The sequence below is a fragment of the Granulicella sp. WH15 genome (genome assembly GCF_009914315.1).
Classification (GTDB): domain Bacteria; phylum Acidobacteriota; class Terriglobia; order Terriglobales; family Acidobacteriaceae; genus Edaphobacter.
This window is the reverse complement of sequence record NZ_CP042596.1, coordinates 1608901-1724243: the sequence shown is the minus strand read 5'-3', so window position 1 is coordinate 1724243 and position 115343 is coordinate 1608901. Positions and strand designations below refer to the sequence as shown.

The 115343-nt window shown below is 61.4% G+C and carries 89 protein-coding genes and 1 tRNA gene (2 of these 90 only partly in view); 43 read left to right on the top strand and 47 right to left on the bottom strand.

Annotated features, from left to right (window positions below):
* The 4 genes from FTO74_RS07170 to FTO74_RS07155 all read left to right on the top strand — a co-directional run.
* Positions 1-2675, top strand: partial view of a TonB-dependent receptor gene (locus FTO74_RS07170; protein WP_162537530.1) — the 3' portion only. It extends 532 nt beyond the left edge of the window; 2675 of the gene's 3207 nt are visible here — the last part of the coding sequence; the start codon falls outside the window, past its left edge; its stop codon occupies positions 2673-2675.
* Between the two features lie 102 nt (positions 2676-2777).
* Complete coding sequence (locus tag FTO74_RS07165; protein ID WP_162537529.1) at positions 2778-4022, top strand: MBL fold metallo-hydrolase; 1245 nt, start codon at positions 2778-2780, stop codon at positions 4020-4022.
* A gap of 53 nt (positions 4023-4075) precedes the next feature.
* A complete protein-coding gene (locus tag FTO74_RS07160; RefSeq protein WP_162537528.1) occupies positions 4076-5716 on the top strand; it encodes a tannase/feruloyl esterase family alpha/beta hydrolase in 1641 nt (546 codons plus the stop codon).
* 360 nt (positions 5717-6076) lie between these two features.
* Positions 6077-8551: a glycoside hydrolase family 9 protein gene (locus FTO74_RS07155; RefSeq protein ID WP_255462548.1), complete on the top strand. Its 2475-nt coding sequence runs from the start codon at positions 6077-6079 to the stop codon at positions 8549-8551.
* An 83-nt stretch (positions 8552-8634) separates the two neighbouring features.
* Here FTO74_RS07155 and FTO74_RS07150 read toward each other — a convergent pair whose 3' ends face one another.
* Positions 8635-11001 carry a winged helix-turn-helix domain-containing protein gene (locus FTO74_RS07150; protein ID WP_255462547.1) on the bottom strand — a complete coding sequence of 789 codons (2367 nt, stop codon included), beginning with the start codon at positions 10999-11001 and terminating at the stop codon, positions 8635-8637.
* 154 nt (positions 11002-11155) lie between these two features.
* Here FTO74_RS07150 and FTO74_RS07145 point away from each other — a divergent pair, with 154 nt between their 5' ends.
* The 3 genes from FTO74_RS07145 to FTO74_RS07135 all read left to right on the top strand — a co-directional run bounded on the left by FTO74_RS07145 (position 11156) and on the right by FTO74_RS07135 (position 16636).
* The gene (locus FTO74_RS07145; RefSeq protein WP_162537525.1) at positions 11156-11515 is read left to right on the top strand and encodes a hypothetical protein; all 360 of its coding nucleotides are present in this window, start codon (positions 11156-11158) and stop codon (positions 11513-11515) included.
* A gap of 134 nt (positions 11516-11649) precedes the next feature.
* Positions 11650-16050 (top strand): choice-of-anchor D domain-containing protein, encoded by a 4401-nt coding sequence (locus FTO74_RS07140; protein WP_162537524.1) that lies wholly within the window; start codon positions 11650-11652, stop codon positions 16048-16050.
* Between the two features lie 16 nt (positions 16051-16066).
* The gene (locus FTO74_RS07135) at positions 16067-16636 is read left to right on the top strand and encodes an outer membrane beta-barrel protein (protein WP_162537523.1); all 570 of its coding nucleotides are present in this window, start codon (positions 16067-16069) and stop codon (positions 16634-16636) included.
* 605 nt (positions 16637-17241) lie between these two features.
* Here FTO74_RS07135 and FTO74_RS07130 read toward each other — a convergent pair.
* Together FTO74_RS07130 and FTO74_RS07125 are read right to left on the bottom strand one after the other, a co-directional pair.
* Positions 17242-19017 (bottom strand): TonB-dependent receptor, encoded by a 1776-nt coding sequence (locus FTO74_RS07130; protein WP_162537522.1) that lies wholly within the window; start codon positions 19015-19017, stop codon positions 17242-17244.
* A 145-nt stretch (positions 19018-19162) separates the two neighbouring features.
* Positions 19163-20896 (bottom strand): GWxTD domain-containing protein, encoded by a 1734-nt coding sequence (locus tag FTO74_RS07125; RefSeq protein ID WP_162537521.1) that lies wholly within the window; start codon positions 20894-20896, stop codon positions 19163-19165.
* Between the two features lie 188 nt (positions 20897-21084).
* Between FTO74_RS07125 and FTO74_RS07120 the strand changes: the two genes are divergently transcribed.
* The gene (locus FTO74_RS07120) at positions 21085-21882 is read left to right on the top strand and encodes an ABC transporter ATP-binding protein (protein WP_162537520.1); all 798 of its coding nucleotides are present in this window, start codon (positions 21085-21087) and stop codon (positions 21880-21882) included.
* Positions 21883-21992: 110 nt separating this feature from the next.
* On the opposite strand, the gene FTO74_RS07115 is transcribed toward FTO74_RS07120, so the two are convergent.
* Positions 21993-23738 (bottom strand): hypothetical protein, encoded by a 1746-nt coding sequence (locus tag FTO74_RS07115; protein ID WP_162537519.1) that lies wholly within the window; start codon positions 23736-23738, stop codon positions 21993-21995.
* 143 nt (positions 23739-23881) lie between these two features.
* Positions 23882-24616: a hypothetical protein gene (locus FTO74_RS07110; RefSeq protein ID WP_162537518.1), complete on the bottom strand. Its 735-nt coding sequence runs from the start codon at positions 24614-24616 to the stop codon at positions 23882-23884.
* Positions 24617-24969: 353 nt separating this feature from the next.
* Here FTO74_RS07110 and FTO74_RS19690 point away from each other — a divergent pair, with 353 nt between their 5' ends.
* Positions 24970-26517 carry a hypothetical protein gene (locus tag FTO74_RS19690; RefSeq protein WP_255462546.1) on the top strand — a complete coding sequence of 516 codons (1548 nt, stop codon included), beginning with the start codon at positions 24970-24972 and terminating at the stop codon, positions 26515-26517.
* Positions 26448-27590: a hypothetical protein gene (locus tag FTO74_RS19685; protein WP_255462545.1), complete on the top strand. Its 1143-nt coding sequence runs from the start codon at positions 26448-26450 to the stop codon at positions 27588-27590. The genes FTO74_RS19690 and FTO74_RS19685 overlap by 70 nt, the downstream gene beginning before the upstream one ends.
* Before the next feature lie 107 nt (positions 27591-27697).
* Here the strand turns inward: FTO74_RS19685 and FTO74_RS07100 are convergent, their stop codons facing one another.
* The 7 genes from FTO74_RS07100 to FTO74_RS07070 form a co-directional block, all read right to left on the bottom strand.
* A complete protein-coding gene (locus tag FTO74_RS07100; RefSeq protein ID WP_162537517.1) occupies positions 27698-28255 on the bottom strand; it encodes a DinB family protein in 558 nt (185 codons plus the stop codon).
* Positions 28256-28491: 236 nt separating this feature from the next.
* Positions 28492-30024: an amino acid permease gene (locus FTO74_RS07095; protein ID WP_162537516.1), complete on the bottom strand. Its 1533-nt coding sequence runs from the start codon at positions 30022-30024 to the stop codon at positions 28492-28494.
* Between the two features lie 40 nt (positions 30025-30064).
* Positions 30065-31489 (bottom strand): amino acid permease, encoded by a 1425-nt coding sequence (locus tag FTO74_RS07090; protein WP_162539750.1) that lies wholly within the window; start codon positions 31487-31489, stop codon positions 30065-30067.
* Positions 31490-31584: 95 nt separating this feature from the next.
* Positions 31585-32208 (bottom strand): thiamine phosphate synthase, encoded by a 624-nt coding sequence (gene thiE / locus FTO74_RS07085; RefSeq protein WP_255462544.1) that lies wholly within the window; start codon positions 32206-32208, stop codon positions 31585-31587.
* A gap of 81 nt (positions 32209-32289) precedes the next feature.
* Positions 32290-33639: an acetyl-CoA carboxylase biotin carboxylase subunit gene (gene accC, locus FTO74_RS07080; RefSeq protein ID WP_162537515.1), complete on the bottom strand. Its 1350-nt coding sequence runs from the start codon at positions 33637-33639 to the stop codon at positions 32290-32292.
* 206 nt (positions 33640-33845) lie between these two features.
* Positions 33846-34334: an acetyl-CoA carboxylase biotin carboxyl carrier protein gene (gene accB / locus FTO74_RS07075; protein ID WP_162537514.1), complete on the bottom strand. Its 489-nt coding sequence runs from the start codon at positions 34332-34334 to the stop codon at positions 33846-33848.
* A 76-nt stretch (positions 34335-34410) separates the two neighbouring features.
* A complete protein-coding gene (locus tag FTO74_RS07070; protein ID WP_162537513.1) occupies positions 34411-35496 on the bottom strand; it encodes a Xaa-Pro peptidase family protein in 1086 nt (361 codons plus the stop codon).
* A gap of 51 nt (positions 35497-35547) precedes the next feature.
* Here FTO74_RS07070 and FTO74_RS07065 point away from each other — a divergent pair, with 51 nt between their 5' ends.
* Both FTO74_RS07065 and FTO74_RS07060 read left to right on the top strand, forming a co-directional pair.
* Positions 35548-36462, top strand: coding sequence for a metallophosphoesterase (locus FTO74_RS07065; RefSeq protein ID WP_162537512.1), 915 nt, complete (start codon positions 35548-35550; stop codon positions 36460-36462).
* A gap of 68 nt (positions 36463-36530) precedes the next feature.
* Entirely contained in the window at positions 36531-36728 is a 198-nt protein-coding gene (locus FTO74_RS07060; RefSeq protein ID WP_162537511.1) for a hypothetical protein, read from the top strand.
* 207 nt (positions 36729-36935) lie between these two features.
* Here the strand turns inward: FTO74_RS07060 and FTO74_RS07055 are convergent, their stop codons facing one another.
* From FTO74_RS07055 to FTO74_RS07035, 5 genes are all read right to left on the bottom strand, one after another.
* Positions 36936-37187: a helix-turn-helix domain-containing protein gene (locus tag FTO74_RS07055; protein ID WP_162537510.1), complete on the bottom strand. Its 252-nt coding sequence runs from the start codon at positions 37185-37187 to the stop codon at positions 36936-36938.
* Positions 37188-37275: 88 nt separating this feature from the next.
* Positions 37276-38301, bottom strand: a complete 1026-nt coding sequence (locus FTO74_RS07050) for an MBL fold metallo-hydrolase (protein ID WP_162537509.1) — start codon at positions 38299-38301, stop codon at positions 37276-37278.
* Between the two features lie 21 nt (positions 38302-38322).
* Entirely contained in the window at positions 38323-40110 is a 1788-nt protein-coding gene (locus FTO74_RS07045) for a long-chain fatty acid--CoA ligase (protein ID WP_162537508.1), read from the bottom strand.
* 61 nt (positions 40111-40171) lie between these two features.
* Positions 40172-40729, bottom strand: coding sequence for a TetR/AcrR family transcriptional regulator (locus tag FTO74_RS19680; RefSeq protein ID WP_275938924.1), 558 nt, complete (start codon positions 40727-40729; stop codon positions 40172-40174).
* Positions 40730-41233: 504 nt separating this feature from the next.
* Positions 41234-45787, bottom strand: a complete 4554-nt coding sequence (locus FTO74_RS07035; RefSeq protein ID WP_162537507.1) for a glutamate synthase-related protein — start codon at positions 45785-45787, stop codon at positions 41234-41236.
* Between the two features lie 221 nt (positions 45788-46008).
* Here FTO74_RS07035 and FTO74_RS07030 point away from each other — a divergent pair, with 221 nt between their 5' ends.
* From FTO74_RS07030 to FTO74_RS06995, 8 genes are all read left to right on the top strand, one after another.
* Entirely contained in the window at positions 46009-46449 is a 441-nt protein-coding gene (locus FTO74_RS07030) for an ArgR family transcriptional regulator (RefSeq protein ID WP_162537506.1), read from the top strand.
* Positions 46442-47521: an N-acetyl-gamma-glutamyl-phosphate reductase gene (argC, locus tag FTO74_RS07025; RefSeq protein ID WP_162537505.1), complete on the top strand. Its 1080-nt coding sequence runs from the start codon at positions 46442-46444 to the stop codon at positions 47519-47521. Before FTO74_RS07030 ends, argC begins: the two co-directional genes overlap by 8 nt.
* On the top strand, positions 47518-48300 hold the full coding sequence (argB, locus tag FTO74_RS07020) for an acetylglutamate kinase (RefSeq protein ID WP_162537504.1): 783 nt from the start codon (positions 47518-47520) through the stop codon (positions 48298-48300). The genes argC and argB overlap by 4 nt, the downstream gene beginning before the upstream one ends.
* Positions 48297-49550 carry an aspartate aminotransferase family protein gene (locus FTO74_RS07015; RefSeq protein ID WP_162537503.1) on the top strand — a complete coding sequence of 418 codons (1254 nt, stop codon included), beginning with the start codon at positions 48297-48299 and terminating at the stop codon, positions 49548-49550. Before argB ends, FTO74_RS07015 begins: the two co-directional genes overlap by 4 nt.
* Positions 49543-50640 (top strand): ornithine carbamoyltransferase, encoded by a 1098-nt coding sequence (gene argF / locus FTO74_RS07010; protein ID WP_162537502.1) that lies wholly within the window; start codon positions 49543-49545, stop codon positions 50638-50640. Before FTO74_RS07015 ends, argF begins: the two co-directional genes overlap by 8 nt.
* 91 nt (positions 50641-50731) lie before the next feature.
* Positions 50732-52075: an argininosuccinate synthase gene (gene argG / locus FTO74_RS07005; protein WP_162537501.1), complete on the top strand. Its 1344-nt coding sequence runs from the start codon at positions 50732-50734 to the stop codon at positions 52073-52075.
* 76 nt (positions 52076-52151) lie between these two features.
* A complete protein-coding gene (argH, locus tag FTO74_RS07000; protein ID WP_162537500.1) occupies positions 52152-53585 on the top strand; it encodes an argininosuccinate lyase in 1434 nt (477 codons plus the stop codon).
* A gap of 9 nt (positions 53586-53594) precedes the next feature.
* Positions 53595-54209 carry a GNAT family N-acetyltransferase gene (locus FTO74_RS06995; protein ID WP_162537499.1) on the top strand — a complete coding sequence of 205 codons (615 nt, stop codon included), beginning with the start codon at positions 53595-53597 and terminating at the stop codon, positions 54207-54209.
* A gap of 5 nt (positions 54210-54214) precedes the next feature.
* On the opposite strand, the gene FTO74_RS06990 is transcribed toward FTO74_RS06995, so the two are convergent.
* The 10 genes from FTO74_RS06990 to FTO74_RS06945 all read right to left on the bottom strand — a co-directional run bounded on the left by FTO74_RS06990 (position 54215) and on the right by FTO74_RS06945 (position 64804).
* On the bottom strand, positions 54215-55009 hold the full coding sequence (locus FTO74_RS06990) for an ATP-binding cassette domain-containing protein (protein ID WP_162537498.1): 795 nt from the start codon (positions 55007-55009) through the stop codon (positions 54215-54217).
* 5 nt (positions 55010-55014) lie between these two features.
* Positions 55015-55938, bottom strand: coding sequence for a glutamate formimidoyltransferase (gene ftcD, locus FTO74_RS06985; RefSeq protein ID WP_162537497.1), 924 nt, complete (start codon positions 55936-55938; stop codon positions 55015-55017).
* A 12-nt stretch (positions 55939-55950) separates the two neighbouring features.
* Positions 55951-56679: an acyloxyacyl hydrolase gene (locus tag FTO74_RS06980; RefSeq protein WP_162537496.1), complete on the bottom strand. Its 729-nt coding sequence runs from the start codon at positions 56677-56679 to the stop codon at positions 55951-55953.
* A 29-nt stretch (positions 56680-56708) separates the two neighbouring features.
* A complete protein-coding gene (locus FTO74_RS06975; protein WP_162537495.1) occupies positions 56709-57446 on the bottom strand; it encodes a YebC/PmpR family DNA-binding transcriptional regulator in 738 nt (245 codons plus the stop codon).
* Between the two features lie 122 nt (positions 57447-57568).
* Positions 57569-58282: a rhodanese-related sulfurtransferase gene (locus FTO74_RS06970; protein WP_162537494.1), complete on the bottom strand. Its 714-nt coding sequence runs from the start codon at positions 58280-58282 to the stop codon at positions 57569-57571.
* An 84-nt stretch (positions 58283-58366) separates the two neighbouring features.
* The gene (locus FTO74_RS06965; protein WP_162537493.1) at positions 58367-59959 is read right to left on the bottom strand and encodes a UbiD family decarboxylase; all 1593 of its coding nucleotides are present in this window, start codon (positions 59957-59959) and stop codon (positions 58367-58369) included.
* A gap of 188 nt (positions 59960-60147) precedes the next feature.
* Complete coding sequence (locus FTO74_RS06960) at positions 60148-61179, bottom strand: VTT domain-containing protein (protein ID WP_162537492.1); 1032 nt, start codon at positions 61177-61179, stop codon at positions 60148-60150.
* A gap of 97 nt (positions 61180-61276) precedes the next feature.
* Positions 61277-61867, bottom strand: coding sequence for a DNA starvation/stationary phase protection protein (locus FTO74_RS06955; protein WP_162537491.1), 591 nt, complete (start codon positions 61865-61867; stop codon positions 61277-61279).
* A gap of 157 nt (positions 61868-62024) precedes the next feature.
* On the bottom strand, positions 62025-63260 hold the full coding sequence (locus FTO74_RS06950) for an HlyD family secretion protein (RefSeq protein ID WP_255462542.1): 1236 nt from the start codon (positions 63258-63260) through the stop codon (positions 62025-62027).
* Positions 63261-63262: 2 nt separating this feature from the next.
* On the bottom strand, positions 63263-64804 hold the full coding sequence (locus FTO74_RS06945) for a TolC family protein (protein ID WP_162537490.1): 1542 nt from the start codon (positions 64802-64804) through the stop codon (positions 63263-63265).
* Positions 64805-65033: 229 nt separating this feature from the next.
* Between FTO74_RS06945 and FTO74_RS06940 the strand changes: the two genes are divergently transcribed.
* From FTO74_RS06940 to FTO74_RS06930, 3 genes are read left to right on the top strand one after another with little or no spacing between them, the layout of a single operon-like run.
* Positions 65034-66116: a Gfo/Idh/MocA family oxidoreductase gene (locus FTO74_RS06940; protein WP_174242215.1), complete on the top strand. Its 1083-nt coding sequence runs from the start codon at positions 65034-65036 to the stop codon at positions 66114-66116.
* A 53-nt stretch (positions 66117-66169) separates the two neighbouring features.
* On the top strand, positions 66170-66418 hold the full coding sequence (locus tag FTO74_RS06935; RefSeq protein WP_162537489.1) for a UPF0175 family protein: 249 nt from the start codon (positions 66170-66172) through the stop codon (positions 66416-66418).
* Entirely contained in the window at positions 66415-66888 is a 474-nt protein-coding gene (locus FTO74_RS06930) for a DUF3368 domain-containing protein (protein WP_162537488.1), read from the top strand. The genes FTO74_RS06935 and FTO74_RS06930 overlap by 4 nt, the downstream gene beginning before the upstream one ends.
* On the opposite strand, the gene FTO74_RS06925 is transcribed toward FTO74_RS06930, so the two are convergent.
* Positions 66882-67589, bottom strand: a complete 708-nt coding sequence (locus tag FTO74_RS06925; RefSeq protein ID WP_162537487.1) for an L-ribulose-5-phosphate 4-epimerase — start codon at positions 67587-67589, stop codon at positions 66882-66884. The genes FTO74_RS06930 and FTO74_RS06925 overlap by 7 nt on opposite strands.
* A gap of 35 nt (positions 67590-67624) precedes the next feature.
* Between FTO74_RS06925 and argJ the strand changes: the two genes are divergently transcribed.
* A complete protein-coding gene (gene argJ, locus FTO74_RS06920) occupies positions 67625-68848 on the top strand; it encodes a bifunctional glutamate N-acetyltransferase/amino-acid acetyltransferase ArgJ (protein WP_162537486.1) in 1224 nt (407 codons plus the stop codon).
* A gap of 63 nt (positions 68849-68911) precedes the next feature.
* Here argJ and FTO74_RS06915 read toward each other — a convergent pair whose 3' ends face one another.
* Both FTO74_RS06915 and FTO74_RS06910 read right to left on the bottom strand, forming a co-directional pair.
* Positions 68912-69517: an AAA family ATPase gene (locus FTO74_RS06915; RefSeq protein ID WP_162537485.1), complete on the bottom strand. Its 606-nt coding sequence runs from the start codon at positions 69515-69517 to the stop codon at positions 68912-68914.
* A gap of 24 nt (positions 69518-69541) precedes the next feature.
* Entirely contained in the window at positions 69542-70504 is a 963-nt protein-coding gene (locus tag FTO74_RS06910; protein WP_162537484.1) for a zinc-binding alcohol dehydrogenase family protein, read from the bottom strand.
* A 124-nt stretch (positions 70505-70628) separates the two neighbouring features.
* Between FTO74_RS06910 and FTO74_RS06905 the strand changes: the two genes are divergently transcribed.
* From FTO74_RS06905 to FTO74_RS06890, 4 genes are all read left to right on the top strand, one after another.
* Positions 70629-71120 carry a hypothetical protein gene (locus FTO74_RS06905; RefSeq protein WP_162537483.1) on the top strand — a complete coding sequence of 164 codons (492 nt, stop codon included), beginning with the start codon at positions 70629-70631 and terminating at the stop codon, positions 71118-71120.
* Between the two features lie 142 nt (positions 71121-71262).
* Positions 71263-73926, top strand: a complete 2664-nt coding sequence (gene aceE / locus FTO74_RS06900) for a pyruvate dehydrogenase (acetyl-transferring), homodimeric type (RefSeq protein ID WP_162537482.1) — start codon at positions 71263-71265, stop codon at positions 73924-73926.
* Positions 73927-74010: 84 nt separating this feature from the next.
* The gene (locus FTO74_RS06895) at positions 74011-74805 is read left to right on the top strand and encodes a thiamine pyrophosphate-dependent enzyme (RefSeq protein ID WP_162537481.1); all 795 of its coding nucleotides are present in this window, start codon (positions 74011-74013) and stop codon (positions 74803-74805) included.
* A gap of 76 nt (positions 74806-74881) precedes the next feature.
* Positions 74882-76852 (top strand): capsule assembly Wzi family protein, encoded by a 1971-nt coding sequence (locus FTO74_RS06890; protein WP_345934132.1) that lies wholly within the window; start codon positions 74882-74884, stop codon positions 76850-76852.
* Between the two features lie 68 nt (positions 76853-76920).
* On the opposite strand, the gene FTO74_RS06885 is transcribed toward FTO74_RS06890, so the two are convergent.
* Together FTO74_RS06885 and FTO74_RS06880 are read right to left on the bottom strand one after the other, a co-directional pair.
* Positions 76921-77880, bottom strand: coding sequence for a UDP-glucuronic acid decarboxylase family protein (locus FTO74_RS06885; RefSeq protein WP_162537480.1), 960 nt, complete (start codon positions 77878-77880; stop codon positions 76921-76923).
* A gap of 128 nt (positions 77881-78008) precedes the next feature.
* Complete coding sequence (locus FTO74_RS06880) at positions 78009-79421, bottom strand: UDP-glucose/GDP-mannose dehydrogenase family protein (RefSeq protein ID WP_162537479.1); 1413 nt, start codon at positions 79419-79421, stop codon at positions 78009-78011.
* Positions 79422-79624: 203 nt separating this feature from the next.
* Here FTO74_RS06880 and FTO74_RS06875 point away from each other — a divergent pair, with 203 nt between their 5' ends.
* The 4 genes from FTO74_RS06875 to FTO74_RS06860 all read left to right on the top strand — a co-directional run bounded on the left by FTO74_RS06875 (position 79625) and on the right by FTO74_RS06860 (position 84946).
* Positions 79625-81910 (top strand): polysaccharide biosynthesis tyrosine autokinase, encoded by a 2286-nt coding sequence (locus FTO74_RS06875; RefSeq protein ID WP_162537478.1) that lies wholly within the window; start codon positions 79625-79627, stop codon positions 81908-81910.
* On the top strand, positions 81907-82989 hold the full coding sequence (locus FTO74_RS06870) for a polysaccharide biosynthesis/export family protein (protein WP_162537477.1): 1083 nt from the start codon (positions 81907-81909) through the stop codon (positions 82987-82989). The genes FTO74_RS06875 and FTO74_RS06870 overlap by 4 nt, the downstream gene beginning before the upstream one ends.
* Positions 82990-83114: 125 nt before the next feature.
* Positions 83115-84302 carry a glycosyltransferase gene (locus tag FTO74_RS06865; RefSeq protein ID WP_162537476.1) on the top strand — a complete coding sequence of 396 codons (1188 nt, stop codon included), beginning with the start codon at positions 83115-83117 and terminating at the stop codon, positions 84300-84302.
* Positions 84303-84307: 5 nt separating this feature from the next.
* On the top strand, positions 84308-84946 hold the full coding sequence (locus tag FTO74_RS06860; protein ID WP_162537475.1) for a putative colanic acid biosynthesis acetyltransferase: 639 nt from the start codon (positions 84308-84310) through the stop codon (positions 84944-84946).
* A gap of 66 nt (positions 84947-85012) precedes the next feature.
* Here FTO74_RS06860 and FTO74_RS06855 read toward each other — a convergent pair whose 3' ends face one another.
* Positions 85013-85396, bottom strand: a complete 384-nt coding sequence (locus FTO74_RS06855) for a response regulator (protein ID WP_162537474.1) — start codon at positions 85394-85396, stop codon at positions 85013-85015.
* Between the two features lie 205 nt (positions 85397-85601).
* On the opposite strand from FTO74_RS06855, the gene FTO74_RS06850 reads away from it, so the two are divergent.
* Both FTO74_RS06850 and FTO74_RS06845 read left to right on the top strand, forming a co-directional pair.
* Positions 85602-86948, top strand: a complete 1347-nt coding sequence (locus FTO74_RS06850) for a nitrate/sulfonate/bicarbonate ABC transporter ATP-binding protein (protein ID WP_162537473.1) — start codon at positions 85602-85604, stop codon at positions 86946-86948.
* Complete coding sequence (locus FTO74_RS06845; RefSeq protein ID WP_162537472.1) at positions 86945-88753, top strand: ABC transporter permease subunit; 1809 nt, start codon at positions 86945-86947, stop codon at positions 88751-88753. The genes FTO74_RS06850 and FTO74_RS06845 overlap by 4 nt, the downstream gene beginning before the upstream one ends.
* Here FTO74_RS06845 and FTO74_RS06840 read toward each other — a convergent pair.
* Complete coding sequence (locus tag FTO74_RS06840) at positions 88750-89232, bottom strand: AI-2E family transporter (protein WP_162539745.1); 483 nt, start codon at positions 89230-89232, stop codon at positions 88750-88752. The genes FTO74_RS06845 and FTO74_RS06840 overlap by 4 nt on opposite strands.
* 54 nt (positions 89233-89286) lie before the next feature.
* Here FTO74_RS06840 and FTO74_RS06835 point away from each other — a divergent pair, with 54 nt between their 5' ends.
* The 3 genes from FTO74_RS06835 to FTO74_RS06825 all read left to right on the top strand — a co-directional run bounded on the left by FTO74_RS06835 (position 89287) and on the right by FTO74_RS06825 (position 91715).
* On the top strand, positions 89287-90111 hold the full coding sequence (locus FTO74_RS06835) for a TatD family hydrolase (protein ID WP_162537471.1): 825 nt from the start codon (positions 89287-89289) through the stop codon (positions 90109-90111).
* A gap of 36 nt (positions 90112-90147) precedes the next feature.
* Positions 90148-90648: a YajQ family cyclic di-GMP-binding protein gene (locus FTO74_RS06830; protein WP_162537470.1), complete on the top strand. Its 501-nt coding sequence runs from the start codon at positions 90148-90150 to the stop codon at positions 90646-90648.
* 77 nt (positions 90649-90725) lie between these two features.
* On the top strand, positions 90726-91715 hold the full coding sequence (locus tag FTO74_RS06825; protein WP_162537469.1) for a polyprenyl synthetase family protein: 990 nt from the start codon (positions 90726-90728) through the stop codon (positions 91713-91715).
* Between the two features lie 107 nt (positions 91716-91822).
* Here the strand turns inward: FTO74_RS06825 and FTO74_RS06820 are convergent, their stop codons facing one another.
* From FTO74_RS06820 to FTO74_RS06800, 5 genes are all read right to left on the bottom strand, one after another.
* Positions 91823-92395 carry a 3-hydroxyacyl-CoA dehydrogenase NAD-binding domain-containing protein gene (locus FTO74_RS06820; RefSeq protein ID WP_162537468.1) on the bottom strand — a complete coding sequence of 191 codons (573 nt, stop codon included), beginning with the start codon at positions 92393-92395 and terminating at the stop codon, positions 91823-91825.
* Positions 92395-92580, bottom strand: a complete 186-nt coding sequence (locus FTO74_RS06815) for a hypothetical protein (RefSeq protein ID WP_162537467.1) — start codon at positions 92578-92580, stop codon at positions 92395-92397. The genes FTO74_RS06820 and FTO74_RS06815 overlap by 1 nt, the downstream gene beginning before the upstream one ends.
* 60 nt (positions 92581-92640) lie before the next feature.
* Positions 92641-94173, bottom strand: a complete 1533-nt coding sequence (gene malQ / locus FTO74_RS06810) for a 4-alpha-glucanotransferase (RefSeq protein ID WP_162537466.1) — start codon at positions 94171-94173, stop codon at positions 92641-92643.
* Positions 94174-94299: 126 nt separating this feature from the next.
* On the bottom strand, positions 94300-96273 hold the full coding sequence (locus FTO74_RS06805) for a peptidylprolyl isomerase (protein WP_162537465.1): 1974 nt from the start codon (positions 96271-96273) through the stop codon (positions 94300-94302).
* A gap of 330 nt (positions 96274-96603) precedes the next feature.
* The gene (locus tag FTO74_RS06800) at positions 96604-97854 is read right to left on the bottom strand and encodes a BON domain-containing protein (protein WP_162537464.1); all 1251 of its coding nucleotides are present in this window, start codon (positions 97852-97854) and stop codon (positions 96604-96606) included.
* A 136-nt stretch (positions 97855-97990) separates the two neighbouring features.
* Here FTO74_RS06800 and FTO74_RS06795 point away from each other — a divergent pair.
* Positions 97991-98067 (top strand) — tRNA-Met (locus tag FTO74_RS06795).
* Positions 98068-98153: 86 nt separating this feature from the next.
* Here the strand turns inward: FTO74_RS06795 and FTO74_RS06790 are convergent.
* On the bottom strand, positions 98154-99410 hold the full coding sequence (locus FTO74_RS06790; RefSeq protein ID WP_162537463.1) for a site-specific integrase: 1257 nt from the start codon (positions 99408-99410) through the stop codon (positions 98154-98156).
* A 102-nt stretch (positions 99411-99512) separates the two neighbouring features.
* On the bottom strand, positions 99513-99746 hold the full coding sequence (locus FTO74_RS06785; RefSeq protein WP_162537462.1) for a helix-turn-helix domain-containing protein: 234 nt from the start codon (positions 99744-99746) through the stop codon (positions 99513-99515).
* A 247-nt stretch (positions 99747-99993) separates the two neighbouring features.
* Between FTO74_RS06785 and FTO74_RS06780 the strand changes: the two genes are divergently transcribed.
* Positions 99994-100932, top strand: a complete 939-nt coding sequence (locus FTO74_RS06780) for a LysR family transcriptional regulator (RefSeq protein WP_162537461.1) — start codon at positions 99994-99996, stop codon at positions 100930-100932.
* 196 nt (positions 100933-101128) lie between these two features.
* Here FTO74_RS06780 and FTO74_RS06775 read toward each other — a convergent pair whose 3' ends face one another.
* The gene (locus FTO74_RS06775) at positions 101129-101995 is read right to left on the bottom strand and encodes a DUF1868 domain-containing protein (protein ID WP_162537460.1); all 867 of its coding nucleotides are present in this window, start codon (positions 101993-101995) and stop codon (positions 101129-101131) included.
* A 109-nt stretch (positions 101996-102104) separates the two neighbouring features.
* Positions 102105-105596 (bottom strand): TonB-dependent receptor, encoded by a 3492-nt coding sequence (locus FTO74_RS06770; protein ID WP_255462541.1) that lies wholly within the window; start codon positions 105594-105596, stop codon positions 102105-102107.
* Between the two features lie 266 nt (positions 105597-105862).
* On the opposite strand from FTO74_RS06770, the gene FTO74_RS06765 reads away from it, so the two are divergent.
* Entirely contained in the window at positions 105863-107257 is a 1395-nt protein-coding gene (locus tag FTO74_RS06765) for a hypothetical protein (RefSeq protein WP_162537459.1), read from the top strand.
* Positions 107258-108029: 772 nt separating this feature from the next.
* Here the strand turns inward: FTO74_RS06765 and FTO74_RS06760 are convergent.
* From FTO74_RS06760 to FTO74_RS06750, 3 genes are all read right to left on the bottom strand, one after another.
* A complete protein-coding gene (locus FTO74_RS06760; protein WP_162537458.1) occupies positions 108030-109601 on the bottom strand; it encodes a ParB/RepB/Spo0J family partition protein in 1572 nt (523 codons plus the stop codon).
* Between the two features lie 85 nt (positions 109602-109686).
* A complete protein-coding gene (locus FTO74_RS06755; RefSeq protein ID WP_162537457.1) occupies positions 109687-110103 on the bottom strand; it encodes a hypothetical protein in 417 nt (138 codons plus the stop codon).
* Entirely contained in the window at positions 110103-110981 is an 879-nt protein-coding gene (locus FTO74_RS06750) for an ArdC family protein (RefSeq protein WP_162539743.1), read from the bottom strand. Before FTO74_RS06750 ends, FTO74_RS06755 begins: the two co-directional genes overlap by 1 nt.
* A 606-nt stretch (positions 110982-111587) precedes the next feature.
* On the opposite strand from FTO74_RS06750, the gene FTO74_RS06745 reads away from it, so the two are divergent.
* Complete coding sequence (locus FTO74_RS06745; RefSeq protein WP_162537456.1) at positions 111588-112433, top strand: DUF4238 domain-containing protein; 846 nt, start codon at positions 111588-111590, stop codon at positions 112431-112433.
* Positions 112434-112697: 264 nt separating this feature from the next.
* A complete protein-coding gene (locus FTO74_RS06740) occupies positions 112698-113651 on the top strand; it encodes a hypothetical protein (RefSeq protein ID WP_162537455.1) in 954 nt (317 codons plus the stop codon).
* A gap of 16 nt (positions 113652-113667) precedes the next feature.
* Here the strand turns inward: FTO74_RS06740 and FTO74_RS06735 are convergent, their stop codons facing one another.
* A complete protein-coding gene (locus FTO74_RS06735) occupies positions 113668-114480 on the bottom strand; it encodes a S1 family peptidase (protein ID WP_162537454.1) in 813 nt (270 codons plus the stop codon).
* A 159-nt stretch (positions 114481-114639) separates the two neighbouring features.
* Here FTO74_RS06735 and FTO74_RS06730 point away from each other — a divergent pair, with 159 nt between their 5' ends.
* A protein-coding gene (locus tag FTO74_RS06730; RefSeq protein WP_162537453.1) for a hypothetical protein crosses the window boundary here: on the top strand, positions 114640-115343 show its 5' portion. It continues 118 nt past the right edge of the window; 704 of the gene's 822 nt are visible here — the first part of the coding sequence; the start codon lies at positions 114640-114642; the stop codon falls past the right edge of the window.

Sequence of the window (115343 nt, the reverse complement as noted above, 5' to 3'; positions counted from 1 at the left end):
GGCAGTTCAGCGTCAATGGTATGCGCTCCGACGCCAACAACTTTACGGTAGACGGCGCAAGCGCGATGAATGCTCCCGCGTACAACAGCTATGCTGGATCTGCTGGCGCAATGCCAAGCGGAACCGCGCTCGGAACCACGCAATCGATCATCTCCGTAGATGCGATGGAAGAATTCAAAATCGCGACTTCGAGCTATTCAGCGGAATACGGTCGGCTGCCAGGCGCGCAAGTAAGCTTCCGCTCTCGGTCAGGCACCAACGACTATCACGGGACTGCATACGACTATCTCCGAAACTCCGCATTCGACGCCAACAACTGGTTCAACACCTATAGCACCAGCCCTCTTCCAACACCCAAAGAACGCCAAAACGATTTTGGCGGAACGTTTGGTGGGCCGATCTCGATCCCCCGAGTGTATTCAGGCAAAGACCACCTGTTTTTCTTTTTCTCATACGAAGGGCTGCGTCTGACTCTTCCATCGGCGGCATCAATCACCACTGTTCCGTCAAACGGCACATTCAACACCGCCACCTATACAAATCCCGCATATAAGAACCTGCGCGCGAATGCACCCGCCGCACTCCAGCCGCTCTTGAATGCCTACCCCTTGCCAAATTGTTCGACGGCTACAAACCCTCAGTGCGTAGACAACGGCCTCGGAGGTTCCCCATTCATCTTCAGCGCGACAACCAGAGGTCTCATCAACTCTATCAACGCTCGCGTTGACTACCAGATCGCGCCGACCATGCGATTATTCGCTCGCTACAGCGACACAATCAGCAATACAAGCGGGCCGACGGCGCTCGACCTAAGTGCCACCAACACTCGGAACCGGATCTATCTATTGGGATTGGATCATGCGTTGCGCGGAAACATCGCGAACGAACTCCGGCTGCAGTATTCATCGGCCGTATTCAACGGGCTCAACACCCCGGGCAATGTAGGCGGCGCTGTCCCGATCAACTTGTATACGGCGCAGGGATTGCCGAATCCAACCGGCGAGACTTTGATTGAAATGTCATTGCCAAGTGGATCGTTTTTTTATGAGGAAAATGACGGATCGAGCCAATACCAGCCGAATGCGCTCGATACAGTCTCATGGTCGCACGGGAGGCACTTAGTCAAGGCAGGAGTCAACTACCTGCAGACTACGGCTTATTACGGAGACGGAACGCTTTCGCGCGGTCCACGTGTCGTCTACAATTTTACGAACGCAGACACTGTCCTGAGCAATGCTGCCTCTATCACAGCGCAAAATATTTTGCGTACTGACCCCACAACCAAGAACCTCGGGCTCTTCGTGCAGGACGAATGGCATCTTTTCCCGCGCCTGAGTCTATCCCTCGGGCTTCGTTGGGATGTTAACCCGCCGCCTTCAGTTTCTGGTGCTCCGACGACTACATATACCGGCAACGTCAATAATCCATCGTCGCTGGGACTGTCTAAACCCGGTGCCCCGCTCTTTCAGACGACCTACACGGATTTTGCGCCGCGGCTCGGCGTAGCAGTTACGATCTACGACGCACCCGGCCATGAACTTGTCTTCCGTGGCGGCGGCGGCCTCTTCTACGATTCCATCTCTCTGAACGGAACCTATGGTGGCGGCACGAACCTCGGTGCGGCATCGCAGGGCACCTATACTGGTCACGCTTTCCCACTAACAGCCAGCCAGATCCTACTGCCCGTTACTATAAATCCACCCTATTCATTCTTGAACTACCCAGCGAACAACATCGTTCCGCCATATTCAATACAGTGGAATGGCAGCCTGGAGCAAGCACTCGGCCAGAAACAGACTGTCACGGTAGGCTACGTTGTTTCCCTTGGACGTAAACTTTCGACGATCCAGCAATATTCCGTAAATAAGTTCAATCCGCTATTCAATACGTTCTACTTATTTGTGAATGGTCCGGGCTCGAACTATAACAGTCTCCAGATGAAGTACCAGCGCCAGTTGAATCATGGACTTCAAGCATTGGCCTCCTATACCTGGTCTCACGCCATAGATTGGGCGACCGCAGACAACTCCAGAACTGCCGCATTCCCGCTCCAACGAGGAAACTCGGACAACGACGTCCGCAATAACTTTACGGCTGCTCTCGTCTATAACCTGCCGACAAACTACGAGAATCGGTTTGTGAAGTCGGTGCTCGGTTACTGGAATGCAGACCTATGGTTCGTAGCCCGCAGTGCCTTTCCTTACGAGCCTGTCGGTCCAGCGGTAGTCGATCCGGCGACGGGATATCAAATTTCTGGTGAACTCAACTACAACGGCAAACAACCCTACGTGAATAAAGCCGGAATCCCGGGCGGTCGCCAGGTTGATCCGACGATCTTCAGCGTCACTGCAAGTCCATTGGGGGCTGGCAACGCTCCGCGTAACTTCTTGCGAGGATTTGGAGAGAATCAAGCGAACTTCGCCGTACAACGCAGCTTCCCACTGTTTGAGCGCTCACAGCTTCAGTTCCGCGCAGAAGCCTTCAACGTCGCCAACCATCCGGCATTCGGGACCGTGAATACAACCTGCGGCGTGACTGCCCCGGGAGCAACCTGCAACAACGTCCTGATGGGCCAAGCCACCAATACGCTGTCGAATGGCTTGGGCGGATCGTCGGCGCTTTACCAGCAAGGCGGTCCAAGATCGCTGCAATTCATGCTGAAGCTTCTTTTTTAGCAAATTGCAACCAACCGAACGCCTTTTGACCGCATTGTTGAGAGGCGTTGTTTCTGTATAGCCAGTCACCGAGTCAACGATTGTGCTTTTTACTGGAGCGATATGAAGAGACGAAGGTTTTTGCAACTGGCCTCTGCGGCCGGACTATACAACTCCGTGCGAGGCTTTGCACAAGGCATCTCTCCGACACTGGAGCCCTGGCAGCCCGGAATGCTCGACATCCACCATTTAGCTTATGGTCGCGGCAATTCAACATTCATCCTTGGCCCCGATGGGACAACCTTCCTGATAGATGCTGGCGTGACGAAGGATTCCACAAAGGTTTCATGCGCGCAGAAGCCGGATACCCATGTTCGACCGGGAGAATGGATTGCTTCGTATGCCTTGAGGCAGATGAAACCCGCAGGGAGAAAGGAGTTGGATTATGCGCTGATCACCCACATCCATCCGGACCATTTGGGCGATCCCACTGGAGAGGTGGTGCCGTCCACCAAGGGCAACTATCAGTTAACGGGCATAACGGACGTCGATGCAAAGGTACCGATCCAAAAGCTGATTGACAGGGCCTTTCCCGACTACAGCTACCCAACACCTTGGCAGGCTCCCTTCGCTCAGAACTATATGGACTATGTTCACTCGCGCCAGCGCCTCGGCGAACCAACGGAGCGCATCACCGTTGGCAGCTCGACTCAGATACATCTCGTCCAACATCCCGACCGCTACAAAAACTTTACCGTCCGCAACCTCGCTGCCAACGGAGAGGTATGGACAGGAATTGGAGAACAGACTCATAAGACCTTTCCAGATCTGAAAGAGCTGGCAAAGCAGGATTATCCAAACGAGAACATGTGCTCAATTGCTCTTCGTCTTAGCTACGGGAAGTTTGATTACTTCACAGGTGGCGATCTCACCTCGGGAACAGAAGAGGAATCGACAGAGCCCTGGCGCGACATCGAAACCGCCGCCGCCAAGGCTGCGGGTCCGGTGGAAGTCGCCATCGCCGACCATCACGCATTCTTCGATGCCGTCGGACCGAATTTCGTCCGTGAGCTTCGCCCCGAGGCTTTTATCATTCCAGCCTGGTACGTCTCCCATCCGTCGACCTTACCGCTGCGCCGGATGTTCAGCAGCAAGCTCTATCCGGGCGACCGTGACGTATTCGCAACATGCACGATGGAAGAAAACAAAGTGTTCAATAACCAGTTCAACTCAAAGATGAAGAGTCTGGACGGCCATGTTGTTGTTCGGGTCGCGCCGGGCGGCGAGACATTCCAGATAGTTGTGACGGACAACTCAGATGATTCCGATCGAGTGAAGCTCGTTTCGGGACCGTACCGCTGCAGCTAATCGTTCGAGAAACTCCCCCTCGACCCAGACCACCCCATCGAAGGCGTGATCGAATGAGTAACAGGTATCTGGACGTCTCTCTCGCGCTTCTGTTGACAGCGTTTGGCCAATCCAGCTTCGCCCAGCAATCCTGCGAAAAGCTGAAAGGCCTTCAAGTGCCGAAGGTAGAGATTACTTCGGCGACCTTGGTGCAAGCCGGTTCCTTTGCCAGTTCCCTGCCGACCGTTGCAGGCAATACCACCGTCGTGTTGGCCACGCACTGCGAGGTTAAGGCTGTGGCACGTCCGACCAGCGATTCTGAAATAGGAATCGAGATATGGCTCCCTGCGGAAAATTGGAATGACAACTACGAACAGCTCGGAAACGGAGGGTGGGCCGGCGCCATTCACGAGGCTCCGCTGGCCGGAGCCCTGCAGCACGGCTTTGTTGCAGCGGCGACCGACGACGGCCATAGAGGTGGGATGTCAGCCGACGGCCGACAAGCCATAAGATCGGCAGCGTTTGCAATTGGACACCCTGAGAAATTGATCGATTTTGGCTATCGCGCGCTTGGCGAGACCCGAGCCACCGCACTGGCAGCCATCAAGGCATATTATGGCCACGACGCGGTTCGGTCTTACTTCTCTGGATGCTCAGATGGCGGCCGTGAGGCCCTGATGGTGGCCCAGCGTTTCCCTGAGGACTTTGACGGCATTCTTGTCGGAGATCCGGGCAACGATTGGTCACACTGGGCTGCCGGTCTGGTCTGGAACGAGCAAGCCCAGTTCGCCGACTCTCCCAGTGCAATTCCTATCGCCAAGCGAGCCCTCATCCAAAGTGCTGTGATCGCCGCCTGCGATACGATTGACGGCGTCAAGGACGGATTAATCTCCGATCCACGCTTCTGCCGCTTCGACCCCGCCGTGCTGACTTGCAAAGGCACAGACGCCCCCAACTGCCTCACCGCTCCTCAGATTGCCGCATTGAAGAAGATCTACGAGGGCCCCCAAAATCCTCGGACTGGCGAGCAAATCTACCCCGGCTATCCTCCCGGGATCGAAAATGCTCCAGGCAGCACCATCATCACTCCTTCGCGGCAGAGCACGTCCTCCTTCGGCGACACGTACTTCGGGCAGGCCCTGTTCGAGCAAAAGAACTGGGACTTCCGGACGCTGGACTTCGACAAGGACATCGCGTTCTCCGATCGCAAAGGCTCGCCCGTGGTCGACTCCATCAATCCCGATCTCCGCTCGTTCCGAGACCACGGCGGCAAGCTCATTCAATACCATGGCTGGTCTGACGCCCTCATTCCCCCCGGCGGTTCTGTCGTTTACTACGAAAACGTTGAGGCGTTCATGAGCAAGTACCCTGATCCGAGGAGCGACAGTTCGAATCCGGTCGATACCTTCTATCGACTCTTCATGATCCCTGGCATGGGCCACTGCTATGGCGGAGCCGGTCCCACCTCAATCGCTCCAACAGGCAGCGCAGACGCGACCGATCCGCAACACGACTTGATGCTCTCGCTTGAGCAATGGGTCGAGAAAGGCATCGCGCCTGAAATGCTCATCGGATCGGGTAAGACTCCCAATGCCCCCACCAAGACCATGTCCCGCCCCCTCTGCCCTTATCCGAAGATGGCACGCTACAAGGGCAAGGGCGATACCAATGACGCCGCCAGCTTCGAGTGCGCCGCGCCACCAGCCCAACAGTAGACAGTAGCCAAGTTCATGTCTTGCTGTTGAGACCTGGAACTCGGCGAGTCTTCTCCAGTTTCGACTGCTGAGTTTACCCATTTTTTGTGCCCCACAAAAAAACCATACCTGGGACACAAACGGCGCTTAGACTGTGTGCATGTCATTGTAAATTGCGGCAAAGGAGCAGGTTGATCCAAATCTATGCTTACCCGAATTAAAGCGTGTCTTCTCTTGGTCCTGACTGCTGGCCCAAGCCTGTTCGGCGCCGATTTCGCCATGAAGGTGACCGACAAGAATTACCTCGATACTCAAGGGTTTAGCGTATTTCTCTACGACAGCACCTACCATCCCGTTTTCGTTGACCAAAAGAACACGGCTATGGAGATGATTCTTCACGGCCAGCGCATTGCCACGAACGGCGACGTGCGCCTGATGCCAACGCCCGAACAGTGGGACCTGGTAGCGACCCTCAAAGACCGCCAGGCCGATAAGGCGAACGACCGGCTCACCGCCAACCTCGCTTTCCCTACCTTTGATCTCAACTACACCCTGGAAGTCGCAGCGGAACCAGGCGGCGTGAAGGTCAGCATCAATCTCGACAAGCCGCTACCCCAGAAACTGGCCGGACGAGCGGGCTTCAACCTTGAGTTCCTGCCCTCGATCTACATGGGCAAGGCTTACCTGGTGGACGGAACCAAAGCCGGTATCTTCCCGCGAACGCCTAACGATCCGATGGTCAAGGTGTTGCCGCTGGCCGACGAACCGAAGAAGGCTTACTACCTGGAGGACTGGGATAAGGCCAAGGGATACACTCAGCCGCTGCCGTTCGCAGAGGGCAAGAGCATCACCCTGGGGATCGACGACCAACTGGCCCGGGTCAACGTCAAGTCGGATACATCCGACCTCATGCTGTTCGATGGACGAAACCGCGCCCAGAATGGCTGGTTTGTGTTGCGCTCGCTCATTCCTTCGGGAAAGACCACCGGAGCCATCGTATGGCACATCCGGCCGGACGTGATTCCGAACTGGACGCGGCCGCCAATGATCGCACACAGCCAGGTCGGCTATGCGCCGGGCTTCTCCAAGGTGGCTGTGCTCGAGCTAGACCCGAAGTACAACGGCCCAAAGACGGCCAAAGTGATGCGTCTGATGGAGGACGGATCGTACAAGCAGGTGTTCGAAGGCCCGATCACGCCTTCCACGCCGTGGCTGCGCTACACCTATTCGAAGTTCGATTTCACCCCGGTCAAGGACCCCGGCCTTTATGTAATCCAGTACGCGGACCAGCGTACAGCGCCCTTCCCTATCTCCAAAGACGCTTACGCTCACGTCTGGCAGGACAGCCTGGACCATCACATTGCCGAGCAGATGGACCACGTCTCCGTTCGCGAAGGCTACCGCGTGTGGCATGGCGCTTCACACCTTGACGATGCCCGTCTGGCGCCCGTGGTTGGGGAGCAATTCGACGGCTTCAATCAGGCCACGGCAACGGACGGCAAGTACAAGGGCGGCGATCACATTCCCGGAATGAACGTAGGAGGCTGGTACGACGCCGGAGACTTCGACCTGGAAGAGCCCGCGCAACTGAACGTGATTCAGAGTCTGGCCCTGGCGTATCGCGAATTTAACCTCAAGTACGACGAGCTTACCGTGGATGAAACCACACGTCAGGTTGAGATGCACCGTCCCGATGGCGTGCCGGACGCGGTGGAGCAGGTCAAGCATGGCGCACTGCTCATCCTGGCGCAATTCCACAATATCGGCCATGCCATCCGCGGCACGCACGAGCCGGATCTACGCCAATATACGCACCTCGGAGACGGAGCATCGAAGACCGACGGCCTCATCTACGATCCGAAGCTCGGTCTGAATGAAGTGAAGGACGGCTACTCCGGCAGGCCGGACGACCGCTGGATCTTCTCCACGACGAACCCGTCTTACCAATGGAACGGCATCGCGGCGTTGGCCGCAGCGGCCGATGCCCTGAAAGGCTGGGATGACGCATTAGCGAAAGACTGCCTTGATACCGCGATCAAAGCATGGAACGACGAGAAGGCTCACCCAACTCCGAATATGTCGGGCGGCAGCGGAGCGGCTCCAGCGGGCGCTCCCGGAGGTGGCGTGCTGGCTGCCTCTCAGGGCGCAGCCTCTGGCGCTCCGACAGGTTCTGGCACGACTAGCGCACCTCCAAATCCTCGGACCGGCTTTGGCGTCGGACAGGACTGGGCCGCGGCTCTGGAACTGACCATTGCCACGAATGGAGCCGAGCCCTACAAGTCCCGTCTGAAGGAGTTGTTTCCCCAGATGATCACCCCGCAGCAACTGGACTTGCGTGGCTGGACGGCAGTCCGGGCCTTGCCCTATCTGGATGCGAGCGCGAAAGATCAGATGCGGGAGGCGGTGAAGACCTACATGGCCGGTCTGGACAAGCAGTTGGACGCCACCCCGTTCGGCGTTCCCCCGAGCCTGCGCACCTGGGGCGGGTCGGGGGCCGTGGTTGACGTGGCCGTCCGGATGTACTTCCTGCACAAAGCGTTTCCGGATCTTGTGAGCCCCGAATATACGCTTCGTGCCGTCAATTACATTCTCGGCACGCATCCGGTATCCAGCACTTCGTATGTAGCTGGCGTCGGCACGGTCTCCAAGACGAAGACATACAGCAACAACCGCGCCGACAACGCCTACATTCCGGGTGCCGTGATTCCGGGATACATCATCATCAAACCGGATTTTCCGGAGTGCATCGACGACTTCGGATTCCTCTGGTTCGAGGATGAAGCCGTCGTAGCCGGATCGGCAAACTGGGTCGTGGCCGGCAATGCTGCGGACGCGATTACCAAGGAACTAAAGTAGGTCCAGTAATAGAAGCGCCCGGAGCCCCCAGGGGAGCCGGGCGCTTTCTTGTTCTGAGGTATTCAGCTTCTTCTTTCGCCCATTTATTGGGCCGGAGCGACCGTTTGCAAAGAGGCAAGCTCCTGCTTGGCCTGTCTCACAAATATGGCGTCGGGATCGGCATGGACCCAGAGTGTAAGGAAGTGCTGGTAGGCATCGCTTGCGGCAGTGCGGTTGTTTTCTCTTGCAAGAGCGCGGCCGAGCTGGAGCCATGCCAGCGGGTAGAAGCTCGACGTAGGATCTAGTCTTTGATTCGCGATAACGTAGCGGAAGTCTTTTTCGGCAAACGCGGGCTGGCCTGCGGCAAGGTAAGCGAGACCCCGGCGCATAGGCAGGTCGATGCCCTTGGAGTCGAACTGGTGGGTAGGTTCGAGCAGAGTGACAGCATCGTGGGGCTTGCGGTTGGCCATGGCAATCTGGGCATGGATGATGGGCTCCCAGTAAAGCTTCCACAGCGTGCCTTGCGGATGTTCTTTCTCCATCGCCCGAACGCCCGCAGTGGCAGCGGCGATGTCGTTGATCTCAGCGAGACCCACGAGATCCATGCCGCTCTCGGGATCGGGAGGGCTGGCACGCAACATACGCGTGCCTGCTTCGATGTCGCCAGCCTCGATGAGATTGATACCCATGCTTCTCGTATAGGCGTCTGCCTGGCTCCCAAGCCCCTGATTACGCAGGATTTGGGCCGCATGGGCGATCAGCCTGCCCGCATCGCCAAAGCGGCCTTCTCCAACGGCAATACCCGCCTCGCCGATGGTGAACAACGGCGTCTGCGGATGAGCGGCAGCCCAGTCCCTCTGAGTTTTAAGCATGGCCGAATCGTGGAGCATGTAAGCGACCGAGAGACAGCCCGCACGCAGATGGTCGCTGTCGATCCCCTGGTCTATGGCGTGCTGGCACGTAGCGCGCGCCGCTTGCCCATTTCCCGTACTCATCTGAGCGAGTGCAAGATTGAGGTTCAAGCCGGCGTACCTGGGCCGTAACGCCACCGCGTGAGCGGCGGAGATCTCAGCATCAGGATAGTGTCCCAGTTCTTGCTGGGTAAGCGAGAGGCCGTTCCAGGCAATGACTGAGCGGGGATAAAGCTGCGTCCAGGCCTGATAGTTTCTTTCGGATTCAAAGAGGTCCCCAACGACGACCATGTCGTAGTGGGCCGTGATGGTCAGGCGTTCGAGGGCTCCGGCCGAGTCGCGCAGGCTATATGCCTTCTGAATTGCCTCGCGGGCAGAGATCGGATCGCCATTGACGCTGGCGGTGTAAGCCCAGAGATCATTCCAGGCCACCGCGAAGCCTGGATCGTCAGCGACGGCTTGCTTGAGCAGATTGATAGCCTCGGGCAACTTACCCTGCTCAGACATTCGCGAGGACTCGCTATAGGCCTTGAGTGCTTCGAGGGAGGCGGTCGTTGCAGGTGAGAGCCGCGCGCTGAAGCGGGCCACACTATTGCGGGATTCTCCGAGCTTCCGGCGGATACTTTCGGCCAGCCTGTCGATGCTCCGTGGCAATTCCTCGGGTTTGCCTGCCTCCTGCCGGGCGCTGGCGAGGGTAGTGCCATCGACGCAGCTGGTAGCTTCTTCGGTCAGGAGAAAGTGCGTGCCATTGCGGACGACCATACCGTGAAGGACGGCCTGGCTATTGGTCCGTTCGCAAAGATCCCTGGCGGTAACGACCGTGATCGGGTCATCCGGTTTTTGCTTCATCTCGACGAGGGTGGCGTTCACCGTGTCCTTGGGGACGAGGGAGACAAAAGGGCTTTGGGAGAGGTCGATTCGCAGCGCTGCCAGAAGGGCGCGGTCAAGGGTCAAATCGCCAGTGGTCCCGTCCATTCCTGTGACAACTACCTGAACCGGTGGGCCGCCGGTGCGGTCCATCCATCTCTGCCAGCCGAACCAGCCGATTACGCAAACCGCCGCCACGGCGACCAATCCCCCCGCTACCCAATAGAGACGGCGCTTTCCGGATGGAGCGGACAGTAGCGGGTGGCTGACCTCAAGTTCCTGAAAAGACAGCTTCGAGGTGTCCTCTTCCTCCTCTTCGAGGGTAATCCGGGTGATGGACTCGCTCGCACTGATAACCATCTGATTGCCGGGGTTCTGCTGCCCCTCGACCGCAGAGGCTGCGACTGCAAAGCGATACCCACGCCCGGGAACAGTCTCGATAATCTTTGCTCCCGACTCATGCCGGGAGAGCGCCTTGCGAAGCAGGAAGATGTGCTGGGTCAGGTTGCTCTCTTCGACGAACGACTCCGGCCAGAGCGTACGCAGCAATTCGTCCTTCCCCACCACCCGGTCGGCATGATCTGCCAGGTAGAGAAGCAGGTCGAAGGTCTTCCTATTGAGCGGCAGGGGTTCGTTACGCCAGATCAACTGCCATCGGTCGCGATCAATTGCATACTCCTCAAACCTGATCAAACGATTCGGAATAAAGGACATAGGTCGATTGAGCCTTAATTGAGGGGAGATTGAGTCGGGCTTGAGGACGCTATTTCGGCGCCGTGGGAGAACAGGTGTGCCGAGGAAAGCTGACTCGGAATCTCTACGGAATCCAGACGAGCCAAGTATAGCAATGCTGATTCACAGGCTCGGAAACGACATCGCCAGCTCATCGCGCTTCACCGAGGACGCCATGAAAAGAACGAAGCGGCTATCGATTGAGTTCCGCCACCGTGAGATAACCATCACGGCTACGGGCTCGACGCTCCACGTTCAGGACAGCGAACCGGATGCTGCGAACACACCGGCGGTTTGTCCCACCTGCGGTAGTCCCTGGATCACCATCGTTGCTCGGGTAGACGGCGAGGTCCCGGCCAACACCGACCTCATCCACCGCGCGCTCCAGCAATCCGGCCTGCACCTGCAGGTCTCCCCGGCCGGTCAACTACGGATCTGCCAAAGGTCATTTGAAGAACTCAAGGAGAGTCTCTGATGCAACCCTTTTCCCCTAAAAACTGGCCCGTGATCTCCTCTGGGACGCTTCGTCAGCTCCCACGCTTTCTTCTCAAACAAAAATCAGACGTTCCCAGGCTCCTGCAATTTCTTTGCCTGGCAATGTTACTCGTAATGTCTTGCGGAGTCTCGCTGGCCCAACTGGTGCAGGTCAATGGCATCTCGACGGTAGCCGGTAACGGAACCGGCGGGTTTGCAGGCGACGGCGGTGCAGCGACAAGCGCAGAGCTGGCTCAGCCCCATTGCCTGGCGCTCGATAGTGCAGGCAACCTCTACGTCTCAGACTCCGCAAATAACAGGGTTCGCAAGATCAGCGCGAGTACAGGACTTATTACGACCGTGGCCGGTAATGGTACGGCGGGCTTCTCAGGAGACGGTGGGCCGGCGATCAGCGCAGAGCTGAACTCTCCCTACGGTCTGGCTTTCGACAAAGCCGGTAATCTCTACGTCGCGGACTCGTCCAATAATCGGATCCGCATGGTGGCGGCGTCCTCCGGAACTATCACGACCGTTGCAGGCACGGGGACGCACGGATTCTCCGGCGATGGTGGCGCAGCAATCCATGCCGAGATGGGCTCGCCTTTTGGCGTGGCGGTAGATAGCACCGGCAATCTCTACATCGGCGACTTTCAGAACGAGCGGATTCGCGAGGTAACCGCATCTACCGGCATCATCACGACCGTTGCAGGCAATGGAACCTACGGTTATTCGGGCGATGGCGGAGCGGCGACGAGTGCGCGGCTGGCCTCTCCGTATGGAGTAGCTGTCGATAGCATCGGCAACCTTTATATCGCGGACGAGAATAGCAACCATATAAGGCTTGTGACGGCAGCTACGGGAATCATCACCACGATTGCCGGAAACGGAACCCAAGGCGACTCAGGGGATGGTGGACCGGCCACCAGCGCCGAATTGAACCTGCCCGACGAAGTGACCGTGGATAGTTCCAACAACCTGTACATCGTGGATGAAAATGGCCATCGCGTTCGGAAGGTGGCGCTCGGCACCGGAATCATCACGACCGTAGCTGGCACCGGAACACCCGGCCATTCAGGCGACGGTGGAGCGGCAATCAAAGCCGAATTGAATTACCCGAATGGCATGGTGGTGGACCGCGACGGCAATCTCTATATCGCAGACACAGGGAACGCGATCATACGTAAAGTTTCGCCACTTATATTCCCAGCCACCAACGTCGGCAGCAGCAGTGCCCCTCAGAACCTCTTCCTCCAGACGGCGGCCGCCGAGACCATCACCAGCTTCACTGTGCCTGCCTCTCAGGGCAACAAGCAGGAGTATACGATCGGCGCAGTCAGCGGCTGCGCCGTCAATGGCGTGACGTCCAACCCGGCTGGCACGATCTGCACCATTCCCGTCACCTTCAGTCCCGCGTATCCCGGCCAGCGTGCCGTGCCCGTCCAGGCAGTCACCAGTACCGGCAAGATCAATATCGGCCTGAACGGCCAGGGTGTGAGTCCGCTCGTGTCGCTGACTCCTGGAACCATGTCAACGCTGGCCGGTGACGTCGGCAGTTCAAACTGCAATGCCTACACTGGGCCTGCGCTGCTTGGGCCACTGTGCAATCCATCCGCGGGCGCAGTGGATTTCGCGGGTAACGTCTATACCGCGGCGTTCTACAGCAATACCGTCAGCAAAATCGATACGAGTGGCAACATCACCGTGATCGCCGGTACTGGCGCGGGGGGCCTAAGCGGCGTGGGCGGTCCTGCCACCAAAGCAACGTTCGATCGTCCTGCCGACGTTGTTGTCGATCCCGCGGGCAACGTCTATTTCGCAGCCGAGACCGCCCAGCAGGTCTTCAGGATAGATGCCACCACGCAGATACTCACCAGCGTTGCGGGCAATGGAACAGAAGGTTACAGCGGAGACAATGGCCCAGCCACCGAGGCAAGCCTAAACCGGCCGGAAGGTGTCGCTCTCGATTTGCAGGGCAATCTCTATATCGAAGACCAGAACAATAACTTGATTCGCAAGGTAGATACTGCGGGCATCATTACGACGGTTGCGGGTAATCCAGCGACTATCAATCAAGGCTCACCCACCTACAGCGGTGATGGCGGACCGGCTACTCAGGCTAACCTGGCTCTCTGCTGCGGGGGCGTTTATGCGTCTTACGATTCCATCACCGTGGATTCTGCGGGCAATCTGTTCATCGGGGATTCCGGCCACCACGTCGTCCGAGAAGTAACAACGGACGGCATCATTCACACCGTTGCCGGAAACAACGCACTAGGACCCGGCTACAGCGGCGACGGAGGAGCGGCAACCAAAGCGCAATTGAACTGGCCGATGGGCGTCGCAGTGGACCCTGCCGGAGATCTCTATATTGCGGACTTTTCAAATAACCTCATCCGAAAAGTGGATTCTGCCACCCAAACCATCACAACCGTCGCCGGTAATGGCTCGCTGGGCTCTACTGGTGGTGGACTGGCAACGCAGGTAGCTTTGAATGGCCCGCAGAAGGTTGTGTTAGATGGCGAGGGTAATCTCTACGTCGCCGACACCAAGAACAATCTTGTCCGCAAGACAGATATCAGCAACACCACGTTGACCTTCGTAACGCCCACTGCAGTCGCATCGACCGACACCACAGACGGCCCGCTGGGAGTGGCCGTTTCAAACATCGGCAACGCGCCACTGACTCTGCCGCCACCTGCGACCGGGTCAAATGCGAGTGTCTCCAAGGGCTTCACGTTCTTCATCGGCGAGAGCGGGCCGTGCCCCTTTGTGGGTCCATCTTCATCAGCAGGAACGCTGGGACAAGGAAGTAGCTGCGGACTCACGGTGGAGTTCACCCCAACCAGTGTTGGCAGCATCACCGGCTCGCTCGTACTGACGGACAACAATCTGAATGCGGTCAGCCCCTATGCCACACAGACGATCTCGCTGATCGGCACCGGACAGGCCGGCACCAGTACCGGAGCGCTCACCATCGCACCCACAACGCAGACATTTGCCTCAACTGCCGTGGGCAGCACCAGCTCCGCACTTACCTCTATCATCACCAACACCACCAACCAGGCGATTTACCTTAGCAGCCGTTCGTTGACCGATGCGACGGACTTTACTCAGAGCGACAACTGCGGCGGTCTCATCGAGGCCAACACAGGCACCTGCACCGTTACCTTTACCTTCACGCCGCAGAGCGCAGGCGCACTCACCTCCACCTTCTCGATCCATGACCTCGACCATCCTGCATCACCCTTGACCGTAGCCCTCTCCGGAAACGGCACAGGCGTGGCCAGCGCACCCCAGGCGACGCTCACACCTCCATCTGTAGACTTCGGCAGTGTGACGACAGGCACGACAAGCTCCGCGCAAAACTTCACGCTCTCAAATACTGGCACCACATCGCTGGGCATCACATCCATCTCGCTCGGCGGGGCGAATCCGGGCAGCTTCTCCATCGACACAGACAACTGCGCCACCGGAGCGACAGCCCTCGCCAGACCAGCGCATAGCGTGGCTGCCGCACATAGCCGAGCCAACCCAAGAGACATACCCGCACTGCAGTCAGGAACATACTGCCAGCTCTACATTGTCTTCTCGCCCACCAGCGCAGGCTCATCCACGGCAACCCTCACCATCGTCGATCAAGCCGGAACGCAGACCTCGACGTTGACAGGAACGGGCGTCGCAACGGCTCCGCCAGCGACTCCTCAGGCCGCCCTCACCCCCTCCTCTGTGAACTTCAACAGCGTTGCGACCGGCAGCAGCAGCGCAGCCCAGACCTTCACCCTTGCCAACCATGGAAACGCGGCTCTGTCGATCAGCTCCATCTCCCTCGGCGGAGCCAAGTCCTTCGCGGTCGGGTCGAACAACTGCGGAGCGTCTCTTGCCGCGAGCGCTTCCTGCACGATCTCCGTAACGTTTACGCCTTCCGCCGTCGGCTCTGCCACCGCGACGCTAACCATTGCCGACAACGCCCCCGGCTCACCGCAGAGCAGCACACTAACAGGCACGGGCACAGCGTCACCGGCTGCCGCCGATTTCACCGTGACCGCGACCCCAGCCTCCCAAAGCATCACCTCGGGAAGCAGCGCCGCTTACAGCGTAAACGTCGCTTCGACGGGCGGCGCCTTTGCCCAGGCGGTCGCCCTCGCCGCGAGCGGCCTTCCGGCCGGAGCGACGGTCTCCTTTTCGCCCGCTTCAGTCACGCCCGGAGACTCCGCTGCCCAGTCCACCATGACCATCCGGACAGCCTCTCCTCAGATGGCAAGAGGAAACGGCCTTCCACGGTGGCCCTTCACGGCACCAGTCTTCGCAGCCCTGCTGCTGCTCATCCCAGGCAAGAGACTCAGCCTCGGGAAGAAAAGCCGAGGGCTCTTCGCGAGCCTTGCCTGCATCGTTGCCTTGTTCGGCATCGCGGTGTCAACGACAGGCTGCGGTGCCGGCTTCGCGCTGCCGTCGTCCGCCAAAACCTACACCATCACCGTGACCGGAACCAGCGGATCGGACACCCACTCAACCACAGTCACGCTGACCGTGCAGTAAACGAGGACCTATGACCATGCGTTCACTCCTTGCCCTGTCGCTCCTGTCGATCGCCTCCGTCAACCTGATGGCGCAGGCTCAGCCATCCCATGAGATCGCGCTGGATTACACCTACCTCCACACCAATGCGCCGCCGGGAGGATGCGGATGTTTTTCCATGAACGGCGGCAGCGGATCGTATGCCTATCATCTGGGACCTCAGTTCGCCACCGTGTTCGAGGTCGGAGCCGTGCATGCCTCGAAGGTAGATGCCAGCGGTCTCGACCTGACGCTGACGTCGTTTCTGCTGGGGCCCCGCTTCTTCTACCGCAGGCCGCAGGCTCGCTTCGTTCCCTACGCTCAGGTGCTGCTCGGAGCGGTCCGGGCAACCGGAGGACTGGCTCCGGCCAACTCGGGCGGAGCCGCTTCGTCAACGGTCTTCGGCTCGACCCTGGGAGGAGGTGTCGAGTTCAACCTAAACCGAAAAATTACCCTCCGACTCGCCCAGGTCGACTACTTCGTCACAACATTTCCCAATAAAGCAGACAACCACCAAAACAACCTTCGATTTACCGCAGGCGCAGCACTCCACTTCGGAAAAAGGTGACCCCATGACGACGAAAACCTGCATTTCGATGCCCAACAAGCAAGCCGTTCCTGACACGGACAAACAGCCCTCTTCTTCGCACGCAAAGAAGGGGGCTCGCTCGAAGATAGTCCTGGCCTGGACAGTTGTCTTGCTGCCGTTAGCGTGGGGCCTTTACGAAACGGGGCGGCTCGTCGCTCCGCTGGCCCAGGTACTCCTGTCGCACACTCGCTGAACTAGCTTTGCGAGCCCACTTCCGGCAGGAAAACCCGTTCCCACGCAAGGAGTCTTCTACGCCGTCTCAAACTCCGTGCCCCTCAGACAACGGAGCCTTATTCCATCGAGATATTCGAGCGCATAGCGAAAGAATATCGGCACTATGGCAGGACTGAACTCGCACGCTCGAGATCTAATAGCCTGTCTGACGTCTATAGACATCAGACATTCACAAGCCAACTGAAATCATTGAACAACTTGCGGTGACCGTCTGTGCGAACGGAAAAGGCATTGACTCCATTCAAATCAATGCTTCCTTGTCCCTACCCAGGCATGGCCGTCAGCCACAGATCCTCACCGTCACCTGACCACGTTTCACCATCACAAAACCGCGTTCTACGCACCGCAAATTAGAACGAAAACGAGAGTCCCGCCTGCAAGGTCCGCGGAGCCTGGGCGAAGTAAAGCGTCTGCCCATCCGCCGACACAAATGGCCGATACCCCTGCGCCAGCAGGTTGGTCACGTCGATCGTCGCGTCCAGCCCCTGCGGCAGATGGTTCCCCCAGCGCACCGGCTGCCTCACCGTAAAGCTGAGATACCCCTCATCCCTGGGATTTCCATAAGGATTCACCGAAGTCAGCGTCCGCACCGGCTGCCAGCGGTACGAGGCCCGCACCCGCGTCGATCCGATCTTGCCGCGCAGCGCCACCGTGGCCGACTCAGCCGAGCGCGCCTTCATCGCCGCCACCGAACCCTCAAACGTGCTCGCCGCCGCAGAATTGGCCGCCAGCGCCTTACCCATCGTGTACTCCAGCGCGCCCACCAGCCCCGGCATCAGCGTCTCGTCCAGCTCGACGCTCGCACCCGCGCCGCTGTACCCACCGGCCAGCGCCTCGAAGCTCCCATTGGCCGTGTCCACCATCGCGCCCGGCATAGCGTCCAGCCCGGGCGAAGCAAGCGCCGCATCGACCAACCCCGCGCCGACTCCAGCCACATGCGCATTATCCAGCGAGTCATGGTAGACCGTCACCTCCACCGTGCCGCGCCCCATCTTGTGCGCAACCGACAGCTCGTGATGTCTTCCCTGCTCCAGCCGCAGCTTCCCGTTCGCGACGATCGCCACCGGAATGTCGTCGTCCGCGGCGTCCATATCGGCAATCCCTTGTACGTCGCGCGCCGACGCCATCCGGTACTGCACCATCCACGTGCCTGACGGATGAGCCGTCAGCCGCACAAACGGAGCCGCCTGGAAGGCATCGCTCCCGGCATGGACCGCTCGCAGGCTACCGCCCACCTCAAGCTCCGCCATGTCGCCCATCTGGGTCAACTGCGCGCTGCGGATATCGACCGTCTGGACCCCAGCCACCCCACCCGCCACCAACTCAGGATGCGAGGCATAGCGCACAATCGTCCGCGAAGTTCCAAAGCTCGAGCGCCGCTGATATCCGGTCGCGACCTCCGTGGCAGCCCCACGGCTATCCTCGCCAAAGGCCGAGCCTAGCTGCGCCTGCATCAGCAGGTCAGCTCCCGCCGGAAGCTCCCGGTTGGCCTCAAGCGTCGTCCGTACACCGCTATTGCCAAAACCACCGCTGCCGCCCTCGACCGTGGCCCGTGCCTGAATCTGCCCCCGGCGCGGCCCCTCAGCCTCCCCGTCACCGGCGGAGAGCAGCACCGTCTCGCCATCGTCGAGCACTCGCAGAATGGGACGGTTGGCGGTCGAACGCAGCGTCCACTTCCAGTCGTCCGCGGGTTCATCCGGTCTGCGCCGGTCGCTCGGCAGCCAGGAGGTCGTCTCGAAGAGCGTCGCCAGCGTCAGATTGACGACTGTGCGACTTCCTGTCTTAAGCTGAAGATTTTCGCGCGTCGCGGGGATAAACAGGGTCGCGCTGGCCCGCACGCTGTAGCGCCGGGGCAGAAGCTCCGCAAGCGCAATCACATAATGTCCGTTCGGATCGGTAAATGCCTTGCCCACGGTGGCGTTGCCGCTGAGCACCTGGACCAGAGCCCCCATCTGAGCCACGCCCTCCGCATCCCGCACCACGCCCTGCACCGTCGCCCCAGCCACATTCGCCGGGCGGGGAGACTTGGCCTGCGCCTCGCAGGCAGCAAACAGCAACACCGCCAGTATGAAGACCGTCCGGGCGGGTGCGCTGATGCTTACCGGGTTACGTGATACACGTTGCACAGTCCAGATCCCCTGTGCGCCGTCTGGCCTACTCCCAAAAATCACTGTCCTTCCCATACCTGCCGGGAGAGAGAGCGACCTGCGCGGACTGTATCCGAAACCGATCATCGCCTTCTATCTACGTGATCGTGCATCCGGAGTCCGTTTACTCGACCGTAAACGGCGCACTCTCAGCAAACTGCTGCTTCGACACACCGTCGTTCACCTTGATACTCACCCGGTACTTCCCAGGCTGTAGACTTGCCAGCGGCAGGCTCTTCTCGAGCGTTACCTGGTCCGCATTCGGGTTCAGCTTGTTCGTCGTCTCCTGAGCGTCGAGCACCGACTTGTTCGTCGCCAGGTCGAGGATCTGGTACTCGATCGTCGCCCCGTTCTGCTTGTTCTCGCCGATTCCCAGGTTGTACACCTGCATCCAGAAGTTCAGGTTCTGATCGCGATGGAAGAGGATGGGCACCGCGACGCCGGTCGGAACCCGAGGACGAATCCGCGTATTGCCGATGACGAAGTTGCCCGCCCCGATATCCTTCGACGGAACCCGCTCCATCTGGTCCGCCAATATGAGAGACGAGTGGCCCAGCCGATCGTCATCAAACTTCGGCACATTGACGCTGCGCTGATAGGTTCCGATGTGATCCGGATTGTTCACGTCCTTGATGACGATGTCGATCTTGTAGAGGCCCGGCGGCAGCGGCAGCGCCTTCCAGTAGACCGAGACCTTCTTCTGATCCTGCGGCAACAGCTCGCTCGGCGTCTGTAGCGAGACCGTATCCTCAAACGTCTGCAACACACGGTGGTTCAGGTTCGACACGCGGCCGAGGATGTTGACCACCCCCATCGAGACGCCGTCCTTGGTGTTGTAGGTCACGTCCGAGTTGTGAATCTGGAGCGTCAGCGGCACCAGCACGGTGTCGTTGGTCACCTTCACATAGTCCGTGCGCACGTCGAAGAGGAAGGGCTTGCCCGTGAGGATCTTCGACGAGACCATGAAGGCCTCAAGATCCTTGAACTTGATAACAGGGGGAGCCATCAGCTTGGCCATGCGGTCCAGACGGTCGAACTGCTTGGACTGGTTCGACGAGGTGCCCGGCCCGGTTCCCAACTGCTCGAGGCCGCCACCCTGGAAGCGGTCCGCCTTCGAGGTCTGTCCCTGCTCCTCGGCCATCGTCAGACCGGCACCCGGAACCATCTTCAGCGCGTCCTTCTCCGAGCGGTCGATGGTCATGTGATAGTCGCCGCACATGCAGGTATCGACGAACTCGATGTCGACGTTGTCGCCGATGCCTTCGAGGTAACGGTAGTGCCAGATCTCGAACGGGTAGGTGGAGGTATTACCGCCGCCCTCGTCCATGGGGCGGTCGTAGCTGCCGCCGCTGGGGTGCGAGTCGATGCTGTCCGGCTTGCCGAACGAGATGTAGATGTGGCCGCGATCAGTGCGCCAGCCCGCCTTACCCGCGGCGAAGTGCTCGTTGGCGTAGGCGATGCGGGCGTAGTGCTCTTCGCGGTACTCGTTCTCAGGAGAATCGGGATTGGGGTTGCGGCGCAGCCAGAAGTTCTCGATGAACTGGTCGCGCTCCTCGTCGTTCGACAGGTGCTTGAACGATTGCAGCTCCTCGTCGGTGATGATCCAGCGCACGTCCTGGTCGACCCAGGTCTTGTAGGAGCCGTGCAACTCGCCGCGCATCGCCTTCTGCTGGGCGAAGCGCTCCTTGTCGGTCAGCGGACGCTTGGTGGGGTCCGGCTTCTCCGTGATCGGCGCGGCTTTGCTGACTCCGTCCGGCGTCGTCGCGGGCTGCGCATCCTGTGCCCGGAGAGCGCTGGCTCCCACAAAAACAAGGGACAGAGTGACTGCACTGAGAAGCGAACGATACGGGATGGTCATGGCTGATGCAACTCCTGGTAATCATAAAGATTGTAGGCTTAAACAAGGCAACAGACAAACTCATTCGAGCATCTTCCCTGCGTCATACATAGGACGGATCGCGGGATCGATTCGGTATCCGAGAACACCAAGTCCCGCGATGTGCCGATAACATCTATAAAGAGATAACTGTACCGGAGAGAAGTCATATGGCCGCCGAAATTGAAGTCGATCCAGACGCCGTTCACAACGAAGAGCCCCACGAAGGCGAGGTCATCGTCACCAGCAACCTGTGGAAGACGTACACCATGGGCGAGCAGAAGGTGAACGCGCTGCGCGGCGTCAATCTGCGGATCCGCCATAACGAGTATGTCGCCATCATGGGGCCGTCGGGATCGGGCAAATCGACGCTGATGAACCTGATCGGCTGCCTGGACTCGCCGACGCAGGGGCGCTACTGGCTCAACGGGCACGACGTCTCCAAGCTGGATGACGACCAGCTCGCCCGCATCCGCAACAAGGAGATCGGCTTCGTCTTCCAGACCTTCAACCTGCTGCCCCGCGCCACCAGCCTGCGCAATGTGGAGCTGCCGCTGATCTACAACGGCACGCCCGCCGCCGAGCGCGAGGCCAGGGCCAAGGCGATTCTCGAATCCGTCAACCTGGGCACGCGCATGATGCACAAACCAAACGAGCTATCGGGTGGGCAGAGGCAGCGTGTGGCTATCGCCAGAGCGCTGGTAAATGGCCCGTCCATCATCCTGGCCGATGAACCTACCGGGAATCTCGACTCGCGCACCGGAGATGAGATTATGGCGCTCTTCGACGATCTCCACGCCAAGGGGAACACCGTTGTGCTGGTTACGCATGAGCCGGATATCGCCGAGTATGCCCACCGCGTCATTACCATTCGCGATGGCGTCGTGGCCAGCGATAGGATCTCGACACGCGACCGCAGCCATATTGAGGCGCGGTTAGCCAGCGCGCCGCCGCATGCGGATTCCTAAGAATCAGGAGATGGTCCTCCCGTGGGTCGGCAAGAAAGATGCTCGCTGCCGACCAGCGGGAGGCCATGCTGTTTATTTCCCCGTGCAGCCCCGAGAACGGTACGAAGTACCTATTCGACGTCAGCTACTTTGCCCTGCTTGAAGGTGATCTTCATGTCCGGGTAAACATAGACCGTCTTCGGGCCGAGGTTCAGGATCTTCGACGGCTGGCCCATTGCACCGACCACCTGGGCCGTGGTCTGGCCCAGAGCAATCGAGACCGGAGCCGCAGGCGCTGCGGGTGCCGGTGCAGCCATCGGGGCGGCTGCCGGTCCGGCGCCGTCCGGAGGCAGCGTGCCCGCCACCTCTTGCTCCGCGCCCGCTGCTTGCTGATCCTGCTGCGCCAGTTCCTGCGCTCCGCCCGGCTCCGGCGGAGGAGCGTTCTCGGCCACCAGAGCCGTTACCGGCGGCCCCAGCGCCGACGCCGGAGCTGCCGGTAGACCACCCTTGCCCTGCTTGGCCTGCAACTCCTCCAGGCCCTGATCGACCGTCTCGCGCATATGGTTCTGCATGTCCTGCAGATCCTCGAAGCTCACCGAGACCACCGAGCGGTTGCGGCACTCGACTCCGCCCTTGCTCGAAAGCACCGTCAGGCTCGCCGCCGTGGCATCGGCCGGGGGCGGAGCGGTCAACTGCAGCACGTCGCCGTCGGTCACCGCGCACTCCTGCCCCGAGGCGTCAGTCAGGTCCATCTCCTTGCCCGCGACGAAGACGTGCGGCTGGCCGTCGCTCAGCAGGCGCGCGATGCTGCTCGAGGCCGCCTCCCCCTCCTGATGCTGCGCATTGGCCTGGGCTTCGGCATTCTCGAGCGAGACTTGCCGCTTGACCTCCTCGGCAACCAGAGCCTTGGTCTCGGGCGTCAGCGGCGCGGGCGGAGCAGAGCCAGCCGCGTCAGCCTGGCCCTGATCCGCGACGTGCGCGTCGTAGGAGTCCTGCAAGGAAGTGGCGATCAGATAGTCCGTCAGCCACAGCGAAGGCGCGGCATAGACCGGATACGGCGTGAAGTAGGCCCCATAGTAGCCGTACCACGGAGCCGCTCCCCAGCCCCACGAGTAGGCCACCGGAACCGCCCAGGGGTTGTAAGCCCAGCCATAGAAGCCGACACCGTAGTAGTGGACCGGCGCGTAGACGTCCAGGTACACGCCGCGATATCCGTAGTGGTTGTAGAAGCGGTTGTAGGCGCGGCCGTGATAGTAGTAGCTGCGCCGCGCGTACTCGTGCCCGTGGAACATATAGGGGTGCGCGATGTACCCGCCGCGGCCCCGCTCGTAGACCAGCCGCGAGTGGTCCGCGCGCTCCACCGAGATGCGCCGCCCGCCCGCCAGGTTATGGTGAATGTCCATTCCCCGGCGCGCGTCGTGGACGTCCATCGGATGCCCGTTGGCGCGCGTGCGCATCACGTTGCCGTTGGCTCCCACGCGGTCGTGCGAGCCCACCGGACCCGCGTGGGCCAGGCTGCCGTGCGCTCCCGCAACGCCGCCGCCGGGATGGCCCGCCATCGCACCGCCGGGACGCGCTCCCATGCTGGTAGTCGTGGTGTGCGCGGTGGTCGTGGTGGTCATACCGTGGGCGCTGGTCGTCGTGGTCGTGGTCCGGCTGGTGGTGGTCGTCGCGCCGGGATGCGCCGCGCCTCCGGCGGCAGGGTGCGCCGCTCCCGCAGCGGCCGGATGGGCCGCCGGAGCAGCGGGATGGGCTGCGGGCTTCGCGGGAGCGGACTTCTTCTGCCCCGCCGCAGAGCTTATGCCAAAGGCGAGAGATCCGGTGAGAAGCAGCGAGGCACAGAGAACACGGCGAGTGTGTGGGCGGCGCAGAGGCATGACCTACTCCTGGGTTACTCCTGAATCTGGGTTACTCCTGAATTGCTCTTGATGACTCTTGGGGACGAGTGCAAAGAATTGCAGAGACAACAAACACCAGCCACCTGGCCCGGTCTTTCTCTATCGAGAACCCATCAGCCGTACTACTGAACGTCCGTGACCTTGCCCTTGACGAAGGTGACCTTCATGTCCGGGTAGTAGTCGATCTCCTTGGTGCTCAGGTTGACGATCTTGGTCGGCGGGCCGAACATCGCCGCCACCTGATCCTTGGTCTGTCCCAGCGAGATTGACTTCGGCGCGGCGGGCGGGGCATCGGCTGGAGGCGGCGGAGGCGCGATATCGGCCATCTTCGCCGGAGGAGGCGCGCTGGGCGCAGCAGGCTGAGCCGCCCCGGAGCCCTGAGCGTTATCCACCGGCTCCGCCTTCACGGTCTGCGAGATCATCGCCATCACCGCGTCGGGCGGCGGAATGGTGCCCTTGGGAAAGGGATACTTCACAAAGACCTTATAGCGAATGTCGTTCATCGGGTCGGAGATAAACTCCAGCACCGCGCCGTCATCGCGGACGTTGACACCGATGAGCCAGAACTTCTCACCCGCCACAAAGGTCCGGCTCGTCGTATTCGGAGTCCCGGTTGCGTGGAAGTTCATCAGCTTGGAGAAGCCGCTGGCCTTGAACTTGCCGTCCTCGTAGGTCACGTTGCCCGGCGCTGCCGCGGCTACGCTGTACATCGTCAGGTTGTCCTTCAGAAGGTCGATCACCGCTCCGGGCGTGACGATATCCTTATGGTCGGCGCTCGGCTTCGTCAGGGGATAGCTATTCTCAATTGCCTGCTGAATCGGCAGCTTCGTCTGGCCGATAACGAAGGGGGAGGCCATGAGCAAGAGAGAGAAGGAGAGAGTCCGGACGCAACGCATTACAACCTCACCATGAGAGTGGAATGTCAACAGTGGAACGTCAACTGCTGGAGTAGCTAAAATCCTTTGATTCCTAAACCATCCAATCATGCCACAAACCACTACGCGCTGCGTCAAAGACACATCCGTTAAACGATGAAAAATTACAGGGACGCGCAGTGCTAAAACAGTACTTACCGAAGACATCCGGCTCCGCACCAGACTGTGAGCCAGTCTAAACCTTTCTCATCATCCAGAAACCCTTTTGATTCATCATCCACAGAACAGCAGCCAATGCTGCTGCGTAACACCGAGGCTGCATCTAAACTCCAAGTATGGTCAAGCCGTTCGCACGCGTGATGATTCTGCTTCTGCTCCTCCCCCTTGGGCGCGCCGCCGCCCAGGCACGGTTTGACCTCGCTGGTCCCAAAATCGATATCCGCGTCACCCGCAAGGGTGCCTCTCTGCCCATCGCGCGGGTTCCCAATCTCCAGCCCGGCGATCAGATCTGGCTCCACCCGGACCTGCCTCCAACCCAGTCGGTTCACTATCTGCTCATAGCCGTCTTTCTGCGCGGCACCACCAATCCTCCGCCCGAGCACTGGTTCACCCGCATCGAGACCTGGAACAAGAAGGTGCGGCAGGAGGGCGTCACCATCACCGTGCCGCAGGAGGCCCAGCAGGCCGTGCTCTTCCTGGCCCCCGAGACCGGCGGCGACTACAGCACCCTGCGCTCGGCCGTCACCGGACGGCCCGGCATCTTCGTGCGCGCCACGCAAGACCTGAACGAGGCCGGATTCGAGCAGGCGCGTATCGAGAAGTACATCTCGGAGATGGAGAAGGTACCGCCGGGAGACCCCGACTCGCTGCAGCGGCACTCCAACCTGCTGGCCCGCACGCTGAACCTGAAGCCCAACCCCGACTGCTTCAAGCGGCCAGTAGACCAGCAGTACAACTGCCTGACTCAGACCGGCACCCAGACCCTGCTCGACGACGGGCACGGCCAGACCATCGTCGCCGCACTCTCGAATGGGCCGGGGTCGGACTTTATCAATCAGGCCGCCTACACCGGGGCCGCGGGGGGCGGGCTCTACTCGGCCTACGTCGGAGCCATCGTGGACCTGGTACGCCTGACCAGCACGCTGCACACGGCTCAGTACCAGTACATCCCGGCTATCGCCTTTCCCAATGAAGAGAGCCTGAACCTGCGGCTCAACACACCGCCCTCCTTCCATAACCCCAAGTCAGTGCTGGTTATCGGGTTGCCCGCAGTGCTGGCCAGCCCGCCGCCGCCGTTGCGCACGGCCGATCCGGATCACGTCTCCTGCCTGTTGCAGCCCAGGGTCTCCATCCCGGTCGAGGGAGCACCGCTGGTCTTCTCGACCGCACTGGCGCACGATCTCGTCCTGCACCTGAGCGCCCGCGTCCCCGGCCCCGACGGCAAGCCCGGCCCCCAGGACCTGCCGCTCATCCCGGACTCCTACCACGGCGGACTGACCATCGCCCCTGATGCCTCTCCGCGAAAGGAGCTGGCGGCTCCGGCTACAACTACGGCCTCGGCTCCCCCCGACGCCCCCATCCTCAAGCCCGGCGAGCAGCTCACCGGCATCATCAAGGGCATGTGGGGCTTCGACCCCTTCACCGGCCCCACCGTCCCGCTGCAGGGCCTGCCCGGCTCAGGCTGGCGCATCGCCACCAACGCCGCCACGCCCACCGTCCTTATCGCGGGCCAGCCTAACCACCTGCAGCTCATCAGCTCCGGCACTGCCTGCATCCAGGGGATCACGCTTGAGCCCGCCGGCCTGAAGACAGAGTGGAAGCTGGCCCCGAACCCGAGAGGGCTCCCGACAGCCAGCCCAAACCCGACCAGCCCGTCGAGCTGACTCTCAACCTGCCCCATGCCGAGAGCCCCGGCACCATTCAACTGGCCATCCAGCAGTTCGGCCAACCCAAACCCGACCAGCTCGGCACCAAAACCTTCTCCGAGCCCGCCCGTATCGAGGCGCTAGCGCTGCACGAGGGCGACCACACCCTGACCCTGACCGGCACCAGCCTCGAAGAGGTCAAGCAGGTCACCGTTAGCGGCCTGGCCTACATGCCCGACCCCGGCGGCACCGACAAATCGGTCACCCTCTCGATCGCCAAGGACGCCAAGCCACTCGTCGTCAAGAGCGGCGACCACTTCGTCGCCAAGGTCGAGCTGACCGACGGGCGCACTCTTGACGCACCCTCGACCGTGCTGATTCCGCGCCCGTCGGTCACGCTGATCAGCAAGCGGATTGTCCAGCCGCCGCCGCCGACTGGCTCCCCTGCTCCGCCACCGTCGCCCATTGCACTCAGCGACTCGGACGACCTGCCGCTGGGGGCACAGATCGTCTTCTTCGTGAAATCGGAGCAGAAGTTTCCGCGCAGCCAGCAGATCGAGGTCGCCTCGGTGGACGACTCGCTGCACACGACGCTCTCGATCGCCGCCGGATCGCTCATCCTGCAGGACTCGCACACCGTCCTGGCCCGGCTGGATCCGCTCAAGACCTTCGGGACCTCGGCCTTCGGGCCGCTGCACCTGCGCGCCGTGGCCTCCGATGGGACGCCCGGCGAGTGGCTGCCGCTGGCGACGCTGGTGCGGCTCCCGACACTGACTGGCCTGCGCTGCCCCAGCGACGTCGCACGCCCCTGCCAGCTCGACGGCACCGATCTTTACCTGATCGACTCGATCGCGACCGACACCGACTTTACCGCGCCCACCACCATTCCGGAGGGGTTTGTGGATACCACGCTGCTCATCCCACGACCGCTCGGGGCCAGCTTCTACCTGAAGCTGCGCGACGACCCCGCCACCGTCCACGGGACCAGCCTGCCTATTACGCCTGAGACTCTGGCCACGCCGGGGGCGGCAAAGCCCGGGGTAAGGCCAAGTTCTGCCTCGACGGCTCCGCCACATCATCCCAGCGAGTAGTGCTGAAGGTGTCGGGGCCTTCGCCTCGACACCTTCAGATCACACCCCTCTTGGTGATTAGTTCCGATCCGATAGACGCCAAACAAGTTCTGACTGAACCATGTGGCCTACTTGGGGAGCACCACACCCGCTGACCAAGGCGGCACGATGCCGTTCATGCGCGCGTAAGCAATCAGCTGGCCCATGTGCTCGTTATCGTGACAGATGATCCGCAGGTACATCCCGTCTACGTTCACGGTTTTGCCATATATCTTCACTTTGCGCTGTAGATCTCCAGGCTTAAGTTGGGCTCGCGCCGTCTTGACCGCTTCAAGAGACCGCCTCAGGTAGGACACCACGTCCGGCTTGGACACGATCCTTTTCTCCACATCGTTCGACTCAAGTTCGGGTGGCATCTTCGGCCCGGTTACGCTGAGGAGGTAGTAGTTCGATTGGGCAATGTGCATGAGCACTTCGCTCACCGACCGCACTCCCGGCTCCGGCCGCCAACCATACTTGTCAGCCGGAATCGCCTCCGCGATCGAGACCAGAAGGCGTGAGGCGTACCGCCATTCCCCGTCGTAGCCTTCCCAGATTCCCTCGTTGGCAGCCGCCTCCGCAGGGCTTTGGGCGTGTAGCGTGTAGGTGCCTAGAAGAAGAGCGGCGAAGAGCAGTCTCCGGAACATGCCCACACTCTAGCAGGCTATCTGGCAACTGTAGATTCAAACTGATTCATTACTTAGAAATAACGACAAAAGCAGATTCCTCCGCTTTGCTTCTGAATGACGACTAAAAGAACAAACAAAAACGCCCTTGCGCCGGGGGGGGCGGCACTTCGTGCGGTCTTGGACGCTTCGCGTAAAAAAGCAAATGCCCCCTGTCTCGACTTTGAGACAGGGGGCATTTGGGCTTTTAGAGAGACCTAGCCGAGGTCTTCGCCCCGCTCCATCGCCTGCACCTTGCTGTGCTTCACGCTGTACGTAAAGTAGATCAGCAGCCCCAGAATCAGCCATCCGATCACCACTTCCTTCGTCAGCGTCGGCAGCGTCCACACCAGGTATAGCGCGCTGACGATGCCCAGGATCGGCACCAGAGGCACCAGAGGCGTCTTGAACGGACGAGGCAGCTCCGGGCTGCGGCGGCGCAGAATCCAGACACCGGCACAGACGATGGCAAACGCCAGCAGTGTGCCCATGTTCACCAGCTCGCTCAGCCGGTCGATCGGCAGAACCGCAGGCATGAACGCCACAATCGCGCCCACCACGATGTTCGAGATCCACGGCGTGCGGAACTTCGGGTGGATCGCCCCAGCCCACTTCCACAGCAGGCCGTCGCGCGACATGGAGAAGAACACCCGCGACTGGCCCAGAAGCATCACCAGCATCACGGTGCCCAGGCCGAAGACTGCGCCGATCTTCACCAGGATGGAGCCCCAACGCACGCCCGTCACGTCGATTCCGACCGCAACCGGATCGGCCACGTTCAGCGCGCGGTAGTTCACCAAGCCGGTCAGAACGCCCGAGACCAGGATATACAGGACGGTGCAGATGACCAGCGAGCCGAGGATGCCGATGGGCATATCCCGCTGCGGATTCTTGGCCTCCTGAGCCGCGGTCGAGACCGCATCGAAGCCGATGTACGCGAAGAAGATGGAAGCCGCACCCGCCGTGATACCGCCGAAGCCGAAGTTGCCATGCCCGTCAGAGGGCGGAATGAAGGGCGTCCAGTTCGCATGGGCGTGGGCCGGGTTGTGCAAGATGTAGCCGATGCCCAGGAACAGGAAGATCCCGACCACCGCCAGCTTCACAAGAACGATCACCGTATTCAGGTTGGCCGACTCCTCGATGCCGCGCACCAGCACCGCCGTCACGACGGCGATGGCCAGGAAAGCCACCAGGTTGAAGATTCCGGCAGCATGCGGCAGGCTCGACGGGTCTACGCCTGTGGGTAGCGCGGCCAGTTGCATCCAGCGGTCGTGGTACTGGTAGAGCACCGTGCCCGGCGTCGTCGTCAGTTGCGGCGGAATGTGGATGTGGAAGTCCTGCAACAGGCCGACGAAGTAGCCGCTCCAACCCGAGGCCACGGTGGCCGCGCCGAAGGCGTACTCCAGCACCAGGTCCCAGCCGATGATCCAGGCCACGAACTCGCCCAGCGTCGCGTACCCGTAGGTGTAGGCCGAACCGGCGATGGGAATCAGCGAGGCGAACTCCGCGTAGCAAAGCCCGGCGAAGGCGCAGGTGATGCCCGCGAAGATAAAGCTCACCATTACCGCAGGACCGGCGTGCTTGGCCGCAGCCTGCCCCGTCAGTACAAAGATTCCCGCACCAATAATTGCGCCGATTCCGAGGGTGATCAGGTTCAGGGGGCCAAGCGAACGCTTCAGGCTCGCCTCCCCCTCGTTCTTCGCCTCGTTCAGCAGCTTTGACATTGGCTTAATCGCCAGCAGATTCGCCATCTAACGCAATTCTCCATCTTCCAAAGTCTTGTACAGCAAATCAGGCCCGCAGTGCAGACGCACGGCCAGAACTCTTCCACACCAGGTACACCGGCACTCCCAGCAGCACCAGGATCAGCCCCGGCCACGTGTATTGAGGTTTGTAACGCAAGAGTACAACAGAAATCCAACTCGCCATCACGATATAAAGCGCGGGAAGCACCGGATAGCCGAATGCCTTGTAGGGTCGAGCCATCTCGGGACGCGTCCGGCGAAGCACAAACAGCCCCAGAATCGTCAGGATGTAGAAGATCAGGACTGCGAAGATGACGTAATCGAGCAGATCACCATAGCTTCCGCTCAGGCAGAGCAGGCAGGTCCACGCCCACTGCACCCAGAGCGAGTTGACCGGCACGCCGGAGCGCTCGCTGAGCCGACCGACGGCCTTGAAGAAGAGGCCGTCCTGGCTCATCGCGTAGTAGACCCGCGCCCCGGCGAGCAGCATCCCGTTCACGCAGCCGAAGGTCGAGATGAGGATCGCGCCCGCCATCAGCTTGGCTCCGTAGCCCGCAAACGCCGCCTCCATCACCGCCGTCGCCACACGGTCCTCGGCTGCGTGCTGGATCGCGGGGAGCGGCAGAACGCTCAGGTAGACGAAGTTACAGAGTACGTAGAGCAGCAGCACCACGCCGGTCCCGATGGCCAGCGAGAGCGGCAGATTTCGGCGGGGATTGCGAATCTCCCCCGCCGTGAAGGTTACGTTGTTCCACGCGTCGGACGAGAACAGCGAACCCACCTGTACCACCGCGACCACGGTCAGCACGCCCACCATCGTCGTCGGCCCGTTGGCCCCGACCGTTACCGCGTGGCTCGTATGCCAGCCAGAACTCGCCCAGAACTGGTGCCAGCCCGCGCCGAAGTTCGCCGCGATGGCCGCCGTGTTCCGCGCCAGCACTCCGACCAGAACCACCGCCATCAGTGCCAGCACCTTGGCCGAGGTGAAGACGTTCTGCACCGCCGCGCCCAGCTTCACACCTAGCGTGTTCAGCACTGTCAGCAGCGTGATGATCGCGATTGCGGCGAGGTTTGCCGTGTTCAAGCCGATGTTTCCGTTGCCGATGTGCCAGATCCAGTTGCTCTTGCTGATGGACGGGAAGAAGACGCCGAGAAACTTGCCGAATGCCACTCCTACTGCGGCGATGGTCCCGGTCTGGATCACCAGGAAGAGCGTCCAGCCGTAGAGAAATCCCCAGATCGGCCCCAGCGCCTCGCGCAGGTAGACGTACTGGCCACCGGCTTTGGGCATCATCGCCGCCAACTCGCCGTAGCTCAGCGCGCCGATGATCGTCATGGCCGCCGTGACCAGCCACGCCGCAATCAGCAGCGCCGGAGAGCCCAGCACCCGCGACATATCTGCCGAGACGATAAAGATTCCCGAGCCGATCATCGAGCCCATCACGATGGCCGTGGCCGAGAAGAGACCCATCCCTTCTACGAACTTTGGCGCGCCGCTGCCCTGCTGGGCGGAGGGCGACAAAGTCGGGGGATCGGCTGGAGCTATGGTCTTCACGTTCGTCAGTTCTACCGGAAAAGATCGAGAAAGTCTCGCGCCGCCTTGCCTGGCCGCTCGCCCGGAGGTACCAGGCCCGAGATGACCGCTACCGCGTCCGCACCCGCCTCGATAACGCTCCGCGCGTTCGCCCGGGTGATGCCGCCGATGGCTACCAGAGGCTTCTGGGTCAGGTCGCGAGCGCGCTTTACCGCGTCGAGACCCACCACGGGAGCCGCATCCCGCTTGGTTCCGGTGGCGAAGACCGGGCCGATGGCGACGTAATCGGCCACGCCCTGCTCGGCCTCCCACACCTCTTCCATCGTGTGCGTCGAGACACCGATCACGCGGCCATCTCCGGCGACGATCCGGGCGTCCGCCGCTGCCATGTCGTCCTGACCGACGTGGACGCCGTCCCAACCGGCGAGAAGCATCACGTCCAGGCGGTCGTTCACGATGAGGGTGGCATCGCTGCCCTCAAAGACCGAGCCGATCTCCTCGGCGCGGAAGAGTGCGACCTCATCGTCGGCGGCCTTGTCGCGATACTGCAACAGGGTAACCCCGGCTTCGCGCATCTCCTCGGCGAAGCCGCGCAAGGTTACTCCGCGGGCAGCCAGCGTTTCGTAATCCGCAATCGCATAAAGCCCATGCACCATCAGCAGTTGCCTCTCACGCGAAGCGTCCAGTACCGCACGAAGTGCCGCCCGCCCGGCGCGAGGGCGCTGTTGCTTTTGCTTCTATTTCTGGCGTTCAAAGAAGCGTTCCATGAACTTCGTATCGAACGAACCGGAGCGGAACTCCTCATCGGCGAAGATCTTCTGGTGCAGCGGAATCGTCGTGTGAATTCCCTGCACAACGAACTGGCTGAGCGCCCGCTGCATCTTGTTCATGGCCTCCTCGCGGTCCTTGCCGTGGCAGATCAGCTTGGCGATCATCGAGTCGTAGTACGGCGGCACCACGCCCTCGGAGTACTGGGCCGTGTCCACGCGGACGCCGTTTCCTCCGGGAATATTGAACGCCGTGATCTTGCCCGCGCTCGGCGTGAACTTCTCCGGGTGCTCAGCGTTGATGCGGCACTCGATGGCGTGCCCGCGAATTGTAACCGGTTCGGTGATAATATCGCTGAGCTTCTCACCCGCGGCAATCCTGAGCTGCGCCTTCACCAGGTCGATTCCTGTAACCATCTCGGTTACACAATGCTCGACCTGGATACGGGTGTTCATCTCGATGAAGTAGATCTTGCCATCCTCGTCCATCAGGAACTCGATGGTTCCGGCGTTCCAGTAGCCGATGTCCTTGAGAGACCGCTCGATCGTCTTGCCCAGTTCGGCGCGCAGCTTCGGGCTTACCTGGAGCGACGGGGCCTCCTCGATCAGCTTCTGGTGGCGGCGCTGGATCGAGCACTCTCGCTCGCCCAGGCTCATCACGTTGCCGTGTTCATCGGCCAGCACCTGAAACTCGATGTGCCGAGGCCGCTCGATGAACTTCTCCATGTACAGATCGCCGTTGCCGAACGAATTCACCGCCTCGGTCGACGCCTGATCGAAGAGGGCCGGAAGTTCCTCGGCGCTGCGGCAGATTCTCATTCCCTTGCCGCCGCCGCCCGCCACCGCCTTCAGGATGACCGGGTAGCCGACACTCTTGGCCCATGCCAGCGCCTCGTCCTTGCCCTCGATGATGCCGTCCGACCCGGGAAGAATCGGCACCTTGGCCTTCTTCATGGTCTGGCGCGCGGTGGACTTCTCGCCCATCATCCGGGTTACTTCGGGGGGCGGTCCGATGAACTTGATGTTGCTCGCACGGCAGACCTCGGCGAAGTTGGCGTTCTCGCTCAGCAGGCCATAGCCGGGGTGGATCGCATCGACGTCGGCGATCTCGGCAGCCGAGATGACCGCGGGGACGTTCAGGTAGCTCTCCGACGAGCGCGGAGGCCCGATGCAGATGGCCTCATCGGCGAAGCGCACGTGTAGCGAGTTCCGGTCGGCCTCGCTGTAAACGGCCACCGTCCGGATACCCATCTCCTTGCACGCGCTGATGACCCGTAGCGCGATCTCGCCCCGATTTGCAATCAATACCTTACGAAACATATTTCAACCTTCCGTCCCATCACTGGCTCGCCGCTTCCAAGGACAAAGCAAACGAGGAAAAAGGGATAAAAGAGATCAAAGCGGATCAAACAAAGACAGAACGAAAGGCCCGAACCGGCACTCACTCCACCAGATGCCGCACTGGCCTGGGCCTTATCCCTCTTATCCTTTTTATCCCTTTTTCCCCGTTCCGCCTTGCTCTTCGTCTATCGAGCTTTGATCTCAAACAACGGCTGGCCATACTCGACCGGCTGCCCACTCGATACGATGCGCGCGATGACCTCGCCCGCAATGTCCGATTCGATCTCGTTCATCAGCTTCATCGCCTCGACGATGCACAGTACCTGGCCAACCTCGACCTGGTCCCCCACCTTGACGAACGCCGGAGCACCGGGCGAAGGCGACTCGTAGAACGTGCCCACGATCGGCGACTTGACCTCGTGGTTCGACGACACGGGCGCAGCCGCCGGGGCCGCAGCGGCCACAGGCGCAGCGGCAGCAACAGGTGCCGAGGGGGTGGAGGCCATCAGGCGCGCCAACTGCGCCATATCCACGCCGGCGGGAGCCGCAGCCGGGTCCGCGGCAAACTTGATCCGCACCTTCAGGTCGGCGCGCTCCATGTCAAACTCGGCGATCTCGTTGGCCTTCAAAAATTCGACCAGCTCGCGAAGTTCCTTCAACTCTTTATCTTCCATCTCACTCTTCCTGATCTTCCTGAGGCCGCTCGATGCGGCTCACGTCAGTCTAACTGCTGCCGATCAATTCCGCTTTTTATAACTCGATCCAGGCCTTGGTCGAGGGTGTCAGAATCTCGCACCCCTCGGCCGTGACCAGCACCGTGTCTTCAATCCGAACGCCGAACTGGCCCGGCATATACACGCCGGGTTCAATTGTAATCACCATTCCGGCCTTAAGGGTCTGGGTTTGCTTCGCCGCCACCCTGGGGCCTTCGTGAATCTCCAACCCGACGCCGTGGCCGGTGGAGTGGGTAAAGTACTGGTCGAGCTTCCGCTCCCGCAGTACTGCGCGGGCGGCCTCGTCCACGTCGCCCGCCTGGACACCGGCCTTCACCGCCGCCACGCCCGCCATCTGCGCGTCTAGAACGGCCTCATAGACCTCGCGCTCGCCGGGGCGGGCCTTGCCCATGTGTACCGTCCGGGTCATGTCGGAGCAGTAGCCGTCCAGCACCACGCCGAAGTCCAGCGTGCAGAATCCCCGGCGCGGCAGTTTGGCCCCGGTCGCTCTGCCGTGGGGCAAGGCAGACCGCTCGCCGCTGGCCACGATGGTGTCGAACGACATCCGCTCGGCCCCGGCCATGCGCGCCGTGAACTCGAGCGCCAGCGCCGCCTCGATCTCCGTCGCGCCCGGCACCATGTGCTCGAAGACGTTGTCGAAGAGCCAGCAGCCCAGCCCGGCCGCGTCCCGCATCTTGTCGATCTCGATTTCATCCTTAATCTCGCGCAGCCCGGCCACCAGCGGGGCCACCGGCACCAGCAGGCTCTTGCGCAGCTTTGCGGGCAGCGCCGCCTTCAGCGACTCCAGCGCCGCCACAGACGTCTGGGTCGAGTCGAAGCCGCATGTGGCCACGCCCTCGGCGACCACCGCGTCAACCGCCGCAGCCAGCACCGGCTTCTGGGCGATGACGACCTTCGCGCCGTCCACCTCTGCCGCCGCCTGCGCGATGTACCGGCCATCGGTAAACAGAGTCGCCCGCGTTCCAACCACCAACAGCGCCGCGTTCGATCCCGTGAACCCACAGAGGTAGCGCACGTCGGGCAGATGCGTGATCAGCATGGCCTCCACGCCAGCCGAGGCCATCCGCGTCCGCAGCTTTCTTCTTCTTACACTTGAACTCATTTCACCATCTTACCTAAGTCTCCCCGCCGCCCTTCCCGGCTATCATGGTCTATGCAAGGTGATCCATTGACGGAGCAGGACTCTACGCCAGAATCATTCGATTCCCAGCCCCCTCATGGGTTCTGGACGCGGCGGCGTTTCCTGCTCGCCTCGGGCCTATCCGCCGCGGGGTTTGCGCTCTACTCCGGCCAGATCGCCCGCCATGAGATCGACCTTACCCATATCACTGTCCCCATCCGCGACCTGCCGCACGCCTTTGACGGGTTTCGGATCGCGCAGATCAGCGATCTTCATCTTGAGGAGTTCACCGAGGAGTACTTTCTGCGCCATGTCGTCGAGCGGGTCAACGCGCTGGCACCGGACCTGGTGCTGGTCACCGGCGACTTCATCAGCGACGGTCCCCGGTCAGTCTCCTACTCTCTCAAAGCCGCTGTCCGCTGCGGCGAGATCCTCCACGGGCTTACGTGCCCGCTCCGCTTCGGCTGCCTGGGCAATCACGACGCCAGCGTCGGCTCACAGGGGGTCATCGAGCGCATACGGCCCAGCGGGCTCAGGGTGCTGGTCAACGAGCACATCCCCATCGAGCGGCAGGGGCAGCGGCTCTGGCTCGCCGCGCTGGACGACCTGGGCCACGGCAACCCCTCGGCGGATCTCGCCGTGCCCGAGAGGCCGGACGGGCCGGTCATCCTGATGGCGCACGAGCCTGACTACGCCGTTGGCCGGTACAAGAAATGGCACCGCGAGCCGGTTGACCTGATCCTCTCCGGCCACTCGCACGGGGGGCAGGTCCGGCTGCCTGGGGGGCGGCCCCTGACCCTGCCGCCGGGCGCGTCGAAGTACTACGACGGGCTCTACCAGGTCGGCCCCACTCAGCTTTATGTCAATCGCGGCATCGGGACCGTGGGCGTGCCCTTCCGGCTGAACTGCCCGCCGGAGATTACCCTGCATACTCTGGCCCCGGTGTGACCTCTGTGGTCACCGTAAACAGCCTAACTATTAGCGACTTAGATTCTGTCCGATACTAAACTACGAGAATGAAGAAACTTACGATCATTCTGACCATAGCCATCACTGGATGCGGACATCCCGTTAACCGATTTATGCCCTTTCAAGCTGGAGGCGGCATGGCTTTAGACACAAAGAGTGGCCAGGAATGCGTCACGATGCCGAAGAGTGAACCAATAGAAAAGGGTGACTACCCGTATTGCTATGATCTCTACAAATCGGAATGATGGGAGGCACAAAATGAACCTAGAACCAATTCCTTGCGGTAAATGTCATGGGAAAGGTACGGAAGAACTTGGCGGAACGTGCAAGCACTGCGGGGGTTCAGGCAAAGAAACTCCAAAAGAGTATGCTCCAGGGGAAGATCCTTTTAGCTAGAAACCAACATTAACGAGAATCTTGCTAATTGATCATGCCCTACAAAATCTTTCATCCTACCGCGCCCGCCCCATCGGCTTTCGCTGCTTCGGCATCACGGCCACCCCGCCGCTCCGCCCCGCGCTCTTCTCCACCATCCATGCATCCAGCAGGCTGCGCTTGAACCGCCATCGGTTCCCCAACTTGAAAGCCGGTATAAACCCTTCGCTTGCATAGCGATACAGCGTATCGTCGCTGATCCCCAGATACTCCGACGCCTGCCGGATATCCAGCACCTCGCGCATCATCGTCTGCACCGCTCCCGCCATCTTCTTATCCTCCACCGCTTTTCTATAGCCACGCAGTAGACCTTTTGTACCCCGTTTTCCACACCTCCGCAAGCTACTTTATAGGCTCTTAACTCTTCTGCCACCACCCCGACCGCACCTCCTGCCCTGCCACCACCTCCGTCGGCAGCCCCGGCTCCGGCGACCACAGCCGCACATCCCGGCTCACGGCCAGCTCCAAAACCTGCCGGATCGGCTCCCGCCAGCCGTGCAGGGCCAGGTCGAAGAGGCCCCAGTGGATCGGCATCAGCAGCCCGTGGCCACCCAGCGCCGCAAACGCCTGCATCGCGCCCTCCGGCCCCATGTGGATCGATCCCCAAAGGGGGTGGTAGGCACCAACCTCCAGCATCGTCAGGTCGAACGGGCCATATGCTGCGCCAATCTCGCTAAATCCGTCCCAAAAACCCGAATCCGCGCCGTAGTAGACGTTGTGGCTCGAGCCGCGCAGCGCGTAGGAGGCCCATAGCGTCTCGAAGCGGTTGAAGAGGCTCCGGCCCGAGAAGTGGCGAGTCGGCAGGGCCGTCACCGTCAGCTCGGCACCATCCGTCCCCTGCACCACCGTCGAGTGGGTCCAGTCCAACTCCGTCACCTGGGCCGCCGGGACTCCCATCTCCCGCAGCACCGAGCCGACTCCGAGGGGAGTGATCCAGCGCAGATTCGGCGACGCCTTGGCCAGATGCCGCACCGTCGCCTCGCCCATGTGATCGTAGTGGTCGTGCGAGAAGAACACTGCATCCGGTCGCAACAGCGGCAGCTCCGCGAGCGGGACCGTGGGCGCGAAGAACCGGCGCGGCCCCGTCCACTGCCACGGAGAGGCCCGCTCGTCCCAGACGGGGTCCACCAGCAGCCGGACCCCGTCGATCTCCAGCAGAGACGCCGAGTGCCCGAACCAAGTCACCCGCAAGCCGCTCGCCGGTGGGGTCTCGTACACTCGCAGGTCTGTCCGGAACGGCCCCGGAGCGACCTTCGGGGTGCGTTCCTCCTTATTCGTCAGGTACAACGGCAGCACTTTGAACATGATCGAGAGGCCACCCACCGCCGTAGCCACCGGATTCATGTACTGCTTGCCTACCTTTACAGCCTGCTTGAGCCACATACCCCAAGCATATACATGCTTTCAGCTTTTGCTGGTGGCCTCGTCCGCGTAGAAGGCGTCGATCTCCTTCGCGTACTTTTGGGCGATCACACGCCGCTTCAGCTTCATGCTCGGGGTCAGCTCGCCGCCCTCCACCGACCACTCCTCCGCTACCACGCTCACCCGCTTCATGCTCTCGTACGGGGGCAGCGTCTCGTTTACCTTGTCGACGATCCCCTGGTAGAGCCGTGTCACCTTCGGGTCGCGCACCAGGCTGGCAGCGTCTCCGGCTGCAACGCCGTTCGCCTTCGCCCATGCCTCGAGCGCCTGCAGGTTCGGCGAGATCAGCACGCAGGCGAACTTGTGCTTGTCCCCCACCATCGCCGCCTGCGCCACCACCGTGTTCGCCTTCAGGCGGTTCTCGATGGGCTGCGGGGCGATCAGCTTGCCGCCGCTGGTCTTCAGCAGCTCCTTCTTACGGTCGGTGATGGAGAGATAGCCGTCCGCGTCGATGGAGCCGATATCACCCGTCTTGAACCAGCCGTCCTCGCTGAACGCCTCGGCGGTCTCCTGCTCCTTGTTCCAGTAACCCGGAAAGATCGACGGCCCCTTCACCTCCAGCTCGCCGTCCGCCGCGAACCGGCACTCGACGTTGCGCAGCGGCCTGCCCACCGTGCCGATGCGGTGCTCCTTCGGGTAGTTCAGCGCGATCACCGGCGAGGTCTCGGTCAGCCCGTAGCCCTCGAAGATCCGGATGCCCGCATCAGCGAACCAGCCCGCCGTGTCCATACCCAGCGGCGCGCCGCCCGAGATCCACGTATGCACCCGTCCGCCGAAGGCCTCGCGGATCTTGCCGAATACCAGCTTGTTGGCCAGCTTCCACGGAAGCGCGCCTGGGGTTTTGCCGTCCAGCGTCTCCGGCCGATGCGCCTTGCCGACGCCCAACGCCCAGCTCAGAATCCGCGATTTCACTGGCGAGTGCGCGCTCTTGGCCTCTACCGCCTGCCGGATCTTCTCGTATACGCGGGGCACGCCCACAAAGATCGTCGGTAGCACCGCCTTCATCGCCGCGGGCATCTGGTCGAACTTGGGACAGTAGGCCAGCGTCGCGCCGTGGCACATCAGCGCGTAGTCCACGTGGCGGGCCGTTACGTGCGAGAGCGGCAGGAAGGAGATGCAGATATCCTGCTCGGAGAAGGCGAAGCCGTCGGTAGAGATGCTGACATTGCTGGCCAGGTTGCCATGCGTCAGCCGCACGCCCTTGGGCTCGCCCGTCGTGCCGGAGGTGTAGATGATCGTCGCCAGATCCCCCGGCTCCGCCGAGCGGACCATTGCATCGAACTCCGCGTCTGGAGCCTGTTTGGCCACTGCGTCCTTCATCAGATTGGAGAAGCTCTCGGCGTTGTCGAAGCTGCCCTCGTCCATCACCACCACGCGCTCAAGGTCGGGTAGTTCGCCCGCGGCCAGCAGCTTCTCGTATTGCTCCCGGTTAGAGACGATGGCGACCTTCGCGCCCGAGTCGCGCAGCATGTAACCCACGTGCTCCGGCGTCAGCGTGGAATAGAGCGGCGCATCCACCGCGCCCAGCGCCAGTACGGCATAGTCCGACACCTGCCACTCCCAGCGATTCTCGCTTAATAGCACTACGCGGTCGCCCTTGCCCACTCCCCAGCCGCGCAGCACGTCGGCCAGAGCGCGCACGCACCCGTACAGCTCGACGGAAGAGATCGGCTGCCACTGTCCCGCCGCATCCTGCCGGAGCAGCGCCCGCTTGGTTCCGCGGCTGGTCGCCCGCACGAACATATCGTTGATCGTCTTCACATCGAACATCGTTTGCCCTCAAACTGACTTTGTAAAACCAGCCTGATCCCTTTGACTCTTGCTATCGGCGTCAGGCTTTCTTCCCTATTCCATTCAACAAAACATCGATTACCTGAGATGCGGTCGCCTTCGCATCATACGTGCGTCCGGTGAAGACTGCCGAGCTGAGCAGCTCGTCGATGGCCCCGAACATGCAATGAGCCACCACGCCGTCGGAGAGGTCTTCGCGGAACGTGCCCTGCTGCTGGCCGCGGCGCACCACCTCGCGCACCACCTGAATGTACCGGACGAGATGCTTGTGGGAGAACTCTTCAACGAAGCGTGCGCTCTGGCGCATCTCCGTCTGCATCAGGATCGCCATGCTGCGGTTGGCGCGGTGGCTCTCGAGGTGGAGCCAGGCGATGTACTCGAGCTGAGCGCGTGGGTCGGTCAGAGTGAGGAACTGCGCTTCCAGACACGCGTAGAAGCGGCCGATGTGCGTGTCGATAGCGGTGCGGAGCAGCTCGTCCTTACTTTTGAAGTACAGGTAGACCGTGCCGTCGGCCACGCCTGCGCGGGCGGCGATGGCGCTCACCGGCGAGTGGAAGTAGCCGTTCTCCGCGATCACCTCGATGGCTGCGTCGAGGATGCGCTGGTACTTCTCGCCGCCAAAGCTCGATGGCGGAATGGCCGTGCCTTCGGTCTCCGCGCCTGCCTGTGCCTGGTCTCGCCTCAGTCTGGACCTCGCTGGCCCGGAGGTTTCCGGGTAGAGGCCACTCTAATGAATTGTTACGCGCAGCGTCCAGTACCGCACGAAATGCCGCCCGTCCGGCGTGAGGACGCTTTTGCTTTTGCCCTTGTGGCCGAGAAAGAAAGCATACCTCGGAGGCTAAAGCCCGCTTCTGTGGCTGGTTTTGATGTCCGGGCCAAAGCCCGGACCTACCCCAGAAGCAAAAGCAACAACAAAGGCAGAAGCAGATTCCTCCGCTTCGCTCCTGAATGACAACCAAGAAAACAGGCAACGGCAACAGCGCCTTGCGCCGGCGGGCGGCACTTCGTGCGGTGCTCGACGCTTCGCGTGTTTTTTGACGCCAATGACGGAGGCCCCTGTCTCGCTTCCGAGACAGTGGCCTCCGTCACAAACCACAACCAGTTAAACCTGCGGCTTCGGGGTGAGGCGGACGAAGGCTTCGGCTGATGCCGGCCAGTTTGCCAGCATCGACTTGGCCAGGCTGCTCTCGGCCTGTTCTGCCTGTAGCTTCACCAGCGCGTGCAGCTTCTCCTGAGACTCCGCGTCCACCGTGGCAAACGACTCCGGCTCGACGAACTCCAGGTGGAAGCGCTGGTCGCGCACGAAGGAACCGTCGGCGTCGTAGACCCACGCCAGGCCGCCCGTCATGCCCGCCGCGAAGTTGATGCCCGCGCGGCCCAGCACGACGACCGTACCGCCGGTCATGTACTCGCAGCCGTGGTCGCCGACGCCTTCGACAACTGCCGTCACGCCCGAGTTGCGCACCGCGAAGCGCTCGCCAGCGCGGCCCGCCGCCAGCAACATTCCAGCCGTGCCGCCGTAGAGCGCGACGTTGCCGAGGATGACGTGCTGGCCGCTGTCCCGAGCCGCGAGGCCACGGGCGCGGATGACCAGCTCGCCGCCAGAGAGGCCCTTGCCGACGAAGTCGTTGGCCTGGCCGTGAAGCTCGAGCTTCATTCCGGGGACCGTAAAGGCTCCAAAGGACTGGCCAGCGGTGCCGGTCAGACGGAAGGTGACATCGGCGGGGACGTCGGCCTGGGCGCGTTGCAGGGCGATCTCGCCCGCCAGACGTGCGCCCAGGGCGCGGTCGCAGTTGGCGATGGCCGACTCGACGACGTAAGGCTCGCCAGCCGCGATAGCCGCTAGTGCGGGCTCGGTCCACGCCTCGTCGATGGGAGGACATTCGACCGGCTGCGTGTTGCGGATGTGCTGCCACTGCGCCGGTCCGTTGGCGGAGTGGGCCAGCATGGGGGCGAGGTTCAGTTCGCCGTCGTGGCGCACCTGCTCGAGCAGATCGGTGCGGCCGATGGCCTCTTCGAGCGAGCGCAGGCCGTACTGCGCAAGCAGGTGACGCAGGTCCTGCGCCAGCTCCTCGAAGAAGCGGACGACGTGCTCCGGCTTGCCGCGGAACTTGGCGCGCAGCTCCGGCTTTTGGGTGGCGATGCCGGTGGGACAGGTGTTGAGGTGGCACTGGCGCGCCATGTCGCAGCCGATGGAGACCAGGACCGCCGTACCGAAAGCGTACTCGTCGGCTCCGAGGAGGGCCGCCACGAGGACGTCGCGGGCGGTGGTGAGACCGCCGTCGGTGCGCAGGCGCACGCGGCCACGCATCCCGGTCTGCATCAGGGTTTGCTGCGCCTCGGCGAGACCAAGCTCCCACGGATTGCCCGCGTACTTGATGCTCGAAAGAGCCGCCGCGCCGGTGCCGCCGTTGTTTCCGGCGATGACGATGAAGTCGGCATAAGCCTTGGCCACACCCGCCGCAACCGTGCCGACGCCGCAGCCGGAGACGAGCTTGACGCCCACGGCGGCCTTGGGATTGACGCGCTTGAGGTCGTAGATGAGCTGCGCCAGGTCCTCGATGGAGTAGATATCGTGGTGAGGCGGAGGCGAGATGAGGGCCACGCCCGGCTGCGCGTGACGGAGACGAGCGATGAGGCCGCTGACCTTGTGGCTGGGAAGCTGGCCGCCCTCGCCGGGCTTGGCTCCCTGTGCCACCTTGATCTCGATCTCCTCGGCGTGGGCCAGGTACTCGGCTGTGACGCCGAAGCGGCCCGAGGCCACCTGCTTGATGCGGTTGTTGAGGAGGCCGGGGATGGGGGCTTCGGTGGAGACCAGCTCGGCTACCGCCGTGCCGCCGGAAAGCTGCGCGCCGCTGCCCGAGCCGGAGGGGCTGGGCGTGGGCGGCACGGCTGCCGGGACGCGGTAGACGTCGCGGTCTTCGCCACCCTCACCGGTGTTGGAGCGGCCGCCGATCATGTTCATGGCCATGGTGATGCACTGGTGCGCCTCGGGGCTCAGCGAGCCGAGGCTCATGGCGCTGGCGATGAACCGCTTGAAGATGCTGGAGGACGACTCGATCTCATCGAGCGCGAGCGGCGCGCCGTTGGGACGGATCTCGAGCAGATCGCGCAGCACGGCGGGCTGGCGGGCCGCGATCTCCTGGCTGAAGATGGTGAAGGCGGCGGCGGGATCGGGCGGCAGAACGCCCGCGCGGGTGCTGCCGACGACGGTCTGGAGCGCCCGGACGGTGGAGGGCTGCCAGCCGTGCGGCTCGGAGACGTCGGCCTTGCGGAAGCGAATCCAGCCGTAGTCGGGGAGGTCCGCCGCTGGCTCGGCGGTGGGCTGCCAGCCGAGGCGAAGCTGGCGGTCTAATTCAGCAAAACCAATACCCGAAAGAGGCGCGGGGGTGTTGGCGAAGCAGCGGTCTACCACTGTCTGGTGCAGGCCGAGGATGTCGAAGAGGTGCGCGTCGCGGTAGCTGTCAACGACCGAGATGCCCATCTTGGACATAACCTTGGCGAGCCCCGCGTCGAAGCTCTTGAGCATCTTCTTTTCCGCCAGCAGAGGCTCGTCGGCGGAGAAGGAACGGGCCGTTTCGAGCGCCAGCCAGGGGCAGACCGCGCCCGCGCCGTAGCCGATAAGGACGGCAGCGTGGTGGATGTCGCGGACGTCGCCCGCCTCCACCGCGAGGCCGCTCTCGGTACGCAGACCGGAGAGCGTCAAAGCCTGATTGACGGCTCCGGTGGCCATCGCCATAGGGATGGCGATGAGGGCGTTGCTGCGCGCCGTGCGATCGGTCAGCAGCAGAATGCGAGCTCCGTTGCGGACGATCTCGATGGCCAGCTGCGCGATGCGGGCGATGGCCGACTCGAGGGTCTCAGAGGGGGCAAAGACGCAGTGCAGCTCCTCCATGCGGAGGTCTTCGGCGTGGGGGTGCTCGCCGCGGCGCAGGGTCTCCATCTGGTCGAGCGAGAGGAAGGGCGACTCGAGCGAGAGACCGGCGAGCGGCGACTTCTTATCGAGCATGTGCGACCACGGGCCGAGACGCGTGTGCAGCGAGACCACGATGGCCTCGCGGAGCGGGTCGATGGCCGGGTTGGTGACCTGCGCGAAACGCTGGCGGATGAAGGCGTAGACCGGGCGCGGGGCGCGGGCCATGAAGGCCAGCGGGGTGTCGTCGCCCATGGACCAGACGGCGTCCTTGCCCTCGGTCGCCATCGGCTGGAGGATCATGCGGACGTCTTCGCGGGTGTAGCCGAAGCCGCGGTGGAAGGCCGCGATCTCGTCGGCGAGGAGCGACTGGTAGGGGCGCGTGCCGACGAAGGTCTGGCGATCGAGCAGCTTGGCGTAGGTGGCGTCGGTGTCGAAGATCGTGAGCAGCTCTTCGTTCTCGAAGACTTTGCCGTCGATCATGTCGACTACGAGCATCTCGCCGGGGCCGAGGCGGCCGCTGTGGATGACCTCTTCAGGGTCGAGATCGACCAGGCCGATCTCAGAACCGGCGACGACGAGGCCGCCCGAGGTGATGGCGAAGCGGGAGGGGCGCAGGCCGTTGCGGTCGAGGATGGCTCCGACGACGCGACCGTCGCTGAAGGCGATGGCGGCAGGGCCGTCCCACGGCTCGACACAGTCGGCGTGGTACTGGAGGAAGCTCGACGGGCGGCGAGTGGAGGCTGCGGGGGGCAGCAGGATGCGCATCGACTCCGAGATGGTGCGGCCGTTCTTCGAGAGCAGCTCGACCGTCTCGTCGAGCGAGGTGGAGTCGGTGCCGGTCTTGGTCAGGATGGGCTTGCACTCGTCGGGCAGGGTGGCGTCGCGGGCGTCCATGCGGGCGCGGTTGCCCCAGACGGTGTTGATCTCGCCGTTGTGGCCCAGGGTGCGGCCGGGCTGGGCGCGGTGCCACGCGGGGGTGGTGTTGGTGGCGTAGCGCTGGTGGAAGATGGAGAAGTGGGTGGCGTACTCGGGGGAGGTGAGGTCGGGGTAGAACTCGGGCAGGAGCTGGCCGCTCGACATGCCCTTATAGACGAGGGTGCGAGAGGAGAGCGAACAGAGGTAGCCCATGACCTGCCCGGCGGTGAACATGCGCTCGAACTGCTTGCGGGCGAGGTAGAGGCGGCGCTCGAGGGCGTCCTGCGACTGCTTGGGGGTGAGGGCGGGATTGGCCGGGGCTTCGTCGACGACGAGCACCTGGCGGATGCGCGGCATGGTGCCGAGGGCGATCTCGCCCAGCGCGGAGACGTTGACGGGGACGTCGCGCCAACAGAGAACCTTAATCTGGTGCGCGGTGAGGCACTCTTCTAGCGCGGGCTCGGTCTTGGTGTAATCGAGCGGCATGAAGACCATGCCGACGCCGAGGAACTGATCCTCGGGAAGCGTGATGCCGGTCTCGCGCAGGAGCAGGGCGCGGGGGACCGCCGTCATAACGCCGACGCCGTCCGAGCTTTTGCCGTCGGCCGCGGTGGCTCCGCGATGGGCGAGGCGGGCGAGCGCGGTGAGGGACTGGGAGAGGATGGAGTGCGAGGCTTTACCGGCGATGGAGGAGACGAAGCCGACGCCGCAGGAGTCCTGATCGAAACGAGCGTCTATAAGTGAGGGCCGCAGGAGAGCCGAACTATCGCCCGATACCGTCGCGGCGAGCTCCTCGTTCCGAAGATGAGAGCGGGACTGATCCATGATTCACTATACTTGGCAGGTATCCCTAGAGACGCCTGGCCCAGCCTTTCGGGTGCTTTGTGTTCGAGGGGCGGAGTGGGCCCCGGGTACAGCTTGACATCGGTGTTGTGAATATTTATACATTGAAATGTATTTTTATGCACTACGACATTTGGTCTAGATCCGGTCGTTTTGGTTGATTTGCTTCTACCACTCTCTTGTGAACAGGATCAGCGATTTCGATGAAACAACTGCGACATTCCGCGATTCGCACCATCCTAGAGGGAGAACAGGTCGGCAATCAGGACGAGCTGCGTGTCAAACTGGCTAAAAGAGGATTTAATGTAACCCAGGCTACGCTCTCGCGCGATATCCGCGAGTTGCGCATCTCCAAGGGGCCGGATGGATACTCGATTTCGAGCGCCGCCGACTCTATAGAAGATGATATGCCTGGAATGCGCGATGTGATGCGGAGTTTTGGGCTGCAGGTGCGGCAGGCGGCAAACCTGCTGGTACTGATTACGAAGACGGGCAGTGCCCAGCCGGTGGCGGCGGGCATCGACTATGAAGACTGGCCGGAGGTCATTGGGACCATCGCCGGAGACGATACGGTGCTGATCATCTGTCCGGATGAGCGGCAATCGAAGACGTTGAAGAACAGAATTGAAGGCTACCTTGGCTGAGAAGAAGATTGCGACGACAGTGAAGACAGCAGTGATCGGCGTGGGCGGATACTCGGGCGGCGAGCTGGCGCGGCTGCTGCTGAAGCACCCCCGGCTGGTCGGGACCGCTCCCCTGTTTTTGGGACGGGCGGGCGAAGAGAACGCCGTTGAGGTGCCACTGGAGCAGATTCAGCCTCAGCTCGCGCTGGGCGCGGGACAGGTGCTGCCGAAGGTGGTGCCGTTTAGCTGGGAGCGCCTGGAGGCTGAGGGCGTCGAGGTCGTCTTTCTGGCGACGCCGCACGAGAGCTCGCGCGGATGGGTGCCGGAGATGCTGGCGCGTGGGCTGAAGGTGATCGACCTGAGCGGTGCGTGGCGGCTGAATGAGGATGCCAATCGGGCTGTTTATAAGTTTCATGATGCCGATGAAGCCGCTGCTCGTGCGTTGCAGGCGGAGGCCGTCTACGGCTGTCCGGAGCTGCACCGCGAGAAGATCGCGACGGCGCGGCTGGTGGCCAATCCCGGATGTTATGCCACCTCGATCCTGCTGCCGCTGGCTCCGCTGGTGCAAGCGGGCTTGGTGGATGTCGAGCACGGCATCATCTGCGATGCGAAGAGCGGCGTGAGCGGCGCGGGCAAGGGCCTGACGCCCGGGAACCACTTCATCTCCGCAGCGGACAATCTCTCCGTGTACAAGGTCTTCAACCATCGCCACCGGGGCGAGATGCTGGAGCAGCTTGGCATCGCCGCCGAGCAGATCCAGTTCACGCCGCACCTGCTGCCGATTCCACGCGGAATTCTTTCAACGATTTACCTGCGGTTGAACTCCGCCATGCAGCCTGATGCAGTGGAGGCGTGTCTGCGCGAGTTCTACGCGACCAGCCCGATGGTGCGGATTCACAAGACGCCGGGCCTGCCGCAGATTCAGCATGTAGTGCGCAACAACTACGCGGATATAGGCTTCGAGCTGGCGGCGGATGGGAGACGTCTGGTGATGGTGAGCTGCCTCGACAACCTGCTGAAGGGCGCGTCGGGACAAGCCGTGCAGAACCTGAACGTGATGTGCGGCTGGAGCGAAGAGGAGGGCCTGCTATGAAGTTCGTCGTCAAGCTTGGTGGTGCGGCACTCGAAGACAAGCGGCTTCTGCAGCTCTGCGCCAAGTCCATCTTCGAGCTGGTCAACGACGGCAACCAGGTTGCGGTGGTGCATGGCGGCGGCGTGCAGTTGACCAAGACGCTGGCGCAGTTGGGCAAGAAGAGCGAGTTCATCAGCGGCCTGCGCGTGACCGATGCCGAGACCCGCGATGCCGCGCTGATGGTGCTGGCGGGGCGTGTGAATAAGTCTCTGGTCGCGGAGCTGGGCCGTGTGGGCCAGGCGGCGGTCGGGCTTTCGGGCGGCGACGGACACGTCTTCCGCGCACGCAAGAAGCAGACCAATCCCGACCTCGGCTTCGTGGGCGAGATCGCGGCAGCCGATCCCCGTTGGCTCGAGGCCATCTGGAAGATGGGCGCGGTGCCGGTCATCTCGTCGATCGCGCTGGGCTTCGACGGCGAGTACTACAACATCAACGCGGATGAGATGGCCTCAGCCTGCGCGGCCTGCACCAAGGCCGACGCGCTGGTCTTTCTGACCGACGTCCCCGGAGTGAAGGGCGCGGACGGCAAGGTGATGCGCTGGCTCACGCTCGGGCAGATTCCCGCGCTCGAGAAGGCAATGGTGGTTTCGGGCGGCATGTTGCCCAAGCTGAAGGCCTGCCGCGATGCCCTGCTGCAAGGGGTCAAGCGGGTTCGGATTCTCCCGGCGGAGTCGGCGGCGGTACTGCCCGATCTCGTCTCTTCACGCGTCAACGATGGTACGGAGGTGATGGTCGCATGACACTCGACGCAATTCAGGCAGTAGAGAACAAGCTGCTGCTGAAGACTTATGAACGGAACCCGATCCTGCTCGAGAGCGGCCACGGCGTGCTGCTGCGCGACAGCGAGGGCAACGACTATCTCGACCTGTTGAGCGGCATCGGCTGCTCGGCGCTGGGCTATGGGCATCCTGCGCTCACGCAGGCGATCGCCGCGCAGGCGACGCAGCTCATCCATACCTCGAACCTCTTCTACCACCAGGGCACGGCGGAGCTGGCCATGCGGCTGACCGAGATCAGCGGCATGGATCGCGTCTTCTTCTGCAACAGCGGCACCGAGGCGTGGGAGGCTTCGCTGAAGCTGGCTCGCGCTCATGCGTTGATGCTGCGCAACGAGGGCAAGACCATCGGCACGAAGTTTCTGGCGATGTCGCACAGCTTCCACGGGCGCACGATGGGCTCGGTGGCAACGACGCACAAGGCCAAGTACCGCGAGCCCTTCGCGCCCGTGATGGGCGACGTCGAGTTCGTCGAGTTCAATGATGTTGAGGGCCTGCGCGCCAAGTTCTCGAACGATGTCTGCGGCATCTGCATCGAAACTATTCAGGGCGAGGGCGGCATTCATCCCGTCTCGCCGGAGTTCTTCCAGGCGGCTCGGGATTTATGTAACAGTACCGGTGCTCTTTTGCTGGTGGATGAGATTCAGTGCGGCGTTGGGCGTACGGGCAAGTGGTTTGCGTACCAGCACTACGGCATCCAGCCGGATATCACTACTGTGGCGAAGCCGCTGGCTGGCGGCATTCCCATCGGCGCGATGCTCTGCACCGAGGCTGCGTCGAAGGCGATCTCGCCGGGGATGCACGGCACGACCTTCGGTGGTGGTCCCCTGGCCTGCGCGGCTGCGATTGCGGTGATCGACACCATTCGCCGCGACGATCTGCTGGCGCACATCACTGATACCGGCAACTACTTTATGGATCGTCTGCGCGAGCTGGCGAAGCAGTATCCCGCCATGACCGAGGTTCGCGGGCTGGGCCTGATGGTCGGCGTCGAGATCGACTCGGCCGACCTGGCCAAGGAAATCGCGGCCGAGCTGCTGGCGCGGCACATCATCATCAACCGCACCAGCGAGACGGTCCTGCGTTTTCTGCCGCCTTACATCCTGGAGCGCAAGCACGTCGATCAGGCCATCACGGTGCTCGGCGAGATTCTGGCAAAGTCGAGCGCCGCATACGCGTCCGATGCAGTAACCGGAGGAAAGGCACATGGGTAGCAAAACCGTGACGATGAACCCGAAGAACGGCGAAGGCGTAGAGAGTGGCCCGCGGGGCACCGCGGCTCTTGGCATTCAATCCGACACCGCCTTCAGCGAGGCTGCCAAGCGGCTGAGCGGGCGCGACCTCTGCTCCATCTCCGACCTGACCGTGGGCGAGATGGCTGCCATCATGGAGCTGGCGCACGCCGTCAAGGGACAGCCCGAGGACTTCCGCCATGCGCTCGACGCGCGGCAGATGGTAATGTTCTTCGAGAAGGCTTCGCTGCGCACGCGGCTTACCTTCGAGTCCGCCATCAATACGCTGGGCGGCAATGCGATCTTCGTCGACCAGACGCAGTCTCCGCTGGGCGAGCGCGAGTCGCTGGCCGATATGGCGCGCAACCTCGAGCGCTGGATGAGCATCATGGTGCTGCGCACCTACGCGCACGAGACCATCACCGAGATGGCCGCGTGCTCGAAGATTCCGGTCATCAACGCACTCTCGGATCTTGAGCATCCGTGTCAGGCCATCGCCGATTTCTTCACGCTGGAAGAGCGCTTCGGCTCGGCTGAGGGGATTCACTTTGCCTATGTGGGCGACGGCAACAACGTCTGCCACTCGCTGATGCTGACCGCCGCGCAGTTGGGCGCGCACTGCTTCGTCGCCACGCCGAAGGGCTTTGCTCCGAAGCTCGATATCATCCACAAGGCCATCGAGATCAGCGAGCAGACCGGCGGCAGCATCACGCTGCTCAACGATCCGGTCAAGGCCGTCACCGGGGCCGATGCAGTGTACACCGACGTCTGCACCAGCATGGGCTTCGAGCATGAGGCCACCAAGCGCGCGCCGATCTTCAAGCCCTACCAGGTGAACGAGGCTCTGATGGCGCACGCGCAGCCGCACGCCGTCTTCATGCACTGCCTTCCGGCGCATCGCAACGCCGAGGTCACCGATGCGGTGCTCGATGGGCCGCAGTCGGTCGTTTTCGACCAGGCGGAGAACCGGATGCACGTCCAGAAAGCCCTGCTGCTAATGCTGCTGGGCGGTGCGAAGCGGGTTCCCAACAGCCGCGACCGTGGCCTGCAGGCGCGCAAACGGCACGCGTAGATCACACGCGTTATCGGTATTTGTAACGAAACGAGTTACTTAGAGAATGGTTCAGCTCTGCGGGGCTGAACCATTGAGGGTCCGCCTTATCATGTCTGTCATCCTCGAAACACTTCCCCTCGGCCAGAAGGTCGGCATCGCTTTCTCGGGCGGACTCGACACCAGCGCCGCACTTCACTGGATGAAGCAGAAGGGCGCGCTGCCGTACGCCTACACCGCCAACCTCGGCCAGCCGGATGAGGCCGATTACGATGAGATTCCGCGCAAGGCGCTCGAGTATGGTGCGGAGGCGGCACGTCTGATCGACTGCCGTGGACCGCTCGTGCGCGAGGGCATCGCTGCGCTCCAGTCCGGCGCGTTCCACATCACCACGGCGGGCGTCACCTACTTCAATACGACGCCGATCGGCCGGGCTGTAACCGGAACGATGTTGGTTACGGCGATGAAGGAAGACGACGTCAACATCTGGGGCGACGGCTCGACCTTTAAGGGCAACGACATCGAGCGCTTCTACCGCTACGGCCTGCTCGTCAACCCGGAGCTGAAGGTCTATAAGCCGTGGCTCGACGCCGCCTTCATCGAAGAACTGGGCGGACGCGCCGAGATGTCGGCGTTCATGCAGAAGTCCGGCTTCGCGTACAAGATGTCCTCCGAGAAGGCCTACTCGACTGACTCCAACATTCTGGGCGCAACGCACGAGGCCAAGGATCTTGAACATCTTTCGAGCAGCATGAAGATCGTGGTGCCGATCATGGGCACTGCCTTCTGGCGCGACGACGTCGAGATCAAGCGTGAAGAGATCACCGTCCGCTTTGTGGAGGGCTTCCCTGTTGCGCTCAATGGCAAGGAGTTCACGGACCCGGTCGAGCTGCTGCTCGAAGCCAACCGGATCGGCGGGCGCCACGGCCTTGGCATGAGCGACCAGATCGAGAACCGCATCATCGAGGCCAAGAGCCGCGGCATCTACGAGTCGCCCGGCCTGGCGCTGCTGTTCATCGCCTACGAGCGCCTGCTCACCGGCATCCACAACGAAGACACTATCGAGCAGTACCGGGAGAACGGCCGCAAGCTGGGACGCCTACTGTACCAGGGCCGCTGGTTCGACCCGCAGGCGATCATGCTGCGCGAGTCGGCTCAGCGCTGGGTTGCAAGCCCTGTTACCGGAGAGGTCACGCTGGAGCTGCGCCGTGGGAATGACTACTCGATCCTCAACACGGACTCGCCGAACCTGACCTTCCACCCTGAGCGCCTCAGCATGGAGAAGACCGAGTCTACCTTCTCGCCGCGTGACCGTATCGGCCAGCTCACGATGCGCAATCTCGACATCACCGACACCCGCGCCAAGCTGGTGACCTACGCGCAGACCGGCCTGCTCAAACTGAGCAGCAAGGGCACGGAGATGCCACAACTGAACAGCGGCAGCAACAAGGAATAATCGGTGGGCACGGGAGCTCCCCATGCCCACCTCCTTCGCTCATCAAGAATCTGAAGCTCTGAGAAAGACTGAACCGATGTCCAATCAAAACGCCTCCAAGATGTGGTCTGGCCGCTTCCGCGAGCCGCTGAACGCGACGTTCGAGCAGTGGCAGCGTTCGTTTCCGTTTGACTGGCGGCTGCTGCCCCAGGAGATCGCCGCCAGCTCAGCGCACGCCCGTGCGATTGCGGCGGCAGGCATCCTGACTGACGCGGAACTGAAGCAGATGCTCGATGGCCTGGCGGCTGTCGCGGCTCGCTTCCCTGCCTCGGGAGATCTTCAGCAGACGGGCGCGGCCATTGTTGCCTCAAGCCCAGGGGCTGAGGACATTCACCACTTCTCCGAGCTTGAGCTGCACAAGGAGATCGGTGATCTTGCGCTGAAGCTGCACACGGGGCGCAGCCGCAATGAGCAGATTGCGACTGACATGCGGCTGTTTGTGCGCGATGCTATCGACAATACGCTCGCGGGTCTGCGGGAGTGGATCGCGGCGTTGATTGAGATTGCGGAAGCCGCGCAGGACGCGGTGATGCCCTCCTATACTCACTTGCAGAGGGCGGAGCCGGTGCTCATCGCGCACTGGCTGTTGGCATATGTCAGCATGGCTGAGCGGGATTGCACGCGCATGGCCGACTGCCGCAAGCGCATGAACCTTTGCCCGCTGGGGTCGGGTGCTATTGCCGGGGCTACGCTCGCGCTTGATCGCACGATTGCCGCGTCTGCACTGGGGTTTGATGCGCCGACGCCGAACAGCATGGACGCCACCAGCGACCGCGACTTCGCGCTGGAGTTCACGTCGGCAGCCTCGATTCTCGGCATCCACATCTCGCGCTTTGCTGAAGAGCTGACGTTGCACTCGACGGCTGAGTTCGGCTTTCTCGATCTGCCCGAAGCCTTCTCGACCGGGTCGAGCGCGATGCCTCAAAAGAAGAATCCCGACCTCACCGAGCTGATTCGCGGCAAGTCGGGGCGGCTACTGGGGGCAAATGTAACACTTTCGGTGCTAATTAAAGGGCTGCCCCTGGCTTACAACAAGGATTTGCAGGAGGGGCAGGAACCGGTCTTTGATGTTGCCGACACTTTGGCGGGGATGTTCAGCGTTTTGCCTGCGTTTACGCGGGCTTTGCGCTTCCGCGAGGATCGCATGAAGGTCGCCGCCGATACCGGGTACCTGAATGCGATGGCCGCCGCGACCTACCTGACCCACAAGGGAGTTCCCTTCCGCAAGGCGCACGAGAAGATCGGTAATGCAGTGCGGTTTGGGCTGGAGAGCGGGCGCGAGTTGGGCGAACTGACGCTGGGCGAGCTTCAGGAGTTTGGACCCGAGTTCGGCGAAGACTTCTTTGCCTCCGTCACGCTCGAGGCTACGCTGGACTGCCACGACGTGATCGGCGGCACTGCGCGACACCGGGTGGCAGAGGCGGTTCAGGCCGCGAAGCAGAGGCTTTCGCTAAGCAGCAACGAGGAATAAACTAGAAAGATGGCTGTGTTTACACCACTTGAGCCCGTCAGCGACTCGACCTCGACGACCTCGTCGCGGCCGCGGGTCGGCGGTGCGTCGGTGCGCAAGGCCAAGTTGCAGGATGCGGTCAACATCTTCGAGCTGGTCAACTCGCTCTCGCACGACGGCACGCTGCTGCGCCGCAACTACGCCGAGATCTGCGAGAACGTGCGCGACTTCACGGTCGCCGAATCAGAGACCGGCGTATTTCTCGGCTGCGGCGCGCTGCACCTCTACGGGCCGCATCTGGCCGAGGTGCGGTCGATCGTCGTTAAGCCCGAGGCCAAGGGGCAGGGCGCGGGCGGAAAGCTGCTGCGGGCGCTGCTCGAAGAAGCCGAGGACCAGGGCGTCGTGTGCGTGAGCCTGTTCACGCGCATCCCCGACTTCTTCTTCCACTTCGGCTTTCGCGTGGCTGACCGGACGGCGCTGCCGGACAAGATCTACAAGGACTGCCAGACCTGCCCGCGGCTCTATGCCTGCGACGAGGTGGCGATGGTGCGCGGGCCGCTGCCCAAGATCGCGGTGCTGGGGCCGACCAAGTTCCCGCAGCCGGAGCTGGTGAAGCTACAAACCTCGGTTATTCCCCACAAGTAAACCCTCTACCAAGCGTGGTAGCGGCCGGCAATCTCGGTGAGATGCACCGATACTCCGAAGAGGTCGGTGAGGCTCTGCTCGGTGAGCAGCTCCGCGCGTGTGCCGTCGGCGAAGATGCGACCTCCCCGCATCAGCAGGATGCGCTGCATCTCGGGGACGATGTCGGAGATCTGGTGCGTAATCAGGACCAGGGTTGTGCCGATCTGGGCGAGCGACGACATCAGCTCGCGTAGCTCGTGTTGCGCCTTCAGGTCGAGCGCGTTCGACGGCTCATCGAGCAGCAGCGTCGCCTGGTTCCCTGCTGCTGCACCCGAAGCCGCAAGCGCCCGGCCGATGAGGATGCGGCGCTGCTGTCCGGCGGACATCTCGCCGAAGATCTTGCTCACCAGGTGCGTAGCGTCGATCTGCTCGATGACATGGTCGGTGCGCTCCTGCATCTCCGGCGTGACAACCAGGTTCGGCCACAGGGTCGAGGCCGAGAAGAAGCCCGTCAGGATGGCGTCGCGGCCCGTACACTTCAGGATCGGCTGTCCAGGCAGGTCGCTCTGCACGATGCCCAGCCGCTGCCGTAGCTCGACCAGGTCCCAGCGCTCCCTACCGAAGATCTCCACCTTCATGCTCGGCTCGACCAGCGGGTAAAGCTCGCGGGTGATGGTCTTGAGCAGCGTCGATTTGCCGCAGCCGTTCGGACCCAGCAGGGCAATGTGCTCGCCGGGCTGGATGAGCAGGTTGAGGTCGTGCAGGATGACATCGTCGCCGCGGGCTACGTTTACGTGTTGCAGGTCAAGCACTGGAGTCATAGGGGTCAGACGCCCGGCCATGCCAGGGGATGGTCGAGCTTTCTCTCGAGGATGCGGGCATCGGAGTCGAAGCCGGGAATCTGCTGGTGCCAGAGCGCGGAGGGGTCGTACGCGTCCTGCGGGATGAGGCCGATCAGCTCGCCCTCGGCGATCTCAGCGCCGTGCTGCCGGGCGAGCCGGACCACCTCGTCATGCACTCGCGCGACCGGGGTGAGCCGGTAGTCGGTGATGTTCATCGAGACCTGGGCGCGGCCGTTGGCCAGCACCCCGATGGCCTTGACGCCCGACATGCCGCCGGAGGAGGCGCGGAGGTCGCGGGCAATGGCGCGGGCCTGCGAGATCTCGGCGGCGGGGCCGAGGTAGATGTTGTAGGCGATCAGGAAATTGCGCGCGCCGACGACGGAGGCTCCGGCGGTCTCGTGCAGCTCGGGGCCACCGATATCGGGCCGTCGCGCTGCGTCTTTTAGGGCGGCCTCACGCAGCCCTTCGAACTGGCCTCGGCGCACGTCTTCGAGGTTCACGCGGTCGGGACGGGCGGCGGCAGCTCCGTAGAAGTAAACCGGGACGCCGTAGCGACGCCAGATCTGTAGACCGGCTTGACGGGCGATCATCGCGGCGTCGGCCAGCGAGATGTTGGCCACTGGGACGAAGGGGATCACGTCCGCCGCGCCAATACGCGGGTGTACGCCGGTCTGCCGGGTCAGGTCGATCAGGTGCGCGGCCTTGCCCGCGGCCAGGATCGCCGCCTCCATCACCTGCGCGGGAGCACCGGCGATGGTCACCACGGAGCGGTTGTGATCGGCGTCCAGCGACCAGTCGAGCAGGTGCACGCCCTCGATCTCCATAGCCGCGATGATCTGCCGCACCTTATGCGCGTCCAGGCCCTCGGAGAAGTTGGGAACGCACTCGAGAATGGCTTCGGGACTCATGCTGGTCCGATCCTACTTCCACCAGGTGTAACCGAGTGTGAACTGGAGGGAGACGTTGACGCCGGGGTTGCGGTCGCCGAGCGAGGCCGACGAGATGTGCACGGCGTTGGCGCTGAAGTCCACCGAGCGGTTGGGGCGCGTGAAGTAGTGGAAGCCCACGCCGCCCTGCGGGGTGAAGTTCCAGACGCTGGCGTCGCCGTTGGGGCCGTTGGTGTTCAGGTTGGTGGTGGTGTCGCCGTAGGCGGGGTACTTGTGGTTGGTCCAGAGCACGCCGCCCGCTGCCTGCGCCCACGGGGTGAAGCGGCCGTGGCGGGCGAAGTTCCAACGAATGATGATCGGGGTGATCGAGGCTCCGGTGTAGGTGCCGCCGACGGTGTAGGGCTGCGAGCAGTTGATGAGCGCGCTGTTCGCCGCCTGGGTGCAGTCGACCTTCTGGAACTTGGGCGTGTAGGACTGCCAGAACGGAAAGGCCTCTACGGCGTACTCGAAGTTGCCGCGCAGGGGTCCGGGGCCGAAGTTTCCGGTCAGGATGCGGCCCGCGTGGACACCGGCCGAGAGGAACTTGAAGCCGTCCCGCTGGTCGGTGATGCCGGTGCCGCCCTGGACGAGCACGCCCAGCTCAAAGGGCTGGCGCGTGCTCGCCGTGTCGATTGGGTTCGTACCTGCGGGGCTGGAGACTTGTTGAGCCTGGACAATGGGAGTAAGCAAAAAGGCAGCGGCGACCAGACTCAAACGATTCATTCAGACTCCATGGTGCGGGTTGGTAGTGCTTAGCTCAGGCTGGCTTCGTCGAAGTCGAAGTTGGAGTAGACGTTCTGCGTGTCATCCAGGTCTTCGATGGTCTCGAGCAGGCGGATCATGGCGTTAGCCTGGCTGCCTTCGAGCTTCGTGTAGGTGCTGGCGATCTTGGTGACCTCGGCGGTCTGGGTCGGGATCTTGGCGGCCTTCAGGGCCTCGACGACTGCCTCGAAGTCCTTCGGATCGCAGAGAATCTCCCAGGTGTCGCCCTCGTCGTTCAGGTCCTCGGCTCCCGACTCGAGGACGATCTCCATGAGCTTGTCCTCGCTGGCCTCATCCTTCTCGATGGAGATGACGCCCTTCTTCGAGAACATCCAGGCGACCGCGCCCTCGGCGCCGAGGTTGCCGCCGTTCTTCGAGAAGGCGTGCCGGACCTCGGAGACCGCGCGGTTCTTGTTGTCGGTCAGCACGTCGACGATGACGGCGACGCCGCCGGGGCCGTAGCCCTCGTAGGTGATCTCGTCGTAGGAGAGGCCTTCAAGCTCGCCCGTGCCGCGCTGGATGGCACGCTTGATGTTGTCGGCGGGCATGTTCTCGGCCTTGGCGGCGAGGATGGCGGTGCGCAGGCGCGGGTTACCGTCGGGGTCTCCGCCGCCGCCCTTGGCTGCGATGGTAATTTCCTTGATCAGGCGGGTGAAGACCTTGCCGCGCTTGGCATCGGCTGCGCCTTTTTTATGCTTGATTGTTGCCCATTTGCTATGGCCTGACATTGAAACCCCTCATATCCGCTTATGGCGATGGTCTGGATTTTTGCGCTGCTCCCTCGGTGCCTCGTGAGAGATGCGCGACTTAAGGATTTTAGCAGGAACTCGAGGCAAGGCCGATTTGGCCGTTAGCCTGCAAGGTCTGCGTGGCCTACCGAGGTGCGGCGGTCGAAGACGAAGCAGGTTCCGCGCCACTGGCTCGACTGCTCGGGAATCTCTTCCAGGTAGCGCAGGATGCCGCCTTTCAACTGATAGACCTCGCCGAAGCCCTCCTGCAACATGAAGGCGGATGCCTTCTCGCAGCGGATGCCGCCGGTGCAGAACATCGCTACTTTGCGGTGCTTCGCCGGGTCGAGCTGCTCGCGTACATAGCTGGCGAAGTCCGAGAAGGTCTCGATGCCGGGGTCGGTCGCCTCGGCGAAGGTGCCGTACTCGACCTCGTAGTGGTTGCGGGTGTCGAGCAGCAATACCTCGGGGTCGGCGATCAGGGCGTTCCACTCCTGCGGCTCGACAAAGGTGCCGGTGCGCGAGGGATCGACCTCGGCCTTGCGGAAGGGGATGATCGCGCTCTTGAGCTGAATCTTCAAGCGTCCGAAGGGGCGCTCTTCGGAGGTCGCGAACTTTACTTCGGCGCGCTCGAGGCCGGTCTCTTGCAGCAGGAGCGCCAGCACGCGGTCGATGGTCTCCGCCGAGCCTGCGATGGTGCCGTTCACCCCCTCTTCGGCGATGAGGATGGTCCCGCATAGCTCGTCCTCCGTGAAGGCGGCGAGCAACTGCTGCTGCAAACCGGCAGGTGCGGGCAGGAGGACGAAGCGGTAGAAGGCGGCGATCGTGTACATCATTGCACCATTATAGAAACAACAGCAAAAGCGCCCTCACGCCGGACGGGCGGCACTTCGTGCGGTTCTCGACGCTTCGCGTAAAGACTAGTTGATGCCCAGCTTGCTCCAGATCGCGTCGATCCGCTCGGTCACCTTCTCGTCCATCTTGAGCATCGGCGGCCAGGGACGCGTGAAGCCCTCCGCAGCCCACTTGCGCGTGGCGTCAATGCCCATCTTCGAGCCGAAGTTGGGCAGGCGGCTGGCGTGGTCGAGCGAATCGACCGGCCCCAGCGTGAACTGGATGTCGCGCTCCGGGTCGATGTTGTTGGCCGTGCGCAGCGTAACCTCGTTCAGGTCCTGCACATCGCAGTCCTCGTCCACCACGATGATGCACTTGGTGAACATCGCCTGTCCCATCGCCCAGATGCCGTTCATCACCTTGCGCGCGTGGCCCGCGTAGGACTTGCGGATCGAGACGATCATCAGGTTGTGGAAGACGCCCGCAGCGGGTAGGTTTACGTCGACGATTTCAGGCAGCGTGAGCTGCATGAGCGGCAGGAAGATGCGCTCCACGGCCTTGCCCATCCAGGCGTCCTCCATCGGCGGCTTGCCCACGATGGTGGCGGCGTAGATGGGGTCGCGGCGGTGGGTGATGGCCGTGAGGTGGAAGACCGGGTACTCGTCCTGCATGGTGTAGAAGCCGGTGTGGTCGCCGAAGGGACCTTCGGTGCGCAGCTCATCCAGGCTCACGAAGCCCTCGAGAATGATCTCGGCGTGGGCCGGAACCTCGAGGTCGACCGTCTCGGCCTTGACCAGCTCGACCGGCTTCTGGCGCAGGAAGCCTGAGATGAGATACTCCTCCACCTCGGGCGGCGCGGGCACGATGGCGCTGAAGGTGGTCGCCGGGTCGGTGCCGATGGCTACCGCGACCTCCATGCGGTTGCCGCGGATCTTGGTCAGGGTCTGGGCGTTGAGGCTGGCGGTTGACGTGGCCGCGGTGGTGCCTCCGGCGGTCAGGGCCATCAGGTCCACGGCGGCGGTCGTGTCGGTCGCGGCAGCGCGCAGGCGGTCGCGAAGCTGCTCGGCGGCGTTCTTCTGGCGCTGCCAGTGCATCCCGGTGGTCTGGCCGTCGTAGACCTGCATCCGGTACATACCGACGTTGCGCTTGCCGGACTTCGGGTCTTTGGTGATGACGCAGGGCAGCGTGATGAACGGGCCGCCGTCCTGCGGCCAGGTCTTGAGAATGGGAAGCTGGAGCAGATCGACGTCCGTGCCCTTGTGGATGACCTGCTTGCAGGGCGCGGCGTTGCGGTCGATGAGCTTGGGGAAGAAGCTGCCGACCTCGGCCAGTTTGGGGAGCATCTTCAGCTTTTCGAGGAGGCCGGTGGGGGTCTCGGGGTGCAGCAGGACGCGGATGCGGTCGGCGATGGCGTCCAGCGAGTCTACCTCGAGGGCCAGCTTCATGCGGCGCTCGGAGCCGAACTGGTTCATCAGGACGCGGGCGCCGGGGTAGCCGATGACGTTCTCGAAGAGGAGCGCGGGGCCACCGGGGCCGTGCTGGGCGGTCGCGGGCAGCTTGGCGGCGCGATCCGCGATCTCGGCCATCTCGAGGTCGGGCGAGACGGAGTGTTTAATGCGGACGAGTTCGCCGGATTTATCGAGCTTCGAGATCCATTCGCGTAGGTCGGTGTAGGCCAATTCCCTGCTCCTTCGGGTGCTTTTACTATCGTACTCGTTGTTCATCCCCTGCTCTGTTGATTGCTCGCAAAGGACTGGGAGGAAAAGGGATAGAAGAGGGATCAAGTTTATTGTCCCATCCTTAAGGGCACGGCTGAAGCCGTGCCCTTAAGGGGCAACAGCAAAGGACCTGTCCTGCCGGACGGGCCTCAGGCTTCGGTGAGGGTGACGATCTCGGGTGGGACCGGATGGGCCGTGGCTGGGTTGGTCAGCGCCTCGGCGATGGGCGGCTCTACATAGTCCACCAGCGGATAGCCTGCATCCCGCCAGCCCTCGAAGCCACCACGCAGCGGGCGGACCCGGTTGATGCCGAGCCGGTGCAGTTGCAGCGCGACCTTGCCGCTGGTCTCCTCGCTGGGGCAGGTGCAGTAGAGGATCACGTCGCGGTCGCGCGGCAGGATAGCCTCGTGCTGCGTGATCTGCGACGGGCTGACCCGGACCGCGCCGGGCAGCACGCGGGGGTCGGGCAGGTAGTCGAGCGGGTGGCGCAGGTCGACGATAAAGGGCGGGATGTTGCCCTGCCGGGCGGCGGTGTCGATCATGTGCTTCAGCTCGTCGGGGTCGAGCCGCATGGCGCGGACGTTGGCGAGAAAGCGGCGCTGCTTGAGCAGGCGGTAGCCCATGAAGCCCAGGACCATCAGGGCGAAGATGACGACGGCGAAGTGGCCCAGCATCGCAAAGAAGGGCTGGCTCTTTTTGGCGATGTCGCCGAAGAAGCGGCCCGCGAGCAGGTAGATCTCGGCCCAGATGATGGTCCCGGCGATATCGTAGGCCATGAAGCGGTTGAAGCGCATCCCGGTCTGCCCGGCGATGGGCGCGGCCACAGTGGAGAGGCCGGGGACGAACTTGGCGAAGAGCAGCGTGACCGCTCCGTGCTTGCTGAAGTAGCCCTCGGTCTTCGAGACGCAGGTGTTGGCCTCGAGCGAGAGGCGGCAGAGGAGCTTGAGGACCGAGTTGCCGTAGCGGCGGCCAAGCGCGTACCAGAGCGAGTCAGCGATGAGGCAGGCGAGGAGGACGACCAGCAATGCGCCGAAGGCCGAGACGCGGTGGGTAGCCGAGAGGGTGCCTGCGGTGAGGAGCAGGGGAATGCTGGGGACCGGGACGCCGAGCTGCTCCACCAATACCCATAGGAAGAGGATGGGGTAGACGTAGTGCACGAAAAATAGGAGAGCAATTGGCATGGCGGCTAAAGATAAGATGATAGCCCCACCCTGTTAGGTGCGGGTGAAGAAAAAAAGCCCCGCTTGTAAAGCCGGGCTTTTTCTGGTCGTCGGGGTTCTACTTACTGAGGATCAGAGGCATCTCGACGAGGTGCTGGCCGATGAACCAGGATTGCAGCTCGTTGGGGCGGAGGATGTCCGAGACCGCGAGATCGTTGGTGCCCTGGTCTCCGGCGTCGTCAGCCGCATCGGCGATCTCGGAGCACTGCTTCATGATGATCTTGTGGGCCTCGAGCAGACGCGAGATCTGCACCGGCACCTCTTCCTTGCCCCGGGGCGGACGCGGAATCCCGGTGATCTCGGCGACGTCTCCGCCCATGGCGACCGTGACTCCGCCCAGAAGCTGGAGCCGCTCGGCGATCTTGTCGGCCATCTCGGCCTGCTCCTCGTAGTGCTTGTCGAAGAGGAGGTGGAGCTGGTAGAAGGTGGGGCCGGAGACCTGCCAGTGGTGCTTCTTGTACAGATCGCGGAGCGCGATGGTATCGGCGAGGAGGATGTTGAGCTTCGCGCACATCTTGCCGCGAACCTTGGCGTCGAGGTAGTGAGGCATGTCCTCGATGACGGTGCCGAACTTCTGGATCTCTTTAGCGTGAGCGTGCCAGTGCGGGGCTACATCCTGATCGGTTGATTTTTTGATTGCTACTGCCATGGGGCACCTCGAAGAATGACTTCCAACTGCCCTTCTGATGCGGCCCAGGCGAGCGGGTTTGCCCCTTTGCCTTTTTAGTTTTCGCACCTTAAGCTCGAATGCCCCACCCGCTGTGGCGGATGGGGCATTCGAATAGGGCTGACAGGTTAGTTCTTGACTAATTCTTGACCGTGACCTCAGGCGTGACCGAGAAACCGGGACGCAACGCGTAGTCGCCGTTCTCCTGCTTCAGGTTGGTGAAGTTGATACGGACCGGGATGCGCTGAACCACCTTGACGTAGTTGCCGGTGGCGTTCTCGGGCGGGAAGAGCGAGAGACGCGAGCCGGTGGCTCCGCCGATCTGCGCGACCTCGCCGGTGAACTTGCGGCCGCCGAGCGCGTCGACCTTCAGGGTCACCTTCTGGCCGGGCCTCATCTCCTTGAGCTGCGTCTCCTTGAAGTTCGCAGTCACCCACAGGTCGGAGAGCGGGATGATCGAGAGCAGATCCTGGCCGACCGAGAGGTTCGCGCCGACTTGTACGTTCTTCTTGTTGACGACGCCGGAGGTGGGCGCGGTGATGCGGGTGTAGGAGAGGTTCAGCATCGCCTGATCGACTCGGGCCTGAGCCTGCTTGACGTCGGCCAGGGCGGCTTCGGCGCGGGCGTGCTCGACCGCGACCAGTTGGGGACCGTTCTTATTGGCCTGCGAGGCCTGGAAGCGGGCGCTGTCGAGGCGCTGCTGGGCCGAGCTGATGCCAGCCTGCGCGGCCACGAGCGAGGCTTCAGCCTCAACCACAGCAGCCGAGTTAGCCCGCTCCGTGGCGATGGCGGCATCGTACTGCTGCTTGGAGATGACGTCCTTCTGCACCAGCGGGGTGTAACGGTCCACGTCGAGCTTGGCCCGGACGGCGTTGGCCTTGGCCTGCTCGACGCGGGCAGCGGCAGCGGCGGCCTGCTTCTGCGCCTGCTCCACCGAGGACGAGGAGGAGCGGACGTCGGAGCCGGTCGTGCTGACCTGGGTGCGGGTGTTGACCGAGATGATCGGAATGTTGACCGTGGCCTGCTGGTAGCTGGCCTGAGCGTTGGCCAGGGTGGCCTGCGCCTGCTCGAGGGCTACCTGGAAGTCCTTGGGGTCGATCTCGGCCAGCAGCGCGCCCTTTTCGACCTTGGTGTTGTCCTCCACGTAGACATGGATGACCTGGCCCGCGACGCGCGAGCTTACCTGGTAGATGTCGCCATCGACCTGGGCGTCGTCGGTCTCCTCGGAGAAGGTGGAGCGCCAGTAGTAAAAGATAGCGCCCAAGATGAGCAGCAGGACGACGCCGAAGAGGATGACCTTGCGGCCGGTCTTCTTCTCCATCGACTCTTCAGGTGGGTTCTGGACGGTTTGCGTAGTCTGGTCTTGATCTGGCACGGTTACTTGCCTCCGAGATAGTCGTGAAAGTTGGTCTGGGCGACGCCGAGCGCACGGGCGAGCGAGAGCTTCGCGACGTTGTGCTGGTAGAGCGCGCTGATGTATTGATCGTTGGCCTGCTCGACCTGGCTCTGGGCCTGCGAGACGGGAAGATTGTCGGAGATTCCGGCATGGAAGCGCTGCTGCGCCTCGGATAGCTCCTCGGTGGCCAGGGTGACGTTGGTGTGCGTCGCCTCGACGAGCTTGGCTGCGGCCTGGATGTCGAGGATGCTGTCACGAACGTCGGCGTTGACCTGCTGGATCTGGTCCGAGTAACGCTCGCGCGCCTGTTGGAGCTGGGCGTCGGCGGCCTCCACCTCGCCCTTGTTCTTGGCGATCTGGAGGATCGGCATCTGCGCCTGGCCGGTCGCCGTAAACGTACCGTGCGAGTGGCCCGGCGTGGTGCCCTGGTCGCCGTAGTCGCCCGAGAAGCTGACGGTGGGGAGACGGTCGTCGAAGGCGGCCTTCTTCTGCGACTCGCTGGCCTTGAGCTGCTCCTGAGTCGCGGCCAGGTCCTTGCGGCCCTTGAGAGCCTGCTGGAAGGCCGTATCCGGGTTGATCTCGTCGAGCGACCGGAACGGAACCAGGTCGGTGAGGCGAAACTCCTGGTCGAGCGGCAGGCCGATGGTGCGGGCCAGCGCGATCTTGTCCTTGGCCAGTTGGTTGGTCGAGGAGATCAGGCTCTGCTTCTCGTTCTGCACGTCCACCTGAGCGCGCAGCACGTCCAGCCGGGGGCTGGTTCCGGCGTCGTGACCGGCCATCGCCTGGTTCAGGGTGACGTTCGAGGTCTCCAGCTCGGCCTTGACCGCCTCGATACGGGCGGCGTCCGCAATGCAGAGCAGATAGGCGTTGCCGACTGTGAGGGTGACGAGGTCGCGGGCATCTTCAGCCGTGAGCTTGGCCCCGGTGAAGTTGTGCTTGGCCGCCAGATAGGTATTGAGCGCCTGCAGGTTGAGGAGGTTCTGCGTCAGGTAGGCGCGGAAGTCGACGACCTGGAAAGGCCCGATGATGGGCTTGAGGCCCGGAATCTGAAGTCCGAAGGCGGCCAAGTTGATCTGTTCGACTTCGACGCTGGCCGAGCCGGTGATGGTGGGAAGCAACGCCTGCAACTGCTGCAGCCGCTGGCCCTTGGCGTTCTGCACAGCCGAGCCTTGCAGGATGAGGCCGAGGTTCGTCCGCAGCCCGCGAGCGATGGCGTCGTCCAGCGTCAGGTCAAGCATGGTGCCGGTGTTCCTGCCCTCAACGATGGACCCCTTGTAGGAGTCCGGAGTGCTCTGCGCGCCGTTCTGGCCGGTAGCGTTGTAGAGCTGGGTCTGTCCGACGGAGATCGCCGTGCTGGCCGCCGTGGCAGAGGTGGCGGCCGAGGTCGCCGGTGCCTGAGCCTGTGCCGTGGTTCCAAGCCCTATGCCCAACCCTATGCCCAACCCTAAATTGCGGGCAACAGAGCGGAAGAGATGCGCCTGGGTCCCTGCTCGTACGCCGGGCGCTGCTTTGCGTGGAGTCATACCTTGTATGTTACCTGCACCTGTCGCTGAAGTGCCCCATGAGATTTTGCTGGGGTCGTCCTTTGGATGCACCAAGATGCAAGTCTTATGCAAAAAAATCGAGAAGAGTCGCCTCCGCCTTCGGGATAGCCTCTTTTTTCGATGTTGAAACATTGTTTTGGACGTTGGAAACAAGAGACCGATACACTCTCCTCATAGTGCCGGAAGAGGCGAGAGGAGCAACAAAGAGATGGGTGAGCTGCGTGAGATTGGTGTTGGGGTAATCGGATTTGGACTGGCCTGCCGCGTGTTTCATGCGCCGTTTGTAAGCGCGGTGCCGGGGCTGAAGCTGCGGGCCATCGTGCAGCGCAAGGGCAATGAGGCCGCTGAGGCATATCCCGAGGTGAAGATCGCACGGTCGGTGGAAGAGCTGCTGGAGGATGCGGCGATTGAGGTAGTGGTGGTGGCCACGCCGAACGAGACGCACTATGCGCTGGCCAAGCAGTGTCTCGAAGCCGGACGGCATATCGTGATCGACAAGCCGTTTGCGGGCACGAGCGCGGAGGCGCGGGAGATCATCGAGCTGGCGGCGGCAAAGGGGCTGCTCGCCGCTCCCTTCCACAACCGGCGCTGGGACGGCGACTTTCTGACCGTGCGGCAGTTGGTGGAGGAGAAGGCGCTGGGGCGGTTGGTGACCTTCGAGTCGCACTTCGACCGCTTCCGCCCGATGCCTCGGGAGAACACCTGGAAGGAGTCCGGCGATCTCTCGCACGGGCTGCTCTTCGACCTGGCCCCGCACCTGGTGGACCAGGTGACGAGCCTCTTCGGCGCGCCGAAGAGCGTGACCGCGAGCGTCCGGACCGACCGCGACAACTCCGCGATTGAAGATGCCTTCGACATCGTGTTGGCCTACGAGGGGATGCTGGCGTTCTGCCGGTCGAGCATGTTGGCTTGCGATGCGTCGCCGCGCTTCCTTCTGCACGGGACGGCGGGCAGCTTCAAGAAGTACGGACTGGACCCGCAGGAACCGGCCCTGGTGGGCGGGGCTCAGGTGCCTCTGCTGGGCAGCCCGGAGGTGTGGCTGGAGGAGGACGAGTCGCAGTGGGGCACGCTGAGCGTAGCTCCGGTGCTGGCCGAGCCGGGCAAGCTGGTGAAAACGGTGGTCAAGACCGAACCGGGGGATTACCGGCCGTTCTACGTGAACGTACGCAACGCCGTGTTGGGCAAGGAGCCGCTGATCGTCAGCCCGGAGGATGGGTATCAGGCGGTGAAGATCCTGGAGCTGGCGCGTGTCAGCTCGAAGGAAGGGCGGACGGTGGCGTTTGAAGGATAGCTAGGAATAGCTATTTAATGGCCATCAGAATCCAGCTCTGGTAAGGTCTAGCCATGCACATCACGGTCCAGCTCCCCGACGATCTGACCCAACACGCCAATCCTGCGCGTGAAGCGCTGGAGGCGTTGGCTATCGAAGGGTATCGGTCGAGAACACTCTCGGCCTATCAGACGCGCCTGCTGTTGGGATTTGAGACGCGGATGGAGCTGGACAGTTTTCTCAAGGAGCACGAGGTCTGGGAGAACTCCTATAACCTTGACGACCTTGAAAAAGATACGGCGGGATTTGAACGAAAGGGATGATCGTCGTCGCCGACACAACACCCCTGAACTATCTGGTGCTCATTGATGAGATTGAGCTGCTGCCTGCGATCTTTGGGACGGTTCTGATTCCTGAGGCTGTGCTGCGGGAGCTTCTGCATCCGAAGACACCGGCAAAAGTTCGGGAGTGGATTGGGAGTCCTCCGAAGTGGCTGGAGGTCCGCGCCGTGGTCGCCGAGATGCTGCCCCAGTTGATGGATCTCGATCCGGGAGAGCGAGAGGCCATTCAGCTCGCGCTTGAAGTCGGGGCCGATGCCATTCTGATCGACGAAGCGGACGGACGACGCCATGCCGAGCGGCTACAGCTTGAGGTTCGCGGCACACTCGGCGTTCTAGAACGTGCCGCGAAGCTGGGAAAGACCGATCTCCTCAGTGCGCTCGACCGGCTCGACAAGACCAGTTTCAGGCTGTCTCCGGCGCTTCGCGCTGCATTTCTGAAGAGAAATTACTGACCGTAGGTTGCTGCCGGGCCGTGCTTGCGGAAGTAGTGGCGGTCGAGCAGGGCCTGGGTGACTACGTCCAGCTCGCTCTTGAGCGTCAGCGTCCGGTAGGCCATGCGGGCTACGGCTTCGAGCACCACCGCGTTGTGGGCGGCGTCGTGGGCGTCCTTGCCCCAGACGAAGGGGGCGTGGCCAGCCACGAGGCAGGCCGGGACCGCGAGTGGGTCGATGGCCGGGTGCTCGGGCGTGGCGGCGAAGCGCGAGACGATGGCGAGCCCGGTCTCGTGCACGTAGCGGCCCGCGATGGCCTCGTCAGTTAGTGGCTTCGTGCAGGGGACAGGGCCGTAGAAGTAATCGGCGTGCGTGGTTCCGAGTGCCGGAATGGGCAGCCCCGCCTGGGCAAAGCTGGTGGCGAACTCCGAGTGCGTGTGGACAACCGCGCCGATGGTCGGGAACTCGCGGTAGAGCAGCGTGTGGGTGTCGAGGTCAGACGAGGGCTTCAGGTTGCCGTCGACAATCTTGCCGTGCAGGTCGGTGACGACCATGTGCTCGGGCCGCAGGTCGTCGTAGTCGACGCCCGAGGGTTTGATGACGACCAATCCCTGCTCGCGGTCGACGCCGCTGGCATTCCCAAATGTGTACAGAACCAGACCACGTTTTACCAATTCGAGATTGGCTTCGAGTACGGCGGTACGAAGTGATTCGAGGAGCATGGCTTGAGGATACATCCGGGTTATAGAGTATTGGAATGGATAAGAGTTTAGAACAGGTGGGCGCGCTGCCACGGGGGTTCGAGTGGGGCGCGGTGAAGGCTGGGATCAAGGCCAGCGGCAAGCTGGATGTTGCGGTGGCGCGGGCTCCGAAGGGCGCGAACGCGGCGGCGATGTTTACGCGCAACCGGATGGTGGCCGCGCCGGTGACGGTGGGGCGGCGGCACCTGGCGGCGACGGGCGGACGGGTCTCCGTGGTGCTGGTGAACGCGGGCAACGCCAACTGCGCGACCGGTGAGCCGGGGATCGCGGCGTGTCTCGAGAGCTGCAAGGCGGCGGGCGACCAGTTCGGGTGCATCTTCGACGAGGTCTTCCCTTCTTCGACCGGGATCATCGGGGTTCCGCTGCCGGTGGAGAAGCTGATCGGCGCGCTGCCGTCGGCGGCTGCGGCGCTGGGCGCGACGGCGGCTCATGCCGAGACCTTCGCCACGGCGATCATGACCACCGACACGCGGATGAAGGTGGCGCGGGCGACGATCGAGACGGACGACGGGCCGGTGTATATCTTCGGCGCGGCCAAGGGCGCGGGGATGATCTATCCGCAACTGGGGCCACCGCACGCGACCATGCTGGTCTACCTTTTTACCGACCTGGTTGCGCAGCCGACTGACCTGCGCGAGATGATGGAACCGGCGGTCGAGAGCAGTTTCAACAGCATCTCGATTGACGGTGACACTTCGACCAACGATACGGTGCTGCTACTGGCCAGCGGGGCCAGCGGGGTTGGGCTGGACGAGCGGGTTTCGGTGGCGTTTGCGAACGCCCTGCGGCTGGTCTGCGGCAGCCTCGCGCACCAGATCGTCGATGACGGCGAAGGCGTCGGCCACGTGGTGACGTTACAGATCAACGGTGCGGCCAGCTATGCGGACGCCAAGGCCGTGGCCCAGACCATCGCCCACTCGCCGCTGTGCAAGACGGCGTGGTCGAGCGCGGACCCGAACTGGGGACGGCTGCTGGCCGCCGCGGGACGGTCGGGAGTGGCGCTCGATCCGGCTGCGACGAGGATATGGATCGGCGCGGAGCCGGTCTTCGAGAACGGAGTGCGGTCGCCGCTCTACAACGAGGCCGCGGCGCACCAGGTGATGCTGGCACGGGAGTACACCATCACGCTCGATCTGGGCCAGGGCGAGGCGAGCTGCACCTTCCTGACCTGCGACCTGACGGAAGAGTACGTGAAGATCAACGCGGACTACTCCACTTAAAATCCGTTTAGAACCGTACCCTTTCAGGGGGAAGCCTGACGCGGATAAAGGGATCAAGGCGGACTAAAAACCAGAATAGTCTGGCTTTAATCCGCCTTGATTCTTTTGCGGTGTTCCTGACGCAACCTCGCTGAGGAAGCTGAGATTGAGTGTGCCGCTTATCTGTGCTGCGGCTTCAATCGGACTGTTGCGGCTCGTGTCGATTGTGAGACTGGGCTTTGGCATGTGCGATGTATCGAACTCTCCGGCAGCCTGCAACTTCTCAAACAGGGGGAGAGAGCTTAGCTTTCGATACTGCAATCGTGAAGGGCTATCGATCCGGCGTTTCAACTCGTCGAGCGGACAGGCCAGCTCGACAAAATCCACCTGTCCGCCGTATCCGGTGACGATGTCCACCGTCTGCTCAACGAACTTCGGCCGCACCGTTCTCTCCGGATTGAAGGTGAAGATCAAACCCGGCAACTGACTACGGCAGGCTTGGCTGAAGACCGAAAGCCATATCTCCTCGCGCAGTTCTACGAAGGGCGCGCTGCCGAACTCGAACGTCGAAAGCAGGAGATCGACTACAAGGTGATTGTGAAAGAGCTTGTAACCAGTCCGCTTCGATAACTCCTGCGCAACCGTGAGCTTGCCAGTCGCGGGTAATCCATAGATGAAAATAAGCCTCATGGAATGTTCCTCTTTGACTTGCTCTCAGGGCAGGAAGACGAGGCGGGCTCCCTGCTCTTTGGTGTTCCAGAGAGCGGCGACGTCACTGAGCGGGGCTGACTTTACCTCGAAGTGGAAGGGTTTGACGGCGGCTGCGGCGAAGAACTCGGTGACGGCCTGGCGGATCTGGTCGAAGGAGGCGCTGCCGAAGCCGCTGCCCAGGATCTCGAGCGCAGTGCTGCGCAGGAGAGAGCCGGGGAGGGAGATTTTTCTTCCGGCGCTCTCGCCGATCTGCACGTGGCGCACCCGGGAGGTCGCGTGCTGGAGGCCCTTCTGGGCGATTGCCTCGAAGACGGCCTCGGCGGGTGGTCCCCAGAGGTAGTCGAGCACCACGTTTACGCCGTTGACGGCCCACTCGCTGCGAATGTTCTCGACCAGGGCGTCGTGGGGCTGGTCGAGCGAGATAACGGCGTCCGCGCCGAGCGACTTCAGCTCCTCGAGCGCCTGCGGGTTGCGTCCGGCGGCGATCACGCGGGCCGCGCCGAGGCGCTTGGCGATCTGCACGGCCATCTGACCAGCGCTGCCGGTGGCTCCGAGGATCAGGACCGTCTCGCCCGCCACGAACTTTGCCCGTGCCGTGAGCGCGACCCAGCCGGACATGGCCGGGTTAGCGATGCCCGCGCAGGTGGCGTCATCGAGCGCGTCGGGCAGCGTCAGGCACATGGCCGGGGAGGCGAGCGCCAGCTCGGCCATGGTGCCGAAGGGCGAGCGGACTCCGCCGAAGTAGACGCGGGTGCCGTCTTCGAGGCGTCCTACTCCGTCGACGCCGGGGATGAAGGGGAACTGGCCGGTGCTGCCGTAGTGGCTTCCGTTGGCCAGAGAGCGGACGATGGGGTGGAGTCCGGCGGCGAGGACCTTGACGAGCTTTTCTTCCTGCTGCGGTGTGGGGTCGGCGAAGGTGGTGAAGCTGGGAGGCGCGGTGAAGGTGGTGACGACGGCTGCGTTCATGGCGGGGTCCTCTTCGGTTGAGGCCAGGCTAACATTCTTCCCGGCACAGATTTGTGATTAGGGGGGAAAAGCACGCGGCTGATCATCTTAGTCCCAAATGTAGTCCCCTATACTGATAGACCGTATGCGCCTGCCTACCTTCCGGACAACGCTCGCTCTGATCGGCGTGACTGCGCTCTTTGCTCTATCGCTTCAGCAACCGGCGATTCTCTTTAGGCGAATGTCTACTGCCGGTCCGAGAAACGCCATGATTCCCGCAGGCTACGTAGTCAAAACGGGTAAGCAGATGGCCCTTGGCGGACTACTTGGTCCCCTTCTTGGCAATTTTGCCGTTCTCGCGAACCCTCTCCTCTTGGTGGGCTGCATTTTGATTCTGTTTCGGAGGACGGGCGAAGCCATACTCTGCCTTGCTTTAGCCGTGATCTTCGCTTTGCAAACTTTTCAATTGAGGGTGCAGCCCTATCACGAGGACGAGGGTGGCGTCTTTCTTTCGTATATGATTCACCCCCTGACCGGCTGGTACTGCTGGTTCGGCTCGATCTTGCTGGCCTTGACCTTGGCCTGCGTGCAGCAATGGTCTGACCATAGAACAGCCGGAGACCAAAATCCGGGATGAATACAGGTCGAATTTAGTCCGGGTTCCGGCGTATGATCGGAATGAACTTTCGGCGACGTGATTTTTCCCTTAAATACAACTATCTTTATTGGGACGACACACGTCGTCATAAACCTGAAGCAAGCGAGAACCGGATACGCCCATGACAACAAAGCTTGATGTAGCCGCCCAGCAGGACTTTACCGCAGAGGTTGCGGAGTGGATTGAGGCGTTCGACGAAGTAGTCGCGAACGACTGGGAGCATGGAGCCGAACTGATCTCGGCGCTCAGGCAGCGGGCGGGCGAGGCCGGTGTGCCCGTCGCCACCGAGATGACGACGCCGTACCGGAACACCATTCCGAAGCACGACGAGGTTCCCTACCCCGGCGACCGCGCGCTCGAGACACGGGTCGAATCGCTCATCCGCTGGAACGCGATGGCGATGGTGCATAAGCAGAACAAGTACGACGCCGGTATCGGCGGACACATCTCGACGTACTCGTCGTTGGCGACGCTGCTGGAGGTGGGCTTCAACCACTTCTTCCGGGCCAGCTACGGCAATCAGCCGGGCGACTTCGTCTACTTCCAGGGCCACTCCTCGCCGGGCGTCTACGCTCGCTCGTTCCTCGAGGGCCGCTTTGACGAGTCGCGACTGAAGAACTTCCGCCACGAGCTTCGCGGCGAGCCGGGCCTTTCGAGCTATCCGCACCCCTGGCTGATGAAGGATTACTGGAGCTTCCCCACCGTCTCGATGGGTATTGGGCCGCTGAATGCGATCTACCAGGCGCGGTTCATGCGCTACCTCGAGAACCGCAAGCTAATCGAGAAGACCGACCGCAAGATCTGGGCGTTTATCGGCGACGGCGAGACGGACGAGGTGGATACGCTGGGCGCGATCTCGCTGGGCACACGCGAGAAGCTGGACAACCTGATCTTCGTGGTGAACTGCAATTTGCAGCGGCTGGACGGGCCGGTGCGCGGCAACAAGCGCATCATCGACGAGCTGGAGGGCGTCTTCCGCGGCGCGGGCTGGAACGTCATCAAGGTCATCTGGGGCGGCGACTGGGATGAGCTGTTTGCCCGCGACCACACCGGGCTGCTGCTGCGCCGGATGGAAGAGTGCGTCGACGGCGACTACCAGACCTACAAGGCCAAGGACGGCGCATATCTGCGCAAGGAGTTCTTCGGCAAGTATCCCGAGCTGCTGGAGCTGGTGAAGGACTACACCGACGCGCAGCTCGAGCTGCTGCACCGCGGCGGGCACGATCCGCAGAAGGTCTACAACGCCTACAAGCGGGCGACCGAGCACAAGGGCGGGCCGACGGTGATCCTGGCGAAGACCGTGAAGGGCTTCGGCCTGGGCACGGCGCAGTCGCGCAACGCCACGCACAGCGAGAAGAAGCTGGCCGACGACGCGCTGGCCGCGTTCGTGAAGCGGTTCGACATTCCCGTGCCCGAGCACGCGGCCAAGGACGGCGAGTTCTACCGTCCGGCGCAGGACTCGCCGGAGATCGTCTACATGCAGGCGCGGCGTGCGGAGCTGGGCGGATACCTGCCGCAGCGCGTGGTGCCGAAGCTCGACTTCAAGGCTCCGGAGCTGGACTTCTACAAGGACTGGCTGGGTGGCTCGAAGGGCCGCGCCGTCTCGACCACGATGGGCTTCGTGAACCTGCTGAACGGTCTGTTGAAGAACCCCACGGTGGGCAAGCTGGTTGTACCGATTGTGCCCGACGAGGGCCGCACCTTCGGCTTCGAGTCGGTGATGAAGGCCGTGGGTATCTACGCTCCCGATGGGCAGAAGTACACGCCGCACGACGCCGACATGCTGCTGCGCTACTCGGAGAAGAAGGACGGGCAGATTCTGGAGGAGGGCATCACCGAAGCGGGTTCGATGGCCTCGTTCACGGCCGCCGGAACGTCGTACTCCAACTACGCGGTGCCGATGATTCCCTTCTACATGTACTACTCAATGTTCGGCTTCCAGCGCATTGGCGACATGGCATGGGCGTTTGCGGACTCGCGCGGCAAGGGCTTCCTGATGGGCGGCACCGCTGGCCGCACGACCATGCTCGGTGAGGGCTTGCAGCACCAAGATGGACACAGCATCGTGCTCTCAAGCACCATCCCGACGTGCCTGACCTACGACCCCGCCTACGTATATGAGCTGGCGGTGGTGTTGCAGGACGGCATCAAGCGCATGTATGAGGACGGCGAGGACTGCTTCTACTACGTGACGATGTATAACGAGGACTACGCCATGCCGGCAATGCCCGAGGGCTGCCGCGAGGGCATCCTGAAGGGTCTGTACAAGTTCAAGGCGGCGGCGTCCGAGGCGACGGTGCAGCTCTTCGGCTCCGGCCCCATCCTGAACGAGGTGCTGAAGGCGCAGGAGATTCTGGCCGAGAAGTACGGTGTCCAGGCCGATGTCTGGAGCGTGCCGAGCTACGTCGAGGTGCGGCGCGATGCGCTGGCGGTGGAGCGTTGGAACCGTCTGCATCCGGCTGAGACCGCGCGCAAGAGCTATCTCGAGACCGTGCTCGAAGGCGCGAAGGGACCGATCATCGCAGCCAGCGACTACATGAAGACTATTCCGGACTCGCTTTCGCCCTGGTTGCAGTCGCGGCTGGTGACGCTGGGTACGGACGGCTTTGGCCGCTCGGATAACCGCGAGCACCTGCGGCGGCACTTTGAGGTGGATGCTCCGTCGATTGTGGCGGCGACGCTCTCGAAGCTGGCACGTGATGGAGCCTACGACGCGGGCAAGGCTCAGGCGGCGATGGCGGAACTTGGAGTGAACTCCGAGATTGGCGATCCGTTCCGGGCTTAAGGCAATAGAATCAAAGCCACCGTGGCGCAGGCTGCGGTGGCTTTTTCTTTGGGTGCTGGTTCACTGACTATTTGGGGAGAGACGATGGCTGCGAAGCCGTTTGAGAACCCGCTGATCCGCAACGTGCGGCTGCGGGAGATGTACACGGTGATGGTGGAGGCTCGGGTTCTGAGCCGTCAGATGCGGCGGCAGCACACCGGCTTCGCGCCGGGGCTTGAGGCCTGCTGGGTGGCGACCGCGATCGACCTGCACGAGGGCGACCTGACCAGCGACGCGGGCGTGGGGCCGCTGCCGGGCTACGTAAGGGATGCCGCGCGCGCGCAGGCCAAGGTGCTGGCGGCGACGCTGCGCGGAGAGAGCGGCGAGGGCAGGCTGGGCGGCTCTTTCTCGCCCGTCAAGCGGATGTGGACCTCGATTGGAGCGGCGATGGGCCTGCGCGCCTCGGGGGAGAAGGGTGTTCTGATGGCCTACGTCGGCGAGCGCGAGTTGAAGGATGCCGAGTGGAAGCGGGTGCTGCGCGCAGCGGCGGAGGCCGAGGCTCCGATCATCTTCGTGGTGCTGCCGGAGAAGAACGGCACCAGCGGGCTGGCGCGGCTGGCGAGCCGCTGCGGCGTGCCCGGCATTCCCGTCGATGCCAGCGATGCGGTGGCGATCTACCGGGTGGCGCAGGAATCCATCGTGCGCGCCAGGGCCGACAGCAAACCCGCTCTGATCGCGGGTGTTCCCTTCATTGCCGCGGGCAAGGCAAAGAAAGCCGCCGATCCGATTCAGTTGTTGGGAGAGCAGTTGATCGCCAAACAGGCGGCTACTCCGGCGTGGCTGGCCAAGGTGGAACCGCGCTGCCAGAGCAGGCTCGAGGCGGCTTTGGCGAAGCAGTAAATGCACGGGTTACACTGGAGGGGTTCGACCGGTCCGTATCCGTTTGGATCGACCGATCCCGATCCAAGAGGTATGCGTGCATAGAGGAAAAGTCATTCTGCTGGTCGGCCTGTGCATGGGCTCGCTGCCTGCCGCGGTCGCCCAGTCAGTGGCGCCGCAGGCGCCTGCGGCACCCGTTCCCGGAACCGACTCCACGACTCCGGTCTTCGTGCCCACACCAACTCCCCAATCCGTCGACCAGGTTGGGACGCGTCCGGCCTACAATCCTGATGTCAATAAGGAAAAAGCGCCGGGAAGCGCCGCTCCAGTGCCCACTCCGGCACCTCCTCCGGCAGTCGCGCCGTTGCACGGCAACCCCTACTCCGCGTGGCCGCCTTATGGCGCGCCCTGGTATCAGGACTATTACCACAGCGGAAAGTTCCCCGAGGGCCACCGCCAGAGCCATGACAGCTCGGTCTACATCCCAGTCGATAGCTGGATCTACCCCAAGGTGCTGCGGCTCTACTCGATGGGCTACATCGACACCACGTTTCTCTCGATGCGGCCCTGGACGCGGTTGAGCCTGCTGCACATGCTCGAGCAGTCGCAGGACGCCATCGTGAACGGCAACAACGGAGAGGCCCAGGAGATCCTGGCCAAGCTGCTGGATGAGCTTGCGGCCGAAACTCCGGCGAGCGGCTCGCGCGGCACCGTCTACGGCATGGAGTCGGCCTACGACCGGGTGATGGGCATCGGCGGCACCACGCTGCGCGATAGCTGGCACCTGGGCCAGTCCATCGTGAACGACTACGGACGGCCCTACCAGACGGGCTTCAACAACATCCTGGGCGCGTCGACGATCTCCGAGCACGGCCGCTTCTCGCTCTACGTGCGCGGCGAGTACGAGCACGCCCCCGGCGCGCCCGGCTACTCGCAGGCCCTCAGCAGCCAGCTCTCCACCATCGATCAGATCCCCTACTCCGGGTTCAACCTCAACCAGGCGACCATCCCTACCGGCCCGATCGACGCGGCCAATCCCTTCCGGCTGGTCGAGGCGACGCTCTCCTTCCACCTGCTGGGACACGAGATCTCGGGCGGCAAGTCCGACGCCTGGGAGGGGCCGGGGCTCGGCGGCGCGATGGCCTGGACCAACAACGCCGAGAACATGTACTCGTTCCGCATCAACCGCGTGGAGCCGCTGCATATTCCTTATATCTCCGCGCTGCTGGGACCGCTGCGCTACGACTTCTTCTACGGCAGCCTGAAGGGCCATACCTACCCCAACAACCCGTACGCCCACTCGGAGATGTTCTCGTTCCGCCCGACGAAGAACTTCGAGTTTACCTTCCAGCGTACGATCATCTTCGGCGGCGCGGGACATACGCCCGTGACCCTGCACAACTTCCTCAAGGGCTTCTTCGACACCAGCGATACAAACCAGTCGGAGAAGTTCGGGCGGAACGACCCCGGTGCCCGGTTCAGCGACTTCAGCTTCTCCTACCGGCTTCCCTTCGTCCGCGACCGCCTGACGCTCTACGCCGATGCGACGGCGCACGACGACGTAAGTCCGATCAGCGCGCCGCGCCGGGCGGGCATCCTCTCGGGGCTGTACCTGTCGCAGGTTCCCTATCTGCCCAAGCTCGACCTGCGCGCCGAGGCGGTCTACACCGACTACCCCACGCTGGCCAGCATCCACGGCGGCGGCAACTACTTCGAGACGGTCCAGCGCCAGGGGTACACGAACCAGGGCTTCCTGATGGGAGATTGGATCGGCCGCGAGGCCAAGGGAGGCCAGGTGTTTCTCACCTACCACCTCTCCGGCAACGAGTCGGTTCAGCTGGAGTACCTGAACAAGAAGACCGCGAAGGACTTTATCCCCGGCGGCACCACGCAGAACTCGTTCAAGGTCACTGTCACCAAGCGGCTCGGGCACGATCTGGAGCTGAACGGCTGGTACCAGTTCGAGCGCTGGAAGGCGCCGATTTATCTGCCCGGAGCGCAGAACGACTCGATTGGGGCGTTCCAGGTGACCTACTTCCCCAAGCTGCATGTCCTGCCGGGTAAGTAAGTTTTGGGGGAGACGACAAAGCCAGACCCAAGGGTCTGGCTTTGTCGCTATAGCAGCAGAACAGATGTCTAGCTGTGGGGCGCGGCCTCTGCACTTACGCAAGCCTTGAAGTACTCCAACGAGCGCTCCAGGCCGGAGCGGAGGTTCACCTGCGGCTCCCATCCGAGCAGCGCCTTCGCCTTGGTAATGTCGGGACGGCGGCGCGTGGGATCGTCCTGCGGGAGAGGCTTGAAGATCAACTCAACCTTTGCCCCGGTCACCGCAAGCACCTCGCTGGCGCACTCGAACATATTCCATTCAATCGGATTACCGATGTTGACCGGCGTGTGCTCGGTCACCTTCGAGAGCCGCATGATGCCCTCGATGAGGTCAGAGACGTAGCAGAAGCTGCGCGTCTGCAGGCCGTCGCCGTAGATGGTGAGCGGCTCGCCGCGCAGAGCCTGGGTCATCAGGTTCGAGATGACGCGGCCGTCGCTGCTCTGCAGGCGCGGGCCGTAGGTGTTGAAGATCCGGACCAGGCGGGTATCGACGCCGTGATAGCGGTGATAGGCCGTAACCGCCGCCTCGGAGAAGCGCTTGGCCTCGTCGTAGACCGAGCGCGGGCCGACAGGGTTGACGTTGCCCCAGTAGGTCTCGACCTGAGGATGTACCTCGGGGTCGCCGTAGCACTCGGAGGTGGAGGCGTGGAGGAAGCTCGCGTCGTACCTGTGGGCGATCTCAAGCGTGTTGATGGTGCCCGCCGAGCCGACCAGCAACGTCTCGATGCCCAGCCGGGAGTAGTCCACCGGGCTGGCGGGCGAGGCAAAGTTGAAGACGAAGTCTACCCGGCCCACGTCGAAGGGCTGACAGATATCCTTTTCGATCAACTGGAAGCGGCTCTCGTTGGCCAGATGAGCCACGTTAGCCAGGCTCCCGGTCGAGAGGTTGTCCACGCCGATGACGCTGTCGCCCTCGCCGAGGACGTAGTCACAGAGATGCGAGCCAAGGAATCCGGCTGCCCCTGTGATGAGTACTGTGCGCTTTCCCAATGCCACTCCTTCTTCCGTGGCCTCGCGATTGCGCCAGCGAGCCACGGGCTCACCTTCTCCCCGGCCAGGGTCTTATATGGATCCCTGGCCAGGCATATTTCCTGTTTACTGAGCCTGCCTGGCAGGCCTCAGAGTACTGAGCTACCCGCATACTCCCGCACCGGGAAGGTCGAGGGACGCCCGACGCTAACGTACGTAAAGCCATGCCGCAGCATCACCTGCGGGTCATAGAGATTGCGCCCGTCGAGGACGATCGGGTAGCGCAGCGTCGTGTAGAGCCGATCCAGGTCGAGGGTCGCAAACTCATCCCAGTCAGTCAGGATCAGCAGAGCGTCAGCATCGTGCGCCGCGGTGTACGCATCGGTGGCGTAGCGCAGTTGCGAGCTGGCGGGGAGCTTCTCCTCGGTACGCTTCATGGCGGCGGGATCGTAGGCCACGACCGAGCAGCCCTCGCCCAGCAACATGCCGACCAGGTCGATCGCCGGAGACTCGCGGATGTCGTCCGTCTCCCCCTTGAAGGCCAGGCCCAGCACCGCGATGCGCTTGCCGCGCAGCGTCCAGAGAGCCGAGCGCACCTTGGAGAGGAAGCGCTTCTTCTGCTGAACGTTGATCTTCTCCACCTCGGTCAGCAGGCCGAAGTCGATGCCCATCTGCTCGGCGACCGAGCGGAAGGCCGCTACGTCCTTCGGGAAGCAGGAGCCGCCATACCCGATGCCGGGGCGCAGGAACTTGGGCCCGATGCGGGAGTCCAGCCCCATGCCGCGCGCCACCTGCTCGACGTTAGCGTCGGTCGCCTCGCACAGGTTCGAGACCGCGTTGATAAAGGAGATCTTCATCGCAAGGAAGGCGTTTGAGGCGTGCTTGATGATCTCGGCGCTCTTGGTGGAGGTGTTGAGCAGCACGGGCGGCTCGTTCTGGTTGCAGATGCCGGTGATGTGGTCGGGCCGGGTATAGTACTCGCCACCGGTCAGCGGGGCGTAGATCTCGGCCAGTACGGCTGCGGCGCGCTCGCTGTCGGCGCCCACGACGATGCGATCCGGGTGCAGGAAGTCGGAGACTGCCGTTCCCTCGCGCAGAAACTCGGGGTTCGAAACGACGTCGAACATCTCACGCGCTACGCCATTGCGCTCGATGGCCCGGCGAATCCACTCGTTGGTATACACCGGCACGGTGGACTTCTCGACGATGACCTTATAGCTGGTGAGCGAGCGTGCGATCTCGCAGGCTACAGCCTCTACATACGAGAGATCGGCATCGCCGGTCTCGGATTGAGGCGTTCCGACCGCGATGAAGATCGCCTCGCACTCGCGGGTCGCCTCGGCCAGATCCGTCATAAAACGAACCTTGGCGTTGCGATAGCGATTCAGAAGCTCGGGAAGGAAGGTCTCGTGGATGAGGGTGTCCCCTCCCTGCAACGCCGCAACCTTGCGCTCGTCGTTATCGACGCAGATGACATCGTGCCCCATCTCAGCGAAGCAGACTGCAGCGACCAGGCCGACATATCCCGATCCGACGACGGCGATTTGTATTTTCTTGCTCATATCAGTAAAGGCTCTCTCAGTATTCTTTTTCCAGAAAATCGGTTCGAGCCTTTGTAGTGTAACGGACGCGAAGCCAATTTGATCTCACAGGAGAATGGAGCGAGACGCGGATCGGAGAATTGATCGAGTCTTTATGAAATCATTGACCCAACTACGACAGCATTGCTTTCAGATTTACATGAAGTCGTTTAGAATCGGGGCACATGACGCCGGATGCCAGTCAAGACGCCACCGCTGTAGGAGCTCCCCGCCCCACCTTCTCCTTCAGCGCTCCCGAATCAACTGATACAACCCTCTCCGAAGCGCTGGTTGTCTTGCGCAAACGGCGCTGGGTCCTCATCGTCGCCATCATTCTCGGCGTACTGGGAGGCTTGTATCGAGGTTTTACCGAGCCGCGTCTGTACGTGGCCACCGGTAGAATCCAGGTTCACTCCTCCAGCTCCGCCAGCGAATACAAGATGAACGTCGCCACAGCCGCCATGGGGGGAGACGAAGACTCCCAGACCAAGCTGCAGTCCGAGGTTTCCATCCTGCAGAGCGACAGTCTGATGGCATCGCTCGCGCGCGAGCTGAATCTGGTCAATAACCCGGATTTCCTCGAAACCCGTGACCCCATCCAGCACAAGAGCATGGATGATCTGGCGGTGCGCGAAGGTGTCATCAAGACCCTGAAGGGAAACCTGACGGTTGCCCTGGTCCCCAAGACCGACATCATCAAGATCAGCTACAGCAGCCTGAACGCCAAGCTGTCGGCAGACATCGTCAATAAGCTGATCGCCGATTACATCCAGCGCAGCTATGAGAGCCGCTTTGCCTCCACACAGCGGGTGTCGCAGTGGCTGTCGGGACAGCTCGATGACCTGAAGCAGAAGGTCGAGACCTCGCAGCAGCGGATGCTGGACTTGCAGAGGAAGCTCGGCGTACTGGGAGTCGATAGCAGCCACGACGAGATCGCCGCCGCCATCGAGGATCTACAGAAGGCTGCCGGAGTCGCTCGTCTACAGCGAATCGTCTCGGAGGCGCGCTACCGGCTGCTCGCGGGCATGGATCCGGACGCCATGGAAGGCTCGATTGACATCCCCATGAATCCGGGCATAAACAATCTCCCTCCGCCCGCTCTCACCTCGCTGCGCCAGTCGCTGGCCACTGCGAAGTCGAACTACGCCATGCTGGAAGGCACGCTCGGGGTCAATCATCCCCAGGCGCTGGCGTCCAGGGCTCAGATTGACGAACTGTCCAAAGAGGTCACCGCCGAGCAAAATCGGCTGCTGGAGCAGGCAAAGCAAAACTTTGAGCTGGCGAAGTCCAACCAGACCCAGACTGAATCCGTCCTCGAAGCGCAGAAGACAGCCGCGTACAAGATGCGGGACGACCTGGTGGAATACACCTTGCGGCAGCGCGAGTTTGAGTCTGACCGGACGCTCTACGAAGGGCTTCTGCAGCGACTGCGCTCGGCGGGCGTCGAGGCTGGGCTCGAGTCGATGGAGGTCGATATCGTCGACCAGGCCATTCCACCGGCACGACCGACGATGCGCTCGAAGTCGTTCGACCTGCTGCTTGCCAGCCTCGTCGCTCTGATTATCGGCGTCCTCCTCGCCTTCCTGCTGGAGAATCTCGACACCGGCCTGCGCAGCATCGCGGAGATTGAAGCGATCACCGAGCTGCCGTCGCTGGCCATCATTCCCCGGTCGCGCCGCTCCACAGCCGAGCAGCTTGCGGGCATGACGACCGTGGAGCGCAACATCAACGTGCTGACCCAGCCCAAGTCCCAGTTCACGGAGTCCTTCCGCTCTCTGCGGACCGCACTGCTGCTCTCCATGAGCGAGGGCCGCGAACCGAAGTACATCCTGTTCACCAGCGCGACGCCATCGGAAGGCAAGACGACGGCGGCCACCAACCTAGCGACCGTGATGGCGCAGGGAGATGCCCGCGTGCTGCTGATCGACGCCGACCTGCGCCGGCCCAACGTTCACCACCGCTTCGGCCTGGCCGGCAAGCTGGGGCTCAGCACTATTCTCAGCGGCTCCTCGACCCTCGAGAACTCCGTTCAGAATGTGCCCGAGGTACCCAACCTGGATGTTCTGGCCAGTGGGCCGGTACCTCCCTTCCCTACCGAGATGTTGAGCTCCGAGTCCATGTCCCAACTGCTCGCCAAGGCCGGCCAGATGTATGGATACGTCATCATCGACTCGCCTCCGATCCTGTCGGTGACGGACGGCGTGCTGCTGGCGCGCCAGTCGGATATCACGGTGCTCGTCATACGCCACGGCAAGTCCAGCAAGCCCGTGGTACGACGGGCGCGCGATCTACTCGTACGCTCGGGCGCACCGCTCTCCGGTATCGTCCTCAACGCGGTCGATCTGAACTCGCCCGAGTACTACGGTTACTACGGCTACTCCGGATACTCCTACACCAGCGTCGATTCCTCGGGCTGGGAGTCCAAGGGGGCTCCGACCGAGCACCGCAACGGGAAGAAGGGCAACCGATGATGATGCCTAAGATGACTCCAATATCGCGGCGGCTTCTGAAGGGCGTCTTGTTCGCCTGTATGCTGTCCAGCCTGACCAACCTTGGACACGCGCAGTTCAGCGGCCCCTCGCTCAGCGCGCCTTCCGTCGCGCCTGTCATGTCTCCACCCACCACCGATCCTGCGATCTTATATCCTGGGCCTCGGGATCTTCAGATCCTTCCTGGAGATGGGCTGGCGATCCACCTGTTCGCGACTCCTGACTATGACTACAGCATGCGTGTGGCAATCGATGGAACGGTTCTGCTACCCCTCATCGGTAGCGTCAACCTGAACGGCTTGACCATTACCGAGGCACAACTGCTAATCGCGAAGCGTCTGAAGGATGCCGGAATGTACCGCAATCCTCAGGTCGTGATTCAGCTGATAGATGCTCCCGGCCAGTTCGTCACAATCACCGGAGAGATGCACGCAGTGATTCCGGTCCTTGGCGAGCGCCACCTGTTCGATATTCTGGCAGCGGCGGGAGGAAGCGGCAACGCATCCAATCTAAACAACCTCGGAGCGACCTACGGACAAGCCACAGCCGGAGGCGGCGGCGGTTCAACCCTGCCGCCATCGGCGAGCCATATCATTACCATCCTGCGGTCGGGCCAACCCAAGCCGATCGTGGTCGACATCGGCACCGACCCGGAGACCGCCGCTAAAGCCAACATCCCTATCTTCCCTCGGGATACGATCATCGTCTCCCGCATCGGCGTCGTCTACGTTGTGGGTGCCTTCAAAACCCAGGGGGCGATCCCTCTCGTGCAGAACTCGCCCCTGACCCTGATGCAGGTCGCCGCACTGAGCGGCGGCGTCGGCTATGAGGCTCGTAATAACGATCTTCGCATCGTGCGCACGATCGGTCTGGAGCGCAAGATGATCCAGGTGAATATCCTGAAGGTGCTGCGCGGCAAAGAGCCCGATCCAGTGCTGCAGGCAGACGATATTATCTTCCTGCCGTCTGTCCCCATCAAGGCGGCGATCAAGTCCGGTGGTCTTGGCACCGTACTGGGCGCAGCATCCATTCTTTCTTACGCGCTCATCAACAGCCGCTAACATGAGACCGAGTCATGGGCAGCGCACGTTCAGAAGACGTGGCGCTGCCTCTTGCAGCCGCCTCTCTCAAAGTCATACAGGCAAGATCGGCAGCTTCGCGAGGCCGGAGCACTTCAGGGGAGATTATGCGCATTCTTCACGTCATGGCGACCGTCAATCCTGATGCCGGAGGGCCGTCTGAGTCGGTACGGGTACTGATGAGCTTCAAATCTATCGGCTACGACGGCGAGGTGGTATCGTCCGACGATCCCAATGCACCCTTCCTCAAGAGCCTGCCCTTCCCTGTCCACGCGCTCGGCCCTGTCTCCACCACCTACGCGTACAACAGCAAGCTCGTCCCCTGGATCAAGCAGAACCGCCATCGCTTCGACGGCATCGTGGTCAATGGGCTGTGGACCTACGGCGGGCGGGCAGCCAAACAAGCGCTCGAGGGGAAAAAACCCTACCTCGTCTTCTGCCACGGGATGCTCGATCCCTACTTCAAGCGCAAGTTCCCGCTCAAGCACATGAAAAAGTGGGTCTACTGGGCGCTGGCGGAGTACTGGGTGTTGCGCGGGGCCTACCGGGTACTGTTTACCACGCGGGCGGAGAGCCGCCTCGCCGAGCAGAGCTTCTGGCTGCATCGCTGGACCGGGCACACCGTTCCCTATGGCGCCAGCCGTCCGGCGACAGGCACCGCCGTAGGCGAGCAGGTCGAGGAGTTCTACAACGTATGCCCGGAGGTTCGCGGGAAGCGCTTCATCCTGTATCTCGGGCGTATCCACCGCAAAAAAGGCTGCGATCTGCTGATCGAGGCATTCGTCAAGCTCGCCGGGCAGGATCCTGAGTTGCACCTGGTCATGGCCGGTCCCGACCAGCAAGGCTGGGGCAAAGATCTAAAGGAGATCGTCCGCAAGGGCGGTCTCGAAGACCGCGTCCACTGGCCGGGAATGTTGAAGGGCAACGTCAAATGGGGCGCTTTTCGTGCCTGTGAGGCGTTTATTCTGCCCTCGCACCAGGAGAACTTCGGTATCGCGGTAGCCGAGGCGCTGGCCTGCGGCAGGCCCGCGCTGCTCTCGGACCAGGTCAACATCGCCCCGGAGATCGCCGAGTACGGCGCCGGGCTGATGGAGCCCGACACACAGTCCGGAACCGAGAACCTGCTCTCCCGCTGGATCGCCACTCCCTCCGCAGAGCGGCAGGCGATGAGCGAACGGGCGCTGGTCTGCTTCGACGAACGCTACGATATGCAGCGGAACGCCGAGACGATCATTCGCCTCATCGGAGAGGCCCAGGCCGAGCGCAACTACCCCAAAGCGGTGACTGAGGCATAGCCGTCATGGCCAAGCAGGCAAGCTACAACGCGGCAGAGCACATCTCGGCAGATACGGCGGAAGACGCTTATCTGCGTCCTGCTTTCAGCTTCGAAACCCGCCTGAGACGCATGTTCTGGAACCTATGCTGGCTGCTCCTGTACCGCCTTTCGCCGCGTCCGTTTCACGCGTGGCGGACGCTGCTGCTAAGGGCGTTTGGCGCGAAGATGGGGCCGAACTGCCACTTCTATCCCGGATCGAAGGTCTGGGCTCCCTGGAACCTGATCTGCGCGGACCAGGTGACGGCTGCGGACGGGGCCGAGATCTACAATCCCGCGCCGATGCGATTCGGCTCGCACATGATCGTCTCCCAGGATGCCTATCTCTGCGGGGCGACCCATGACTTCGACGATCCGGCCTTCCCCCTGCTCGCCTATGAGATGAGCTTTGGGGCTTACTCCTGGGTCTGTGCGCGGGCCTCAGTGGCTCCTGGAGTCAATGTGGGGGAGGGAGCGGTGTTGGGGCTGGCCTCGGTCGCAACCCGCAACCTGGAGCCCTGGGGGGTATATGCGGGCGCTCCCGCGGTGAAGGTTAAAGAGCGGAAAAGACCTGTCCTGCCGGACGAACCCGCCGCGCTCGGGACGGGCGTTCACACACCTTCTTAAAACTTCGCGCTGTCCTCCCGTTGGCCGGAATGAAAGATCTTCGCGGCAGGCCTGTGAACAGAGTTTTTAGCGCCTCAGCTTGGCCAGCAGGTCCGTCGGGTGCACGGGCTTAGCGAGAATCTCGAACTCGTGCCCTTCCGTCCGCGCCTTTTCCAGCAAATCGGCTGTCGCGGCCTGTCCCGAAAAAAGCAGAATCTTGCAGTTGGGCAGCTTCTTGCGCGTCGCGATCGCCGCCTCGATGCCCGTCATCCCGGTCATGATGACGTCGGAGATGAGCATATCCGGAGAGAAGGATTCGAGAGCTTCGATCGCCTTTTCGCCACTGTAAACGGCACGCGCCTCAAAGCCCGCCTGATTGAGGATGATGGCGAGCGTATTAGCGATCACCTGCTCATCATCAGCAACGAGTACGCGTGGTTTTGGCTTATTAACGGAAGCAGATTCCGGCATTCTGAAGGTCCCCAAGGTCGTGTTGAAAGTTCATAAGAGTCTGGTTCGCCGATCCGCCAGACACATTACCGTTATATCAGTATTCTGATGTTACGCTGTGCGAGGGGCAAACGCCGCCAAGTATCTTGTCAGGACACTTCGGCTCTCCCGGCCGCAAAGCGCACGCCGGGACTCTGCCCCTAAAGCCAACATACGAGATTCTGATATGCAGGAAGCAATCATCCGCGCGGAAGCAGTCGAGAAGTACTACGCTCAGCCGAGCGAAAACCGGATACAGGTCATCTCGCCGACCAATCTCTCCATCGTGGCGGGCGAGATCGTCGCGCTGCTCGGACCCTCCGGCTCTGGAAAATCGACCCTCCTGCGGATGCTCGCGGGCCTCTCCGCGCCCTCCGCGGGCCAGGTCTACTGGCACGAGCGCCCTATCGCCTCCACCGAGGTCAACGTCTCCATCGTCTTCCAGAGCTTCGCGCTCTTCCCCTGGCTCACCGTGCTTGAGAACGTCGAAGCGCCGCTGAAGGCTCGCGGCATCGAGGCGTCGGAGCGCCGCCGCCAGAGCCTCAAGATCCTCGACACGGTCGGTCTCGACGGCTTCCAGGCCGCCTACCCCAAGGAGCTTTCGGGCGGAATGAGGCAGCGCGTGGGGTTCGCCCGTGCCCTCGTCGTCGAGCCGGAAGTTCTCTTCATGGATGAGCCCTTCTCCGCCCTGGACGTCCTGACGGCCGAGAACCTGCGCTCTGAGCTGCTGGAGCTGTGGGAGAACAACACCATCCCCACCCGCTCCATCTTCATCGTCACCCACAACATCGAAGAAGCGGTGCTGCTGGCCGACCGCATCATCGTGCTGGGGCGCAACCCCGGCCACGTCCGCACCGACTTCAAGGTGGGGCTGCCCCATCCGCGCGACCGCAAGGCCCCGGCCTTCACCCAACTGGTCGATTACATCTACAAGGTGCTCACACAGCCCGACGCGCAGCCACCTGAGCTGCCCCAGACGCCCGCCGGGAAGCTCTCCCGTGCCCAGCGCCCTCCCAGTTACCAGATGCTCCCCCACGCTCGCCCAGGAGGCATCGCCGGACTGCTGGAGCTGCTGATCGACCACAACGGCAAGGACGATATCTATCGGCTCGCCGACGACCTCGCCTTTGAGATCGACGACCTGCTCCCCATCGTCGATGCCGCCCAGCTCCTCGGCTTCCTCACCGTCACCGAGGGCGACGCCGCCATCACATCCTCCGGGGCCGAGTACGCCAACTCCGAGATCCTGCGGCAGAAGCAGCTCTTCCGTACCGCCGCCGTCGAGAACGTGCTGCTGCTGCGCCAGATCGTGCGCGCGCTCGAGGCCAAGAGCGACGGTACCGTCCACGAGGAGTTCTTCCACGATGTGCTCGATGAGCAGTTCAGCGAAGAGGAGACCCTGCGCCAGCTCGAAACTGCCATCAACTGGGGCCGCTACGCCGAGCTGTTCGACTTCGATGCCTCCCGCCACCGCTTCATCCTGCCCGCGAAGCCCCAGCACGACGCCGCGGACGAGGAGGAGATGGACGCATGACGCCGCTGCACAGGAGCTTCATCAACCGGCCTCCGCGTGAAAGCTCGAGCCGCGAGACGCTGGCCCGCAGCCAGGTACTGGCCCGTAGCTGGCCCTTCCTGCTCGATCTCACCGTCGCCGCCATCGCGCTCGCGGCCTTCTACGGCATCGTGCGCATCGCCATGTTCTGGGCAGGGCGGTCGGAGCCGGAGGTCATCATCTCGCAGAGCCCGCGTGCGCTGCCGCTCTACGCCTTCTACTCCGTGGTGCGCATCGGGCTGGCCTACCTGCTCTCGCTGTTCTTCGCGGTGGGCTACGGCTACGTGGCGGCGTACAGCAAGCGGCTGGAGCCGCTGATGATCGCCGCGCTCGATATCCTGCAGTCGATCCCGGTGCTCAGCTTCCTGCCCGGCGTCATGCTGGCGATGGTCGCTCTCTTCCCCACCCGCCAGCTCGGCGTCGAGATGGGGGCCATCGTGCTCATCTTCACCGGCCAGGTCTGGAACATGGCCTTCAGCTTCTACTCCTCCATCAAGAGCATCCCCAAGGAGCTGCGCGAGGCCGCCGACATCAACCGCTTCTCGCCGCTGCAACGGCTGGTGCAGCTCGAGCTGCCCTACGCCGCCATCGGCCTCATCTGGAACTCGATCATGTCCGTCGCGGGCGGCTGGTTCTTCCTGATGGCCTGCGAGATGTTCGTGCTGGGCACGCGCGACTTCCGCCTGCCCGGCCTCGGCTCGTACCTCCAGACCGCCGCGGGCACCGGCAACGGCCCGGCGATCCTGTGGGGGCTGGCTACGATGATCGCCATCATCGTGGCCACCGACCAGCTCATCTGGCGGCCCATCATCGCGTGGAGCGACAAGTTTAAATTTGAGCAGGTCGAGTCCTCGCAGCGGGTCAACTCTCCGCTGCTGCACCTGCTGACGCACTCGAACGCCATCAAGGCGCTGCGCCTGCGCACCACCACCCCGCTGCGCGAGAAGATCTACATCGCCCTGGCCCGGCGGCGGCGCGAGCGTGTCGCCCAGTTGGAGGCCGCGCCTGCCGTCAAGGCTAACGGGACCTCAGAGAGTCTGCTGACAACCGGACGCGGCGCGATTATGGTCGCCGCCTGCGCTGGAGTAATCTTCGCCGCGGGTCACGCGCTCATCCTGCTGCGGCAGGTCAGCGGCGCGGAGTATCTGCAAGTAGGCAAGGGCGCGCTCGCCACCTTCCTGCGCGTCAACCTCTCGCTGCTGCTCGCCTCGCTGTGGACGATCCCGGTCGGCGTCGCCATCGGCTTCCACCCTAAACTTGCTCGGATCGCCCAGCCGGTCGTGCAAATTGTCGCCTCCGTGCCCGCCCCGGCGCTCTTTCCGGTCATCCTGCTGGCGCTCATCCGCATCGGCGGCGGGCTGGGCATCGGCTCCATCGCGCTGATGATGCTGGGTACGCAGTGGTACATCCTGTTCAACGTCATCGCGGGCGCGATGGCCATCCCCACCGACCTCAAAGAAGTCGCGACGCTCTTCCGCTTCAGTCAGCTCCAGCGCTGGCAGACGGTGATCCTGCCGGGAATCTTCCCCTTCCTCATCACCGGGCTGGTGACGGCCTCGGGTGGGGCGTGGAACGCCAGCATCATCGCCGAGTACTTCCACCTGAAAGGCCAGACCATGCAGACAACGGGCCTCGGAGCGGTTATCAGCGGGGCGACCGACGGCGGGCAGTTCCAGATCCTGCTGCTGGCCACCATCGTGATGGCCCTGATGGTCGTTACGACCAACCGCCTGGTCTGGCGGCCGCTCTTCCGGCTCTCGGAGACGCGCTACCGGCTCGGCGGCTAACGAGGCTTCTGCTGCCCCCGGAAGGCGAAGATCACCGCCAGCAGCGGCGGCGCGATCAATACGCCCCACGGGGGGATCAGGAAGCCCAGCACGATCGGTCCCAGGAACGCCGCCCACCACGGCACCAGCGTCGTCCGGTGCAGCACGTACGGGTTGATTACAAGGCCGTCCAGGATCGCGATCACGCCGTACAGCCCCAGCACCATCGACAGCCGGAAGAGCGTGTCCTCTCCACCCGATAATGCGGTGGCGATTGCAGGCCCAGCCACGGCCAGCATCCCGCCCACGCCGGGGATGAACTGCATCAGCCCGCCCACCAGCGCCCACAGCGGAGCCCAGGGCACGTGCAGCAGCTCCAGCCCAATCAGCCACAGCACGCAGACGATCAGCCCATCGAGGGCCGTCGCACGCAGCCAGCCGCCGAGCGCGCCGCCTACCGTCTTTACGGGTTGGTCAAACGGGTCGATAGAAGGGTCCATAGGGTCCACGCGCCGATTTTACCCTGTGCTCCGACCCTGTAACCTAAGAAAACCATGCTTATTGACTCGCACGCCCACATCGACTTCTACGACGATCCCGAAGCCGTCCTGGCCCGCGCCCACGCCGCCGGAGTCGGCTCCATGCTTGCCATCGGCATCGGCGACGGCCCCAGCACCATGCACCGCGCGCTCGACTTTGCCCGCACCCACGCCAGCGTCTTCGCCAGCGCGGGCATTCACCCGCAGGAGGCCCATCAGGCCACGCCGGAGAATCTGGCACTGCTGGCCGAGCTGGCCTCCGATCCAAAGTGCATTGCCATCGGCGAGATTGGGCTTGACTATTACCATCTCGATAACCCCGACATACCCACGCAGAAGGCCGCCTTTGTGGCCCAGATGAAGGTCGCCGCCGCCGCGCGCAAGCCTATTCTCATCCACTGCCGCACCAGCGAGCTGGCCAAGCCCGAAGCCAAGGCAAAGTACGAGCCGGCCGACGCCTGGGACGACCTGCTGGCGCTGATCGCCGAGCACTGGACCCCGACCGGCCTGCCCGGCGTGATGCACTGCTTCTCCGGCTCCCCGGAGCAGGGCCGTCTGGCCGTCGCCGCGGGCTTCTACCTCTCCTTCGCCGGGAACCTCACCTACCCCAGCGCCGTCGGCATCCGCCAGGCCGCCGTGGAAGCTCCAGCTGACCGCATCCTCGTCGAGACCGACTCGCCGTTTCTCGCGCCAATTCCCCACCGCGGCCAGACTAACGAGCCCGCCTTCGTCGTCCACACCGCTGCCGCGCTGGCCGAGCTGCGAGACCTCTCGCCCGAGAAGCTGGCCCAACTCACCACCACAAACTTCAGAACCCTCTTCCCCACAACGCAGAACTAGCTACATTCAACCCGCAACTGCCTTATACTGTCCCTTATGGCCGCAGATAACAGCTTCGACGTCGTCAGCAAAGTAGAGATCCAGGAAGTCAAAAACGCCATCGACCAGGCGAGCAAAGAGGTCAATGCGCGCTTCGACCTCAAGAACTCGAAGTCAAAGATCGAGCTTGAAAAAGACGAGGCGATTCAGCTTGCCTCGCAGGACGAGTACACCCTGCAAGCGGTGATCGAGATCCTCTCGCAGAAGCTCGTCAAGCGCGGGATTTCCCTGAAGAACCTTGAGTACGAGAAGGTCGAGCCCGCCTCGAACTCCTCCGTCCGCCAGAAGATCAAGCTCAAGCAGGGCATCGCCAGCGACAACGCCAAGAAGATCGTCGCCGTCGTCAAGGACTCCAAGCTCAAGGCCAACGCCTCCATCCAGGGAGACACGGTACGGATCGTCTCGAAGGACCGCGACGTGCTCCAGCAGGTCATGGGCAAGCTGCGCTCGGGCGACTTCGGCGTCGAGCTTCAGTTCACCAACTTCCGCTCCAACTAACCCCTGACGAAACCAAAGTGCAGAGTTTTGCGCGATAACCGGACCCGAAATCCATCCCCTGATACTCTAATCAACGAGTGAGCACGATCTCCATCGCGACTGCATCTGAGGTTATCGACCTCCTCCGTGACGATCTTGCCGCCATCGAGCGGGAGTTCGCCCAACAGTCTCAGTCCCCCGTCGCCGTCATCACCGACATCGCCCAGTACCTGATCGCGGGCGGCGGCAAGCGGATTCGTCCGTTGCTGCTGCTGCTCTCGGCCAAGGCGCTCGGCTCGACGAGCCACTCGCGCATCCGCCTGGGCGCGGTGGTGGAGATGCTGCACACCGCCACGCTCGTCCACGACGACATCATCGACGAGGCCGAGACCCGCCGCGGACGTCCCTCGTCGAACACCACCTGGGGTAACTCCAAGTGCGTGCTGGCGGGCGACTGGCTGTACATGCAGAGCTTCCAGACCGCCCTCGAAGAGCGCAACTTCCGGGTGCTCGATCTGCTTATTTCGCTGACGCAGCAGATGGTCGAAGGCGAGCTGCTCCAGATCGAGAAGCTCGGCCGCCTCATCAACGAGGAAGAGTACTTCGACCTGATCTACCGCAAGACCGCCTGCCTCTTCAAGGTCTCGATGCAGCTCGGAGCGGCTGTTACCCATGCCGATCCCGAAGTAGAAAACGCACTGGGCGAGTATGGCCGCAATCTTGGGTTGGCCTTCCAGATCATCGACGACGTACTGGACCTCACCGCTTCGGAAGAGGTTCTGGGTAAGCCTGTCGCCTCCGACCTCCGCGAGGGCAAGGCTACTCTGGCCGTCATCCACGCGCTCGAGCGCGGCACCGGGGCCGACCGTGAGGCCATCCGCACAGTCCTCGCCGACCGCAGCTTCGCCCGAATCTCCCACCCGGAGATTCTCGAGATTCTACAGCGGCATGGCTCTATCGACTACGCGGTAGACACCGCCTGCGCCTACGCTGAGGCCGCTCGCCTGTCGCTGGCCGACCTGCCCGCGACCGACGCCAAGCGTGCCCTGCTATGGGTTCCCGGCTTCGTCACCAGCCGCGACCGCTAAGACAAAAACCTACTGCTTACAGCGGAGCCTTGCGATCTTTGCTTTTCACGCGAAGTGTCCAAGATCGCACGAAGTGCCGCCCGTCCGGCGTGAGGACGCTTTTGCTTTTACTCCAGCTCCGCATCCCCCACCGCATAGCCCATGTTCTTCATCAGCATGGGCAGATCCGGGTCCAGCTCGACCGCCACCTTACGGCCAATCCTCACCAGCAGCTCTGACGCCAGATCCACCGTGTGCGCAGCCGCCTTGCGTGGGTGCAGCAGGCGCACTGTGTCCGAAGCAGCAACCAGCCCACGCACCATCACGCACCGATCTGCGCGATATGTACACGAGGCCAGGTCTGTGACGCTGAGCACCTCGCTGGGGGTCAGCAGGATCGTTCGCGGAGGAGCCATCCGGTCCAACAGGCTGAAGATCTCCAGCTTCGACTCCAGCTCGTCCGGCACGAAATCCACCGCGATATCCGCGTTTTGTACCGCGTCTTCCACGGTCAGGGCCAGTTCCACAGCCGTTCCCAACTGGAGGAACTCCGCAGCCGCATCGCGCAGCTTCGCGGGCATCACGTCTTCGAGGATCACCCGGAATCCGGCCTGCGCCGCGCGCAGGGCAAAGCTCCGCCCCGCGGAGCCTGCCCCGATGACCGCAACTGTCAGGAGAGGCTCCGAGACCGGCTCCGCCATTACTTCTTCGCCGCGATTGTGTTCAGCACCGTCTCGTAGTTCGGCTCCGAGACCTTGATGTGGTCCGCCACGCGCTGCCGCTCTTCTTCCGTCAGCGACGGAAGCACGGCCAGAATGCGCCGCAGGGTTACCGAAATATCGTCCACGTAGTTCATCGTACGGATTGCTTCGCCAGAGAGAGGCATTCGTGCTCCTGTTCTTGTTGCTATCGTTACAGTCTAAATCGTCCCGGCCAGCTTTGCCGGTCAACCGGCGTCAGTGCTGTCTACCGGCTCCACATACCCGTCGCGGTCCGTCATCTCCATCAGGGCCGACAGCTTCGTCGCGAAATCGGGATGCAGGGCGTCCGGGCGATAACGCCAGGTCCAGTTCCCTGCCGGGGCTGCCGGAGTGTTCATACGGGCTTCGCTGCCCAGGTGCAGCACGTCCTGCAAGGGGAAGATGCATATGTTCGCCACCGACCGCGCTGCCGCTTTGATCATCGCCCAGACGATCTCGCCGTCGTACTGGATCGTCTGGAGGTAGGTCTGGACGTGTTCGCGCTCCACTGGCGATAGGTCGTCGCGCCACCAGCCCTGGGTCGTATTGTTGTCGTGCGTGCCGGTATATGTAACCGTATTGGGCACAAACCGATGCGGCAAATGGATGTGACTTCCCCGATCCGAGAAGCCGAACTGGAGGATACGCATCCCCGGCATCCCATAGTGCTCGCGCAACTCGTCTACTTCTTTTGTAATCAGCCCCAGGTCTTCAGCGACGAACGGCAGCTCTCCGAAGACCTCGCGAAGCCGCTGGAACAGCTCGTGGCCCGGAGCCTTGACCCACTGGCCATGGATCGCCGTCTCTTCTTCGGCCGCAATCGACCAGTAGGCCTCGAAGCCGCGGAAGTGGTCGAGCCGGATGGTGTCGTAGAGGGCCAGCGCGCGGCGTATCCGCGCCACCCACCAGTCGAAGCCGCGCTCCCGCATCAACGCCCAGCGGTAGAGCGGATTGCCCCAGCGCTGGCCCGTCGCCGAAAAGTAATCCGGCGGCACGCCAGAGACCCGCACCGGGTTCAGGCTCTCATCCAGCTCGAATAGCTCCGGGTGCGTCCACACGTCGGCGCTGTCGTAGTTCACGAAGATGGCCACGTCGCCCATCACGCGGATCTCGCGCTCGGCGCAGTAGCTCTTCAGCTCGCACCACTGCTCGGAGAAGAAGAACTGTACTGCCTGCTCGATCTCGAGTTCGCGACCGTACTGGCTCAGCACCGTCGTCTGCCAGTCGCCGCTCCTGTGCGCGAACTCCGTCGGCCACTCGTGCCAACTCGCATAGTTGTACTGCCGCCGCAGCACGGTGAACATCACGTAGTCCGGCAGCCAGGAGACGTTGTCCGTACAGAACTTCTGGAACTTCGCTCTCTGCTCGTCGCCCGCACGGTCGATGAAGTTTGCCGCGGCCTCTTCCACCAGCGGCAGCTTCTCTTTGGAGACCCGCACAAAGTCCACCGCGCCGTCATGCCCGGCGAGCCCCTGTATCCGGTCCCAACCGATCCATCCCTGCTCGGCCAGCTTCTCCAGGCTGATGAGGATCGGATTCCCGGCAAAGGCCGAGAGGGCCGAGTAGGGCGAGCTGCCGTAGCCCGTCGGGCTGAGCGGCAACACCTGCCACAGGCTCTGCTTGGACGCCGCCAGGAAGTTCACAAACTCATAAGCCGCCGGACCGAAGTCCCCCACCCCGCCGTACGAAGGCAACGACGTTACATGTAGCAGAACTCCCGAAATCCGCTCCTGGCTCATCCCTACCCCACCCCTGCACCAAACTATACCGGTATGATGCGAAACGCACTCTGTAGATCCAAAACAAAAGGCCTGCCGCAAGCCCGGAAGGACTTACAGCAGGCCTCATATGCCCAAACCGTGTTCTTACATGCCAAGCGGCCCAGGCGTAGCCGGCTTCTTCAGGTAACGCACCGCCTTCGCCTTCTCGTACTGAGTCGCCAGGTTGCCCACGAAGACCTCGAAGACTTCCTTCTGCTGTTCGCCCAGCATCTGGTCCTTGGTCAGCTCGAAGTTCTTCGCAATCTCCTCTGCGCTCGGCTCCTGCTTGTCGAGCAGGGTCATCACGACACCCACACGGCCAAGATTCACCGGACCCGAGATCATGGTCTTCTGCATGGTGAAGGCCACCGAAGCCGGGCCCGACATCGCGCCGACATCCGGCACCTGTCCGTCGCGTCCCACCAACTCGCTCGTCTTCACCGGAACATTCAGCTCAGCAGCGGCCTTGCGCAGGTCGTTCAGGACCTTCGCACGGTCGTCCAGCTTGCCCAGCTTCTCCTGCAACAGCTCCGGCAGCTTCTGCTCCTGGTAATCCGCCACCAGGTGTGTCTTGTACTCGTCGAATGAAGGCGCATGGGCCACCTTCACGTCCTGCACCTGGAAGACCGCGAAACCGTCGCCGGTCGAGACCGAGGTGGGAGCCGCGCCCTTAGCCGCGCCGAACGCGCCCGTCAGCAGCGCAGCGCCGTCAGCAACGCCCGCGATGACACCATCCTTGGCGACGTAGTCGGTGGTGGTTACGTGCAGGCCACGAGCCGCAGCAGCGCGCTCCATGCCGATCTTCAGAGCATCATTTGCCAGCGAGGTGGCAAAACCCTGCTCGGTCGCGCCGATCTTCTGCTGCTCGACCAGCGGGGCGATCTCCGCCTTTACCTCGGCGAGCGAGCGCGTGTGAGCCTTCGTTCGCTCCTCAACCTGGAGGATGTGGTAGCCGAACTTGGTCTTGATGAGGTCCGAGGTCTGGCCCGGCTGGAGCGAGAACGCTGCCTTGTCGAACTCGGGCACCGTCTGGCCGGGGCTCAACATGCCCAGCTCGCCGCCCGTGCCCTTGCTGCCCGGGTCGTCGGAGTTGGCCTGAGCCAGCTTGGCGAAGTCACCGCCAGCCTTGATCTGCTTCAGAATATCTTCGGCCTTGGCCTTGGCCGCTGCGTCCGTCTTCGCATCCGCGCCTTGGGGCACCGCGATGAGGATGTGGCGCACCTTGGCCTGATCCTTCACCTCGTAGTCCTTCTGGTGGGCAGTGTAGTACGCCTGAAGATCCGCGTCGCTGACCTGGGGCTTGCCGCCCGGCAGGTTGTTGGCGTCGAAGGCGATGTAGGCGATCTTGCGCGTCTCAGGGATCGCCGTCGCGTAACGCTTGGCGTTGTTCTTGAAGAAGGTCTGCAGATCAGCGTCCGTGGGCTTGATCTGGCTCTTCAGGTCGTCCGCGGAGACCACCGCATAGTCGAACTTGACCTTAGTTCCCTGCACCTTGTATTGCTCACGAACCGCGTTGTCCGGCACCGTGACGCCACCGGCGACTAGCGCCTGGAGGCGATTGAACTCCATATCCTGCTTAACCTCTTCCTCAAACTCGGGAACGGTGAGCTGGAAGTTGGTCTGAATGAAGTTCATGTAGGCATCGGAGCCGATGAACTTGCCGCCCGGGAAGAGGTACGCGGCGAAGGGGCCGGTCTGCAGTTCGCGGCGAAGGTCGGCGTCGCTCACCTGGAGGCCCAGCTTGTCGCCCGCCTGCTTCAGCATGGCGTGCTGCACCAGGCTCTGCGCGGCGCGGCTCTCCATGTAGGGGAGCAGGAACGGCGGCAGCTTCTGCTGCTGGAGCTGCATCTGCGCGAGACGCGTCACGTCCGCCTGCTTGACCGGCAGGCTGGAGATACCCAGACGGCCCAGCAGCCCGGGCTCCCGCACCGTCGCATAGACGCTTCCATCCGACGTCGAACCCGTGTTATCGAAGATTCCCGGCACCAGCGTAATGACCATCGTGACGACGGCCAGGCCGATGATGATGGCGAAGATGCTCTTAACGATGCGGCTATCCTGCTGCAGAATGCGAATCATGCTTGTCTGACGACCTTCACTTCGCGCGGCGCGGAATATCGTTCCGCAGCTCGCGTGCCCGGGATTTTGCGTGACCGGCGCATACGTCTTCCGTAACCGGAAAGGACGCGCACCGCATCCGTTGCAGGGCAAGCCTAGATTATAAATCAGGTCGGCTTATACACCGTTGCGACCGCTAAAACAAACGCCTCAAAGCAGAGCCTAAGGATGATTGCCTCACGAGAAGCGTCCAAAGAGCGCACGAAGTCCTGCCTGGCGTGAGGGAGCTTTTGCTTCTAAAGAAAATGGACACCGCGCGTTCGACGCACGGTGCCCACTCCAATGCTCTTATTAGTACGGGTAGTAGCCCGGAGGCGGGGGCGGCGGGGGATAGTACGGCCGCCGGTAATAACCCGGAGGCGGCGGACCGCTCGGGATTCCGTATGCCAGTCGTTGCATCTCCTGCTGCGATACCGTGGTTACCGGCGTCGGCTGTGTCAGGTGGAATGCCAGCAACGCCTCCGACGGGATCACGACCTGCCCCTTGCCCGAGGCAGCCGACGTGCCGATTCCAGCCGCCGCACCAGCGCCCGCACCGATGGCAGCGCCCGCGCCACCGCCAGCCACCGCACCGATCACCGCGCCCAGAGCACCCAGGCCCACGGTCCGGTTCACTGTCTCCAGCGTCTTATCCGGCCCCGCATGGGACCAGATATCGGAGACGATCGGGTAGGTCCGGCCGCCTAGCATCAGCTGCGTCAGTTGGACCGACATCTCGCCCCGGCCCTTCAGCGTGCCGGATTTGGTGGAGTTGATGACCACGCCCTGCACCGCTGCGCCTCGCGGAATGGCTACCGCGTTGCCCGCGAAGATGTCATTCACGACGATGCCGTGAAAGATCTCCCCCGGCACCGTATGGTTGCTCGAGAGATGCTCGTTGATCCGTATCTGCACCAGCGCACCGGCTGGGATTACAACCGCTCGCCCACCCACTTGACCCGCGTAAGCCTGACGATACGGCTGCTGACCATACGCCGGATATCTTTGCGGAGGAGGCGGCGGGTACTGGCTCTGTCCCTGCGGGGCTGGATACTGGCCCTGGGGGGGATACTGCCCCTGGGGAGGAGGAGGATACTGGCCGTTATTGGCCTGCGCCTGAGGAGCCGGTTGAGTCCCGGGATTCGCCCCGGGCTGGCTGCTTCCACCGGCCTGCTGGTCCATCTGCTGGTCTAGCGCTTGGTCTGCGTCCGGGTTATTGCGCTGCGGGCTGGTCACTCCTGCCGCAGGGTTCGGCTTCTCCGGCCCTCCAGCTGTTGCCGCCCCCTGTAGAGTCAGCTCATCCACGACCTTCTGCACACCTTTGGCATTCGCGGCCAGCGTCTCGGCCTTGCCGCGCGTCGCCTCGTCGGCGACCGTACCGCTCAGCGTTACGACGCCGTAGACCGTACGCGTCTGGATCGGCTCATTTGCCAACTCCGGCGCGCTCGCCAAGGCCTTCAGCACATTCGCTTCCACCTGTGCATCGGGCAGATTGGCCTGCGCCCACACCGTACCCGAGCCAGCCAGCAACCCCGCCACCAATCCAACTTCCCTCATCCTCATTGTCAAACCTCCGGCAGTACCCGCGCGTCAAGCTCACGGCGCGCGTCACACACATTGATGAAGACGCAGTTTCCAGGAAAAAGTTACGGCAGAGTCCAGGGTTTGACCCCTGCCGTCATTAGAGCTATATTGGGAATGCGGGGTGGAGCAGCCCGGTAGCTCGTTGGGCTCATAACCCAAAGGTCGTAGGTTCAAATCCTACCCCCGCAACCAAACAAATCAATTAGTTACGAGTCGAATTTGAGTGCCCTTTCCCTTAGATTCACTCCCACTGACTCCCATTCGCAAAATTAGTGGTTTTAGGCGCTCGCTTTCATTGGCTTGAGTACCATTTCCACGACTTTGCTGTTTGCTTCCCGCTTGGATGATGTCATGGCCTGTCCGTAGACGTTCATTGTCGTCTGGATCGAGGCATGACGCATGAGTTCCTGTTGCACCTTCATTGGCGCTCCCGTCTCGTCCAGCCACGAACGATAGGTGTGGCGGAAGGTATGCCACCCAATCGAACTGAACTTCCCGGCTGCAACTCGACGCTCCTCGTGAATCGGCAACCGAGCGCCGTTCGGTGTCGGACGATCCTGCTGACACCAGACGCCCGAACCAGCACCGCACCTCGGACACTCCACCAAACACCATCCGGCAGGCCGAAGGTGACGCTTTTGAACCTCGGTCGTCTGATAGGGTTTGTTCGTCAGTGGGCTGGCGAAGACCCAGCCTTCTTCCGTTGGCGTGGCCTCTTTGCTCCATTCGAGCAAAACCTCTACAAGCGCCTCGTGAAGCGGTACGTGGTCCCGCGAATACTCCGTCTTCACGTCATCCACCTGCCCGTTCACGATGCTCCGCTGCACGAGAAGCTGCTGACGCTCGAAATCGAAGTCTTCCCACTGGAGCGCCGCGATCTCGCTTACGCGAAGACCGAGGCATTGGGCAACAATCACCATCGTTCGATACGGTTCTTTCAACAGACCGAGGATGGCTTCGTACTCATTCACAGTCAACACTGTTGGACGCTGACGCCGTTTGCTGCTGTCCTTGACCCGAACTATCTGCATGGGGTTTCGGCGGTCGTTGAAGAGTTCCCAGCGGGCCGCGCACTCGAACATCAAGTGCATGACGCTGCGGATATGTGCCTTCGACTTCGGGGCCATCTCCATTTTCTTCAACCATCCCTCGACCACCATAGGCCGGATTTGGTGTAGCAGGTAACGCTCCCACCTTGGGCGAATGTGCAGCTTGATATTCGACAGATACGACTTCCGGGTTGAGTAGCGTTCTGGCAACTCTTCCTCGATGTATCGGTCGCAGATTGCGCCGAAGGTGACAGCACCCAGATGATGCTGTGGTTTTTCTTCGTTGAGTTTTAGGAGGAGGGCTTCTACTGCAACCCGCGCGTCTGATTTGTTCTTGTACTGATTCGTGGTCCCGACAAAGGTAGCTTTACGCTTCCTCGTATTGTCGGCCTGCGTCTCGTAGTACCGGAACTCCCAAACGTCGGCTCCCTTCGCCCGCTTTTTGAGCGTGACGCTTCCAAATTGATATCGTGTGCGATCTATCAAGGCATTTCTCCTCGACTTCACAGCACGAATGGCTGTTGTTAGGGTAACGCCATCATGCCTGAAAATCACGGGAAAACAGTGATTTTGTTATGGTTTTAAGCCTCAGCTCGCAAGCCCTTTGTCGATCCATTCCGTAAGTGCCGATGCCTTAAAACGCCACAGCTTGCCTACATGAACGGCAGCAATCTCGCCGCGATGCACAAGCCTCTGTAGCGTCCTTGGATGAACCTTCAGAATGGCCGCTGCTTGATGACTGTCCAGCAATGGCTCGCGGTCTATTCGGGGGCGGCCATCTGGTGTCCCTGCACTTGCCGGTGGCTTCTTCTCGTCGGACATGGTGACTCCCTTCTGCAATTGAATCTGGCATTACTTCTTCATCAGCGAGATTCGCGCTCCAGCGCTTTGCCGTCCAATAACTTTTCGGGAGACCGTTATTCCATTCAGGAATAACGAGCCATTCAAGGTCAGCTTTTGTGAGACAAACCAAGCGCGTAACGGGTTTACAATAATCGTGTTCGGTCGCTGATTTTGACGTTGTTGAACGACTGCTGTCCTTCCCAGAATCCCCACTCGGAGGATGGTCATGGCGCTGCCAGAGATCCGATTGCTGCAAGCGGCGATTGCCCTTGCGGAAGAGCTGAACTTTTCAAGGGCAGCGGAACGTCTACACCTCACCCAACCCGCTCTTAGTAAGCAGGTTTTCGAGTTGGAGGCGCAGCTCGGCTTCCGGCTGTTTGAGCGCAATCACCAGATCGTCCATTTGACGGATGCCGGACGCGCATTTGTTGAAGAAGCGCGAGAGGCGGTCTTTCATGCAGAACGAGCGGTGATGGCTGCGAAAGCCGTCTTCAATGGAGCCGACGAAATTCTCAATGTCGGAAAGTCGGCCTATACCGATCCGTTTCTGGTTTCAACCCTCTTATCGGTTCGTCTACAACTATTTCCCGGTATGAGAGTAAAACTCTGGAGTAACTATTCCAATGCGCTTGCCCATCAGGTCATCGCGGGAACCCTCGATCTTGCCTTGACCACGGGTGTACCTGACAATCCAAAACTCAGTGTTTTGAACCTGGCGGACAATCCTTTCTACATCGCTATGTCAGAGAATGACGAGCTTGCGATGAATCGTGAGCTTCACATAGAGGACATGCACAATCGCCATTGGATACTCCTCGGGCGACATGCGAACGCACATCTCTACGACGCAATCCAACTCGTTGCGTCCGACAAAGGAATACGCCCTTCCGAGATCCACCCTGTCATGAGCCCTGAAGAGACACCAGAGCTGATTCTGGAGCATCGAGGACTGGCCTTTCTCCCTCGAAATGCCGCTTGGCGAATCTCACGAGATGGCATCACTATGAGGCCGTTGTCGGAACCGCAACTTCGATTGGTGACGAATTTAGCGGTCCGTTCTGAAACAAAATCACGTCTCGTAAAAGAGTTCGTTCGGGCCACATCACGAAAAATGGACAGTCTTGCGCTCAAGTCGCAAGGACGACTGCCGCTCACCGGATCGTGAAATTCGCTAGGTCTGCAGCTCCCCAGTAGTCCTGATCTCCACGTTGAGCGGACCTTCTTCGCCACACTTGGGACAAGTGAATATGCCGGAAGTGAGACCTCTTCCTTCAAAGGCCTCCCTCCTGGAAATCGTCCCGCAATGAACGCAGACGTGGACGTGAATCAGCTTTTCATCATCGCGAGGTGCTTTGTTCATATCATGAGCGGGGAGAGGTGGTGTACTCAACAACACTCCCTGGAGGAACGATTTTTAGCCACTCCCGTGGCGAGTAGGAAAGCATATTCTCGAACGTGCAAAAGACAGGGGCCTGGAGGTCAATCGAGTGGATCTCGCTTGTCAGCTTGTTCAAGGCGGCTGCAAGCACCCTGTCATAGTCAGCGAGTTCTTCTGGAGTGCGCGGTTGCACCCAATAACCTAGCGAAATATGGAAACGATAACTGTCATGGTCTGGAGCATGAATCTTCATCACTTCCGACAATCGATTGCGAAGATCCCGCACCTTGCGATTTTCTGCCTCATCGAACGGAAGAAGCCGAATTGAGCTGACGTCCTTCGGCTGACTCTGTGGGTCGGCGTCGATGCGGAAGCGCAAAGGCAGAGACAGAGGGAACCTGGCTCTGCCGATCCGCTCCTTGAGGGTTTGATTGCATTCACTGATCGGTGTGTCGAATGGGATATCCGAAGGCCATACATCCGGCTTCCGATCAGCGTCATTCGCGCCGCTAAAGATCGTTGAGTGATAGCTGGAAGGCGGCAGCAAAGCGAGTCTTTGTGCAAAGGGATGCCCTGTTAATTCATGGTGGACATGAGTCAACGCTTGAAAGATAAGACTATCCTTCGGGAGCGGGCAAATCACGGTATTTCCCGCGAAAGGGCGTGCCGTTCGGTCCTCGGCAAACTTGTTTGCGTTTGGATTCGATGAATGCGGCGGAGGAGTGTTTCCAGTCTGTGATAGCGGCTCCGCAATAGCGCCCGTCAAGCCATTTAGAACAGAGTAGGCGCCTATACCAGCCGAGAGCTTGAGCATGTGACGACGAGAAAGAGACTTTGCATACGATTTCATGGCCTGATGACTCCTGTGGATAGGAAGCAAGTTTATCCGCCCTTGTGCATGGTCTTGCCAAGGGCGGATATGTACCAACACTTCGAGTCGAAGATGTTGTACGACCGCACTAGAACGAAAAGCGAAGCGCTAGTTGAACTTGCCGAGATGGAAACAAGCTGGTTAGAGCGGAGCTGAATGTGCCGAAATTGGCTCCATCAGTGAGAGTGGTATCAGGTTGCGCGAAGTTGGTAGCGTTCAATACATTGAACGCTTCAATACGGAACTGAAGGGTTCTCGCCTCAGACCCAAGATTGAAGCTCTTGTGCGCTGCCAAGTCGAGCTGTCCGAATGCCGGGCCGCGCAAAGAGTTGCGTCCAGCGTTTCCGAAGAGTTGAGAACCAGTAGGCACGCTGACTGCGCTTGAGTTGAGATAACCCGAAACGTTCGTGTTGCTCTTTACGAACTTATGTCCGTAAACAGCCGCATTCGTGCTCACGAGGTTCGGCCGCAGAGAGTAAAGCACGGAGGTAGTGGACACCTGCACATTCGTTGCCGGAATGTAGGTCAGGTTGATAGGCAGACCGCTCGTAACAATGTTGATCGCAGTGAGCTGCCAGCCGCCGAGGAAGGCCTGTTCGACTCCGTTGGCATTCTTACCGAATTGTTTACCACGTCCATACGGCAAGTCACCAATCACGGACAAGGTATCGTTGAGCGGCTGATTGTAGGTTGCCGGTCCCCGATCACCGGCAATATTACGGTAGTTAACAACAGCGCTATCACCAGTGGAGTTAGTCGCTTCACCATCGGCGGCTGAATTACTGAGCGCTCGTTCCCAAGTAAAGGAGTTCGTGAGAAATAGTCCCTGGGCAAATCTGTGTTCGAGCTTAGTCTGTAGAGAGTTGAAGCTCAAAAAGCCCGCATTCGACTCGGTCAAGATATCGGTGAAGCCCGGTATTGGACGCCGACTCAGAAGAGACGGGCAGTTGTTCGCTGTGACCTGGGCCTGCGTGCATAGATTGGCTTCGTTCAGATCATAGAGAGTAGGTATTTGAACTCCGTGATTGCCGACATAGGAAATCTCCAAAGTTGTCTTTAGAGGAAGTTGCTGCTGTACCGACAAATGCCAGGACTCAACATATGGGGTCTTAAAGTTCGCGGGTTGATATCGTGTTTCTGCCTTTGTGCTGCCATAATTTTGGGCGGTCGCGAAATTCGTCTGGTAGCCGTCTTGGGTCCGCCGGAAACACGTCGAGGGATCTTGCGTCAAAGAAGTACACAATCCTTGTGAGGGTGTCTGGTTGATGGTCGCATCTACGATATCTGGACCGTTGTACGCGAGCATGCCTTCGTCGCCGAACCGGAACAGGTAGGCATAGCTGATGCCGAAGCCAGAGCGAATGACAGTTCCCGGACGCACCTGGTAGGAAAAGCCCAATCTCGGGCCAAAATCTTTATAGTCTGGATTGACCAATCCGCGAGCTGCAAGAGACCCATCTCCGGTGTAGTGAATGGTGTACGCCGACGTGCTCATGTCAGCACCGTTTCCGGCATGCAATATCCGATTATTCACTGGATCGTAGTTGAGGATGTGGTTGTCCTTCTCCAGGTTAGGAGATACGAATTCATATCGGAGACCGGCGTTGATGGTGAGATTAGGAAGAGGCTTCCAGTCGTCTTGAATGTACCCCATATGCCAAAAACGCTCCAGGTGCACTTCGGCGATATTGTTTAGGGAGTAGTTGTTGCGCGCTCCGAAGAGAAAGTCCGTGAGATTGGCAGCCTGTTGAGTGGTAGCGCTTGTAGCCGCACTGAACTTGCCGGCATACGCATCCGACCCAAATACGGGGTTGAAATCGTCGACTGCCTGGGCAAGCCAGCCGTACTCATAACCGATCTTGAGGCTGTGGTGTCCTCGTACGAAGCTGTAGTTGACCTTTGGGTTGTACTGGGTAGGGGATTGAAATTGTGGGCTTGTTGCTTGCCCGCCGAACGCCGAGAATCCGGTCACACTTTGCGAGTTGATGCCACTTGTGTATTGCGGGTTGTTGGGCACGTTGGGAAAGCCAAGACCGGCGAGGACGTTTGCCTGACCGAAATCGATTGCTTGTTTTGAGGCTTGCGTGGAAGTGTAGCCAAAACGGACTTCAAGGACCGAAGTGGGTGATGGACTGAAGTTGTAGCCAAGTGCGATTTGGCGGGTGTGTGCGGAAAGATAACCATTGCTATTTCCACCAGCGAGACCCGGTATGGGAGGAGCAGTGAAATAGGTGACGGCGCGTTGACTGTAGCGAGCGAATCCAGTCTGCCTCGGACTCAGGAAGAAATCGAGTCTCCCATCTCCCTTGTTGTCATTGGTGGTATTTGGCCCCATGTATTGATAGTTGTTCGCGGTCAATGCAGCGCCTGGGATATTTGGGAGCGGTAATTCTTTCAGGATGAGGACAGAGAGCGGATTGATATTGGGATCTGTAAGCGGCACTTGTCCGTTCGTATAAACGGCCCCGGTGTAGGGGTTCTTCACTGGTATGACATTGGTGCCTGTATTGTTTGCAGTGCCGTCGACCGTGAACGTACCTGCGTGTTCAGCAGCGGTAGGCAATTCAGCTTGCGTAAGAGTTTTTGAGTCTGCCCGCAGACCTTCGTAGTCGGCAAAGAAGAATATTCTGTCTCTAATGATGCGGCCGCCGATGGTACCGCCAAACTGATTCTGTACGAGCGTAGGTTTGACCCCCAAACCGATAAACGGGCCATATGCGTTCAACACCGTGTTACGTAGATAGTCATAAGCTCCGCCGTGGAAAGCGTTCGTTCCGCTCTTCGTTGTTGCGTTGATGATCGCGCCACCGGCACGACCGTATTCGGCGGAATAGTTGTCAGTCTGGACGTTGAACTCTTGAATAGCATCCGGTGAGGGCACCATGGCTTCACTGCTGTAGCCTTGGTTCGCTTCCTGATATGCGTTGTTATCGATGCCATCGAGCTGAAAGTTGTTATATACAGACGCCAACCCATTGACGTCATACGAAGCGTCTCGGGGCGGGAACGCATTGTTCTCAAGCAGAGACTTGCGGACACCCGGTACGAGGGTAGTCAAGTCTGCGTACGACCGCCCGTTCAGAGGCAGCGCAACCGCTTCTGTCCCCTGAATCGTCGCTCCGCGATCGCTTGTCTCAGTCTGTAGCAATGTGGCAGCGCCGTTGACGGTGACAACGTCGCTCGCAGCTCCCAATTTCAAATTGAGGTCAACACGTTGCCTCGCGCTGACGGTCACCACGAACGGATCAGTCTGGGCACCCTCAAATCCATCTGCTGTAATCTTGACGACGTACTGTCCGGGCGACACGTTCAAAAACTCATATTGGCCATCGTTTCCGGCCCTCTGGGTGGTCACAACCCCTTTCGCTACATCTCGCAGCGCGACGCTTGCTCCGGGAACAGCCGCTCCAGTCGGGTCTTTGACTGCGCCCAAGACGCTTGCGCTGTCAAACTGTGCGCGAGCACTCCCCGGCAAGAGCATGATTGAAAGCAGCCAGAGAAACGCTAAGCTTTTGGCGAGACGGCGAGGCGATTCTGTACGGGATCGAAGCATCGATGTGACTGGGGTGACTGGGAGCATAGTCGGACTTCCTTCTTGATAGCTTGGCGATGGATTCAGGCTAAGACGCGGCGGCGTGGCTGCGAATGTGACTTCACTGTCGGGCCAAAAATTGTTACTGTAAAATCCGCCGTAAGCCTCTTATAGTCAGCTATTTACCTTGCGTTAACAGAGTGCGTTGCAGAGTAAAAGAAAAGGCGAATTCATCTCCGCGAAATGTCCGAACCCTAGAGTAGGGTATAAAGGGGTTCGGCTTCCCCGCGCTTCTTGCCGAGGTAGCCATAATCATGCTGCTAGCCGAGACCCAAATCGATGATTCTGAAGCTGCCTTCGATCTGAACAGCGATGCTCGCTGGCATGTCGTTAAATGCGTCGTTGCCTCTACTCTTTTCGCAAAGTCGGAGAGGCTATCGGGATTTCTGCTCTTCGTGTGCAAGCTGTCACTTGAAGGCAAGAATGAGGAAATCAACGAACAGGCGATCGGCTCGAACATCTTTGAGCGTCCAGAAAACTACGATGCCGCCAACGACAATATTGTGCGGATACACGCCTCCCGCTTACGCCAGCGGCTGAAGGAATACTTTGCCCTACCCGAGGGGACAGATTCTCCATTCGTCATAGAAATCCCCAAGGGCGCGTATGTTCCGGTTTTCATCCCCCGTCAAATTGAAGTACGGGACCAGACACCTGAGAATTTTTCGCAATCGGACATAAATGTGGCTCCGGCGGAGCCCGCTCCTCTGGAGGATGTCGTTTCGTCTTCCTTTCATAAGGAAACGTCGCAAGACATGGCAGAGGGTAGCGCCCGCAAGATTTTGCGGGTAACCGTTCCCGTTCTCCTCGTTATTTGCGTTCTCTGGTCATTGGCTTCCGGCATTTACCTGCTGTTACATCCCCACAAGTTGAAGCAGATTGACGCTATTGTGGTCGGGCCTCGTAATCCCCTGTGGAACCGTCTGTTCCGCACGGACAAAGAGACTCTCGTCGTCACTGCGGACAGCTCTCTGGTGCTCCTCCAAAATCTAAGCGGCAATAGAATCACGTTGGCGCAGTATGTTGAAGGCGGATATGGCGAGAAGCTTTCCGAACATGCCTCGATTCCAAGCTCGATTCTGCAAAATTTAGCATCTCGCCGCTATACGTCCGTGGTGGACCTGAACACCGTCGAAAAGCTACTTCGCCTTCCGGGAGTAGACCTCAGCAATACGCAGGTTCGGTATTCACGCGACCTGCATCCGAACGAACTCAAAGACGGAAACATTGTGCTCTTGGGAACCTATGAGTCAACGCCCTGGGTACAGATGTTTGAGCCGCGGATGAACTTCTATTTCTTAAACGATCTGCGCTCATCATACTTTGCGCTAATGAATCGTCATCCAAAGGCTGGCGAGCAGGCGCAATACACTTACGACAGCAAGGACCCGGACCACACTGTGTACGGCGTCGTTGCCTTTCAGCCCACTATGAGCGATTCAGGTGATGCCCTTATCCTCGAAGGACAGACGATGGCAGGCACCGAAGCCGCGACAGACTTTGTCTTTGACGACACTTACCTTCTGCCGTTTCTAAAACAAATCAAGCGTCCTGATGGGTCGCTTCCGCATTTTGAAGTCCTAATCGCTTCCAAGAGTCTGAACGGCGATGCGTCGCGTTTGCAGGTCGTTGCATATCGGGTCGAATAGAGATACTCGTCACCATTCTCTGGTGAATCTAGTACGCCTTGGCTGCTATGGAGCAATCTGAAGGGGAGCACATCACAGCCAGGGGCAAAGCCCTCAAATGTGCTGCGGTGCTGGCAATGTTTCTTTCGTCGGTATCAGCGTGGAGGTAGATTTCCGCTGGTGAGGGGCATCCGCTGGCGGTGAAGAGGCTCTGCCGGGCGAAATCGAGACGTATAAACGCTCCCATTTCGCGGATCGCCGCTGCGCCATGCGGCGTTAGATGGCCTAGAAGCACCTCCCACTCTGGCCACGGCTCCGCGGCATATTCATTCAGGCTTGCCGGCGACTGGAGAGGCATGTGGATGCCGTGCCCGGAGAGAATCAGCGCAAAACGGAGTTCTTCTCGCGGCGTGCCAGCGTGAGCGGGCGCGGCGAGGAGAACGCAGAGGAAAGCAGAAATAAGGTTACGGGTAAACTTGGGGCTATGGGTCAAGTACGTCTTTGGTAACGACGTCATCTACCCCTCGGTTGTTCCAGCGGCATACTTCTTCCCGACTACTGTCAGAAGTAAGCCAATTGCACAAGCGGGTATGGGGATGGAAAGAGTCTCTGTACTTGAGGGGAAGGTGCAGGAGGAGGAACTCGACTCCTGCCGCGAACTGCCGGCGAGCGAAGGCCGGGAAAAGCGGATGAGGGTGCAGGGAGAAACCGGCACGGGTTCTCCCTGCCGGTTTTTTACAGATAGAGAAATGAGGAGCGGCGAAACGCCGCCCCTCGAAGGTTCGACTGCTGCTCAGGCCGCTTTCTTTGCGGCCTTGGTTGCGGGCTGCGGTGCCTTCTTCTTCGCCGTGAACTCCTGCCGTACCTTGGTGGAGATGGCGTCGGTGTCCACTTTGTAGGCGGTGGCCGCATCCTTGAGGACGGTGGACGGGTTCCCCCGTGAGGCCGCAAGCAGGATGCCCGACTCTACCAAGAGCCGCGAGAGCGTGCCTTCATCGGCACGGCGAACGAAGACGGCAAAGCTTTTTCTGATGCCTCCTTCGTCGCGCTTCTGCCGGATGCCGTGCTGCCGCGCCAGCATCTCGACACGGTTGTCATCCATCACGGATACCAGCCGCTCGATGATGAAAAGCAAATCGCGCTTGAGCAACCGAACCGGAACGGCTGCGCCGATCGCAGAGAGAACACGGATGCCGGTCGTGTTGGCGATGGCCTGTTCCTTGCGCTGCTTCTCTTGCTCTGCCTTCCACTTCTCATCATTGCGGCTGGTCGGCTGCTTTGGATGATGCACGGGGCATGTGGGATTGGCGCACACCTTATGGATTGTGCCAACCTCGCTGCCTTCGGTGATGATGGCCTCCGTGGTGAACTTGCACACCTTGAACTCAGGACGCTTGGCGTCGTCCTTCGACTTGGGCTTGTCGTCCCGAATCGCGGTGTACTTGTTGCGAGGCAATACCGGGCTGCCTTCCTTCTGGCCACCATAGGCGGTACTGATCTGCACCAGCTCCGGCTTCGCGGCGATGGTCTTGGCGACGTGTGCATCCACCTTGGCCTGATAGCAGGTTGGCGAAGTGCAGGCGTCCAATTTGCCGAGGTCGGAAAACAGGAGCTTGTTATGCCCTGTCCGCATGGGGCAGTCCACGCAACTCCCGACTGCTGGCACAAGCTGCCCGTCCCGCTTATCAAACGGAGCAAGTTTCAGAATGAGCAGGATGTTCGACTCAATCCAGAACCGGAGGCTGCGGGCAGGGAGAAGAATACGTGCGGATTTGTCGCCCCCGCCGTACACCTCTTTGAAGCAAGCGGCAAGCGCCTGTTCCTGCTGGTCGGGCTGGAGCTTCGCCAGCAAGAGCGCATGGCCGACGCCGATCTCCTCCCGGTAGAAGGTTTCGACCACGACAGGCGCAAGCTCGGTCAGCTTCACACGAGCCGCGACATAGGTGGGGTTTTTCCCGGTACGTGCGGAGATTTGTTCGATGGAGTATTTCGGTTCTTCCAGATTCAGGAGAGCGCGAAAACCCTGCGCCTCCTCCATCGGATGAACGTCACGCCTCATCAGGTTTTCGACCAATTGAGCCTCAAGAGTTTCGGCGTCGGTGAGATTGACGATACGGACGGGCACAGTCTCAGACTCTGCCATCTGCGCGGCGCGGTAACGCCGTGCTCCTGCCACAATCTCAAAGCCGCGCTCATTCAAGGGACGCACAAGCAAGGGGGAGAGAATGCCCTGGGTACGGATGCTCTCTGCAAGTTCCTTCAAAGCTGCATCCTCGAAGATGCGGCGTGGGTTGGTCGTGGACTCAGTGAGCAAGGCAAGCGGAAGGTTGCGGTACTCGGTGGCGTTGATAACGGTGGTGTTCATGGTGATGGCTCCTTTCGAGCGGTTGCACTGCATGAGGTTGTGGAGCGAACGCGCTGCCCTGTGTCCGCTCCGCTGCGGAAAGGGTTTAGGCGAGTGGGTTCTGCTGCCGCTCGAAGGCTTCCACGAAGCTCTGCAAACGCAGGTTGTTGTCCCACGTCTTAGCGAAGCGTTCATGCTGCGTATGGAGAGCAATCAGGTGGATGTAATTGCCGTCCACTACGTCCCGGCTCCATTGCTCGATGCCGAGATAATCGTTGCGGTAGTAGAACGCGGAGAGATGCGCCCCACCTGCAAGGCCAAGCTCGAAGCACATCTCCGGGTCGCGCATGAGGTCGCCGTTCTGTTCGCCGTAGTGCGCGACAGAGATAGCGGGGAGTCCCATCGGGCCGGACTCGTCCAGTGCCTCGATGACAAGCGTCATGTACGGCGCATTGTCGATGTGAAGGTGAAGGCCGGGGTGCCACCCACCGGCCAGCTTGAGGATTGCGAGGATGGTTTGCATTACGCCACCTTCGCCAGTTCTGCATCGGACATCGTCTCGGTGCGGGAAGGCTGCAACGCGGCAAGGATGACAGCGGAGGTCTGCTGCACCACTTCCAAGCTCTCGGCCAGCAAGGAAGCATTGCCGTGGTAAAGCTGGATGTAATCAGCCGATGCTGTGCCGACTTTCAGACCAACGGCTTTGCCGACAACAAACGCAACGGCTTCGGCCTCCGTCTCTTTCACTACCTTGGTGGTGGTGGTGCGGCGGTCGGCCTTGTGCAACATCTCATGGGCCAACTCATGCACGAGGGTTGAAAACTCCTCGGCCTTGGACTGCCCCGGCAAGATGGCGATGCGTCCGCCATAGCTCACGCCTAACGCGGGCGCGATCTTCTCGGTAAAGACAAGCTCAATGCCCTGCCGTTCAATGAAGGACAGAAGACGGTCGCGGTTCTCGCCAACGTCGCCGCCGACTTCGCGCATGGCCGGAAGCTCTACGCCCTCGGTCTGTGAAACATCGAACACATAGGCATTGCGAAAGCCAACCAAGACGGACGTGTTCTGTTTGGTAATGTCCTTCTCGGCTTCCTCGTCTCTCTTACGCCTGATGCCAATGATGGGAGCGAGAATCCGGATGCCCTTCTCGCCCTTCTTCACCTTGCGGCCTAGCTGGTTCCATGCGTACAGACCGGCCACTCGCGTAGCGGTCGGCCTCTGCCGTGCGATTTCGAGGACGTTCCCGAAGCTGTAATTATGGAAGCGGCTCATCGCGTCGAGATAGGCTGTAAGCGCATCACTGCGCCCTGCTTCCAACTGCGCGATAAGCTCCTTGACGTTGGCGGCGACGATCTCCTTGGCCGTCTGCCGTGGCTGCGGCTGTTTGGGGTTTTCGTGGATGGGGTAACGGGCTGACGGTGGCGACTGCGGTGGTGTCGGGTGCTGTCTTCTTGGCTTTCATGGGTGCATCCTCCTTGGCTTTTGCCGTTGCTTTTGCACGTCCGCGTTGAAACGCGGCATGTACATGCCGAACGCCTCCTGGCGAAGGCGGGGGGTAGCAACTGCAAGCCGAGGGGTATCCCCACCCTGAAACGCAGTGGAAGGGCGGAGCGCAGCGGAGGTCTGCACAAGCGAAGCGCGGAAGATTGGGGAGTGGCTTGCGGGCGCGAGGGGCGGAGCTCCCCTTAGCAGCTTTTGCGGTTGTCGTTGTTCTTCACAGTGGGGCGTTGCGGGGGAGGGTGGACCTCCCCGCTGAGGAGGGTGGCGGAAGACGCTACGCGGCTGGAGCCAGGGAGGAGCCTTGTTCCTCCCCCCAGGACTCTGCCTCTTTGCCGACAAGTCTTTTCTGGTCTCCCGCAAGGACCGGGCGTATCGTGAAACCGGAAGACGTTATGGGCAGCCCATCCTACGAGAGCATTCTTCATCAGGCCGATGCCCTGAGCCGGGACGAGAAATTGCACCTCAATGAATTGCAGATGGGTAGGTGCAAGGCTTTAGGATGACCTCATGCCTGATAACCGCGAGCGAGACCGAAAGGATCACTACCTGCCGCGCGGCTTCCTGAAGGGGTTTATCGACCCCGCGAACAAGGACCTTGCGAAGCCGCTGTGGCACTTCGATCTCGAAACCACGGCATGGAGCCGAGAAAGCCCGGGTTCGATTGGCTGGGAACGCGGCATGTACGACTATCATCCAGGAACGAATGTGCTGGAACATCCGGATGAGGTCTTCGAAAGATTTGAACGGGAGTTTCCTCTCGTTCGGGAGTATCTGCTACGCCGGAATTTCAAGGGATGGGTGAAGCAGCACAAGCATTTTCTTCTGGAATTTGCCCAGATGATGCGCGCCCGCTCGCCGCTTTTCCTTCAACAGCAAACAGCGCAAAACGAGAACACGCGAATAATGACTGTCACTTCGGTCGGTCCCGGCAATCAGGTCGGAGTCGATACGACCGTCCCGTACCCGCCGCCAGCTCGGTTCATCCGAAACCGCACGATTACCGCGATGCGCGAGGAAATCAAAAAGGGTCCGGACTGGATGGAGAATTTCCACTGGTGCCTCCGCTATACACGATCTGTCGCTGACCCGTTCGTGACCGGGACACAGCCCATCGTTGTTGAGGGCAGATATCCGAATTCCAACGATGCGCCGGTCCTCGAAGATGCTCTGAACGACCACAACACCATCATCTGGTTTCCGTTGTGCTGGCAGGCATGTCTTGTGGGCGCGGTTGATCGCTTTGATGAAGGAACGGCCGAAGCGCCTCCATCGCTCATCAGCCATGTGCGTGGCATGTTCCGGCGTCCATCGGCTGGCTACGTCATTTCCCCAATCAAGATCGAATCATTCTGAAACATTTTGGCTATTTGAGCCGGTGGAGAGTGTGAAGAAGCGTCAGCTTATTCAAGCATCGGGCGGAAACACACCTATCGGCGTTTTCCCGATGCGTCACTATCCACGGGCTTCCTTCTTTTTTGGGTGACGGCCCCAAATGGATTAACTACATAGGCACAAGGTCAGCAGTTTCAATTGACGCACCGACCATACCCAGCCCAAACTTGCTTTGTCATCTGCCACATGGGACCCCTGCACAAACGAGCGAGTAAGGGAGAAAACATGCGCATCGTCTCTAATAGGCATCTCTATGCCTTTGTAACGTCCATCCTCGTTAGTCTCTTCATTTACCCGATTGCATCTGCACAGTCCATCCGCGTGCCGACTACCAAGATTGCGCCACTCAAGAGTGACCATACCGCCGCAACAGGCTTTGGAAAATACTTCTTCCCCACCTCCCATTTGGGATCTACAGACCTTCAAACCTTTTTTGGAGCGAATGGAACGATCTCACCATTGACCCAACTGGGATCGGCGTATAACGGTGCGTCTGCATCCGCAACGGTCTCGGCAAATCTCTTTACGCTAATCATGCCGGGCGGCTTCCAAGCCGTAGGCATTACAAACATTCAAGCGGGCTCATCTGGTGAGACCCCCGTTGCGCAAGGCACGATTCCAACCTTGTCAGCTAGTGCGGCGGGTCAAGCAACACAGAATATACTCTATGGGGGGACCATAGCGTTCGCTGCTGATCTTCCTGTGTTTTTCTATGGCTCCAAGTTTAACCAAGCAGGCGGAGTCGGTGTGGAGTTTGACGTCGTGACTCGGGAAGGGGTCGACGTTCAGAACTTTAAGTCGGGCACTTCGACAAGCGTGTCGTCGCCTCCTTCGCATCATGCGACTCAACTTGAAGGATATTTTCTCGTCAACTCGTTCAACCCTCCTCCCACAACTTCGACTGGATTTGCAGGAACACTCTTTTTGGGAGGGTCTTACGGATACAGCTATACATCGCATGGATACGCGCGCGATTACGGATTTGGCGGCAGAGTGAATAACGACATCGGGCAGGTCACAGCCGGAGTCATGCTCACGAACATATCAAAGATAACCTTCTCACGCGCGTTCGGTCCTTCTCAGACCTACATTGATAGCACATCTATGGCTCAGACCAAGATGAACGCTTTCAAAGCGTGGTCTTTCGGAATAACGTACCAGTCAGCGAAAACAAATTGAGCCACGGAACAAGGCTCTAGGATGTCTTGCCGTCCGGTGGCGTGATCGTCACAATGGCTGGAAGCTTTGTTGCCGAGATGAGATTCGCCTTCCTGAAATAGCTGTTGGTCACGCCAATCAATACCGGGTCAGCGGTCCAAACCTTCCGTCCTCGCGTATCTGTGGGAATCCAAACACCGGAGCCGCTGAACCCGTAAGGCTCAATGTTGTCGGCAGTATATTCGAACAGAAAATCCTTGTCCGGTGATACTCCAGACAATCCGTTGAATCCTTCGGTATTAGTCTTTGTCGAGTATTTGGAGAGCATCGAGGCTGCGCCGAGAAAACGGAACGTGTTGTTCCCGATGGTGTGCAGGGGCCGCGAATTCTCCACAGGGAAACCGAAAATCAGCGTTGAAATCCCGTCGAGCTGTTCCTCCGGCCAACTGGAGAATTCGAACGATCTGGCTATGTGGTAAATCTCCGGTCCTTCGGGAAAAACATACGAATCGTCAATGCGAAGAATTGTAATGTCGGTTTTCGGGTCTGTGCGCGTCTCTACGATGGGAATTGCAGCTCCGACGGTGAGCCTTCCGACTTCCTGGCCGGTGGTGTCCTGCGCCGCCTTTTCGATAAGCCCTTTGTTCGGCCTGAGCCAGAACTTCACACCTGCCATATCGACGCCTTCAATAACGTGGGCTGCTGTCAGGATGTATCTGTGCGTGCCGTTGGTGATGAGGGTTCCCGTACCGGCGCCGGTGTTCTTCTCGACAGCAATCCCAACCGTATAGCTCGCCACTTTCTCGTTGGTCGCAAGCCTCAGTTGCTCGTTTAGCGCGTCGTCGTGCATGGGTCGATAATAAGCCAATTGAATCCACGCAGATCGTGAAGATGCCAGCCCCAAGTTGGCGGTTGGCACAATCTCTATGCAGTATCACGAGCTGCCGCGCTGGGATGGTAAATTTGCGGTGGATCTTTAATTGGGGGTCCCCTAACCAGTCGCATTCGATTGCGCGAAAATAGAAGACGAGACGCTTGTCGGAGGCACCCCCTGAAGGAAGTTAGAACACTCCAGTCGATCATTGACCCCTTCGTCAAAGGCGTCGGTGGAGAGATCGTCTCGGATCTGATCGGCAACAAGAACCTGCCGTCAAATGCTGATTATTTATTCCGGGCCCACAATGTAATTGCAGAACTCAAATCACTACAAACTGGCGGATTCGCAGAATCGTTCCATCGCAAATTTGCAGAACTGCTGGGCAAATGGGATCGGCAAGGCCGTCTGCGCGTCTACGGGACAGTGCAACTCCAAAGCAGCAAACTTCCAGCCGATTGTCGTCAAGAGATGTTCGCCTTGATGGGAGAGTCCATTCGTAAGCATGTGATTGCCGATGCGAACAAACAGATCAAGAGCACAAAGTCATTACTGAACATGCCAGATGCGAAGGGCCTTCTGTGGGTCGCTCACGATGGCAACGAAGACTTTCAACCAGACGTTGTTTGGTATCTGCTCCTGCAAACGCTTCAGAAGAAAAAGGAGAGTGGCGACCCGGCCTACTCCAGTATTCATGGGCTGGCGTATTTTAATCCACGGATGCCGGCGAAGGTTCCGCAAGCAAGTGAACCGGCATTGTTTTGGTTTAGCGGAACTCGCAAGCCTGACCGGGACAAAGACATACAGGCGTGCCTTAGCCACTTGTCTAATTCCTGGCC

Coding starts and splice junctions, on each gene's coding strand:
- FTO74_RS07165 (WP_162537529.1), top strand. CDS start 2,778: ATGAAGAGACGAAGGTTTTTGCAACTGGCCTCTGCGGCCGGACTATAC.
- FTO74_RS07160 (WP_162537528.1), top strand. CDS start 4,076: ATGAGTAACAGGTATCTGGACGTCTCTCTCGCGCTTCTGTTGACAGCG.
- FTO74_RS07155 (WP_255462548.1), top strand. CDS start 6,077: ATGGAGATGATTCTTCACGGCCAGCGCATTGCCACGAACGGCGACGTG.
- FTO74_RS07145 (WP_162537525.1), top strand. CDS start 11,156: ATGCTGATTCACAGGCTCGGAAACGACATCGCCAGCTCATCGCGCTTC.
- FTO74_RS07140 (WP_162537524.1), top strand. CDS start 11,650: ATGTCTTGCGGAGTCTCGCTGGCCCAACTGGTGCAGGTCAATGGCATC.
- FTO74_RS07135 (WP_162537523.1), top strand. CDS start 16,067: ATGCGTTCACTCCTTGCCCTGTCGCTCCTGTCGATCGCCTCCGTCAAC.
- FTO74_RS07125 (WP_162537521.1), bottom strand. CDS start 20,896: ATGACCATCCCGTATCGTTCGCTTCTCAGTGCAGTCACTCTGTCCCTT.
- FTO74_RS07120 (WP_162537520.1), top strand. CDS start 21,085: ATGGCCGCCGAAATTGAAGTCGATCCAGACGCCGTTCACAACGAAGAG.
- FTO74_RS07115 (WP_162537519.1), bottom strand. CDS start 23,738: ATGCCTCTGCGCCGCCCACACACTCGCCGTGTTCTCTGTGCCTCGCTG.
- FTO74_RS07110 (WP_162537518.1), bottom strand. CDS start 24,616: ATGGCCTCCCCCTTCGTTATCGGCCAGACGAAGCTGCCGATTCAGCAG.
- FTO74_RS19690 (WP_255462546.1), top strand. CDS start 24,970: ATGGTCAAGCCGTTCGCACGCGTGATGATTCTGCTTCTGCTCCTCCCC.
- FTO74_RS07100 (WP_162537517.1), bottom strand. CDS start 28,255: ATGTTCCGGAGACTGCTCTTCGCCGCTCTTCTTCTAGGCACCTACACG.
- FTO74_RS07095 (WP_162537516.1), bottom strand. CDS start 30,024: ATGGCGAATCTGCTGGCGATTAAGCCAATGTCAAAGCTGCTGAACGAG.
- FTO74_RS07090 (WP_162539750.1), bottom strand. CDS start 31,489: ATGGGTCTCTTCTCGGCCACGGCCATCGTGATGGGCTCGATGATCGGC.
- thiE (WP_255462544.1), bottom strand. CDS start 32,208: ATGGTGCATGGGCTTTATGCGATTGCGGATTACGAAACGCTGGCTGCC.
- accC (WP_162537515.1), bottom strand. CDS start 33,639: ATGTTTCGTAAGGTATTGATTGCAAATCGGGGCGAGATCGCGCTACGG.
- accB (WP_162537514.1), bottom strand. CDS start 34,334: ATGGAAGATAAAGAGTTGAAGGAACTTCGCGAGCTGGTCGAATTTTTG.
- FTO74_RS07070 (WP_162537513.1), bottom strand. CDS start 35,496: ATGAGTTCAAGTGTAAGAAGAAGAAAGCTGCGGACGCGGATGGCCTCG.
- FTO74_RS07065 (WP_162537512.1), top strand. CDS start 35,548: ATGCAAGGTGATCCATTGACGGAGCAGGACTCTACGCCAGAATCATTC.
- FTO74_RS07060 (WP_162537511.1), top strand. CDS start 36,531: ATGAAGAAACTTACGATCATTCTGACCATAGCCATCACTGGATGCGGA.
- FTO74_RS07055 (WP_162537510.1), bottom strand. CDS start 37,187: ATGGCGGGAGCGGTGCAGACGATGATGCGCGAGGTGCTGGATATCCGG.
- FTO74_RS07050 (WP_162537509.1), bottom strand. CDS start 38,301: ATGTGGCTCAAGCAGGCTGTAAAGGTAGGCAAGCAGTACATGAATCCG.
- FTO74_RS07045 (WP_162537508.1), bottom strand. CDS start 40,110: ATGTTCGATGTGAAGACGATCAACGATATGTTCGTGCGGGCGACCAGC.
- FTO74_RS07035 (WP_162537507.1), bottom strand. CDS start 45,787: ATGGATCAGTCCCGCTCTCATCTTCGGAACGAGGAGCTCGCCGCGACG.
- FTO74_RS07030 (WP_162537506.1), top strand. CDS start 46,009: ATGAAACAACTGCGACATTCCGCGATTCGCACCATCCTAGAGGGAGAA.
- argB (WP_162537504.1), top strand. CDS start 47,518: ATGAAGTTCGTCGTCAAGCTTGGTGGTGCGGCACTCGAAGACAAGCGG.
- FTO74_RS07015 (WP_162537503.1), top strand. CDS start 48,297: ATGACACTCGACGCAATTCAGGCAGTAGAGAACAAGCTGCTGCTGAAG.
- argF (WP_162537502.1), top strand. CDS start 49,543: ATGGGTAGCAAAACCGTGACGATGAACCCGAAGAACGGCGAAGGCGTA.
- argG (WP_162537501.1), top strand. CDS start 50,732: ATGTCTGTCATCCTCGAAACACTTCCCCTCGGCCAGAAGGTCGGCATC.
- argH (WP_162537500.1), top strand. CDS start 52,152: ATGTCCAATCAAAACGCCTCCAAGATGTGGTCTGGCCGCTTCCGCGAG.
- FTO74_RS06995 (WP_162537499.1), top strand. CDS start 53,595: ATGGCTGTGTTTACACCACTTGAGCCCGTCAGCGACTCGACCTCGACG.
- FTO74_RS06990 (WP_162537498.1), bottom strand. CDS start 55,009: ATGACTCCAGTGCTTGACCTGCAACACGTAAACGTAGCCCGCGGCGAC.
- ftcD (WP_162537497.1), bottom strand. CDS start 55,938: ATGAGTCCCGAAGCCATTCTCGAGTGCGTTCCCAACTTCTCCGAGGGC.
- FTO74_RS06980 (WP_162537496.1), bottom strand. CDS start 56,679: ATGAATCGTTTGAGTCTGGTCGCCGCTGCCTTTTTGCTTACTCCCATT.
- FTO74_RS06975 (WP_162537495.1), bottom strand. CDS start 57,446: ATGTCAGGCCATAGCAAATGGGCAACAATCAAGCATAAAAAAGGCGCA.
- FTO74_RS06970 (WP_162537494.1), bottom strand. CDS start 58,282: ATGATGTACACGATCGCCGCCTTCTACCGCTTCGTCCTCCTGCCCGCA.
- FTO74_RS06960 (WP_162537492.1), bottom strand. CDS start 61,179: ATGCCAATTGCTCTCCTATTTTTCGTGCACTACGTCTACCCCATCCTC.
- FTO74_RS06955 (WP_162537491.1), bottom strand. CDS start 61,867: ATGGCAGTAGCAATCAAAAAATCAACCGATCAGGATGTAGCCCCGCAC.
- FTO74_RS06945 (WP_162537490.1), bottom strand. CDS start 64,804: ATGACTCCACGCAAAGCAGCGCCCGGCGTACGAGCAGGGACCCAGGCG.
- FTO74_RS06940 (WP_174242215.1), top strand. CDS start 65,034: ATGGGTGAGCTGCGTGAGATTGGTGTTGGGGTAATCGGATTTGGACTG.
- FTO74_RS06935 (WP_162537489.1), top strand. CDS start 66,170: ATGCACATCACGGTCCAGCTCCCCGACGATCTGACCCAACACGCCAAT.
- FTO74_RS06930 (WP_162537488.1), top strand. CDS start 66,415: ATGATCGTCGTCGCCGACACAACACCCCTGAACTATCTGGTGCTCATT.
- FTO74_RS06925 (WP_162537487.1), bottom strand. CDS start 67,589: ATGCTCCTCGAATCACTTCGTACCGCCGTACTCGAAGCCAATCTCGAA.
- argJ (WP_162537486.1), top strand. CDS start 67,625: ATGGATAAGAGTTTAGAACAGGTGGGCGCGCTGCCACGGGGGTTCGAG.
- FTO74_RS06915 (WP_162537485.1), bottom strand. CDS start 69,517: ATGAGGCTTATTTTCATCTATGGATTACCCGCGACTGGCAAGCTCACG.
- FTO74_RS06910 (WP_162537484.1), bottom strand. CDS start 70,504: ATGAACGCAGCCGTCGTCACCACCTTCACCGCGCCTCCCAGCTTCACC.
- FTO74_RS06905 (WP_162537483.1), top strand. CDS start 70,629: ATGCGCCTGCCTACCTTCCGGACAACGCTCGCTCTGATCGGCGTGACT.
- aceE (WP_162537482.1), top strand. CDS start 71,263: ATGACAACAAAGCTTGATGTAGCCGCCCAGCAGGACTTTACCGCAGAG.
- FTO74_RS06895 (WP_162537481.1), top strand. CDS start 74,011: ATGGCTGCGAAGCCGTTTGAGAACCCGCTGATCCGCAACGTGCGGCTG.
- FTO74_RS06880 (WP_162537479.1), bottom strand. CDS start 79,421: ATGAGCAAGAAAATACAAATCGCCGTCGTCGGATCGGGATATGTCGGC.
- FTO74_RS06875 (WP_162537478.1), top strand. CDS start 79,625: ATGACGCCGGATGCCAGTCAAGACGCCACCGCTGTAGGAGCTCCCCGC.
- FTO74_RS06870 (WP_162537477.1), top strand. CDS start 81,907: ATGATGATGCCTAAGATGACTCCAATATCGCGGCGGCTTCTGAAGGGC.
- FTO74_RS06865 (WP_162537476.1), top strand. CDS start 83,115: ATGCGCATTCTTCACGTCATGGCGACCGTCAATCCTGATGCCGGAGGG.
- FTO74_RS06860 (WP_162537475.1), top strand. CDS start 84,308: ATGGCCAAGCAGGCAAGCTACAACGCGGCAGAGCACATCTCGGCAGAT.
- FTO74_RS06855 (WP_162537474.1), bottom strand. CDS start 85,396: ATGCCGGAATCTGCTTCCGTTAATAAGCCAAAACCACGCGTACTCGTT.
- FTO74_RS06850 (WP_162537473.1), top strand. CDS start 85,602: ATGCAGGAAGCAATCATCCGCGCGGAAGCAGTCGAGAAGTACTACGCT.
- FTO74_RS06845 (WP_162537472.1), top strand. CDS start 86,945: ATGACGCCGCTGCACAGGAGCTTCATCAACCGGCCTCCGCGTGAAAGC.
- FTO74_RS06840 (WP_162539745.1), bottom strand. CDS start 89,232: ATGGACCCTTCTATCGACCCGTTTGACCAACCCGTAAAGACGGTAGGC.
- FTO74_RS06835 (WP_162537471.1), top strand. CDS start 89,287: ATGCTTATTGACTCGCACGCCCACATCGACTTCTACGACGATCCCGAA.
- FTO74_RS06830 (WP_162537470.1), top strand. CDS start 90,148: ATGGCCGCAGATAACAGCTTCGACGTCGTCAGCAAAGTAGAGATCCAG.
- FTO74_RS06820 (WP_162537468.1), bottom strand. CDS start 92,395: ATGGCGGAGCCGGTCTCGGAGCCTCTCCTGACAGTTGCGGTCATCGGG.
- FTO74_RS06815 (WP_162537467.1), bottom strand. CDS start 92,580: ATGCCTCTCTCTGGCGAAGCAATCCGTACGATGAACTACGTGGACGAT.
- malQ (WP_162537466.1), bottom strand. CDS start 94,173: ATGAGCCAGGAGCGGATTTCGGGAGTTCTGCTACATGTAACGTCGTTG.
- FTO74_RS06805 (WP_162537465.1), bottom strand. CDS start 96,273: ATGATTCGCATTCTGCAGCAGGATAGCCGCATCGTTAAGAGCATCTTC.
- FTO74_RS06800 (WP_162537464.1), bottom strand. CDS start 97,854: ATGAGGATGAGGGAAGTTGGATTGGTGGCGGGGTTGCTGGCTGGCTCG.
- FTO74_RS06785 (WP_162537462.1), bottom strand. CDS start 99,746: ATGTCCGACGAGAAGAAGCCACCGGCAAGTGCAGGGACACCAGATGGC.
- FTO74_RS06780 (WP_162537461.1), top strand. CDS start 99,994: ATGGCGCTGCCAGAGATCCGATTGCTGCAAGCGGCGATTGCCCTTGCG.
- FTO74_RS06775 (WP_162537460.1), bottom strand. CDS start 101,995: ATGAAATCGTATGCAAAGTCTCTTTCTCGTCGTCACATGCTCAAGCTC.
- FTO74_RS06770 (WP_255462541.1), bottom strand. CDS start 105,596: ATGCTCCCAGTCACCCCAGTCACATCGATGCTTCGATCCCGTACAGAA.
- FTO74_RS06765 (WP_162537459.1), top strand. CDS start 105,863: ATGCTGCTAGCCGAGACCCAAATCGATGATTCTGAAGCTGCCTTCGAT.
- FTO74_RS06760 (WP_162537458.1), bottom strand. CDS start 109,601: ATGAACACCACCGTTATCAACGCCACCGAGTACCGCAACCTTCCGCTT.
- FTO74_RS06755 (WP_162537457.1), bottom strand. CDS start 110,103: ATGCAAACCATCCTCGCAATCCTCAAGCTGGCCGGTGGGTGGCACCCC.
- FTO74_RS06745 (WP_162537456.1), top strand. CDS start 111,588: ATGCCTGATAACCGCGAGCGAGACCGAAAGGATCACTACCTGCCGCGC.
- FTO74_RS06740 (WP_162537455.1), top strand. CDS start 112,698: ATGCGCATCGTCTCTAATAGGCATCTCTATGCCTTTGTAACGTCCATC.
- FTO74_RS06735 (WP_162537454.1), bottom strand. CDS start 114,480: ATGCACGACGACGCGCTAAACGAGCAACTGAGGCTTGCGACCAACGAG.